The organism is Streptomyces shinuiensis (genome assembly GCF_043660855.1).
Classification (GTDB): Bacteria; Actinomycetota; Actinomycetes; order Streptomycetales; family Streptomycetaceae; genus Streptomyces.
The window spans coordinates 5,016,741-5,131,157 of record NZ_JBIHML010000001.1; the positions used below are offsets into that span (position 1 = coordinate 5,016,741).

General features: G+C 73.4%; 103 protein-coding genes, 7 tRNA genes and 3 pseudogenes (1 of these 113 cut by a window edge). 89 read left to right on the forward strand and 24 right to left on the reverse strand.

Annotation, left to right across the window (positions count from 1 at the left end; genetic code table 11):
* Window positions 1–237 precede the first annotated feature (237 nt).
* On the forward strand, window positions 238–765 hold the full coding sequence (locus ACGRHY_RS22720; protein ID WP_394637160.1) for a GNAT family N-acetyltransferase: 528 nt from the start codon (window positions 238–240) through the stop codon (window positions 763–765).
* A gap of 86 nt (window positions 766–851) precedes the next feature.
* On the opposite strand, the gene ACGRHY_RS22725 is transcribed toward ACGRHY_RS22720, so the two are convergent.
* Both ACGRHY_RS22725 and ACGRHY_RS22730 read right to left on the reverse strand, forming a co-directional pair.
* Window positions 852–1,280, reverse strand: a complete 429-nt coding sequence (locus tag ACGRHY_RS22725) for a hypothetical protein (protein WP_394637161.1) — start codon at window positions 1,278–1,280, stop codon at window positions 852–854.
* Entirely contained in the window at window positions 1,273–1,641 is a 369-nt protein-coding gene (locus tag ACGRHY_RS22730; RefSeq protein ID WP_394637162.1) for a hypothetical protein, read from the reverse strand. The genes ACGRHY_RS22725 and ACGRHY_RS22730 overlap by 8 nt, the downstream gene beginning before the upstream one ends.
* Window positions 1,642–2,180: 539 nt before the next feature.
* Between ACGRHY_RS22730 and ACGRHY_RS22735 the strand changes: the two genes are divergently transcribed.
* The 7 genes from ACGRHY_RS22735 (at window position 2,181) to ACGRHY_RS22765 (ending at window position 11,345) form a co-directional block, all read left to right on the forward strand.
* Window positions 2,181–2,903, forward strand: coding sequence for a MetQ/NlpA family ABC transporter substrate-binding protein (locus ACGRHY_RS22735; RefSeq protein WP_394637163.1), 723 nt, complete (start codon window positions 2,181–2,183; stop codon window positions 2,901–2,903).
* Between the two features lie 120 nt (window positions 2,904–3,023).
* Entirely contained in the window at window positions 3,024–3,689 is a 666-nt protein-coding gene (locus tag ACGRHY_RS22740) for a GNAT family N-acetyltransferase (RefSeq protein WP_394637164.1), read from the forward strand.
* Window positions 3,690–3,862: 173 nt separating this feature from the next.
* Window positions 3,863–5,101: a precorrin-6y C5,15-methyltransferase (decarboxylating) subunit CbiE gene (gene cbiE / locus ACGRHY_RS22745; protein WP_394637165.1), complete on the forward strand. Its 1,239-nt coding sequence runs from the start codon at window positions 3,863–3,865 to the stop codon at window positions 5,099–5,101.
* A 203-nt stretch (window positions 5,102–5,304) separates the two neighbouring features.
* Window positions 5,305–8,592 carry a nicotinate-nucleotide--dimethylbenzimidazole phosphoribosyltransferase gene (gene cobT / locus ACGRHY_RS22750; RefSeq protein WP_394637166.1) on the forward strand — a complete coding sequence of 1,096 codons (3,288 nt, stop codon included), beginning with the start codon at window positions 5,305–5,307 and terminating at the stop codon, window positions 8,590–8,592.
* A gap of 177 nt (window positions 8,593–8,769) precedes the next feature.
* A complete protein-coding gene (gene cobA / locus ACGRHY_RS22755) occupies window positions 8,770–10,002 on the forward strand; it encodes a uroporphyrinogen-III C-methyltransferase (protein WP_394637167.1) in 1,233 nt (410 codons plus the stop codon).
* Window positions 10,003–10,085: 83 nt separating this feature from the next.
* The gene (locus ACGRHY_RS22760; RefSeq protein ID WP_394638168.1) at window positions 10,086–10,886 is read left to right on the forward strand and encodes a TrmH family RNA methyltransferase; all 801 of its coding nucleotides are present in this window, start codon (window positions 10,086–10,088) and stop codon (window positions 10,884–10,886) included.
* A gap of 246 nt (window positions 10,887–11,132) precedes the next feature.
* Window positions 11,133–11,345 carry a hypothetical protein gene (locus tag ACGRHY_RS22765; protein WP_394637168.1) on the forward strand — a complete coding sequence of 71 codons (213 nt, stop codon included), beginning with the start codon at window positions 11,133–11,135 and terminating at the stop codon, window positions 11,343–11,345.
* 20 nt (window positions 11,346–11,365) lie between these two features.
* Here the strand turns inward: ACGRHY_RS22765 and ACGRHY_RS22770 are convergent, their stop codons facing one another.
* Window positions 11,366–12,685, reverse strand: a complete 1,320-nt coding sequence (locus ACGRHY_RS22770; protein ID WP_394637169.1) for a serine/threonine-protein kinase — start codon at window positions 12,683–12,685, stop codon at window positions 11,366–11,368.
* A 246-nt stretch (window positions 12,686–12,931) separates the two neighbouring features.
* Between ACGRHY_RS22770 and ACGRHY_RS22775 the strand changes: the two genes are divergently transcribed.
* The 4 genes from ACGRHY_RS22775 (at window position 12,932) to ACGRHY_RS22790 (ending at window position 15,233) form a co-directional block, all read left to right on the forward strand.
* Window positions 12,932–13,174, forward strand: a complete 243-nt coding sequence (locus ACGRHY_RS22775; protein ID WP_093850830.1) for a DUF8836 family protein — start codon at window positions 12,932–12,934, stop codon at window positions 13,172–13,174.
* 233 nt (window positions 13,175–13,407) lie between these two features.
* Entirely contained in the window at window positions 13,408–13,617 is a 210-nt protein-coding gene (locus ACGRHY_RS22780; protein ID WP_394637170.1) for a hypothetical protein, read from the forward strand.
* Window positions 13,618–13,808: 191 nt separating this feature from the next.
* Window positions 13,809–14,819 (forward strand): phosphotransferase family protein, encoded by a 1,011-nt coding sequence (locus ACGRHY_RS22785; protein ID WP_394637171.1) that lies wholly within the window; start codon window positions 13,809–13,811, stop codon window positions 14,817–14,819.
* A gap of 138 nt (window positions 14,820–14,957) precedes the next feature.
* Entirely contained in the window at window positions 14,958–15,233 is a 276-nt protein-coding gene (locus ACGRHY_RS22790; protein ID WP_394637172.1) for a TFIIB-type zinc ribbon-containing protein, read from the forward strand.
* 64 nt (window positions 15,234–15,297) lie between these two features.
* On the opposite strand, the gene ACGRHY_RS22795 is transcribed toward ACGRHY_RS22790, so the two are convergent.
* The 5 genes from ACGRHY_RS22795 to ACGRHY_RS22815 all read right to left on the reverse strand — a co-directional run bounded on the left by ACGRHY_RS22795 (window position 15,298) and on the right by ACGRHY_RS22815 (window position 15,729).
* Window positions 15,298–15,369 (reverse strand) — tRNA-Val (locus tag ACGRHY_RS22795).
* A gap of 18 nt (window positions 15,370–15,387) precedes the next feature.
* Window positions 15,388–15,459: transfer RNA gene (locus ACGRHY_RS22800), tRNA-Val, on the reverse strand.
* A 26-nt stretch (window positions 15,460–15,485) separates the two neighbouring features.
* Window positions 15,486–15,557: transfer RNA gene (locus ACGRHY_RS22805), tRNA-Val, on the reverse strand.
* A gap of 1 nt (window position 15,558) precedes the next feature.
* Window positions 15,559–15,629 (reverse strand) — tRNA-Cys (locus ACGRHY_RS22810).
* Window positions 15,630–15,656: 27 nt separating this feature from the next.
* A tRNA-Gly gene (locus ACGRHY_RS22815) sits at window positions 15,657–15,729 on the reverse strand.
* Window positions 15,730–15,864: 135 nt separating this feature from the next.
* On the opposite strand from ACGRHY_RS22815, the gene ACGRHY_RS22820 reads away from it, so the two are divergent.
* From ACGRHY_RS22820 to ACGRHY_RS22830, 3 genes are all read left to right on the forward strand, one after another.
* A complete protein-coding gene (locus ACGRHY_RS22820; protein ID WP_394637173.1) occupies window positions 15,865–16,980 on the forward strand; it encodes a chorismate-binding protein in 1,116 nt (371 codons plus the stop codon).
* Complete coding sequence (locus ACGRHY_RS22825; protein ID WP_394637174.1) at window positions 16,977–17,801, forward strand: aminotransferase class IV; 825 nt, start codon at window positions 16,977–16,979, stop codon at window positions 17,799–17,801. Before ACGRHY_RS22820 ends, ACGRHY_RS22825 begins: the two co-directional genes overlap by 4 nt.
* An 82-nt stretch (window positions 17,802–17,883) precedes the next feature.
* A complete protein-coding gene (locus tag ACGRHY_RS22830) occupies window positions 17,884–18,714 on the forward strand; it encodes a GNAT family N-acetyltransferase (protein ID WP_394637175.1) in 831 nt (276 codons plus the stop codon).
* Window positions 18,715–18,727: 13 nt separating this feature from the next.
* On the opposite strand, the gene ACGRHY_RS22835 is transcribed toward ACGRHY_RS22830, so the two are convergent.
* The gene (locus ACGRHY_RS22835; RefSeq protein ID WP_394637176.1) at window positions 18,728–19,261 is read right to left on the reverse strand and encodes a DsbA family protein; all 534 of its coding nucleotides are present in this window, start codon (window positions 19,259–19,261) and stop codon (window positions 18,728–18,730) included.
* 141 nt (window positions 19,262–19,402) lie between these two features.
* Between ACGRHY_RS22835 and ACGRHY_RS22840 the strand changes: the two genes are divergently transcribed.
* Both ACGRHY_RS22840 and ACGRHY_RS22845 read left to right on the forward strand, forming a co-directional pair.
* Window positions 19,403–19,882, forward strand: a complete 480-nt coding sequence (locus tag ACGRHY_RS22840; RefSeq protein ID WP_394637177.1) for a hypothetical protein — start codon at window positions 19,403–19,405, stop codon at window positions 19,880–19,882.
* Between the two features lie 74 nt (window positions 19,883–19,956).
* Entirely contained in the window at window positions 19,957–20,178 is a 222-nt protein-coding gene (locus tag ACGRHY_RS22845; protein WP_394638220.1) for a hypothetical protein, read from the forward strand.
* 83 nt (window positions 20,179–20,261) lie between these two features.
* On the opposite strand, the gene ACGRHY_RS22850 is transcribed toward ACGRHY_RS22845, so the two are convergent.
* Together ACGRHY_RS22850 and ACGRHY_RS22855 are read right to left on the reverse strand one after the other, a co-directional pair.
* Window positions 20,262–20,822, reverse strand: coding sequence for a CGNR zinc finger domain-containing protein (locus tag ACGRHY_RS22850; RefSeq protein WP_394637178.1), 561 nt, complete (start codon window positions 20,820–20,822; stop codon window positions 20,262–20,264).
* A gap of 192 nt (window positions 20,823–21,014) precedes the next feature.
* Window positions 21,015–21,428 (reverse strand): SsgA family sporulation/cell division regulator, encoded by a 414-nt coding sequence (locus tag ACGRHY_RS22855; protein ID WP_003959770.1) that lies wholly within the window; start codon window positions 21,426–21,428, stop codon window positions 21,015–21,017.
* Between the two features lie 121 nt (window positions 21,429–21,549).
* Here ACGRHY_RS22855 and ACGRHY_RS22860 point away from each other — a divergent pair, with 121 nt between their 5' ends.
* The 5 genes and pseudogenes from ACGRHY_RS22860 to ACGRHY_RS22880 all read left to right on the forward strand — a co-directional run.
* The gene (locus ACGRHY_RS22860) at window positions 21,550–22,014 is read left to right on the forward strand and encodes a TIGR02611 family protein (protein ID WP_394637179.1); all 465 of its coding nucleotides are present in this window, start codon (window positions 21,550–21,552) and stop codon (window positions 22,012–22,014) included.
* Between the two features lie 74 nt (window positions 22,015–22,088).
* Window positions 22,089–22,160, forward strand: a tRNA-Val gene (locus tag ACGRHY_RS22865).
* 210 nt (window positions 22,161–22,370) lie between these two features.
* Window positions 22,371–22,906: pseudogene (locus ACGRHY_RS22870) on the forward strand (ABC transporter substrate-binding protein); the annotation flags it as partial.
* Window positions 22,907–23,656, forward strand: a complete 750-nt coding sequence (locus tag ACGRHY_RS22875; protein ID WP_394638169.1) for a carbohydrate ABC transporter permease — start codon at window positions 22,907–22,909, stop codon at window positions 23,654–23,656. It abuts the pseudogene before it with no gap.
* A 252-nt stretch (window positions 23,657–23,908) separates the two neighbouring features.
* Window positions 23,909–23,995 (forward strand): annotated as a pseudogene (locus ACGRHY_RS22880) (hypothetical protein); the annotation flags it as partial.
* 186 nt (window positions 23,996–24,181) lie between these two features.
* On the opposite strand, the gene ACGRHY_RS22885 reads toward ACGRHY_RS22880, so the two are convergent.
* Entirely contained in the window at window positions 24,182–26,746 is a 2,565-nt protein-coding gene (locus tag ACGRHY_RS22885) for an SCO7613 C-terminal domain-containing membrane protein (protein ID WP_394637180.1), read from the reverse strand.
* A 77-nt stretch (window positions 26,747–26,823) separates the two neighbouring features.
* Here ACGRHY_RS22885 and ACGRHY_RS22890 point away from each other — a divergent pair, with 77 nt between their 5' ends.
* Together ACGRHY_RS22890 and ACGRHY_RS22895 are read left to right on the forward strand one after the other, a co-directional pair.
* Entirely contained in the window at window positions 26,824–27,396 is a 573-nt protein-coding gene (locus tag ACGRHY_RS22890; RefSeq protein WP_394637181.1) for an SRPBCC family protein, read from the forward strand.
* 48 nt (window positions 27,397–27,444) lie between these two features.
* Window positions 27,445–27,516 (forward strand) — tRNA-Val (locus tag ACGRHY_RS22895).
* Window positions 27,517–27,617: 101 nt separating this feature from the next.
* On the opposite strand, the gene ACGRHY_RS22900 is transcribed toward ACGRHY_RS22895, so the two are convergent.
* Window positions 27,618–28,343, reverse strand: a complete 726-nt coding sequence (locus tag ACGRHY_RS22900; protein WP_394637182.1) for an exonuclease domain-containing protein — start codon at window positions 28,341–28,343, stop codon at window positions 27,618–27,620.
* Window positions 28,344–28,594: 251 nt separating this feature from the next.
* On the opposite strand from ACGRHY_RS22900, the gene thrS reads away from it, so the two are divergent.
* On the forward strand, window positions 28,595–30,574 hold the full coding sequence (gene thrS / locus ACGRHY_RS22905; RefSeq protein ID WP_394637183.1) for a threonine--tRNA ligase: 1,980 nt from the start codon (window positions 28,595–28,597) through the stop codon (window positions 30,572–30,574).
* Between the two features lie 100 nt (window positions 30,575–30,674).
* Complete coding sequence (locus ACGRHY_RS22910) at window positions 30,675–31,238, forward strand: HIT family protein (RefSeq protein WP_394637184.1); 564 nt, start codon at window positions 30,675–30,677, stop codon at window positions 31,236–31,238.
* Window positions 31,239–31,272: 34 nt separating this feature from the next.
* Here ACGRHY_RS22910 and ACGRHY_RS22915 read toward each other — a convergent pair whose 3' ends face one another.
* Together ACGRHY_RS22915 and ACGRHY_RS22920 are read right to left on the reverse strand one after the other, a co-directional pair.
* Window positions 31,273–32,943, reverse strand: coding sequence for an AbeC-like domain-containing protein (locus ACGRHY_RS22915; protein ID WP_394637185.1), 1,671 nt, complete (start codon window positions 32,941–32,943; stop codon window positions 31,273–31,275).
* A 137-nt stretch (window positions 32,944–33,080) separates the two neighbouring features.
* Window positions 33,081–35,303, reverse strand: coding sequence for an elongation factor G-like protein EF-G2 (locus tag ACGRHY_RS22920; protein ID WP_394637186.1), 2,223 nt, complete (start codon window positions 35,301–35,303; stop codon window positions 33,081–33,083).
* A 325-nt stretch (window positions 35,304–35,628) separates the two neighbouring features.
* Between ACGRHY_RS22920 and pgsA the strand changes: the two genes are divergently transcribed.
* From pgsA to ACGRHY_RS22995, 15 genes and pseudogenes are all read left to right on the forward strand, one after another.
* Window positions 35,629–36,339 carry a phosphatidylinositol phosphate synthase gene (gene pgsA, locus ACGRHY_RS22925; RefSeq protein ID WP_394637187.1) on the forward strand — a complete coding sequence of 237 codons (711 nt, stop codon included), beginning with the start codon at window positions 35,629–35,631 and terminating at the stop codon, window positions 36,337–36,339.
* Window positions 36,336–37,283 carry a phosphatidylinositol mannoside acyltransferase gene (locus tag ACGRHY_RS22930; protein WP_394637188.1) on the forward strand — a complete coding sequence of 316 codons (948 nt, stop codon included), beginning with the start codon at window positions 36,336–36,338 and terminating at the stop codon, window positions 37,281–37,283. Before pgsA ends, ACGRHY_RS22930 begins: the two co-directional genes overlap by 4 nt.
* Entirely contained in the window at window positions 37,280–38,452 is a 1,173-nt protein-coding gene (locus tag ACGRHY_RS22935; RefSeq protein ID WP_394637189.1) for a glycosyltransferase family 4 protein, read from the forward strand. The genes ACGRHY_RS22930 and ACGRHY_RS22935 overlap by 4 nt, the downstream gene beginning before the upstream one ends.
* 21 nt (window positions 38,453–38,473) lie before the next feature.
* Window positions 38,474–39,034 carry a LemA family protein gene (locus ACGRHY_RS22940; protein WP_394637190.1) on the forward strand — a complete coding sequence of 187 codons (561 nt, stop codon included), beginning with the start codon at window positions 38,474–38,476 and terminating at the stop codon, window positions 39,032–39,034.
* Window positions 39,035–39,291: 257 nt separating this feature from the next.
* Window positions 39,292–40,221, forward strand: a complete 930-nt coding sequence (pdxS, locus tag ACGRHY_RS22945) for a pyridoxal 5'-phosphate synthase lyase subunit PdxS (RefSeq protein WP_394637191.1) — start codon at window positions 39,292–39,294, stop codon at window positions 40,219–40,221.
* 131 nt (window positions 40,222–40,352) lie between these two features.
* Window positions 40,353–40,946 (forward strand): pyridoxal 5'-phosphate synthase glutaminase subunit PdxT, encoded by a 594-nt coding sequence (pdxT, locus tag ACGRHY_RS22950; protein ID WP_394637192.1) that lies wholly within the window; start codon window positions 40,353–40,355, stop codon window positions 40,944–40,946.
* 69 nt (window positions 40,947–41,015) lie between these two features.
* Window positions 41,016–41,768, forward strand: coding sequence for a YebC/PmpR family DNA-binding transcriptional regulator (locus tag ACGRHY_RS22955; protein ID WP_394637193.1), 753 nt, complete (start codon window positions 41,016–41,018; stop codon window positions 41,766–41,768).
* A 163-nt stretch (window positions 41,769–41,931) separates the two neighbouring features.
* Entirely contained in the window at window positions 41,932–42,588 is a 657-nt protein-coding gene (ruvC, locus tag ACGRHY_RS22960) for a crossover junction endodeoxyribonuclease RuvC (protein ID WP_394637194.1), read from the forward strand.
* Window positions 42,585–43,220: a Holliday junction branch migration protein RuvA gene (gene ruvA, locus ACGRHY_RS22965; protein ID WP_394637195.1), complete on the forward strand. Its 636-nt coding sequence runs from the start codon at window positions 42,585–42,587 to the stop codon at window positions 43,218–43,220. The genes ruvC and ruvA overlap by 4 nt, the downstream gene beginning before the upstream one ends.
* A gap of 188 nt (window positions 43,221–43,408) precedes the next feature.
* Window positions 43,409–44,497, forward strand: coding sequence for a Holliday junction branch migration DNA helicase RuvB (ruvB, locus tag ACGRHY_RS22970; RefSeq protein WP_394637196.1), 1,089 nt, complete (start codon window positions 43,409–43,411; stop codon window positions 44,495–44,497).
* Window positions 44,498–44,660: 163 nt separating this feature from the next.
* The gene (yajC, locus tag ACGRHY_RS22975) at window positions 44,661–45,101 is read left to right on the forward strand and encodes a preprotein translocase subunit YajC (protein ID WP_394637197.1); all 441 of its coding nucleotides are present in this window, start codon (window positions 44,661–44,663) and stop codon (window positions 45,099–45,101) included.
* Between the two features lie 115 nt (window positions 45,102–45,216).
* On the forward strand, window positions 45,217–47,028 hold the full coding sequence (secD, locus tag ACGRHY_RS22980) for a protein translocase subunit SecD (RefSeq protein WP_394637198.1): 1,812 nt from the start codon (window positions 45,217–45,219) through the stop codon (window positions 47,026–47,028).
* A 1-nt stretch (window position 47,029) separates the two neighbouring features.
* A complete protein-coding gene (secF, locus tag ACGRHY_RS22985) occupies window positions 47,030–48,151 on the forward strand; it encodes a protein translocase subunit SecF (protein WP_394637199.1) in 1,122 nt (373 codons plus the stop codon).
* A gap of 4 nt (window positions 48,152–48,155) precedes the next feature.
* Window positions 48,156–48,716, forward strand: coding sequence for an adenine phosphoribosyltransferase (locus tag ACGRHY_RS22990; RefSeq protein ID WP_394637200.1), 561 nt, complete (start codon window positions 48,156–48,158; stop codon window positions 48,714–48,716).
* 459 nt (window positions 48,717–49,175) lie between these two features.
* Window positions 49,176–51,473 (forward strand): annotated as a pseudogene (locus ACGRHY_RS22995) (RelA/SpoT family protein); the annotation flags it as partial.
* A 79-nt stretch (window positions 51,474–51,552) separates the two neighbouring features.
* On the opposite strand, the gene ACGRHY_RS23000 reads toward ACGRHY_RS22995, so the two are convergent.
* On the reverse strand, window positions 51,553–52,782 hold the full coding sequence (locus ACGRHY_RS23000; RefSeq protein ID WP_394637201.1) for a DUF349 domain-containing protein: 1,230 nt from the start codon (window positions 52,780–52,782) through the stop codon (window positions 51,553–51,555).
* A 249-nt stretch (window positions 52,783–53,031) separates the two neighbouring features.
* Window positions 53,032–53,895: a peptidylprolyl isomerase gene (locus ACGRHY_RS23005; protein ID WP_394637202.1), complete on the reverse strand. Its 864-nt coding sequence runs from the start codon at window positions 53,893–53,895 to the stop codon at window positions 53,032–53,034.
* A 193-nt stretch (window positions 53,896–54,088) separates the two neighbouring features.
* Here ACGRHY_RS23005 and ACGRHY_RS23010 point away from each other — a divergent pair, with 193 nt between their 5' ends.
* The 4 genes from ACGRHY_RS23010 (at window position 54,089) to ACGRHY_RS23025 (ending at window position 58,371) form a co-directional block, all read left to right on the forward strand.
* On the forward strand, window positions 54,089–54,811 hold the full coding sequence (locus tag ACGRHY_RS23010; RefSeq protein WP_394637203.1) for an MBL fold metallo-hydrolase: 723 nt from the start codon (window positions 54,089–54,091) through the stop codon (window positions 54,809–54,811).
* Between the two features lie 13 nt (window positions 54,812–54,824).
* Complete coding sequence (gene hisS, locus ACGRHY_RS23015; RefSeq protein WP_394637204.1) at window positions 54,825–56,084, forward strand: histidine--tRNA ligase; 1,260 nt, start codon at window positions 54,825–54,827, stop codon at window positions 56,082–56,084.
* 57 nt (window positions 56,085–56,141) lie between these two features.
* Window positions 56,142–56,804, forward strand: coding sequence for a vitamin K epoxide reductase family protein (locus ACGRHY_RS23020; RefSeq protein ID WP_394637205.1), 663 nt, complete (start codon window positions 56,142–56,144; stop codon window positions 56,802–56,804).
* 196 nt (window positions 56,805–57,000) lie between these two features.
* Window positions 57,001–58,371 (forward strand): replication-associated recombination protein A, encoded by a 1,371-nt coding sequence (locus ACGRHY_RS23025; protein WP_394637206.1) that lies wholly within the window; start codon window positions 57,001–57,003, stop codon window positions 58,369–58,371.
* 31 nt (window positions 58,372–58,402) lie between these two features.
* Here the strand turns inward: ACGRHY_RS23025 and ACGRHY_RS23030 are convergent, their stop codons facing one another.
* The gene (locus ACGRHY_RS23030; RefSeq protein WP_394637207.1) at window positions 58,403–59,140 is read right to left on the reverse strand and encodes a DUF2470 domain-containing protein; all 738 of its coding nucleotides are present in this window, start codon (window positions 59,138–59,140) and stop codon (window positions 58,403–58,405) included.
* A gap of 202 nt (window positions 59,141–59,342) precedes the next feature.
* On the opposite strand from ACGRHY_RS23030, the gene rpsD reads away from it, so the two are divergent.
* The 15 genes from rpsD (at window position 59,343) to nusB (ending at window position 73,617) form a co-directional block, all read left to right on the forward strand.
* Window positions 59,343–59,954, forward strand: coding sequence for a 30S ribosomal protein S4 (gene rpsD / locus ACGRHY_RS23035; RefSeq protein WP_394637208.1), 612 nt, complete (start codon window positions 59,343–59,345; stop codon window positions 59,952–59,954).
* A gap of 297 nt (window positions 59,955–60,251) precedes the next feature.
* The gene (locus ACGRHY_RS23040) at window positions 60,252–60,689 is read left to right on the forward strand and encodes a DUF948 domain-containing protein (RefSeq protein WP_394637209.1); all 438 of its coding nucleotides are present in this window, start codon (window positions 60,252–60,254) and stop codon (window positions 60,687–60,689) included.
* Between the two features lie 7 nt (window positions 60,690–60,696).
* Window positions 60,697–61,038: a DUF6167 family protein gene (locus ACGRHY_RS23045; protein ID WP_394637210.1), complete on the forward strand. Its 342-nt coding sequence runs from the start codon at window positions 60,697–60,699 to the stop codon at window positions 61,036–61,038.
* Window positions 61,038–63,704 (forward strand): alanine--tRNA ligase, encoded by a 2,667-nt coding sequence (alaS, locus tag ACGRHY_RS23050; RefSeq protein ID WP_394637211.1) that lies wholly within the window; start codon window positions 61,038–61,040, stop codon window positions 63,702–63,704. Before ACGRHY_RS23045 ends, alaS begins: the two co-directional genes overlap by 1 nt.
* Entirely contained in the window at window positions 63,704–64,171 is a 468-nt protein-coding gene (ruvX, locus tag ACGRHY_RS23055; protein WP_394637212.1) for a Holliday junction resolvase RuvX, read from the forward strand. Before alaS ends, ruvX begins: the two co-directional genes overlap by 1 nt.
* 127 nt (window positions 64,172–64,298) lie before the next feature.
* Window positions 64,299–66,110 carry an endolytic transglycosylase MltG gene (gene mltG, locus ACGRHY_RS23060; protein WP_394637213.1) on the forward strand — a complete coding sequence of 604 codons (1,812 nt, stop codon included), beginning with the start codon at window positions 64,299–64,301 and terminating at the stop codon, window positions 66,108–66,110.
* Window positions 66,107–66,961 (forward strand): shikimate dehydrogenase, encoded by an 855-nt coding sequence (locus ACGRHY_RS23065; RefSeq protein WP_394637214.1) that lies wholly within the window; start codon window positions 66,107–66,109, stop codon window positions 66,959–66,961. The genes mltG and ACGRHY_RS23065 overlap by 4 nt, the downstream gene beginning before the upstream one ends.
* Window positions 66,962–67,077: 116 nt before the next feature.
* Window positions 67,078–68,262 carry a chorismate synthase gene (gene aroC, locus ACGRHY_RS23070; RefSeq protein WP_394637215.1) on the forward strand — a complete coding sequence of 395 codons (1,185 nt, stop codon included), beginning with the start codon at window positions 67,078–67,080 and terminating at the stop codon, window positions 68,260–68,262.
* Entirely contained in the window at window positions 68,259–68,801 is a 543-nt protein-coding gene (locus tag ACGRHY_RS23075; RefSeq protein ID WP_394637216.1) for a shikimate kinase, read from the forward strand. Before aroC ends, ACGRHY_RS23075 begins: the two co-directional genes overlap by 4 nt.
* Entirely contained in the window at window positions 68,798–69,892 is a 1,095-nt protein-coding gene (gene aroB, locus ACGRHY_RS23080) for a 3-dehydroquinate synthase (RefSeq protein ID WP_394637217.1), read from the forward strand. Before ACGRHY_RS23075 ends, aroB begins: the two co-directional genes overlap by 4 nt.
* Entirely contained in the window at window positions 69,889–70,344 is a 456-nt protein-coding gene (aroQ, locus tag ACGRHY_RS23085) for a type II 3-dehydroquinate dehydratase (RefSeq protein ID WP_394637218.1), read from the forward strand. Before aroB ends, aroQ begins: the two co-directional genes overlap by 4 nt.
* A gap of 158 nt (window positions 70,345–70,502) precedes the next feature.
* Entirely contained in the window at window positions 70,503–71,360 is an 858-nt protein-coding gene (locus ACGRHY_RS23090) for an AAA family ATPase (protein WP_394637219.1), read from the forward strand.
* An 83-nt stretch (window positions 71,361–71,443) separates the two neighbouring features.
* The gene (locus tag ACGRHY_RS23095) at window positions 71,444–72,562 is read left to right on the forward strand and encodes a M24 family metallopeptidase (RefSeq protein WP_394637220.1); all 1,119 of its coding nucleotides are present in this window, start codon (window positions 71,444–71,446) and stop codon (window positions 72,560–72,562) included.
* 57 nt (window positions 72,563–72,619) lie between these two features.
* Complete coding sequence (efp, locus tag ACGRHY_RS23100) at window positions 72,620–73,186, forward strand: elongation factor P (RefSeq protein ID WP_237883187.1); 567 nt, start codon at window positions 72,620–72,622, stop codon at window positions 73,184–73,186.
* A 2-nt stretch (window positions 73,187–73,188) separates the two neighbouring features.
* Entirely contained in the window at window positions 73,189–73,617 is a 429-nt protein-coding gene (gene nusB, locus ACGRHY_RS23105) for a transcription antitermination factor NusB (protein WP_394637221.1), read from the forward strand.
* Window positions 73,618–73,798: 181 nt separating this feature from the next.
* On the opposite strand, the gene bldD is transcribed toward nusB, so the two are convergent.
* Complete coding sequence (gene bldD / locus ACGRHY_RS23110) at window positions 73,799–74,299, reverse strand: transcriptional regulator BldD (RefSeq protein WP_093850776.1); 501 nt, start codon at window positions 74,297–74,299, stop codon at window positions 73,799–73,801.
* Between the two features lie 266 nt (window positions 74,300–74,565).
* Between bldD and pyrR the strand changes: the two genes are divergently transcribed.
* The 14 genes from pyrR to ACGRHY_RS23180 all read left to right on the forward strand — a co-directional run bounded on the left by pyrR (window position 74,566) and on the right by ACGRHY_RS23180 (window position 91,550).
* Window positions 74,566–75,189, forward strand: coding sequence for a bifunctional pyr operon transcriptional regulator/uracil phosphoribosyltransferase PyrR (gene pyrR / locus ACGRHY_RS23115; protein ID WP_394638170.1), 624 nt, complete (start codon window positions 74,566–74,568; stop codon window positions 75,187–75,189).
* A 118-nt stretch (window positions 75,190–75,307) separates the two neighbouring features.
* Window positions 75,308–76,327 (forward strand): aspartate carbamoyltransferase catalytic subunit, encoded by a 1,020-nt coding sequence (locus ACGRHY_RS23120; RefSeq protein WP_394637222.1) that lies wholly within the window; start codon window positions 75,308–75,310, stop codon window positions 76,325–76,327.
* 5 nt (window positions 76,328–76,332) lie between these two features.
* Window positions 76,333–77,619, forward strand: coding sequence for a dihydroorotase (locus tag ACGRHY_RS23125; protein WP_394637223.1), 1,287 nt, complete (start codon window positions 76,333–76,335; stop codon window positions 77,617–77,619).
* The gene (locus tag ACGRHY_RS23130; protein WP_394637224.1) at window positions 77,616–78,269 is read left to right on the forward strand and encodes a PH-like domain-containing protein; all 654 of its coding nucleotides are present in this window, start codon (window positions 77,616–77,618) and stop codon (window positions 78,267–78,269) included. Before ACGRHY_RS23125 ends, ACGRHY_RS23130 begins: the two co-directional genes overlap by 4 nt.
* A complete protein-coding gene (gene carA / locus ACGRHY_RS23135) occupies window positions 78,266–79,408 on the forward strand; it encodes a glutamine-hydrolyzing carbamoyl-phosphate synthase small subunit (RefSeq protein WP_394637225.1) in 1,143 nt (380 codons plus the stop codon). The genes ACGRHY_RS23130 and carA overlap by 4 nt, the downstream gene beginning before the upstream one ends.
* Window positions 79,401–82,721 (forward strand): carbamoyl-phosphate synthase large subunit, encoded by a 3,321-nt coding sequence (gene carB / locus ACGRHY_RS23140; protein ID WP_394637226.1) that lies wholly within the window; start codon window positions 79,401–79,403, stop codon window positions 82,719–82,721. Before carA ends, carB begins: the two co-directional genes overlap by 8 nt.
* Before the next feature lie 93 nt (window positions 82,722–82,814).
* On the forward strand, window positions 82,815–83,942 hold the full coding sequence (locus ACGRHY_RS23145; RefSeq protein ID WP_394637227.1) for a quinone-dependent dihydroorotate dehydrogenase: 1,128 nt from the start codon (window positions 82,815–82,817) through the stop codon (window positions 83,940–83,942).
* Entirely contained in the window at window positions 83,939–84,802 is an 864-nt protein-coding gene (gene pyrF / locus ACGRHY_RS23150; protein WP_394637228.1) for an orotidine-5'-phosphate decarboxylase, read from the forward strand. The genes ACGRHY_RS23145 and pyrF overlap by 4 nt, the downstream gene beginning before the upstream one ends.
* Before the next feature lie 302 nt (window positions 84,803–85,104).
* Window positions 85,105–85,428, forward strand: coding sequence for an integration host factor (locus ACGRHY_RS23155; RefSeq protein WP_093656674.1), 324 nt, complete (start codon window positions 85,105–85,107; stop codon window positions 85,426–85,428).
* A 38-nt stretch (window positions 85,429–85,466) separates the two neighbouring features.
* On the forward strand, window positions 85,467–86,024 hold the full coding sequence (gene gmk, locus ACGRHY_RS23160) for a guanylate kinase (RefSeq protein ID WP_394637229.1): 558 nt from the start codon (window positions 85,467–85,469) through the stop codon (window positions 86,022–86,024).
* A 120-nt stretch (window positions 86,025–86,144) separates the two neighbouring features.
* Window positions 86,145–86,417 carry a DNA-directed RNA polymerase subunit omega gene (rpoZ, locus tag ACGRHY_RS23165; RefSeq protein ID WP_394637230.1) on the forward strand — a complete coding sequence of 91 codons (273 nt, stop codon included), beginning with the start codon at window positions 86,145–86,147 and terminating at the stop codon, window positions 86,415–86,417.
* A 187-nt stretch (window positions 86,418–86,604) separates the two neighbouring features.
* Complete coding sequence (gene coaBC, locus ACGRHY_RS23170; protein WP_394637231.1) at window positions 86,605–87,825, forward strand: bifunctional phosphopantothenoylcysteine decarboxylase/phosphopantothenate--cysteine ligase CoaBC; 1,221 nt, start codon at window positions 86,605–86,607, stop codon at window positions 87,823–87,825.
* Window positions 87,826–88,062: 237 nt separating this feature from the next.
* Window positions 88,063–89,271 (forward strand): methionine adenosyltransferase, encoded by a 1,209-nt coding sequence (gene metK / locus ACGRHY_RS23175; protein WP_394637232.1) that lies wholly within the window; start codon window positions 88,063–88,065, stop codon window positions 89,269–89,271.
* Window positions 89,272–89,387: 116 nt separating this feature from the next.
* On the forward strand, window positions 89,388–91,550 hold the full coding sequence (locus ACGRHY_RS23180; RefSeq protein ID WP_394637233.1) for a primosomal protein N': 2,163 nt from the start codon (window positions 89,388–89,390) through the stop codon (window positions 91,548–91,550).
* 52 nt (window positions 91,551–91,602) lie between these two features.
* On the opposite strand, the gene ACGRHY_RS23185 is transcribed toward ACGRHY_RS23180, so the two are convergent.
* The gene (locus ACGRHY_RS23185; RefSeq protein WP_394637234.1) at window positions 91,603–92,199 is read right to left on the reverse strand and encodes a hypothetical protein; all 597 of its coding nucleotides are present in this window, start codon (window positions 92,197–92,199) and stop codon (window positions 91,603–91,605) included.
* A gap of 327 nt (window positions 92,200–92,526) precedes the next feature.
* Here ACGRHY_RS23185 and fmt point away from each other — a divergent pair, with 327 nt between their 5' ends.
* The 7 genes from fmt (at window position 92,527) to ACGRHY_RS23220 (ending at window position 100,907) form a co-directional block, all read left to right on the forward strand.
* A complete protein-coding gene (gene fmt / locus ACGRHY_RS23190) occupies window positions 92,527–93,459 on the forward strand; it encodes a methionyl-tRNA formyltransferase (protein ID WP_394637235.1) in 933 nt (310 codons plus the stop codon).
* 140 nt (window positions 93,460–93,599) lie between these two features.
* Window positions 93,600–95,000 carry an RsmB/NOP family class I SAM-dependent RNA methyltransferase gene (locus ACGRHY_RS23195; RefSeq protein WP_394637236.1) on the forward strand — a complete coding sequence of 467 codons (1,401 nt, stop codon included), beginning with the start codon at window positions 93,600–93,602 and terminating at the stop codon, window positions 94,998–95,000.
* A 74-nt stretch (window positions 95,001–95,074) separates the two neighbouring features.
* Window positions 95,075–95,767: a ribulose-phosphate 3-epimerase gene (gene rpe, locus ACGRHY_RS23200; RefSeq protein WP_394637237.1), complete on the forward strand. Its 693-nt coding sequence runs from the start codon at window positions 95,075–95,077 to the stop codon at window positions 95,765–95,767.
* A 185-nt stretch (window positions 95,768–95,952) separates the two neighbouring features.
* Window positions 95,953–96,948, forward strand: coding sequence for a sugar-binding transcriptional regulator (locus ACGRHY_RS23205; protein ID WP_394637238.1), 996 nt, complete (start codon window positions 95,953–95,955; stop codon window positions 96,946–96,948).
* A 112-nt stretch (window positions 96,949–97,060) separates the two neighbouring features.
* Window positions 97,061–98,509: a GuaB1 family IMP dehydrogenase-related protein gene (locus tag ACGRHY_RS23210; RefSeq protein ID WP_394637239.1), complete on the forward strand. Its 1,449-nt coding sequence runs from the start codon at window positions 97,061–97,063 to the stop codon at window positions 98,507–98,509.
* Between the two features lie 73 nt (window positions 98,510–98,582).
* Complete coding sequence (locus ACGRHY_RS23215; protein ID WP_394637240.1) at window positions 98,583–99,287, forward strand: class I SAM-dependent methyltransferase; 705 nt, start codon at window positions 98,583–98,585, stop codon at window positions 99,285–99,287.
* A 132-nt stretch (window positions 99,288–99,419) separates the two neighbouring features.
* Window positions 99,420–100,907: an amino acid permease gene (locus tag ACGRHY_RS23220; RefSeq protein WP_394637241.1), complete on the forward strand. Its 1,488-nt coding sequence runs from the start codon at window positions 99,420–99,422 to the stop codon at window positions 100,905–100,907.
* A gap of 18 nt (window positions 100,908–100,925) precedes the next feature.
* Here the strand turns inward: ACGRHY_RS23220 and ACGRHY_RS23225 are convergent, their stop codons facing one another.
* From ACGRHY_RS23225 to ACGRHY_RS23235, 3 genes are all read right to left on the reverse strand, one after another.
* Complete coding sequence (locus tag ACGRHY_RS23225; protein WP_394637242.1) at window positions 100,926–101,360, reverse strand: hypothetical protein; 435 nt, start codon at window positions 101,358–101,360, stop codon at window positions 100,926–100,928.
* Between the two features lie 198 nt (window positions 101,361–101,558).
* Window positions 101,559–103,859, reverse strand: coding sequence for a DUF6571 family protein (locus ACGRHY_RS23230; protein WP_394637243.1), 2,301 nt, complete (start codon window positions 103,857–103,859; stop codon window positions 101,559–101,561).
* Entirely contained in the window at window positions 103,856–104,311 is a 456-nt protein-coding gene (locus ACGRHY_RS23235) for a hypothetical protein (RefSeq protein ID WP_394637244.1), read from the reverse strand. The genes ACGRHY_RS23230 and ACGRHY_RS23235 overlap by 4 nt, the downstream gene beginning before the upstream one ends.
* Window positions 104,312–104,735: 424 nt before the next feature.
* Here ACGRHY_RS23235 and ACGRHY_RS23240 point away from each other — a divergent pair, with 424 nt between their 5' ends.
* The 4 genes from ACGRHY_RS23240 (at window position 104,736) to ACGRHY_RS23255 (ending at window position 108,402) form a co-directional block, all read left to right on the forward strand.
* The gene (locus ACGRHY_RS23240; protein ID WP_394637245.1) at window positions 104,736–105,191 is read left to right on the forward strand and encodes an Lrp/AsnC family transcriptional regulator; all 456 of its coding nucleotides are present in this window, start codon (window positions 104,736–104,738) and stop codon (window positions 105,189–105,191) included.
* A 211-nt stretch (window positions 105,192–105,402) separates the two neighbouring features.
* Window positions 105,403–106,227 carry a carbon-nitrogen hydrolase family protein gene (locus ACGRHY_RS23245; RefSeq protein WP_394637246.1) on the forward strand — a complete coding sequence of 275 codons (825 nt, stop codon included), beginning with the start codon at window positions 105,403–105,405 and terminating at the stop codon, window positions 106,225–106,227.
* A 97-nt stretch (window positions 106,228–106,324) separates the two neighbouring features.
* A complete protein-coding gene (locus ACGRHY_RS23250; protein ID WP_394637247.1) occupies window positions 106,325–108,031 on the forward strand; it encodes a flavin monoamine oxidase family protein in 1,707 nt (568 codons plus the stop codon).
* Between the two features lie 194 nt (window positions 108,032–108,225).
* Window positions 108,226–108,402, forward strand: a complete 177-nt coding sequence (locus tag ACGRHY_RS23255; RefSeq protein ID WP_394637248.1) for a hypothetical protein — start codon at window positions 108,226–108,228, stop codon at window positions 108,400–108,402.
* A 90-nt stretch (window positions 108,403–108,492) separates the two neighbouring features.
* Here the strand turns inward: ACGRHY_RS23255 and ACGRHY_RS23260 are convergent, their stop codons facing one another.
* The gene (locus ACGRHY_RS23260; protein ID WP_394637249.1) at window positions 108,493–109,524 is read right to left on the reverse strand and encodes a LacI family DNA-binding transcriptional regulator; all 1,032 of its coding nucleotides are present in this window, start codon (window positions 109,522–109,524) and stop codon (window positions 108,493–108,495) included.
* 371 nt (window positions 109,525–109,895) lie between these two features.
* Between ACGRHY_RS23260 and arfA the strand changes: the two genes are divergently transcribed.
* From arfA to ACGRHY_RS23280, 4 genes are all read left to right on the forward strand, one after another.
* Complete coding sequence (arfA, locus tag ACGRHY_RS23265) at window positions 109,896–111,401, forward strand: arabinosylfuranosidase ArfA (protein WP_394637250.1); 1,506 nt, start codon at window positions 109,896–109,898, stop codon at window positions 111,399–111,401.
* Between the two features lie 64 nt (window positions 111,402–111,465).
* Complete coding sequence (locus ACGRHY_RS23270) at window positions 111,466–112,821, forward strand: ABC transporter substrate-binding protein (protein ID WP_394637251.1); 1,356 nt, start codon at window positions 111,466–111,468, stop codon at window positions 112,819–112,821.
* A gap of 10 nt (window positions 112,822–112,831) precedes the next feature.
* A complete protein-coding gene (locus ACGRHY_RS23275) occupies window positions 112,832–113,800 on the forward strand; it encodes a carbohydrate ABC transporter permease (RefSeq protein ID WP_394637252.1) in 969 nt (322 codons plus the stop codon).
* Window positions 113,797–114,417, forward strand: the 5' portion of a protein-coding gene (locus ACGRHY_RS23280) for a carbohydrate ABC transporter permease (RefSeq protein WP_394637253.1). 348 nt of this gene lie beyond the right edge of the window; 621 of the gene's 969 nt are visible here — the first part of the coding sequence; it begins with the start codon at window positions 113,797–113,799; its stop codon lies off the right edge, out of view. Before ACGRHY_RS23275 ends, ACGRHY_RS23280 begins: the two co-directional genes overlap by 4 nt.

The following is a 114,417-nucleotide window of genomic DNA, read 5'->3' on the forward strand; positions in this document are numbered from 1 at the left end:
GGTACCCCGTCTGCCGGCAAGCGGCCGGCGAGTTGGGAATCTCACAGGGCGGTCTCGGGCCGATTCGTTCCCGTTGCATCGATTGCCTGCGCAGAATGCTCACGGCGGAGGTTGCACCCCCCGAACCAGGGGGAAGGTGCGGTGAACCACCGGCGTCATCAGGGCAGACAGTTCGGGCGTGCGACCCTCGTTCAACATGTGCGCCCGGACGCGACGAGACATGGGAGACGTGCGCACATGGGAACGAGCGTGACCATCTCGGCGGCGACGGACGAAGACGTCGAGCAGATCCTCAAACTGCAGTACCTGTGCTACCAGTCCGAGGCCGCGCTCTACGGCGACTACGGCATCGAGCCGCTCACCCAGACCCTCGACGACCTCCGCGCCGAACTGGCCCGCGGCTGCGTGCTCGTGGCCCGGCTCGGCGAGGAGGTCGTCGGCTCGGTACGCGGCCGTGTCGAGGACGGCGGCACGGCCGTGATCGGCAAGCTGATCGTCCACCCCCGCATGCAGCGACACGGGCTCGGCAGGAGGCTGCTGTCCGCGGTCGAGGAGCGGCTGTCGCGGGAGCGGTCCGCCAGGCGCTACCGGCTGTCCACCGGACACCGCAGCGAGGGCAACATCCGCCTCTACCGCAGGCTCGGCTACACCCCGGTGGCCACCGACCGGGTCTCCCCCCGGCTGAGCATGGTGACACTGGAGAAGGCGCCGGAGCCCTCGCCGGCGGGCGGGGACGTCTCCCGGACGTACGCCGCCAGCGCCTGACCGCGCCCCGTACGCATCCCGCACGCGCACGGGGCGCCCCGCCGGGGATCCCCGCCGGGGCGCCCCGTGCGCGTGGCCGGGGCCGGTCAGGCCGCTTCGGCCCCGGCGGGCGAGCGGCGCAGCCACAGCAGGCCGATCACCGGCAGGACCAGCGGAAGCAGCAGATATCCCAGGCCGTAGTCCGACCAGACGGTCGCGTCGGGGAAGGCCGACGGATCCAGCACCGTCCAGGTGCCGACCGTCAGCACCCCGGCCAGCTCGGCGGAGCAGCACACCAGCGCCACCCGGCGGGCGCCCCTGCCGCCGCGGACCAGGGCGACGGTGATCACCACGTACACCACCGCGGCCACCGCCGAGAGGACGTACGCCAGCGGCGCCTCGTCGAAGCGGGTGGAGAGCTGGTAGACCGAGCGGGAGGTCGCGCCGATCGCGAAGACCGCGTACAGCGTGACCAGCGGCCGGCCCGGTCCGCGGTTCAGCCCCGACGAGGCCGGGGGCCCCGAGGGCTCAGCCATGCCCGCCTCCCCACACGTCGTACAGCCGCACCTGGAGCACGGCCATCACCACCGCGCCCGCGGCGACCGTCGCCGAGCCCCAGCGGGTGCGCTCGGCCAGCGACACGAAGCCGACCGCCGGCACGCAGGCCGCCACGCCCAGCAGGTAGGAGACGAAGACCACCGTGCCGCCGTCGGGCTTCTCGCCGCGCGCGAGCTGCACGACGCCGACGACCAGCTGCACCAGGGCGAGTACGGTCACCACGGCCATGCCTGCGAAGTGCCAGTCCTTGGTCGGCTGGTCCCGGTAGGCCGCGAAGCCGCACCAGGCGGCCAGGGCGAGCGCGGCCACGGCGACCGCGACCGTCAGCGGGGTGAGCATGTCGGCACTGTATTCGAGTCCGTCATCGCGGACGAAACGACCCCTCCCGAAGCCGCTCCCGAAGCCGCTCCGAAGCTTTTCCGGATCCCTGCCGACCGTGGCCTCGACCACAGGCCGGGCCGCTGCCCTGGTGGCCCGAGAACAGCTTCCGTGCAGGTGGCAACGGGTGCGACGGCTCTTTCCGCAGCCGGACGGACCGGTCGTCGCGCACCTCGGCTGTCCAGCATCCGGACAAAGGCATCCGTTTTTGCGCGTAGCGGCCAGAGGTCTGCTTTGCATGCTCCGCATGACCGCGACGAGCTGCCTCATCCGTGCGACCGGGGCGACCACGACGCACGGTGCTCGCCGCATGTGTCGAATGTGGGACCGCTGAGGGCCCCGCCTGAGCCGCCTCGCGCCCCGAAGCGAGACCTGAGCCTCCCGGCAGTCCGCCGGGAGGGTGCCGGATGTGCTCGGCCCCGCGCTCGCCCGCCGTCCGTCCGCCCCGGGCGTGATACCGGACCGCGGGTTCCCACCCCTTCCTTCGTCAGGGGCCTCCCGTGCCCGGCGCCGCCTCCCCGACGCCGCACGCCGACGTCCTCGGCTTCGTCAGGGACAATCTGGCCGAGAAGGCCGGACTGAAGCTGGAGATCAGGGAGTTCACCGACTACGTCCTCCCCAGCACCGCCACCGGGAACGGCGAGGCCGACGCCAACCACTTCCGGCACAAGCCCCACCTGGACGACGTCGACGCCGAGCAGGGCACTCGCCTGGTGCCCGTGACGGGCGTCCACCTGGAGCCGCTGGACCTGTACTCCTCCACTCCGGAGAAGGCCTCCGAACTCGGCACCGGCGACACCGTCGCGGTGCCCAACGACACCACCGGCGAGGGCCGCGCCCTCAAGCTCCTGGACGACCACGGCCTGATCGAACCGAAGGAAGGCGCCGGGCAGGACGCCACCCTGGCCGACATCACCGACGACAGGGGCCTGGAGTTCAAGGAGCTGGAGGCGGCCGCGCTGCCCCGCTCCCTCGACGACGTGGACGCCGCCGTCATCGACGGCAACTACGCCATCGAGGCCGGCCCGGAGCCCGCCGGGGACGCTCTGGCCCTGGAGGAGGCCGAGGGCAACCCCTACGTCAACCTCCGCGTCGTCAAGGAGGGCGCCGAGGACGACCCGCGGGTGGGGAAGCCGGCCGACCTGCCGGCCTCCGAGGAGGTCGCCGACTTCATCGGGGAGGAGTACCGGGGCTCGGTGGTGGCCGCCTCCGGCGCCTCCTGACACCGGTACGGCGGTGAGCCGGGCCCCGGCGGTGCCCGGCTCACCGCCGGGGCCCGCGCTGCACGCCGCCGGGGTGATGCTGCATGCTGTGCACTCGACCCCGTCAGGCTGGAGCGGCGCATGACATCCATCTTCCCGGAGATCTCGATCAGCACGGAACGGCTCGTGCTGCGTCCCCTCGAGACCGAGGACGCCCCGGCGTTCACCGAGATGATGAACGACGAACTGGTCACCGCCTGGACCTCCGTGCCCGTCCCCTACACCGAGGAGCACGCCCGGGAGTGGATCGCCCGGGGGGCGCCCGGGGAGCGGACCGAGGGACGCGGCATCGTCTTCGCCGTCAACGAGTTCCTCACCCAGCGCCTGGTCGGCACCGTCCATCTGCGCAAGACCGACTGGCGGGTGCTGTCGGCCGAGGCCGCGTACGTGATCGCACCCTGGGCACGCGGCGAGGGGTATGCCGCGGAGTCGCTGCTCGCCGCCGTCCAGTGGCTCTTCCAGGACCGGAAGTTCGAGCGGCTGGAGATCCGCACCCCGGCCGACAACACCGCCTCCCAGCAGGTCGCGCAGAAGGTCGGCTGCGTCAGCGAGGGCGTGCTGCGCAACGCCTGGATAGCCCGCACCCGCACCGAGGACGGGAGCTGGACCGACATCCGCACCGACCTGATCGTGTGGAGCCTCCTGCCGGAGGACCTGGAGGACGGGCCGGGAGAGGCGGACGGCGTCGGCGGCTACTCCGCCTACCCCGAGGCCGGGAGCTACTCCGCCTACCCCGACTGGCGCTGACGGCCCGGAGGCCCGAGCCGTGAAGCTCGGGCCGCGAAGCCCCGGCCGGCTCCCCGCGCCGGGCGCGGTAGCCTCACTGCGGCGACCCCGCCGCCCCACCGGTACCGCACCCCGCGCACATCCCCGCCCCGCCTTCCGCCCCCGCCCCGCGACGCGCCAGGAGAGAGCCGACGATGGCCGACCGTGTCACCGTGATCGGTTGGGACGGCTCACCGCTGACCGAGGCCGCCCGCGCCGCCCTCGGAGCCGCCACCCTCGTCGCCGGCGCCGCCCACCATCTGGCCCTTCCCGAGGTCCCGCCCGGGGCCGAGCGCATCCGGCTGGGCAGCGTGGCGCTGGCCGCCCGCCGTATCGCCGGGCACCGCGGCACCGCGGTGGTCCTCGCCGACGGCGACCCGGGCTTCTTCGGAGTCGTCCGCACCCTGCGCGCACCCGAGTACGGCCTGGAGGTCGAGGTCGTACCCGCCGTCTCCTCCGTCGCCGCGGCCTTCGCCCGCGCGGGGATGCCCTGGGACGACGCCCAGATCGTCGTCGCCCACGGCCGTACCCTGCGCCGCGCCGTCAACGTCTGCCGTGCCCACACCAAGGTCGCCGTCCTGACCTCGCCCGGCGCCGGGCCCGCCGAACTGGCCCTGCTGCTGGAGGGGGTGCACCGCACCTTCTTCATCTGCGAGGCCCTGGGCACCGACCGCGAGCGGGTCACCGTACTGACCTCCGACAAGGCCGCCGACCACGTCTGGCGCGACCCCAACGTCGTGATCGTGGTGGGAGGTTCGGCGGCCGCGGCCGGGCCCGGCGCGGCGGGCCAGGGCGGATGGCTGGCCGGACGCGATCCGAACCACCCGCCCGCCGTGCGGGGCTGGGCCCTGCCGGCCGCCGAGTACACCGGGCAGGACGCCCGGGCGGCCGCGCCGGGGACCGCGGACTCCGCGCAGTTGCGCGCCGCCCAGCTCGCCCGGCTCGGCCCCAGGCCGGGCGACCTGGTGTGGGACATCGGCGCGGGCAGCGGAGCCGTCGCCGTGGAGGCCGCCCGCTTCGGCGCCGCGGTCCTCGCGGTCGAGCGCGACGCGGCCGCCTGTGCGCGGATGTCCGCCGCCGCACGGCACTTCGGCGTCCAGCTCCAGGTCGTGCACGGCATCGCGCCCCTGGCGCTGGAGGCGCTGCCCGAACCCGACGTGGTGCGCGTCGGCGGGGGAGGAGTGCGTACGGTCGCCGCCTGCGCCGACCGCAGGCCCGAGAGGATCGTCACACACGCCTCCACCCGCGACGAGGCCGAGGCGGTCGGGCGGGTGCTGGCGGACGGCGGGTACACCGTGGAGTGCGCCCTGCTCCAGTCCCTGGAACTGGACACCCGGGAGTGGACGGAACGCGAACGCGCTGTCGTCTTCCTGCTGTCCGGCAGCCGGATGTGATCTCGTCCGAGACGAACCGGACCAACCGGGGTCAGTCGCCCACCCCCGCCCTCTGAGGGGTCCGGTGGCGGGTAGGCTGATGGACCGTTGTGCCGCCAGCCGGTATCGACACTTTGTCTGTCGATGTCCGGATGGTTCAGGCGGGGGCACGGCGGGCGCCCGCTGGGGCTGGAAGGAGCACTACCGATGGGCGAGGGGTACGCATGACTGACACCGGCCGGGTCCCGGGCGAGGGGCAGCCGGAGAACGCAGGCGGACAGCCGGAGCAGCCGGGCGCACCGGCACCCGGCACGTACACCTTCGCGGGCCCGGTCGAAGGTGTGGCGTCGGGCTACGAGGACGATCTGCTGCTGCCCGGCTCCCATGGATGGGGCGAGGCGGCGGCGTCCGCGCAGCCTCAGGCACCCGCGCCCGCCTCCGTGCCCGGCCCGCGCGAGCCGGACGGATACGCGCAGTACCCCGCGCAGACGGCCCACGGGCATGCGCCCCGCACCGCCGCGGCGCCTCCCCGGCCACCGCACCTGGGGCCGCCCGTGCCCGAGCAGTCCGGCGTGGTGCGCACGCTCGCCGACCGCAGCAGCGCCCCGGCGGCTCCGGCGCCCACGCCCCCCCAGGGCGTTCCCGTGCGGCGGCCGGGACCACCGACCACGGGACCCGAGTACTTCGACGTCGCCCACGAGGAGCCCGCGGCGCAGGCCGCCTCCTCCCCGGAGGCGCCCGAGGCCGGCGCGCCCGCTCCTGCCGCGCAGCCCGGGCCGCAGCAGCCCGGCACGCTTCCGTCCGACCCGGTGCAGCCCGGCGCCTGGGCGCCGGGGCCCCCGGCCCCGGTGGCGGAACCCGGGCCCGCTCCCGTGCGGCCTGCGGCCGGATGGCCGGCCGAGCCGCTGCCCGGCCCGGACCTCGCCGCGATGCCTACCACCCCGGAGGCCGCCGAGGCGCCGACTGCGGAGGCCCAGGCTCCCGCCCCGGAGCCCGTGCCCGATGCGGAGGCGGCCGAGCCGCACTCCCGGGAGCCCGTGCCGGCCCCGGTGGACGAGGCTCCCGCCCCTGCTCCCGCGCCGGAGCCGGAGCCCGTGCCCGGGGCGGAAGCCGAGGCGGCCGAGCCCTCCGTACCCGAGCCCGCCGTGGCCGGTCCCGGCCCGCAGACCACCGACGAGCCGCAGGACGCGGAACCGCAGCAGCCCCGGCCCGCCGCCGAGCAGGCATCCGGGCCCGAAACGCCGAAGGCCCCGGAGAACCCGGAGAACCCGGAAGGCGCCGGGGAACCCGTCGCGGCGGAGGCCCCGGTGAAGGCGTCGGCCGAAGCCCGGGCCGAGGCGGCCCCCGCCGAACCCGCCCCCGCCGAACCCGCCCCTGCGGAAACCACTTCCGAGGAGGTGGCCGAGGCCCCCGTCCCCGAGCCCGCGGTGGTCGAACCCGCGCCGGTCCGGGCGCCGTCCGAGCCCGTCCCCGCCGAGCCCGCGGCCCCCGCGCCGGAGCCCGTGCCGACACCCGCGGCCGAGGCCCCCGCGCCGGCCCCCGAGCAGCAGCTCGCCGTGGCGGCGGTGCCCGGTGCCGGGCCGCAGGTGATGGAGGCCGTGGCGGTCACCGCCGAGGCCCCCCGGCAGGACGACGCACAGCCGCCCGCCGACGGCGAGCCGGCCGTACCCGCCGCCGAGCGGGCGCCCGGGCCCGAGACGCCGGAGGCGGCCGGCACCGCCGCGGCCGAAGGCACCCCGAGCGACGCCGGCACCGCCCCCGCCCCCGCCCCCGCCCCCGCCGCCCCGGGGTACGACGAGGCCGAACGCGAGGCGCTGCACCGCCTCATGCGCGAGCGGCGCGACATCCGCAACGGCTTCCGCTCCGACCCCATCCCCGACGACGTGCTGCTGCGCGTCCTGGAGGCGGCCCACACCGCCCCCAGCGTCGGCCACTCCCAGCCGTGGGACTTCGTCCTCATCCGCTCCGAGGAGACCCGCGGGACGATGCACGAGCTGGCCATGCGCCAGCGCGACGCGTACGCCCGGTCGCTGCCCCGGGCCCGTGCCAAGCAGTTCAAGGAGCTGAAGGTCGAGGCGATCCTCGACACCCCGGTCAACATCGTCGTCACCGCCGACCCCACCCGTGGTGGCCGCCACACCCTCGGCCGCCACACCCAGCCGAAGATGGCGCCCTACTCCTCGGCCCTGGCGGTGGAGAACCTCTGGCTCGCGGCCCGCGCGGAGGGCCTGGGCGTGGGCTGGGTCAGTTTCTTCGACGAGCGCGAGATGGTCCGGGTCCTCGGTCTGCCCGAGCACCTGGAGGTCGTCGCCTACCTGTGCATCGGATACGTGGACGCCTTCCCGGACGAGCCCGAGCTGGTGCAGGCGGGCTGGTCCAAGCGCCGCCCGCTGTCCTGGGTCGTCCACGAGGAGTCCTACGGCCGCCGGGTCCTGCCCGGTGCGGAGGAGCCGCACGACCTGCTCACCGAGACCCTGGCGGGCATCCGCCCGCTGGACGCCAAGGCGCTCGGCGAGGCCTGGGAGCGCCAGAAGCGGATGACCAAGCCGTCCGGCGCGCTCGGCATGCTGGAGATCATCTCCGCCCAGCTCAGCGGTCTGGCCCGGCAGTGCCCCCCGCCGATCCCCGAACCCGCGGCCGTCGCCGTCTTCGCCGGGGACCACGGGGTGCACGCCCAGGGCGTCACCGCCTGGCCGCAGGAGGTCACGGCGCAGATGGTCGCCAACTTCCTGGCCGGCGGCGCGGTCTGCAACGCCTTCGCGAACCAGGTGGGCGCCGAGGTCTGCGTGGTGGACGTGGGCGTGGCGGCCGACCTGCCGTCCGCGCCCGGTCTGCTGCCGCGCAAGGTGCGGCCCGGTACGGCGGACTTCACCGCCGGACCCGCGCTCACCCGCGAGGAGGTGCTGCGCGCGGTCGAGGTGGGTGTCGAGACCGCCCGCGATCTGGTGGCGGCGGGCAACAAGGCGCTGCTGACCGGTGAGATGGGCATCGCCAACACCACCGTCTCCGCCGCGCTGATCTCGGTCTTCACCGGAGCCGACCCTGCCGAGGTCACCGGTCGTGGCACCGGTGTCAGCGACGAGATGCACGCCCGCAAGGTGGAGGTGGTGCGCCGTGCCCTGGAACTGCACCGGCCCGATCCTTCCGACCCCCTCGGAGTCCTGGCGGCGATCGGCGGACTGGAGCACGCCGCGCTGACCGGGCTGATCCTCGGCGGCGCCTCGCTGCGCACCCCCGTCGTCCTCGACGGAGTGAGCGCGGGGGCGGCGGCCCTGGTCGCGCGGGCCGTCGCGCCCGAGGCGCTGGCGGCCTGCATCGCCGGTCACCGCAGCGCGGAGCCCGGCCATGTCGCCGCACTGACCAAGCTGGGCCTTCGCCCCCTGATCGACCTCGACCTGAGGCTCGGCGAGGGGACGGGCGCCCTGCTGGCCCTGCCGGTGGTGCAGAGCGCGGCCCGGGCCATGCACGAGGTCGCCACCTTCGACTCGGCGGGCGTCACCGAGAAGAACTGACGCGCCCCGCCGTACCGCCCACAGGTCGCCGGGAGGCCCCGGGCCCTTCCGGTGACCTGCGGCACAGCGGGCCCGGGCCGCCGCGTCGTACGCTGCCCGCATCCGCTGCGTCCGCAGCCCGTTCCCCGCCGCTCCACCGCCGCAGCGGCCCGCGATCCGCCAAGGAGCCGCACCGTCATGTCCGACCACTTCGCGCACCCCGCCTATCCCGTGGGCCTGCGTCTGACCGGGCGCCGTGTGGTCGTCCTCGGCGGCGGGACCGTCGCCCAGCGGCGGCTGCCCACGTTGCTGGCCGCGGGCGCCGACGTCCTGGTGATCGCGCCCTCGGCCACCCCCTCGGTGGAGGCCATGGCCGAGGCGGGTGAGCTGCGCTGGGAGCGCCGCGCCTACCGCCCGGGTGATCTGGACGGTGCCTGGTACGCGGTCGTCGCCACCGACGACGCCGAGGCCAACGCGGCCGCCTCCGCCGAGGCCGAGGAGCGCAGGGTGTGGTGCGTCCGCAGCGACGACGCCGACGCAGCCACCGCCTGGACCCCGGCCACCGGGCGCAGCGAGGGCGTCACCGTCGCCGTCCTCACCGGACGCGATCCGCGCCGCTCGGCCGCCGTGCGCGACGCCGTGGTCGAGGGCCTGCGCGACGGCACACTGACCGCCCCCCGGCACCGCGCCCGCAGGAGAGGCGTCGCCCTGGTCGGCGGAGGCCCGGGCGATCCGGACCTGATCACGGTGCGCGGCCGCCGGCTGCTGGCCGAGGCCGACGTGGTGATCGCCGACCGGCTCGGCCCGCGCGACCTGCTGGACGAGCTGCCGCCGCACGTCGAGGTGATAGACGCGGCCAAGATCCCCTACGGCCGGGCGATGGCCCAGGAGGCCATCAACGCCGCGCTCGTGGAGCACGCCAGGGCCGGGAGGTTCGTCGTACGCCTCAAGGGCGGCGACCCCTATGTCTTCGGCCGCGGCATGGAGGAGGCGCAGGCGCTCGCCGAGGCCGGGATCCCGGTCACCGTGGTGCCGGGCATCTCCAGCTCCGTCAGTGTGCCCGGCGCCGCGGGCATCCCGGTCACGCACCGCGGGGTGGCTCACGAGTTCACCGTCGTCAGCGGCCATGTCGCCCCCGGCGACCCGCGTTCGCTGGTGGACTGGGCGGCCCTGGCGAAGCTGCGCGGCACCCTGGTGATGCTGATGGCGGTGGAGCGCATCGAGGCCATCGCAGAGGCTCTCATCGAGCACGGGCGGGCCCCGGACACGCCCGTCGCCGTGGTCCAGGAGGGCACCATGGCCGGTCAGCGCCGGGTGGACGCCACCCTGGCGACCGCGGCGCGCACGGTCGAGAAGGAGGGTGTACGCCCGCCCGCGGTGGTCGTCGTCGGCGAGGTGGTCGGCGTGAACCGGGCCGGGACCGGCCGGTGACGGCGCCGGAGGCCGGGAGGGCCGGGGCGGAGGATACGGACACCGCCGCGCCGGAAGGCGGGACCGGGGCGGTCCGGGGCCCGATCGCCGTCGAGGACCCCGGCGACCCGCGCCTGGGCGACTACACCGGCCTGACCGACGTCCGGCTGCGGCGTGTGCGCGAACCGGCGGAGGGCCTGTTCATCGCCGAGGGCGACAAGGTCATCCGGCGTGCCCTCGCGGCCGGTTACGAGATGCGGTCGATGCTGCTGACGCCCAGGTGGGCCGAGGCGATGCGCGACGTGGTCGCCGCGGCCCGGGCGCCTGTCTACAGCGTCGGCCCGGAGGTGGCCGAGCGGGTGACGGGCTACCACGTGCACCGCGGGGCCCTGGCCTCGATGCGCCGCAAGCCCCTCCCGAGCCCGGCGGACCTGCTGGCGGAAGCACGCCGGGTGGCGGTGCTGGAGGCCGTGAACGACCACACCAACGTCGGCGCACTGTTCCGCAGCGCCGCGGCGCTGGGCATGGACGCGGTGCTGCTCTCCCCGGACTGCGCCGACCCCCTCTACCGGCGTTCGGTCAAGGTCTCCATGGGCGCGGTCCTCCAGGTGCCGTGGACCAGGCTGGAGTCCTGGCCCGGGGGTGTCGGGGTGCTGCGGGAGGCGGGATACGTCACGGCGGCGCTCGCCCTGGAAGAGAACGCGGTCGGTCTCGGCGAGTTGGCGGCCCGCCGGTACCCCCGGCTCGCCCTGATCCTCGGCTCCGAGGGGGACGGGCTGCGCCCGTCCACGGTCGCGGCAGCCGACGTGGCCGTGCGGATCCCCATGAGCGCGGGCGTCGACTCCCTCAACGTCGCCGCGGCCGCGGCCGTGGCCTTCTACGCGACCGGCCCTGCCGCGGGGTGAGTCCGTCCGTGTGTCCGCTGTCCGCCAAAGCGGGCATCTGGTGACACTGGGTGATAAAGTGAACGCGCCAGTACTCGGTCGGCGCGGCCGGCGGCGGGTCAACCGCCGACCCGGCCCGCTCACGTCGATGAAACGCAGGTCTGTACTGGGGGTGCAGATCTCGACTTTGCCCCATCCAGAGGGCGGTCGGGCTGGGGCTGTTCGAGCTCACTCCGGCCGTCCTCCCGAAGGGAAGGAAGACGACCGATGAGCACCCAGCCCGTCTCACACCCCCCGGTGGTCAGAGCCCTGTGGGTCCTGGTCGCCGTCCTGTTCTCCGCTCTCGTCGCCCTGATCGCGGGCATCCTCTCCGGCGCCGCGGGCAGCCCCTTCCCCGAAGCCGTGCTGCACGCGGGCGGCGCCTTCGCCGCGACCCTCCCGCTGTGCCTGACCGTCCTGTCCGCGCTCCGCGCGCTGTAGGCGCCGTGGGTGACGGGGCGTCAACGAGCCGGGCGATTCACCGGGCCGGCGGAGTCCGGCGTCCCGGTCCCGGCTCCGGTCCCGACGGCCGGATCCGCGGGACGTCCCAGCCCCCGCGCCGGCCCCTGGCAGCCCTGTGCCGCCGCGATGCCGAGTGCGACCAGCAGCGTCACCGTCACGAACACCACCAGGCGCTGGCGCAGCAGACGGGGGTTCGCCGGCCGCCGCGGCCCAGGCCGTGTGCCGCCCGCGGTGCGCACCGGACGCCGGGCCGGGAACCCTCCCGCGGTGCCGCCCGCCCGCCCTCCTGCCGACGGCCGGGCGGTGTTCCGGACCGGTGTGCCCGCCCCGTTCCGGCCCGCGAGGCCCGTGCGGCCGGGAGCCCCCTGCGAGCCGCGGCCGCCCGAGAGACGGTCGCCGTCGCGCGAGGTGTGCTGCCGCAGATACTGCTCGGCCCGTTTCCCGGCCGGCCGGGACGGACGTACGGCCGCTCCCGTGGCCGCTCCCTCCGGCAGTCCGCGCGCCTCCCGGGCGGCGATCTCCCGCAGCCGCAGCGACAGTTGCAGCGTGCTCGGCCGGTCCTCCGGATCCTTCGCCAGGCACGCCCGCACCAGCGGCGCCAACGCCGCGTGCACACCGTGCAGCTGGGGCTCCTCGTGCACCACCCGGTACAGCATCACCTCCGAACTGCCCTGTCCGAAAGGCGAGTCCGCGGTCGCCGTGTACGCCAGCGTCGCGCCCAGCGAGAACACGTCCGTCGCCGGGGTCACCGCCGCGCCACGCACCTGCTCGGGTGCCAGGAAGCCCGGGGAGCCCACCGCCGTGCCGACGTGCGTGAGAGTGCTGGCGCCGGTCGCCCAGGCGATGCCGAAGTCGATGATGCGCGGGCCCTTGGGCGACAGCAGGATGTTCGACGGCTTCAGGTCCCGGTGCACCACGCCGGCCTCGTGCACCGCCACCAGCCCCTCGGCCAGCGCCGCGCCGATCGAGGCGACCTGCGCGGCGGGCAGCGGGCCCTCCTCGTTCACCTTGTCGTGCAACGACGGACCCGGCACGTACTGGGTGGCGAACCACGGGCGGTCCGCCTCCAGGTCCGCCGCCACCAGCCGGGCCGTGCACCCGCCGCGGATCCGGCGGGCGGCCGACACCTCGCGAGCGAAGCGCGAGCGGAACTCGGGGTCCTCCGCGAGATCCGGCCGGATCACCTTCAGCGCCACCCGCTGCCCGCGCCGGTCGGAGCCGAGGTACACCACGCCCATGCCGCCCGCGCCCAGCCGCCGGTGGAGCCTGAACGAGCCGACGACTCGCGGGTCCTCGCGCCGGAGCCGCATCATCGCCATGTCCTTCCCCTACCTCCGGCCGGGAGCCCGTCCCGCCCCGGTGGGGCGACCCCGCACTGCCCGGTCCCTCTGACGTGCCACAGCTTACGGACTGCGGCCCCCCCACGCCGACAGGCCGCGCATGCGGACCATGCCGGTTGTCAGTGCCCGGTGGGAGACTCAAGGAGTGGGCGCGCGGCAGTCAGGGGCGGGAGAAGCCCTGCTCAGAGAGCGTCCTACAGGCCTTCCCGGAAGGGGGATCGCACGATGAAGGGCGACTGGGTGGAGATCGTGGTGGACGCCGGAGACACCACCCGTACCTATGAGATGGCGGCCACGCGTGCGGGTCGGCGCGTGGAGACGCAGGTGCGCAGGGGAGTGGTGGAGGTGAGCGAGATCACCCGCAGCGGCACGGTGGTGCGCACCGCGCGCTTCATGGCCAACCGGGTGCTGGCCCTGGTCGAGCACCCGGTGCCGCGGGAGGACGCCGCGCAGGAGCCGGCGCGCTGACCGGCGGCCCGGGCCCTCCCCCTCCGGGAAGTCCCTGGCCCGGGAGGGCACCTCTCCACCCTGGGGAGTACCCGGGGCGGACCGGAGTCATCCTGCGGGAGGCCTCCGCTCGGTACGCGGGCATGACGCCATGGGGCGCCCTCCGCTCCTAGTGTTGTTCTCAAGCGGCGGGTGCAGCACTCGTCCCCCGAGGTCGGACGCCCGCCGCCCCGTACCACGACAGGAGCGGAACCATGGCGCACACAGCACAGCGCCCGGCGTCCCGGACGCAGGGCCGCCCGGCGGACCTCGCCGCCCTCGGCACCCGGCCGGGCGGACACCGCCACCCGCTGGTGGCCGCCGTCATGGTCCTTCCGCTGGCCGTCCTGCTGGCCGTCGTCTTCGGCGGTGCGGAAGCGGTGATCACACAGGCGTCGTCCGTGGCCGGACTACTGGGGCTCTGACACAGACCCCGGGCTCGGGAGAGCGGCCCGAGCCGGGACATCCGGTCACCCAACCCCGTGGGGACGGGGGTACGGCGGACGGCGTGAGGCCCGGGCAGTTGGGGAACTGCCCGGGCATCGCGCCGTTCCGGGCCGTACGATCCGCCGCACGGCCCGCGCCCGCGGGCCCGGGAGGGGGGGGCAAGGACATCGTGGCGCACGCACCGCTCACCGCACATCTCGCGCACCGGGCCGCCTCCGCCGGTGCCACGGCCTTTGCCCGCACCGCGACCGCCGACGGCGCCGGCCGGCCCGTGGTGCTGGCCGAGCGGCCCGACGCCACCGTCGTACGCAGCGGGAGCGTCGTGGCCAAGGCGCACGCCCCCGGCGGTGACCTCGGACGGCTCGCGCTCCGGCTGGGCGTCGCCGCCCACCCGCTGCTGAGCCGCGTCCTGCTCGCGCCGCTGCCCGCCGCCGGAGGTCCGCGGACCGGGCCCCCGGAAACGGGGGCGGGGCCTGAGAGGCGGCTTCTGGACGTCCTGCCCGACGGCCGCCCGGTGAGCCTGTGGCCCTACGGCACCCCCGTGGACCCCGGCGCGCCCGGGGCCGCTCCCTGGGAGGAGGTCGGTGCGCTGCTCGCCCGCCTGCACGCCCTACCGCCCGCCGTGCTGCCCGGCCCGCTCCCGCCGATGCGCGGCCCCGTCAAGGCCGCCCGCGCCGTGGAGTCGCTGCGCCGCACAGTCCGCCGCACCGCCGCGGTGCGGGCCGTCGAGGCGGCCTGGGCCGGCCTGCCCGCGTGGACGCGAGACGAGGCCCCGCCGCCGCGTGCGGACGCCCTCTGCCACGGCGACCTTCACCTGGGGCAACTCGTCCGGCACCCGGCGCCCGACGGCCCCTGGCGCCTCATCGACGTGGACGACCTGGGCCTGGGCGACCCGGCCTGGGACCTGGCCCGGCCCGCCGCCTGGTTCGCCACCGGGCTGCTGGCTCCCGCGGACTTCGGCCGCCTCCTGGACGCCTACCGGGCCGCGGGCGGCACCGCGCTCCCCGGCGGCGCGAACGGCCGTCCCTCCGACCCCTGGCCGCGGCTGGACGCGCCCGCGCGGGCGCTGACCGTCCAACTGGCGGCCCGCGCACTGACCAGGGCCGAGGCCGAGGGACGCGCGCCGGACGAGACCGACCGGGCCCTGGTCGACGCCTGTTCCCGCATCTCGGGGTCCTGAAGGAGTCCGTGAGCCCTACGCTGGGTGCGCCCGGACGGCCCGCCCCACCGATCCGACCGGTGCGCGGACGCATCCGGAACACCCCCGCAGCGCGTCTGCACAACCACACAGTCCCTACCGCCACGGAGGCGAGACGCGATGCAGTGTCCCAAGTGCCGAGCGCACATGCAGACGTACAACCGCAGCGGAGTCCAGATCGAGCAGTGCGGCGGCTGCCGGGGGGTCTTCCTCGACTACGGGGAACTGGAGGCGCTCACCCGCCTCGAGTCGCAGTGGTCGCAGCCCGCCCCGCCCCCGCCGGGCCCGGCCGCTCAGCCCTACCCGGCCCCTCCCGCCTGGGGAGCCCCGAATCACGGCCACCACGGTCACCACAGCCGCCACAAGAGCTTCAGCCGGATGCTGTTCTCCTCCTGACCGGAAGGAGGGCCCGGAGCACGACGAAGGGCCGGAGCATCCGGCTCCGGCCCTTCGGGGGGTGTGGACGATACTGGGATTGAACCAGTGACCTCTTCCGTGTCAGGGAAGCGCTCTCCCGCTGAGCTAATCGTCCGTGGTGCGGTGTGCCGCGTGCGCGATACTGGGATTGAACCAGTGACCTCTTCCGTGTCAGGGAAGCGCTCTCCCGCTGAGCTAATCGCGCGGAACAAGGACCCCGAGGGGCCCCGGTGGACGATACTGGGATTGAACCAGTGACCTCTTCCGTGTCAGGGAAGCGCTCTCCCGCTGAGCTAATCGTCCGAGGTGGAGACGGGATTTGAACCCGTGTAGACGGCTTTGCAGGCCGTTGCCTCGCCTCTCGGCCACTCCACCAGCACGAGGGCCGCGAGGCCCCCATCGAGCGGACGACGAGACTCGAACTCGCGACATCCACCTTGGCAAGGTGGTGCTCTACCAACTGAGCTACGTCCGCAGTGCCTCTCCCGGGGCGGTGCTCGGGAGCTGCAGCCACCGCCCGCTGCCGCGCTCGGTGACGACATGAACTCTAGCGGATTCCCGGGCCAGCTCAAATTCCGTTTCCCCAGCGTGCCCGCCATAGACTCGCCGCGTGCACGATCCGGCCCCCCTCGCCCGCTTCGGCGGCCTTGTCGCCACCGACCTGCGTGACGTCACCAGCGACCCCGCCGCCCTGGACTCCACGGGCTGGTGGGCGGTGGTCGCCGACTTCGAGGGGCGCCTGGTCTGCGCCCGCTTCGGCGATGTGCGGCCCGCCCCCGTACCCCGCCCCCGGCCGGGGCGCTGGCACGGACCGGACACCGGTGCCTGGACGTCGTCCCTGGACCGTGCCGCCTACACCGCGGGCGTGCGGCGCATACGCGAGCACATAGCGGCCGGCGAGGTCTACCAGGCCAACCTCTGCCGCGTGCTCACCGCGCCGCTGCCCGACCCGGCCGCCGCCGATCCCGACGAACTGACCGCGCTCCTGGCGCGCGGCAACCCCGCCCCCCACGCCGGCACCGTCCGCCTCCCCGCCCACGGGGTTGAGGTCGCCACGGCCTCGCCCGAGCTGTACCTCGCCCGCCGCGGGCGCACCGTGGAGTCCCGCCCCATCAAGGGCACCGGACGCACGGCCGCCGACCTGCTGGACAAGGACCACGCCGAGAACGTGATGATCGTGGACCTGGTCCGCAACGACCTCGGCCGTGTCAGCGCCACCGGCTCGGTCACCGTCCCCGCCCTGTGCGCGGTCGAGCCGCACCCCGGGCTCGTCCACCTCGTCTCCACCGTCCGCGGCGAACTGGCGCCCGCGGCCGGCTGGGCCGGACTGCTGGAGCACACCTTCCCGCCCGGGTCGGTCACCGGCGCCCCCAAGTCCAGTGCCCTGCGCGTCATCCGCTCGCTTGAGACGGCCCCGCGCGGCCCGTACTGCGGTGGCATCGGCTGGGTGGACGCCGACCGCGGCACCGGGGAACTGGCGGTGGGCATCCGCACCTTCTGGATCGACCGCGCCGCGCCCGGCGGCCCGGCGCTGCGCTTCGGCACCGGCGCCGGGATCACCTGGGGCTCGGACCCGGAGCGGGAGTGGGAGGAGACCGAACTCAAGGCGGAGCGGCTGCTCACGGTAGCGTCGGGGGAGTACGCGAAGACGCCTCCTGCGAGCGGCGCGATCCGGACCACCGGCGCGGCGGGTACGACAGGCGGGACCGGAGGAGCTGGGGCATGACGCTGATCTGGGTGGACGGAGAACTGCGGGACGCCGACGCCGCACGGGTGTCCGTGCTCGACCACGGGCTGACCGTCGGCGACGGGGTCTTCGAGACGGTCAAGGCCGCCGGTGGGCGGACCTTCGCCCTCACCCGCCACGTTGAGCGCCTCGCCGCCTCCGCCCGCGGCCTGGGCCTGCCCGAGCCGGACCGGGACGAGGTGCGCCGCGCCTGCGCCGCCGTGGTGGAGGCCGACCCCGTGCCGCTGGGCCGGCTGCGGATCACCTACACCGGCGGGCCCTCCCCCCTCGGCTCCGACCGCGGCGACGCCGGGCCCACCCTGGTCGTCGCCCTCGGCGAGGCGGAGCCCCGCCCCGACACCACCGCCGTCGTCACCGTCCCCTGGGTCCGCAACGAGCGCGGCGCGCTGGCCGGCCTGAAGACCACCTCGTACGCCGAGAACGTCGTCGCGCTGGCCCACGCCCGCCGGCAGGGCGCCTCCGAGGCCCTCTTCGGCAACACCGTCGGGCGGCTGTGCGAGGGCACCGGTTCCAACGTCTTCGTCGTCGTCGACGGTGAGCTGCACACCCCGCCGCTCGCCTCCGGCTGCCTCGCCGGGATCACCCGAGCACTGGTGGCCGAGTGGACGGGGGCGCAGGAGACCGACCTGCCGGTGGACGTCCTGGAGCGGGCCGAGGAGGTCTTCCTCACCTCCACCCTGCGCGACGTCCAGGCCGTCCACCGGGTCGACGGACGCGAACTGCCCTCCGCGCCGGGGCCGGTCACGGCCAAGGCGATGCGGATCTTCGCCGAGCGCTCGGCGGCCGACATCGACCCGTGAGGCGGCGGCCGCGCCTCCTGTGCCCCCGGCCTTCCCAGTGCCCCGGTGACAGCGGGGCGCCGCGGTGGGTAGAACCCGGGCGATGACCACCACCCTGCGCCCCACCGGACCCGAGCGGCTCGACGCGGACGGCTCGCGCTCCCACTCGTACGACATCTGCGTCAACGGCCGACCCGTCGGCGGTGTGCGCCTGGCCACCGACGCGCGCTTCGGCCCGTCGGCCGGCCGCATCGAGGCGCTCGCCGTCCACGAGCCCGACCGCCGCCGGGGCCGGGCCACCGTCGCCGCGCTCGCGGCCGAGGAGGTGCTGCGCGGCTGGGGCTGCCGCCGGATCGAGGCGAGTATCCCGGCGGACGCCGGCCCCGCCCTGCGACTGGCCGCCGCCCTGGGCTACACCGAGCGCAGCCGGAGCATGTCCAAGGAGCTGTCCGGGGCACCCGTGCTGCCCGGCGGCAGCGCGGTGCGCCCCCTGGAGGCGGGGGAGTACCCGGCGTGGCTGGAGGGACGCCGGGCGGTCCACGCCCGCGCCTGGACCGGCCGGGGCGTGGAGCCCGAGCGCGCCCGGCTCAGTTCCGAGGCGGACCACGTCCGGCTGCTTCCCGACGGGCCGGACACCGCGGGCGCCGTCCTGCGCGTCCTCGTCCACGAGGGGAAGGACATCGGCACGCTCTGGCTCGCGACGGCCCATGAGCACGGCCCGGGCGCCTGGGTCTTCGATGTCGAGGTGCACCCGGCGCACCGCGGCCGGGGCCACGGCCGGACGCTGATGCTCGCAGCCGAGCGCGAGTGCCTGGCGGCCGGGGTGCGCACGCTCGGGCTGAACGTCTTCACGGACAACACCGCGGCCCTGCGGCTGTACGAGTCGCTCGGCCACCGGCCGACCGTCCACCACCTGCACAAGCCGCTGCTCTAGCCGGGCAGTGCGTCTAGCCGTTCCGCCCGGCCTCTTCCCCGGCCCCGGCCAGCAGCCGGTCGGAGATCTCCTCGATCCGCTCGCGCAGGCCCTCCTGGCTCTTCCCGCCGTCCAGCCGCTCACCGCCGACCACATAGGTCGGGGTGCCGGTGACCCCGATCGCCCGGCCCTCGGCCTGGTCGGCGTCGACGACGAGCAGATGCCGCCCGTCGATCAGGGCGGTGTCCATCTCCTCGTCGTCCAGGCCCAGCTCCCGGGCCACCTCCAGCAGCAGTTCCTCGCCACGCTCTCCCAGCTCCCCGGCGCGGGCCAGGACCGCCTCGGCGTACTCGTCGCCGCGGCCCTGCGCGTACGCCTCCTCGGCGGCCTGGGCGGCGGCGTAGGAGTGGCGGTGCTTGTCCAGGGGGAAGTGGCGCAGTCGGATCTCCAGGGCGTCGCCGTACCGCTCGCGCAGCGCGCGCAGGTCGGTCATGGCCCGGTCGCAGTCGGGGCACTGCAGCTCGCACCAGACGTCCAGGACGGGGCGGGTGGGGCGGGTGTCGTTCATGCCGACAGTCTCCCAGCCGGGCCCCGGGAGGAGCGCGGGAGGTCCGCGAGGGGGGCCGGAGGAGGAGAGGGCCCGGAAATCCCCCCGAGATCGCGGGGCTGAACGTGGCACATTCGGGGTGAGGAGCGGCACGATGGATACATGCTGACCACGACCGTCTGCGCGGCGCTCTCCGCGGCGGGACTGGCCGTCGCCTTCCTGACGGCCTACCGCCGCCGCTTCGCCGCGGCCACTCGCATAGCGGCCCTGTCCCTGGTGCCTATCGGGCTGGCGATGTCCGGCCTGCTGGGAATGTTCGGCGAGATCGCAGGGGCGGTGGCGGCCTGGGCCTCGGACCTGGTGCTCAAGCCCACGGTCTGGGCCGGCTTCGGGGTGCTCGCCGCGGCCCTCGTCCTCTACGTGGTGGGCCGCGCCGCCGGTAGGCGTACGCGTGCCCGCGAGGGCGGTACCGGGTCCGGGCGCGGTGTGCGCCGCGCGGCGGAGTCCGGAGCCCCCCGGCGGGCCCTCGGAGGTGAGGGCGCCAGGGGAGGCGGGGGCCGTGAGGAGCGGCCGGCGGCGGGGGCGACCGACGCGGACGACTTCTCGGACATCGAAGCGATTCTGAAGAAACACGGCATCTGAATCCGGTGAACAGTGACCGCGCGATGGTGTGTTGAACCGCGCGGCGCTCCGGCCCGCGCCATCATCGCGGCGAGATGCGCGACACCACCGACACACCCCAGGACCGTGCCCCCGGCTCCCTGCGCGAGGCGGGTTCCGGCGTCCGGCCCGGCGGACCGACCGCCGGATCCCCCGCCGGGCCGGCCGAGCCCCGCGGCTGCCTGTTCGCCCTCTCCCAGCCGCCGCTGATGCTCTTCCTGGCCGTCATCGGCGCGCTGGTCTTCCTGGCCGCGGCGCACGACCTGTTTCTGCTCTGACCGCCGCTTTGCTCTCCGCTCCCCGGTCTCAGCGGCGCTTGCGGCCGGGGCCGCAGGGCCGGGGCAGGCGCCGGCCGGGCCGGTCAGCTCCCGGACGCCTCGCGCTGCCGCGCCCGGTAGGCGGCCACGTGCAGACGGTTGCCGCAGGTGCGGCTGTCGCAGTAGCGGCGCGAGCGGTTGCGGGACAGGTCGACGAAGGCGCGGTGGCAGTCGGGGGCGGCGCAGCGGCGCAGCCGCTCGCGCTCCCCGGCGACGACCAGGAAGGCCAGGGCCATGCCGCCGTCCGCGGCGAGGTGGTCGGCGAGTGAGGCGCCGGGAGCGAAGTAGTGGATGTGCCAGTCGTAGCCGTCGTGGTCGGTGAGCCTGGGCGTGGTGCCGGCGGCGGCGACCAGTGTGTTCACCAGTTCGGCCGCGCGGTGCGCGTCGGAGACGGCGAAGACCCGCCCGAACTGCTCGCGCACGTCCCGTACGGCGGCCAGGTCCGCCTCCTCCAGGGCGCCCACGTCGCTGACGGCGTTGCGCTCGACGAAGGCGTGCAGCGCGCCGGTGTCGGTGAGCGTGTCGGGGGTGTGCTCGTCGGGCGCGGTGTTCAGGAGGTCGACAACGGCGTCGAGAGCGCACCGGGTGTCGTGGTTGATCAGCACGGTCGTCGCTCCCTGGCCGGTTTCTCGTCGGCAGCCCTGCGGGCCTTGCTGCGGTGAGACTCTAGCCTCTCCCGAACACGGCGACGCCGCCGCCACTGTGGTACGTGGCGGCGGCGTCGCCGTCGCTGGGCAGGGAGAGCCGGGCCCCGAGCCGTCGCCCCGAGTCGGACGGCAGCGGGGTGCCGGCGTTCGTCAGCTCTCCGCGAGGATGTGGGAGAGCTCGGTGTCGAGGTCGAAGTGCCGGTGCTCGGTGCCTGGGGGGACGGCGGCGTCCGTTCGCTTGAGGAAGGATTCCAGGGCCCGCGCGGGGGCCTCCAGCAGCGCCTCGCCCTCCGGCGAGCTGAGAGCGATGCAGACGACGCCCTGACCGTGGCTGCGGGACGGCCAGACACGGACGTCGCCGGTGCCTGTGGGACGGTGCAGGCCTTCGGCGAGGAGATCGCGGGCGAAGACCCACTCGACGGTCTCCTCGGCGCCGGTGTGGAAGGTGGCGTGCACGGCGTAGGGATCGGCCGTGTCATACCGCAGGCCCGCGGGTACAGGCAGGGAGGACTCGCTCGATACAACGAGGCGCAGGTGCAGCTCGCAGCTGACCGTGGTGTTCATAAGCGCCAGGGCCTTTCGCTCAGTGTGCGCTCGGGGATTCGCACGTCGGCGAAATCGACATGCCACCTAGGGGAGGGGTGTAAACCCCTCTGCCCCTTTTGTTTCCCTTCACATCATTCAGATGGAGGAATGGGGATTTGGCCGGTGGTCTGTTCGGGCGAACGGCGCGGAGGCCTCGGGTAATCTGGGGCGGGTGGAAACCGAGAGTAAGGAACGGGCCCTCGGTTCACGGGCGCCGCACTTCATCAAGGCATCCCGGACGCTCCATCTGAGCTGGCAGGTGGGGGTCTTCCTGGTCGGGCTCGCCATCGTGTTCGCCGGAGTGCTGATGCTGGCGCTGCCGGGGCCGGGCTGGCTGGTGATCTTCACGGGGCTGGCGGTCTGGGCGACCGAGTTCGTCTGGGCCCAGATCGTCCTGCGGTGGACGCGGCGCAAGGTCTCCGAGGCGGCCAGGCGCGCGCTCGACCCGAAGGTGCGGCGCCGCAACATGACGCTCACGGCGCTCGGGGCGGCCGTCGCCGCGGTCCTGGTGGGCCTGTACCTGGCGCGGTACGGGATGGCGATGCCGTGGGACGTCGCGGGCTGAGCCGGCGAGGGCCGCCTGGGGCGCGAGGGGGTCACGGGCAGTCGCTGACATGCGGTAATGTTGTCGCCGCACCCGGGCGATTAGCTCAGCGGGAGAGCGCTTCGTTCACACCGAAGAGGTCACTGGTTCGATCCCAGTATCGCCCACCGAAGGCCGGGGTCCCGGCAGGCGCTGAGTCTGCCGGGACCCCGGCCTCTTCGTGTCCGTCCGCACACGCTCCGGATGCCCGGCGGTGAATCCCGTCCGAACCGTTGACGCCTCTGCCGCACGTCCCCGAGTTAACCCGGCAAGCGCTTGCCTGAAACGTTTCAAACGACTGGGGTGGCGGGACGAACCCGCCCGGGAGGGGCGTTTCGATGAGTTCTCGACGGAGCAGGGGCGCAGGTCTGCGGGCCATGGGGGCCGGTCTGGCCGCGCTGGGACTGCTCGCCTCCGGGTGCGGCGGCGGTGACGGAGGCGCGGACGGCAAGGTGGCCATCCGCTACTCCTGGTGGGGTGCGCAGGACCGGGCCGACCTGATCAACAGGGCCATAGACCTGTTCGAGAAGGAGAGTCCCGGCATCGAGGTCAAGACCGGCTTCCAGGAGTACGGCGACTTCTGGACGAAGTTCAACACCCAGACCGCGGGAGGCAACCCGCCCGACGTCTTCCGGAACTCCTATGCCTTCCTGCGCGAGTACGGCCAGAAGAACCTGCTGCTGGACCTCAACGCCCAGGTGAAGGCGGGCAATCTGAACCTGGACGACTTCCGCCAGGGGCTCGGCAGGGCAAGGCGTTCTTCACCGAGGAAGGACTCGGCTTCACCGAGGCCGACCTGAGGAAGTGGTGGGGCGACCACCGCGCCAAGCTCGACGACGGCCTGCTCGTCCCGGCCAAGCAGGCCGCGCAGGTCCTGTGGCACCTGGGGGCGCCGGCCCTCCTGGCCGTGGTGCTCTACCCGGTCGTCCGGGTGCTGGGCGGCTCCCTCAAACCGGGCGACGAGATCGTGGGCAGCCTCGAACCGCTGCCCACCGACCCGATCACCGGCAACTACGAGCGGCTCGCCGACGGGATCGCGGGCATCGGCATCGAGACGTTCTTCGTCAACTCGCTGCTGGTCGCGCTGGGATCGGTGGCCGGCGTGCTGATCTCCTGCTCACTGGCCGCGTACGCCTTCGCCCGGATCCGCTTCGCGGGCCGCAACGTGCTGTTCGCGCTGATGATCGGCACCCTGCTGCTGCCCGTCCACGTGCTGCTGGGCAAGTTCCTCGCGGTGGACGCCTTCTTCGTCTTCCTGATGGTGCAGTTCATGCGGAACCTCCCCAGGGAACTGGACGAGGCGGCCCGCATCGACGGCTGCGGCCACTGGCGGATCTACTGGACGATCGTGCTGCCGCTGTGCCGCCCGGCGCTGATCACCAGCGCCATCTTCAGCTTCATCTGCTCCTGGAACGACTTCCCCGGTCCGCTGATCTACCTCAACGAGCCCGACAAGTACACCGTCCCGCTCGGCCTGAAGATGTTCATGGACCAGGACAGCCTCGCCGACTACGGCGGCATGATCGCGACGTCGGTGGCGGCCCTGCTGCCGGTGCTGCTGTTCTTCCTCGCCTTCCGGCGCCACCTCGTCGAGGGCGCGGCCGCCTCGGGGCTCAAGGGATGAGCGGGACGAGCGCCGCGGCGGACGCAACCGCGGGCACCGCCACGGGCGCCGCGGCCGGCACGGACCGGCGGCCCCTCGCCACCCGGTTCGCGCTCTTCGCCGAGTGCCTGCTGGCCGGGGTGTGGCTGCTGCTCGCCGCACTCGCACTGGTGACGGCGCTGCCCGCGTTCGCCGCCGAGTGGGCGGCCGCAGTACGCACCGGCTGGCGGTTCTCGCTGCTGTGGTGGGCCGCCCTGGCGCTGCTCGCCTTCGATCTGCGGGTGGTCTCCTCCGGGCTGCTGCCCGGAGGACCGGCGGTGCCCCGCCCGGGCCTGGCCCACCGCGTACCGGCCCGACGGCACCCCGAAGTGGACCGCGCCCGCCGCACCCGCCGAGGCCCCACCGCCACCACGGCCCTGTACGGCCCGGCCGCCATCCGGAACCCCGCCCTGGCCGGGGACCTCCTCGCCGGGTGAGGCCGACCGGACCGGGGCGGACGGTCCAGGCTCCCGTCCGCCCCTCCCGGGGCCCGGTACGGCGCGCCCGTCAGCGCATCCGGCCCACCGCGCGGCGCAGCCGCCGGGCGTCCCGCAGCCGCCGCTCGTAGGTCGCGCCGACGAGCAGGAGCAGCACGCCCGCGGCGGCCGGCGTCGCCCAGCGGGGAAGGAGCCCGGCCACCTGGACGACATGGGGGGCCAGCTCGTGCACGGCGACCAGCGCGGCGGTGCCCCCGCCCAGCAGCAGCGGGGCCTTCAGCCGTGACCTCGCGCCCAGCACGGTCAGGGCCAGCGCGGCGGTGCCCAGCAGCAGCGGACGAGGCCAGTGCGCGTCCATCCAGACCGCCGCCAGGCTCGGCACCAGCGTCGTCGCCAGCCCGGGGCCGTACGCCGCCCAGGAGGAGACCTCCGGCCGGATCCGGTGCAGATGGCCGATGGCCAGCGCGGGGACGGTGACCGGCAGGGTGTACGCCTCCGGCGAGGCCACTTCCCAGCTCCCCAGCCGCACCCACCAGGCCAGCACCAGCAGCGCGCCCCCCGCGTACGCCGCGACCGGCCGGCGCTCCGCGCGCAGTGCCACACCCCCCGCGGCCACCCCGCACAGGGCCAGGGCCAGGGAGAGCGCGACGGGCTCCGCAACCGTCAGCGCGACGGCCGCGGCGGCGACGGCGTACCCGGCCCACTCCACCGCCGCCCCGGCCGGATGCGCCCGCAGCCGGGCCGCCAGGGGCACCGTGGCGACCGCGACGCCCAGCACCGCGAACGCCGTCCGGTGGAGCGGTACGCCCAGGGCCAGGGGGAGGGCGGCCGCGAACGCGCCCGACCACAGCACCGCCGACACGGCCGCCACCGGACCCACCGCCGCGTCGGCGCGCGCGACCACCGCAGCACCGGCGAAGGCGGCGGCCAGCGCGCCCAGGACGGCCACCGTCATCGCCGGTTCGGCCAGGGACCAGCCGCTCACCGCCACGGCCGCCACCAGCGCGGTCACAGGAGCCGTCCCGGCCGTGCCCGGCCGGACCGGGCCCACCGGGACGGCCGGCAGCAGCACCACCAGCACCACCAGTGCCACCAGCAGCACCACGGCCACCCGGTACGGCAGATCCAGCACCACCGGCAGTGCGGCCGCCGCCGCACCCGCCGCCGCCGGCACGCACCCTCGGGCCCATGTGCGCCATTCCCGCGGCACCCACGCCCCCGCACCCGGGCCCCGGCCCACCGCGGCCGCCGCCAGCGCCAGCGTGCCCAGTACCGCCGGCAGCGCCATTCCGTACGGCCAGCCCAGCCCCGGAGCGACCGCGGCCCGGGCGCCCTGCGGCGCACCGTCCCACACCCTGAACACCCAGCCCAGCGGCCCCAGCGCCAGCCGCGCCACGGCGGGCAGCGCCCACAGCGCGGCACCGGCGCACACCGCGGCGGACGCCAGCCGCAGTCCCGCCGCCACGGACCGCTCCCCCACCGGGACCGCCCCCAGTGCCAGCGCGCACAGCAGGAACCCCAGCACCGGCCATCCCGGCTCCGGCAGCGCCCCCACCCTCCACAGCCCGCTTCCGCCCGCCACCAGCACGGCCAGTCCCGCCACAGCGGCAGGCGCCACAGCGACCGGTACCACCGCCGCGGGCGCCGCCGCATCCGTGCGGGCGGCGGTACGGGCGAGCCGGCGGGCCGCGTACAGCAGCACCGCGGCGGCCGCCGCGAGCAGCGCCGCCGCGTGTGCCGACTCGGCCCACCTCGCAGCCGTCAGGGCCAGTACGGCGGAGGTCAGCAGTCCCCAAGCCCCCAGCGCACAGCCCGCGGCGAGAGCCGTCACCGTCACCGCCCGCCGTCCGCGTCCGGCACACCGACCGGCACACCACAGCGCCACCGCCGCGTCGCCGGACGCCGTGGCCAGCAGCGCCCAGGAGAAGGCGTACGGGCCGCCGTCCGCGCCCAGCACCCACAGCGGCAGCGGGAGCTGGGCGAGGCACAGGGCGACCGGCAGCGGACCGCGCAGCCGCGGCAGCGCCGCCCCGTACCCCGCCCAGAGCGCGGCGGTCACCGCCGCCGACACCGCCGCGTAGCCGGCGCCGCCGGCCCCCGGCAGCGCCACCCGGTGCAGCGCGTAGGCGTCGAGCAGCAGCAGGACCAGCCCCAGCGACGCCACCGCCTCGGCCGTCGCGGTCAGCCCGCGGCGGAGCAGCGCCACGGGCACGCCGAGGGCCAGCAGCGTCAGCGCGCCCAACACCGCCGAGCGCCCCCCGATGCCCAGCCTGCCCCAGCTCACCAGCGTGAATGCGGTGACCGCGACCGCCAGCAGCGCCCCGCCGAGGGCCAGCAGCACGTTCCGCGCGGCCGGCGGGGCGGCAGGGGCGGACGGATCGGCCGGAGCGGCATCCGCCCGCCCACCGCTCCCGGGTCCGGAAGCGCGCAGCCCGGCCAGCAACTCCTGGCGCGTGGCGAGCAGTTCGGTGCGCCGGGCCTCCAGCCGCCACAGCTCCGCGTCGATCTCCCGCACCCGCTGCGGCACCGGACCGGTGAGCGGCAGTGCGCACCGGGGGCATGCGGCCCCCGGCGCACCGGGAGCGAGTGGCAGGGAACAGCCGGGGCAGTAGGCAGGCGGCGGGAGGTTCGGCATGCGCGGAGTGTGGCGCATACGAGGGCGAGCGGGCATGCGCGGTGGTACTCAGGGCCGTCTGAGTACCACCGCGCCCGGTGAGGAGGGAGGGGGACGCGGTGGGCCGGAACCACTACCGCTTCCGCGGTGTCTGGGACCTGGAGGCATCACCCGGGGACGTCTACGCCGTCCTCGAGAGGGCCGGGGAGTACCCCCGGTGGTGGCCGCAGGTGCGCGAGGTCGTCTGGCGGGAGGGCGGCGACGGGGGAGGGGGCCGGGCGGCCGGCTCCGCCCGCATCCGCGCCCTGCTCCCCTACGACCTGCGGATCGGCGTCCGGCTCACTCTCCGCGACCCCGCCGCCCGGACCCTGGCGATCGAGATGACCGGTGACCTGGAGGGCTGGGCCCGCTGGCGGCTCGCCCCGCGCGACGGCCGGCACCGAGGGCCGCACGGCCCCGCCGACGCGGGCCGCCCGGGCGCGGCCACCGGCACCCGGGCCGTCTTCGAGCAGGAGGTGGAGGCCCGCAGACCCCTCCTGCGGCTGCTGGCGCTGCCCGGCCGCCCGCTGTTCGCGGCCAACCACGCGCTGATGATGCGCGCCGGGCACCGCGGGCTGCGCCGCCGGCTGGGGGAGGGGCCACCGGGAGGGCGCGGGAAGGAGTTTGGATGAACACACGCGGTCCCTGTATGGTTCTCGTCGTGCCGCAGGGCACCGCAGGGGCGATTAGCTCAGCGGGAGAGCGCTTCGTTCACACCGAAGAGGTCACTGGTTCGATCCCAGTATCGCCCACCGCCCGGGAGGCCGGTTCCGTCCGACGGAACCGGCCTCCCGTGTTTCGCGCCCACGCTCCCGGCCCGCTTTCCCGGGGCGGCGCCGGGCTCGGAACGCTCTCAGACCGCGGCCGGGACCTCCGTCCGCAGCGGCCACGCCGGATCGACCTTCTCGTCGGACCCGTTGCGGGCGAACCACGCCTGCAGCCCGCGCGCCTGGGCCGCGTGCCAGACCGACTGCAGGGTGTGCAGCTCGGTCGGCGACAGCGAGGACAGCCGCCGCGCGTGACGGCGCCCCACCTCCCGCACGACCTCGAGCGCCGCCGCGGCGTCGGCGGCCGCGTCATGGGCCTCGGCCAGCTCCACGCCGTAGTGCTCGCACAGCGCGGCCAGGGTGCGGCGGCCCTTGCGGTAGCGGTCCAGATGCTTGTCCAGCACCCGCGGGTCCAGCACGTGCAGCGGAGGGGACGCGACGGCATCGGTCAGCGAGGCGCCGTGATGCCGCCGCGACTCCCGGTCCAGCAGCGTCAGATCGAACGGCGCGTTCATCACCACCAGCGGCAGCCCCTCGGAAGCACGCTCCACCAGGGCCCGCACGATCTCCCCGACCGCCTCCGCCGGGCGGCGGCCGTGCTCGCGCAGGTGATCCCCGGTCAGACCGTGCACCGCCGCCGCCGGCTCGGGCACCGGCACCCCCGGGTCCACCAGCCAGCGCACGGCGCGCACCTCAGCCCCCGGCGCGTCCTGCACCACCAGCGCGGCCGAGACGATCCGGTCCCGCTCCGGGTCCACCCCCGTGGTCTCGGTGTCGAATGCGGCGAGCGGTCCCTCGTACCACACCGTCATGCTCTCGTTCCCCTCCGTGTCGAGACCGGGACCGTCCCGGCGGGCGGGCGCACACGGCGGCGCGTACGCCCGTCGCCCGTCTTGATACCTCACCCGGCTCGCGGCCAACCCCGGCGTCCCCGGACCGGGCCGTAACCGTTTCGCGGCGGGGGCGTCCGGCTCGGTACGATTCACGGTGCGCGGCGATCGTCCGCGCCTCGGGCGGATCCCGAGACGGGGAGACCCGAGACGACAGCAGTCAGGAGAGACCGGTGGCGGACGTCCGTGTGATCATCCAACGCGATTCCGAGCGGGAAGAGCGCGTGGTGACCACGGGCACCACGGCCGCCGATCTCTTCGCCGGCGACCGCTCGATCGTCGCCGCGCGCGTCGGCGGGCAGCTGAAGGACCTGGCGTACGCCGTCGCCGACGGCGACGAGGTCGAGCCCGTGGAGATCTCCTCCGAGGACGGGCTGGACATCCTGCGGCACTCCACCGCGCACGTCATGGCCCAGGCCGTGCAGGACCTCTTCCCCGAGGCCAAACTCGGCATCGGCCCGCCCGTCAAGGACGGCTTCTACTACGACTTCGACGTCCCCGAGCCGTTCACCCCGGACGACCTCAAGCGCATCGAGAAGCGGATGCAGGAGATCGTCAAGCGCGGACAGCGCTTCTCCCGCCGTGCGACCGGCGACGAGGAGGCCCGCGAGGAGCTGGCCGACGAGCCGTACAAGCTGGAGCTGATCGGCCTCAAGGGCAACGCGGCCGAGGCCGCCGAGGGGGCGGCGGCCGAGGTCGGCGCGGGCGAGCTGACCATCTACGACAACCTCGACGCCAAGACCGGCGAGCTGTGCTGGAAGGACCTGTGCCGCGGTCCGCACCTGCCCACCACCCGCACCATCCCGGCGTTCAGGCTGATGCGGTCGGCCGCCGCGTACTGGCGGGGCAGCGAGAAGAACCCGCAGCTCCAGCGGATCTACGGCACCGCCTGGCCGTCGAAGGACGAGCTGAAGGCGTACCTGGAGTTCCTGGCCGAGGCCGAGAAGCGCGACCACCGCAGGCTCGGCGCGGAGCTGGACCTGTTCTCCGTCCCGGAGGAGCTGGGCTCGGGCCTGGCCGTCTTCCACCCCAAGGGCGGGACCGTCCGCCGGGTGATGGAGGACTACTCCCGCAAGCGGCACGAGCAGGCGGACTACGAGTTCGTCAACACCCCGCACATCACCAAAGAAGGGCTCTTCGAGACCTCCGGGCACCTGCCGAACTACGCCGAGGGGATGTTCCCCCCTCTGGAGTTCGAGGGGCAGAATTACCGTCTCAAGGCGATGAACTGCCCTATGCACAACCTGATCTTCAAGGCACGCGGGCGGTCCTACCGTGAACTTCCGCTGCGGCTCTTCGAGTTCGGCACGGTCTACCGCTACGAGAAGTCCGGTGTGGTGCACGGCCTGACCCGGGCCCGCGGCTTCACCCAGGACGACTCGCACATCTACTGCACCAAGGAGCAGATGCCGGACGAGCTGGACAGCCTGCTCACCTTCGTGCTGGACCTGCTCCGCGACTACGGTCTGAGCGACTTCTACCTCGAGCTGTCCACACGCGACGACTCCGAGAAATTCATCGGTGAGCCCGAGGAGTGGGAGGAGGCCACCGAGATCCTGCGGCAGGCGGCCGGCAAGCAGGGGCTGGAGCTGGTGATGGACCCGGGTGGCGCCGCCTACTACGGGCCCAAGATCTCGGTCCAGGCTCGCGACGCCATCGGCAGGACCTGGCAGATGTCCACGATCCAGGTGGACTTCCAGCAGCCCAAGCGGTTCGAGCTGGAGTACACCGCCCCCGACGGTTCCAGGCAGCGGCCGGTGATGATCCACCGCGCGCTGTTCGGTTCCATCGAGCGGTTCTTCGCCGTGCTGCTGGAGCACTACGCGGGCGCCTTCCCGGCCTGGCTGGCCCCGGTCCAGGCGGTCGGCATCCCGATCGGCGACACCCATGTGCCCTACCTGGAGGAGTTCGCGGTCCGGGCGAGGGCGAAGGGGCTGCGGGTGGAGGTGGACTCCTCCTCGGACCGGATGCAGAAGAAGATCAGGAACGCGCAGAAGAGCAAGGTGCCGTTCATGGTCATCGCCGGTGACGAGGACATGGCCAACGGCGCGGTCAGCTTCCGTTACCGCGACGGTTCGCAGAAGAACGGCGTGCCGGTCGACGAGGCGGTCGCGGAGATCGCCAGGGCCGTCGAGGACCGCGTCCAGGTCTGACCACCGCACGCGGGGCGTGCTTCCGGGGTGCCGGCGCCCCGGAAGCACGCCCCGCGTCGTCGTCCCGCCCCACCGGCCCGCCGCGGGCCGGTGAAGTCCTATGCTGGCCCGCATGAGCAGCGAGCCGGAGCAGCAGATCGGAGTGGGGTCGCCGGACGCCTTCCAGCGCCTGTGGACGCCCCACCGGATGGCCTACATCCAGGGGGAGAACAAGCCGAGCGGCCCGGGCGCCGGTGACGGCTGCCCGTTCTGCACGATCCCGGCCAAGTCCGACGAGGACGGGCTGGTGATCGCCCGCGGCGAGCTGGTGTACGCGGTGCTCAACCTCTACCCCTACAACGGCGGCCATCTGATGGTGGTGCCCTTCCGGCACGTCGCCGACTACACCGATCTCACCGAGAAGGAGACGGTGGAACTGGGTGACTACACCAAGCGGGCCATGAAGGCGCTGCGGGCGGCCTCCGGGGCGCAGGGGTTCAACATCGGCATGAACCAGGGCGAGGTCGCGGGCGCCGGGATCGCCGCCCACCTCCACCAGCACATCGTGCCGCGCTGGGGAGGCGACACCAACTTCATGCCGGTGGTGGGCCACACCAAGGTGCTGCCGCAACTGCTGGCCGACACCCGGCGCATGCTGGCCGAGAAGTGGCCCGCCGGGGCCTGAGCCCGGCCCGCCGCACACGACCGCGCGGGGCAGTTCAGGAGGCGTTGTAGACGTCGGCGTTGCCTGGCTCGGCCGACTGCACCTGGCCGCTGAGGTTCAGGGAGCGGGCGCCGAACTTCTCGATGTCCACGTTGTTCTCCTTCAGCACCTTCAGGGCCGCCGCGTGCACCACCCGAAGCACCGGGGTGGCCGCCCGCAGGGCGTCGTCGGCCATGAAGCGGTGGCGCCAGGGCTTGTCGGCCCACACGTGCCGCAGCCCGAAGGGCTCGGGGAGGGACAGCTTGCCGCCCATGAAGTCCAGCACCGGCGGGAACCACGTCAGCGGGGCGCGCGCCGCCAGCCGCACCACCTCGGGGGCCTCGATCAGCGGCAGCTCGATGTCCTTGGTCTCCCAGAACCGGACGGTCTTGGAGACCGTCTTCTTCCTCGGTGACGGCTTGGAGAAGAACACCGGGTTGACCGGGCCGAGCGCGTGGCCGGTGACCTCGATGCGCAGGGTGTGGTGCAGCACGGTGACGTTGACCAGCAGGGTGAGCACGAGCTGGCCGTCCCACAGCACGAACTGGACGCCGAGGTAGTGGCGGTTGCCGCTGCCGAACTGCTGCTCGTTGCAGATCCGCTGGACCTCGAACTCCTTGACGCTGTACGCGTCCACGTTCTGGCCGTCGGGGCGCGAGACCGACGAGGCGCCCTCCCCGACCGGGACGACGACCCAGTGCCGGACGGAGGGCCTGGGAAAACCGCCGGTGTGCAGCGGGGTGCGCTCCAGCATCCGCAGCTGGTCGTGGATCGCGCGCGCCACGTCCCAGCTCCGGAAGGGGTTGATCTCGGTGCCGGGGGAGGCCGGGACCAGTTCCTCGGCGAGCTGCCAGCTGCCCCAGCGGGGGCCCATGCCGAGTATCCCCTTGGGGCCGGCGTAGAAGACCACGTTGCTGCGCTGTTCGGCCGTCAGCTTGGCCAGATTCAGCCTGATGCCCTCCGCGCCCGCGTCGCCGGGGGCGTGCGGCACCGCCTCGGGGATCTTGGCGCCGATGCCGCCGCCCGACAGCAGGCCCTCCCAGCGGGAGCGCAGGTCCTTGGCGTAGCGCTCGCAGATCTGCTTGGCCAGCAGCCAGCCCACGACCGGGGCGACCAGCATCACGCGCAGGTAGACCGCCCAGAAACCGGTGAACGGCAGCCTCAGCACGAAGACCCCCGCCAGCACACCGAGCGCGACGAGCACGCCCATGCCCAGCGCCCCGGCCCGGCGGTCCTGCGCGCCCGCCAGCGTCCGGCGCAGCTGGAAGCCCCCGAGCCACAGCAGGACGCCGGGCAGGAAGAGGACCCCGAAGAGCACCATCACCGCCGTCAGCCGGGCGTCCCGCTCCCGGCGGATGCGGTTGGCCGCCAGGCAGTGCTCGACCACGGCCTGCGGCTCGCAGCCGAAGGACTGGATCAGCGCCTTGCGGGCGCCGCCGAGCATCCGCGACTGAACGGCGCGGGAGAACGCCTCGCCCAGGTTCGGCTCGAACAGCGAGAAGCGGGGCGCGGAGACCTTGGCGCCCTCGTTCGCCGCGAGCAGGTCCGTCACCGGACCGTCGCGGTAGGCGGCCGAGGCCAGCGCCTGGGTCGGGGCGGTCTGCCCGCCGCCCGCGCCGGTCAACGGGACCTGCGCGCCGGGACTGAAGTCGTACGCGCCGCCCTCGACGTCATCGAAGCCCGCCAATGGTGCCCCCACTCCGCTCGCGCCGTCCGACGTCAGGCTCGTACCGACCGTTCCCAACCACGGCCCGCCGCACACCTGTTGGTGCCCGCCCGTGCCGCGCCCGACGCCACGGCGTTCAGCGTACCGTCACCGGGGGGTCACGCCACGCGGCTTTCGACCCGCCCGCGGACCCGCTCCGCGACCTGCCGCGGCACCGGTTCATGGCGCAGGTAGGAGCGGGAGAAGCGGCCCGTGCCGTGCGAGAGGGAGCGCAGGTCCACCGCGTAGCGGCCGATCTCCGACTGGGGGACCTCCGCGCGCACCAGGGTGCCGCCGCCGGAGATCTGCTCGGTGCCCACCACCCGGCCGCGCCGCCCCGACAGATCGCTCATCACCGTGCCCACGTACTCGTCGGCGACCGTCACCCGTACCTCGTCGACCGGCTCCAGCAGGTGGATCCGCGCGCCGGCGGCGGCCTCGCGCAGAGCCAGGGCGCCCGCCGTCTGGAAGGCGGCGTCGGAGGAGTCCACCGAGTGCGCCTTGCCGTCGACGAGGGTGACGCGCACGTCCACCAGCGGATGACCGGTGCCCACCCCGCGTGCGGCCTGGGCCCGCACCCCCTTCTCCACCGAAGGGATGAACTGGCGAGGCACCGCGCCTCCCACGACCTCGTCGGCGAACTCGACGCCCGAGCCGGCCGGCAGCGGCTCCACGGTGATCTCGCAGACGGCGTACTGGCCGTGGCCGCCGGACTGCTTGACGTGCCGCCCGCGCGCGGCGGCCCGCTCGGCGAAGGTCTCGCGCAGGGCCACCTCGTGGGGCACGGCGTCGACCCGGACGCCGTAGCGGGTGCGCAGCCGCTCCAGCGCCACGTCCCGGTGGGCCTCGCCCATGCACCACAGCACCAGTTGCCGGGTGTCGGGGTTCTGCTCCAGGCGCAGGGTGGGGTCCTCGGCGGTCAGCCTGGCCAGCCCCTGGGAGAGCCTGTCCTCGTCGCTCCTGGCGTGCGCCTCGACGGCCACCGGCAGCAGCGGGTCGGGCATCACCCACGGCTCCATCACCAGCGGGTCGCCCCTGTCCGACAGGGTGTCGCCGGTCTCGGCGCGGGAGAGTTTGGCGACACAGGCCAGATCGCCGGCCACGGCCTTCGGCAGGTGCCGCTGCTGCCCGCCGAAGGGGCTGGTCAGGGCGCCGACGCGTTCGTCCGCGTCATGGGGCTGCCCGGCGGGGGCGCCCTCGTGGTCCGTCAGACCGTGGCCGCACACGTGCACGGGGACGTCCGGGCGCAGGGTGCCGGAGAAGACCCGCACCAGCGACATCCGCCCGACGTAGGGGTCGGAGGACGTCCTGATCACCTCGGCGGCCAGCGGGCCGTCGGGATCGCACTCCAGCGGGGGGCGCGGCCGGCCGCCGGGGGAGGTGACCGGGGGGACCTCGCGTTCCTCGGGGGTGGGGAAGCCGCGGGTGACCAGTTCCAGCAGCTCCACCGTGCCCAGCCCCTGCCGGGCCCCCTCCGCGGCGGGGGCCGCGGCCAGGACGGGGTGGAACACACCGCGGGCGACGGCCTTCTCCAGATCCCGCACCAGCGTCTCCGTCTCGACGTCCGCGCCGCCGAGGTAGCGGTCCATCAGGGTCTCGTCCTCGCTCTCGGCGATGATGCCCTCGATCAGCCGGGCGCGGGCGTCGGCGATCAGGGGGAGGTGCTCGGGGTCCGGGGCGCGCTCGGCGCGCTCGCCGGCGGAGTAGTCACAGATCCGCTGTGACAGCAGCCCGATCAGCCCGGCGACCGGCGCGTGCCCGTCGGGCCGCCCTTCCGGCTGATCCCCGTGCATGGGCAGGTACAGCGGGAGCACGGCGTCGGGGTCGTCGCCACCGAAGACCCGCCGGCAGATGTCGGTCATCTCCTCGAAGTCGGCGCGCGACGCCTCCAGATGGGTGACGACGATGGCGCGCGGCATCCCGACCGCGGCGCACTCCTCCCACACCAGCCGGGTCGACCCGTCCACGCCGTCGGCGGCCGATACGACGAAGAGGGCCGCGTCCGCCGCCCGCAGACCGGCCCGCAGCTCCCCGGTGAAGTCGGCGTAGCCGGGGGTGTCCAGGAGGTTGACCTTGACACCGTCCCACTCCACGGGGACCAGGGAGAGCTGCACCGAGCGCTGCTGCCGGTGCTCGATCACGTCGTGGTCGGAGACGGTGGTGCCGTCCTCGACCCGGCCCGCGCGGCCCAGCGCGCCCGAGGCCCGGGCGAGCGCCTCGACCAGTGTCGTCTTCCCGGCGCCGCTGTGGCCGACCAGCACCACGTTCCGTATGGAGCCGGGCCGGTCGGCCACCGGCGCCCTTCCCGCGGCCCCGGTGTGCGTACTCGTCCTGTCGCCCATGTCCTCCGCCTTCCGGTCCGCGCGGCTGGTTCGGATGGTCGTGTGCCGGATCGCACCAAACGCACCAGGGGTGCTCCTTCGAGCTTTCCACCGCCACCGGAGTCCGTCCATACGTGGCATTCACCGCTACCGGTAGTAATGATGCGAAAAGGGGTGCTCATCGGCGAAACCGCTCAAAAAGGGCGCGAGCGGTGTCTTCGCCCGCCCCCGCGCGCCCGCGATCGAGGGCGCCGTGACGCACCGGCGGCGCTCCGGGCGCGGCTGGCTACGATGGGCGCGCCGACGGCCCCCCGGCCGCCGGCTCACCTCGACCTCCGGGAAGGCCATGCTGAACAAGTACGCGCGTGCGTTCTTCACGCGTGTTCTCACACCGTTCGCCGCTCTGCTCCTCCGGCTGGGGGTCAGCCCCGACACGGTCACGCTCATCGGTACCGGTGGAGTCATGGCGGGGGCGCTGGCCTTCTTCCCCCGCGGCGAGTTCTTCTGGGGCACCGTCGTCATCACCCTGTTCGTCTTCTCCGACCTGGTGGACGGCACCATGGCGCGGCAGTCGGGCCGCTCCAGCCGCTGGGGAGCCTTCCTCGACTCCACCCTCGACCGCGTCGCCGACGCGGCCGTCTTCGGCGGTATCGCGCTGTGGTACGCGGGCGGGGGCGGCGACCAGGTGCTGTGCGCGGTGGCGATCTTCTGCCTGGCCAGCGGCCAGGTGGTGTCGTACACCAAGGCGCGCGGCGAGAGCATCGGCCTGCCGGTGAACGTCAACGGTCTGGTCGAGCGCGCCGAGCGGCTGGTGATCACCCTGGTGTGCGCCGGGCTAGCCGGGTTCGAGACCGCCTTCGGCGTCCCGTACATCGGGGTCCTGCTGCCCGTCGCCCTGTGGGTGGTGGCCGTGGGCAGCCTGGTGACGGTCCTGCAGCGGATGGTGACGGTCCGGCGGGAGGCGGCCGAGGCCGAGGCCGGCCGGGCCGGGGGCGAGGCCACAGGACCGGGACGCGACGGGGCCGCCGCGACCGAGCAGGGGGGCGGCAGCTCATGAGGGAGCGGACGACCGACGTCCTGTACGGGCTGGGCTGGGGCGCGGTCAAGCGCCTCCCCGAGCCCGCGGCCGCGGCCCTGGGCCGCGCCATCGCCGACGCCGCCTGGCGGCGCCGGGGCCAGGGGGTGCTGCGTCTGGAGGCCAACTACGCCCGGGTCGTCCCCGGCGCGGGGCCCGAGCGGCTGGCCGAGCTGTCCCGCGCGGGCATGCGCTCGTACCTGCGCTACTGGATGGAGTCCTTCCGGCTGCCGGTGTGGGAAGCGGCGCGCATCCGCGACGGCGTCGAGGTCACCGACCTGCACCGGCTCACCGACACGCTCGGCTCCGGCCGCGGCGTGATCCTGGCGCTGCCGCACATGGCCAACTGGGACCTGGCCGGCGCCTACCTCACCACCGGCCTGGGCATCCCGTTCACCACCGTCGCCGAGCGACTCAGGCCCGAGACCCTGTACGACCGCTTCGTCGCCTACCGCGAGGGTCTGGGCATGGAGGTGCTGCCGCACACCGGCGGCGCGGCCTTCGGCACCCTGGCCCGGCGGCTGCGCGCGGGCGGGCTGGTGGCACTGGTCGCCGACCGGGACCTGTCCTCCTCCGGAGTCGAGGTCGACTTCTTCGGGGAGCCGGCCCGGATGCCCGCCGGCCCCGCCATGCTGGCGCTGCAGACCGGGGCCGCGCTGCTCCCGGCGCACCTGTGGTTCGACGACTCGCCCGTGATGAAGGGGCGCGTCCTGCCGCCGGTTCAGGCGCCCGCCGAGGGCACCCGCAAGGAGAAGGCCGCCGCCATGACCCAGACGGTGGCGGACGGCTTCGCGGCGGGCATCGCCGAGCACCCCGAGGACTGGCACATGCTGCAGAGACTGTGGTCGGCGGACCTCGCACCGCGGACCGGGACGGAGACCGGAACCGGCCCGGGACCGGCCGGCCGGGAGGCGGGGGAGCGGTGAGGATCGGCATCGTCTGTCCCTACTCCTGGGACGTCCCCGGCGGCGTCCAGTTCCACATCCGGGACCTGGCCCAGCACCTGACCGGTCTCGGGCACGAGGTGTCCGTCCTCGCCCCGGCCGAGGAGGAGACCCCCCTGCCGCCGTACGTCGTGCCGGCCGGGCGCGCCGTCCCCGTTCCGTACAACGGTTCGGTCGCCCGGCTGAACTTCGGCTTCCTCTCGGCGGCGAGGGTGCGCCGCTGGGTGCACGAGGGCGCCTTCGACGTCCTGCACATCCACGAGCCCGCCACGCCCTCGCTCTCCCTGCTCGCCTGCTGGGCGGCGCAGGGGCCGATCGTGGCCACCTTCCACACCTCCAACCCGCGCTCGCGGGCGATGATCGCCGCCTATCCGATCCTGCAGCCCGCGCTGGAGAAGATCAGCGCGCGGATCGCGGTCAGCGAGTACGCCCGCCGCACCCTGGTCGAGCATCTGGGCGGGGACGCGGTCGTCATCCCCAACGGCGTGGACGTGGACTTCTTCGCGGGCGCCGAGCCCAAGGCCGGGTGGCAGGGCCGCGACGGCGGGAACACCATCGGCTTCATCGGTCGCATCGACGAGCCCCGCAAGGGCCTGCCCGTACTGATGAGGGCGCTGCCGCGCATCCTCGCCGAGCGTCCCGGCACCCGTCTGCTGGTGGCCGGGCGCGGCGACGAGGAGGAGGCCGTCGCCGGCCTGCCGCGCGAACTGCGCGACCGCGTGGAGTTCCTGGGCATGGTCAGCGACGAGGACAAGGCGCGGCTGCTGCGCAGCGTGGACCTGTACATCGCCCCCAACACCGGCGGTGAGTCCTTCGGCATCATCCTTGTGGAGGCGATGTCGGCCGGGGCCCCGGTGCTCGCCAGTGACCTGGACGCCTTCGCCCAGGTGCTGGACGGGGGAGAGGCCGGCGAGCTGTACGCCAACGAGGACGCCGGGGAGCTGGCCGCCGCCGCGGTGCGCCTGCTGGGCGACCCGGAGCGCCGCGCGGCGCTGCGCGAGCGCGGCGGCCGCCATGTACGCCGCTTCGACTGGTCCACCGTCGGCGCGGACGTCCTGTCCGTCTACGAGACCGTCACCGACGGCGCCGTCTCGGTCGCGCCGGACGAGCGGGTGGGACTGCGGGCCCGGCTGGGCCTGGCCCGCGACTGAGCCGAGGGAGACCTTCCGACCGTGACCACCACGATCGTCTGGATCGCGGCGGCGCTGCTGTTCGTCGCCGTCTACCTGAGCTGGACCGCCGGTCGCCTGGACCGGCTGCACGCCCGGATCGACGCGGCCCGCGCCGCCCTGGACGCGCAGCTGCTGCGGCGTGCCTCCGTCGCACAGGAGCTGGCCACCGCGGGGGTGCTGGACCCGGCCGCCTCCATCGTCCTGTACCAGGCCGCCCACGATGCCCGGCAGGCCGAGGAGGAGCAGCGGGAGGTCGCCGAGAGCGCGCTCAGCCAGGCCCTGCGCGCGGTGTTCGCCGAGGGCGCGCAGCTGGAGGCGGTACGGGCGGCGCCCGGGGGCGAGGCGACCGCCGAGGAGCTGGCCGCCGCGGTGCGCCGGGTGCCGATGGCGCGGCGCTTCCACAACGACGCGGTGCGGGCCGCCCGCGCGCTGCGCCGCCACCGCAAGGTGCGCTGGTTCCGGCTGGCCGGGCACGCCCCCTTCCCGCTGGCCTTCGAGATGGACGACGAGCCGCCGGCGGTCCTGGCGGACCGTACGGGCCCGCTGGGGGAAGGCCACTGACTTCCGATTGGCCCTTTCGCAGGGGCCGGTCGTTCCGTTTCATCGGTTCTGTAGCAGGGATCACCGTGAACTGGACCGGGCGGTGGGCCCGACAGGGAATCGAACTGGCCTACGATGGGTTCACCGTACGGCTGCCGCGCCCACCCGCGCCGGCAGCCCGGATCGTCCGTCGGCCGGTGCCGTCCGCCACCGTTCGCCGTCCCGGCCGGTCCCGGCCCGCCCCAACCGCTGTCACCGTCGCCGAGTGAGGTCGCACCTTGTCCACCACGCCTTCCAGCACGCCCGAAACCGCCTCCGCACCGACCCCCGAGACCGGCACCGCGCGCGTCAAGCGCGGCATGGCCGAGCAGCTCAAGGGCGGTGTGATCATGGACGTGGTCACGCCGGAGCAGGCGAAGATCGCCGAGGACGCCGGCGCCGTCGCGGTCATGGCCCTGGAGCGGGTGCCCGCCGACATCCGCAAGGACGGCGGTGTGGCCCGCATGTCCGACCCGGACATGATCGAGGGGATCATCGACGCCGTCTCCATCCCGGTGATGGCCAAGTCCCGCATCGGCCACTTCGTCGAGGCCCAGGTGCTCCAGGCGCTCGGCGTGGACTACATCGACGAGTCCGAGGTCCTCACCCCGGCCGACGAGGTCAACCACAGCGACAAGTGGGCCTTCACCACCCCCTTCGTCTGCGGCGCCACCAACCTGGGTGAGGCCCTGCGCCGGATCGCCGAGGGCGCGGCCATGATCCGCTCCAAGGGCGAGGCCGGTACCGGCAACGTCGTCGAGGCCGTCCGCCACCTGCGACAGATCAAGAACGAGATCGCCCGCCTGCGCGGCTACGACAACAACGAGCTGTACGCCGCCGCCAAGGAGCTGCGCGCCCCCTATGAGCTGGTCCGCGAGGTCGCCGAGCTGGGCAGGCTGCCGGTCGTGCTGTTCTCCGCCGGCGGTGTGGCCACCCCGGCCGACGCCGCGCTGATGCGCCAGCTCGGCGCCGAGGGCGTCTTCGTCGGCTCGGGCATCTTCAAGTCCGGCGACCCGGTCAAGCGCGCCGCCGCCATCGTGAAGGCCACCACCTTCTACGACGACCCCAAGGTCGTCGCGGACGCCTCCCGCGGCCTGGGAGAGGCCATGGTCGGCATCAACTGCGACACCCTGCCCGAGGCCGAGAGGTTCGCCGGCCGCGGCTGGTGACCCGCGGCGCGCACCGCGCCCCCTTCTCACGCCGGGCGGCCCGCGCACCGCGGGCCGCCCCCGGCCGTCCCCGGCCGTCCCGCCCGCCCGTTCCCCACGCCATCCCGTACGTCCCCGAAGAGGTGCGCCCCGTGACCACCCCCGCCATCGGAGTCCTCGCCCTCCAGGGCGATGTCCGCGAACACCTCGCCGCGCTGGAGGCGGCCGGCGCCGCGGCCCGCACCGTCCGCCGTCCCGAGGAGCTGGCCGGGGTCGACGGCCTGGTGATCCCCGGCGGCGAGTCCACCACCATCTCCAAGCTGGCCAACGCCTTCGGGCTGATGGAGCCGCTGCGCGAGCGGGTCCGCTCGGGCATGCCGGTCTACGGATCCTGCGCGGGCATGATCATGCTCGCCGACAAGATCCTCGACCCCCGGTCCGGCCAGGAGACGGTAGGCGGGATCGACATGATCGTGCGCCGCAACGCCTTCGGACGGCAGAACGAGTCGTTCGAGGCGTCCGTCGACGTCGCCGGGGTCGGGGGCGGGCCGGTCGAGGGCGTCTTCATCCGCGCGCCCTGGGTGGAGTCCACCGGCGCGGACGTGGAGGTGCTGGCGGTCTTCGACGGCCACCCCGTCGCCGTGCGGCAGGGCCGCCTGCTGGCCACCGCCTTCCACCCCGAACTCACCGGCGACCACCGCGTGCACCGGCTCTTCACGGCGATGGTGCGCTCGGCCGTACGGTGATCCGCCGGTGTCACCGGCTGTAGTATCGGCCCGTTGATTCCCCTGTTGGCGACATGAAGGAGCGAGGCTGTGTCCGGCCACTCCAAGTGGGCAACCACCAAGCACAAGAAGGCCGTGATCGATGCCAAGCGCGGCAAGCTCTTCGCCAAGCTGATCAAGAACATCGAGGTCGCGGCCCGGATGGGCGGGGCCGACCCCGACGGCAACCCCACCCTCTACGACGCCATCCAGAAGGCGAAGAAGAGCTCCGTCCCCAACAACAACATCGACCGTGCGGTCAAGCGGGGCGCAGGCCTGGAGGCGGGCGGCGCCGACTATCAGACGATCATGTACGAGGGCTACGGCCCCAACGGTGTGGCGGTCCTGGTCGAGTGCCTCACCGACAACCGCAACCGCGCGGCCTCCGACGTGCGCGTCGCCATGACCCGCAACGGCGGCTCCATGGCCGACCCGGGATCGGTGTCGTACCTGTTCAACCGCAAGGGCGTCGTGATCGTCCCCAAGGGCGGCCTGACCGAGGACGACGTGCTGGCCGCCGTCCTGGAGGCGGGCGCGGAGGAGGTCAACGACCTCGGCGAGTCCTTCGAGGTCATCAGCGAGGCGGGCGATCTGGTCGAGGTGCGCACCGCGCTGCAGAAGGCGGGCATCGACTACGACTCGGCGGACGCGAACTTCGTCCCCACCATGCAGGTGGAGCTGGACGAGGAGGGCGCCCGCAAGATCTTCAAGCTGATCGACGCGCTGGAGGACAGCGACGACGTGCAGAACGTCTTCGCCAACTTCGACGTGTCCGACGACGTCATGGCCAAGGTCGAGGCCTGACCTTCCGGGCGTCCGAACCGGAGCCCGGTCCGGAGCCCGCTCCAGCGCCTGGTGCGGGGCCCGGCGCCGGCCCTCTTCCGTGTCGCCCTCCGGCGTTGTCGGTGGCAGCCGATAGCCTGCGGGAACAGGTGATCGAACGATCAGTGGACGGAAGGGGGCCGCGGTGCGCGTGCTCGGCGTGGACCCGGGGCTGACCCGCTGCGGTATCGGCGTGGTGGAGGGGACGGCCGGCCGCCCGCTGCGAATGGGCGGGGTCGGCGTCGTGCGGACCCCGGCCGACGCAGAGGTGCCCGACCGGCTGGTGCTCGTCGAGCGCGGCATAGAGGAGTGGCTGGAGGAGCACCGGCCCGACGTCGTAGCCGTGGAGCGCGTGTTCAGCCAGCACAACGTCCGCACCGTGATGGGCACCGCGCAGGCCAGTGCGGTCGCCATGCTCTGCGCGGCCCGGCGCGGCCTCCCGGTCGCCCTGCACACCCCCAGCGAGGTCAAGGCCGCCGTCACCGGCACCGGCCGGGCGGACAAGGCCCAGGTCGGTGCGATGGTCACCAGACTGCTGCGGCTGGAGGCCCCGCCCAAGCCCGCAGACGCCGCCGACGCCCTGGCACTGGCCATCTGCCACATCTGGCGCGCCCCCGCCCAGGACCGGCTCCAGCAGGCCAGGCTTCAGCAGGCCGGCCGCCAGCAGCTCCACCGCCGGCAGGCCCGCGCCGCCCGGGCCGCGTCCGCGGCGGCGGGAGCGGAACCGGCCCCGGCACCCGGGTCCGTGCCGCCTGCCGCACCCGCCCGGCGAACCCAGCTCACCCCGAAGGACAGCCGATGATCGCCTTCGTATCCGGACCGGTCGCCGCCCTCTCCCCGGACACCGCCGTGATCGAGGTCGGCGGAGTGGGCATGGCCCTTCACTGCACCCCCGCCACCCTCGCCGACCTGCGAGTCGGCGAGCACACCAGGCTGGCCACCTCGCTGGTGGTCCGCGAGGACTCCCTGACGCTCTACGGCTTCGCCGACGACGACGAGCGGCAGGTCTTCGAACTGCTCCAGACCGCCAGTGGCGTCGGCCCGCGGCTGGCCCAGGCCATGCTCGCGGTCCACCGCCCCGACGCGCTGCGGCTGGCGGTCTCCACCGGGGACGAGAAGGCGCTCACCGCCGTGCCGGGCATCGGGAAGAAGGGCGCGCAGAAGCTGCTGCTGGAGCTGAAGGACAGGCTCGGCGAGCCACTGGGCACCGGGGCCGCCGCGGCCGGGCGGGGCCCCGGCCCGGCCGCGGGCGAGCCCGGCTGGCGTGAGCAGCTCCATGCCGCCCTGGTGGGCCTGGGCTACGCCCCCCGCGAGGCCGAGGACGCGGTCACCGCCGTCACCCCGCAGGCCGAGGCGGTGCTGGCCGAGGGCGGCCGGCCGCCGGTGCCGCAGCTCCTCCGCGCCGCCCTGCAGACCCTCAACCGCGCACGCTGAGAAGCCGGTCCGTGCCGCCGCGGCGGCACGGACCGGCCACGGACCGACGAGAGACCGACCATGACGCCGCACTCCCCGCCCCGCTCCCGTACCACGGACCAGACCCCCGCCCTGACCGTCGACCCGAACACCCTCCCGGCCACCGCGCGGGCAGCCGGTCCGGTGGCCGGCGGCCCGAGGAGGCCGACATGACCTGGGATGACCACTCGGGCCACGCCGACGGAAGCGCGGAGCGCCTGGTCGGAGCCACCGCCGACGGCGAGGACACCGCCGTCGAGGCCGCGCTGCGCCCCAAGGACCTGGCGGAGTTCGTCGGGCAGGCCAAGGTGCGCGAGCAGCTCGACCTGGTGCTGCGCGCCGCACGCGCCCGCGGCGCCACCGCCGACCACGTGCTGCTCTCCGGCGCCCCCGGTCTGGGCAAGACCACCCTGTCCATGATCATCGCGGCGGAGATGGGCGCCCCCATCCGCATCACCTCCGGACCGGCCATCCAGCACGCCGGGGACCTGGCAGCGATCCTCTCCTCCCTCACCGAGGGAGAGGTCCTCTTCCTCGACGAGATCCACCGCATGTCGCGGCCCGCCGAGGAGATGCTCTACATGGCGATGGAGGACTTCCGCGTCGACGTCATCGTCGGCAAGGGCCCCGGCGCCACCGCCATCCCCCTGGAGCTGCCCCCCTTCACCCTGGTCGGCGCCACCACCAGGGCGGGCCTGCTGCCGCCGCCGCTGCGCGACCGCTTCGGCTTCACCGCCCACATGGAGTTCTACGAGCCGGCCGAGCTGGAGCAGGTCATCCACCGCTCCGCCCGGCTGCTGGACGTGGAGATAGACGCCGAGGGCGCCGCCGAGATCGCCGGCCGCTCCCGCGGCACCCCCCGTATCGCCAACCGGCTGCTGCGCCGGGTGCGCGACTACGCCCAGGTCAGGGCCGACGGAGTGATCACCCGGGAGATCGCCGGACAGGCCCTGGCGGTCTACGAGGTGGACGACCGCGGCCTGGACCGACTGGACCGGGCGGTGCTGGACTCCCTGCTCAGGCTGTTCGGCGGCGGCCCGGTCGGCCTGTCCACGCTGGCGGTCGCGGTGGGGGAGGAGCGCGAGACGGTGGAGGAGGTCGCCGAGCCGTTCCTCGTCCGGGAGGGGCTGCTGGCCCGCACCCCCCGGGGCCGGATCGCCACTCCCGCCGCATGGGAGCACATGGGACTCACCCCGCCCCGGCAGCCGTCGGCGTCCGCTCGGGGAGGGCCGGGCCAACCCGGTCTCTTCGGGTCGTGACGGCGTGCGAACTCGCCCCTGGCGGAACCTCAGTGCGATGCTTGACGTTGTTCCCCAGGCGCGGGCTCGCTTAGACTCCGCCGACGCCTTCCGTCCCGGAGGGCATGACCACCCCCGAATACCAGGCCGCCTGCCAGCGGTCGTGTGAAGGAAACCTTCCGCCGTGGATATTGGACTTCTCCTCCCCTTCATCATCCTCATCGGGGCCATGCTCCTGATGACGCGCTCGGCCAAGAAGAAGCAGCAGCAGGCCATGCATATGCGCGACCGGATGGAGCCAGGCACCGGCATCCGTACGATCGGTGGCATGTACGCGTTGGTGAAGGAGGTCCACTCCGACACGGTTCTCCTGGAGGTCGCGCCGGGCGTACACGCGGTCTACGCCAAGAACGCCATCGGCGCGGTGCTGGAGGCCGACGAGTACGAGCGCATCGTCAACGGCGAACCGGACCACGACACGGACACCCCCGTCGTCCCGGACGACGCCTCCTCGCTGGTCTCGGACGGCGGCGCGGGCAAGACCGACCTGAGCAAGACGGACTCCTCCGCCGACGATGCGGAGACCGGGGACGCCAAGGGGAAGGGCGACACCGACTCCAGGTGAGTCGCCCCGCCGCCGGCCCCGACGGGCCCGGCGGTGCCGCACGTCCTTACGACCACTTCGCGCGCCGCGCGGCGACCATTCGAGCGCGGGCGGTTGGACAGGGAGATACGAGAAGGTGGCAGCACCGAAGAAAGGTCGCAGATCACCGGGCACCCAGGGACGGTCGTGGCGCTCCCTGGCGCTCATCCTGGTGGCCATGGTGGCGCTCACCGGAGGCATGTTCCTCTCCGGGCACACCACGCCCCGCCTGGGCATCGACCTCGCCGGCGGCACGAGTATCACGCTCACGGCCAAGGCCCAGCCGGGCAAGGAGGAGGCGATCAACGAGACCAACATGAACACCGCCGTCTCCATCATCGAGCGGCGGGTCAACGGTCTGGGCGTCGCCGAGGCCGAGGTGCGGACGCAGGGTGCCGAGAACATCGTCGTCAACATCCCGCGGGGCACCGACGAGAAGCAGGCCCGCGAGCAGGTCGGCACCACCGCCCAGCTCGCGTTCCGCCCGGTCCTCACCGTCGCGTCCGGAGCCCCGGCCCAGCCGGAGCCCTCGGCAAGCCCGTCCGGCGCCGCCGGTGAGAAGGACGAGAAGCCACAGGACGCCGAGGAGGCGACGGACGGCGAGAAGTCGGGCGACTCCTCCGCGACCCCCTCGCCCGGGGCATCCACCCAGGGCCGCGCCGTCACCGAGGACCTGCTGGCCGACGGCTCCGAGTCGCCCACCCCCTCGGCCTCCGCGTCCGGGGACGAGAAGGCCGAGGAGCCCGCCGACCCCGAGCCCTCGCAGCCGGCCCCGGTACCGGACGCCGGCGTACCGGCCGACCTGCAGAAGAAGCTCGACGCGCTGAAGTGCGCCACCGACGAGGGCCGGTCCAAGGCGAGCCGGGCCGCCGCCCAGGCGGAGAGCTCCGACTCCGTCGTCTCATGTGACGAGAGCGGGTTCTACAAGTACGCGCTCGGCCCCGTCGCCGTCCCCGGCACCGACGTCACCGACGCCGCCGCCCTCTTCGACGACCAGCGCGCCCAGGGCTGGATCGTCACCATGGAGTTCGACTCCGACGGCGCCGAGAAGTTCGCCGACATCACCGAGGAGCTCTCCACCCAGGCCGAGCCGCGCAACCAGTTCGCGATCGTGCTGGACGGCGAGGTCGTCTCCGCCCCCCGCGTCTCCGAGCGGCTCGGCGGCGGCAGCGCCGAGATCTCCGGCAGCTTCAACCAGCAGTCCGCCGAGGAACTGGCCAACATCCTCTCCTACGGCGCCCTGCCGCTCTCCTTCGAGGAGAGCAACGTGACCACCATCTCGCCCACGCTCGGCTCCGAGCAGCTCAAGGCGGGTCTGATCGCCGGGGCCATCGGCCTGGTGCTGGTCGTCGCGTACCTGCTCTTCTACTACCGGGTGCTGGCGCTGGTGGCGATCTCCAGCCTGGTGGCCGCGGCCGCCCTCACCTACGTGATCATGACTCTGCTCGGCCCGGCCATCGGCTTCGCGCTGAGCCTGCCGGCCATCTGCGGCGCCATCGTGGCCATCGGCATCACCACGGACTCCTTCATCGTCTACTTCGAGAGGATCCGCGACGAGATCCGCGAGGGCCGCTCCATCCGGGCCGCCTTCGAGCGGGCCTGGCCGAGCGCCCGGCGGACCATCCTGGTCTCCGACGTGGTCTCGATCATCGCCGCGATCGTGCTGTTCATCGTCTCGATCGGATCGGTCCAGGGCTTCGCCTTCGTGCTCGGCCTGACGACCGCGCTGGACCTGGCCATCGTCTTCCTGCTCACCAAGCCGATGATGACGATCATGGCCGGCCGCAGGTTCTTCACCAGCGGCCATCCGTGGTCCGGACTCGACCCGAAGCGGCTCGGGGTCACCCCGCCGCTGTACCGGGGCCGCCGCGCCGCGGTCGCCGCCCCCGCCGAACCGAAGGAGGCCTGAGATGTCAAGATTCGGTGATCTCGGCGGCAAGCTGTACCGCGGAGAGGCCAGCTACGACTTCGTCGGCAGGCGGAAGCTCTGGTACGGCGTCACGCTGATGCTGATGCTGATCTCTCTGGTGGGCCTGGGGGCCCGCGGCCTGTACATGGGCATCGAGTTCCAGGGCGGTGCCGTCTTCACCACCCCGCCCACCCAGATGTCGATCGAGGACGCGCGCGAGACCACCCAGGAGGTCTCCGGGACCGAGCCCCGCATCCAGGAGCTGGGCAGTGGCGCGCTGCGCATCCAGGTCACCGGGCTGGACAACGAGCAGTCGGAGAAGACCCGCGCGGCCCTCGCCGACGAGCTCGGCCTCAAGCCACAGGAACTGGACGCCGAACTGGTGGGCCCGAGCTGGGGCGACCAGATGAGCAGCAAGGCGATCCAGGGCCTGGTCGTCTTCCTGATCCTGGTCAGCGTCTACCTGGCCATCGCCTTCGAGTGGCGGATGGCGGTGGGCGCCATGGGCGCCCTGGTCCACGACCTGGTCGTCACCATCGGCGTCTACGCCATCGTCGGCTTCGAGGTGACCCCGGGCACGGTGGTCGGCGTCCTGACGATTCTCAGCTACTCGCTGTACGACACGGTGGTGGTCTTCGACAAGGTCAAGGAGAAGACCCGCGGCCTGCTCAAGCAGAACCGCCACACCTACGGCGAGCTGGCCAACCTCGGCGTCAACGCCACCGTGATCCGCTCCGTCAACACCTCGGTGGTCGCCCTGCTGCCGGTGGCCGGACTGCTGTTCATCGGCACCGGCCTGCTCGGCGGCGGCATGCTCAAGGACATCTCGCTGTCGCTGTTCATCGGCCTTGCCGCCGGTACGTTCTCCTCCATCTTCATCGCCACCCCGATCGTGGTGGACCTCAAGCTCCGCTCGCCGGAGATCAAGGCCCACGACCGGCGGACGCTGGCCAAGCGGGCCAAGGGCGGCGACGGAACCGAGGACGCCGAGGAGGCGGGCGAGAACGCGACCTCCGGTACGCGGCGGGCCGCGGAGCCGACCGCCGCGGCGGCCGGGTCCGTCGGCGGGCCCCGCTCGCCGGAGTCCGGCAGCCGCGGGCGCCCCTCCGGACGGCGGCGATGACCCGATGATCTCCGTCACGGCCGACTTCGAGAGACTGCGCGGCCTGCTGCTCAGCAGGATCCGCGACGTGCCCGACTACCCCAAGCCGGGAGTGCTGTTCAAGGACATCACCCCGCTCCTGGCCGATCCCGAGGCATTCAACGCCCTCACCGACGCGCTGGCCGGCCTCGCCCGGGAGCGCGGCGCCACCAAGGTGGTCGGCCTTGAGGCGCGCGGCTTCATCCTGGCCGCCCCGGCGGCGGTGCGGGCGGGTGTCGGCTTCATCCCCGTGCGCAAGGCGGGCAAGTTGCCCGGCGCCACCCTGTCGCAGGCGTACGAGCTGGAGTACGGCAGCGCCGAGATCGAGATCCACGCCGAGGACCTCACCGCCGAGGACCGGGTGCTGGTGATCGACGACGTGCTGGCCACCGGCGGCACCGCCGAGGCGTCGCTGCGCCTGATCCGCCGCTCCGGGGCGCAGGTCGCCGGGGTCGCGGTCCTGATGGAGCTGGGCTTCCTGCCCGGCCGGACCAGACTGGAGGCCGCTCTGGAAGGCGCTCCGCTGGACGTCGTGATCACCGTCTGAGAGCAGCCGGTGCCACCGCGGCACCGGCCTCGCGCGGGGGATGGCCCGGAGCACTCCGGGCCATCCCCCGCGTCGCGTCCGGCCCTCCGTCTGTGACACCCTCGAAGACGCCTGACACCCGACACCGCCCCGCACCGGCGCCCGGCTCGTTCCGGGGCCGGGGTGGATACCATGGCAGTCCGGCCTGTTCCCGGCCGGAACCGCCCTCCGCACGCCGGGACCGGCGAGGAGGGGCCCACCGAGGAGTTGCCCTTGCCAGACGAGGCCAAGCCGCTCACCACAGCGCAGCAGCAGGACACCGGCAGGCCGGCGAAGCCCTCCACGGCAGGCGCCACCGCGGCCGGGAAGCGCGGCGGCACCCCCAAACCGTCGCCGTCCACCGCCCCGCCCGCGGGCGGGAAGCGCGACGACGCGGCCTCCCGGGACAAGGTCTCGGCCACCCGCGCGGTCTCGGGCGTCTCCGGGCGCTCGGGCTCCTCCAACCGCGTCCGCGCCCGCCTGGCCCGCCTGGGCGTCCAGCGCTCCAGCCCCTACAACCCCGTGCTGGAACCGCTGCTGCGGATCGTCCGGAGCAACGACCCCAAGGCCGACACCGCCACGCTGCGGCAGATCGAGCGCGCCTACCAGGTCGCCGAGCGGTGGCACCGAGGGCAGAAGCGCAAGAGCGGCGACCCGTACATCACCCACCCGCTGGCCGTCACCACCATCCTCGCCGAGCTGGGCATGGACCCGGCCACCCTGATGGCGGGCCTGCTGCACGACACGGTGGAGGACACCGAGTACGGCCTGGACACCCTGCGCCGCGACTTCGGCGACCAGGTGGCCCTGCTGGTGGACGGCGTCACCAAGCTGGACAAGGTCAAGTTCGGCGAGGCGGCCCAGGCCGAGACGGTCCGCAAGATGGTCGTCGCCATGGCCAAGGACCCGCGGGTGCTGGTCATCAAGCTCGCCGACCGCCTGCACAACATGCGCACCATGCGTTACCTCAAGCGGGAGAAGCAGGAGCAGAAGGCCCGCGAGACGCTGGAGATCTACGCTCCGCTCGCCCACCGCCTGGGCATGAACACCATCAAGTGGGAGCTGGAGGACCTCGCCTTCGCGATCCTCTACCCCAAGATGTACGACGAGATCGTCCGCCTGGTCGCCGAGCGCGCCCCCAAGCGCGACGAGTACCTGGCGACCGTCATCGACGAGGTCCAGACCGACCTGCGCGGCGCCCGCATCAAGGCGACCGTCACCGGCCGCCCCAAGCACTACTACAGCGTCTACCAGAAGATGATCGTGCGGGGCCGTGACTTCGCCGAGATCTACGACCTGGTGGGCATCCGTGTCCTGGTCGACACCGTCCGCGACTGCTACGCGGCGCTGGGGACCGTCCACGCCCGGTGGAACCCGGTGCCGGGGCGGTTCAAGGACTACATCGCGATGCCCAAGTTCAACATGTACCAGTCGCTGCACACGACGGTCATCGGGCCCGGCGGCAAGCCGGTCGAGCTGCAGATCCGCACCTACGACATGCACCGCCGCGCCGAGTACGGCATCGCCGCGCACTGGAAGTACAAGCAGGAGGCCGTCGCCGGCGCCTCCAAGGTCCGCACCGACGCGCCCGCGAAGAAGGGCGACGCCGTCAACGACATGGCGTGGCTTCGGCAGCTGCTGGACTGGCAGAAGGAGACCGAGGACCCGGGCGAGTTCCTGGAGTCGCTGCGCTTCGACCTCTCGCGCAACGAGGTCTTCGTCTTCACGCCCAAGGGCGACGTCATAGCGCTGCCGGCGGGCGCCACCCCCGTGGACTTCGCCTACGCCGTCCACACCGAGGTCGGCCACCGCACCATCGGCGCCCGCGTCAACGGGCGCCTGGTGCCGCTGGAGTCCACCCTGGACAACGGCGACCTGGTGGAGGTCTTCACCTCCAAGTCGCCCGGCGCCGCCCCCTCCCGCGACTGGCTGAGCTTCGTCAAGTCCCCGCGCGCCCGCAACAAGATCCGCGCCTGGTTCTCCAAGGAGCGCCGCGAGGAGGCCATCGAGCAGGGCAAGGACGCCATCGTGCGGGCCATGCGCAAGCAGAACCTGCCGATCCAGCGAATCCTCACCGGCGACTCCCTGGTCACGCAGGCGCACGAGATGCGCTACCCCGACATCTCGGCGCTCTACGCCGCCATCGGTGAGGGCCACGTCTCCGCGCAGAACGTCGTCCAGAAGCTGATCCAGGCCATCGGCGGCGAGGAGGCCGCCAACGAGGACATCGCCGAGACCGCCCCGCCCCTGCGCCGCCGCACCAAGCGGCGCTCCAGCGCGGACCCGGGCGTGATCGTCAAGGGCGTGGAGGACGTCTGGGTCAAGCTGGCCCGCTGCTGCACCCCCGTGCCCGGCGACCCGATCCTCGGGTTCGTCACCCGCGGCAACGGCGTCTCCGTCCACCGTGCCGACTGCGTCAACGTCGACTCGCTCTCGCGCGAGCCGGAGCGGATGCTGGAGGTCGAGTGGGCACCGACCCAGTCCTCGGTCTTCCTGGTCGCCATCCAGGTCGAGGCGCTGGACCGCTCCCGGCTGCTGTCGGACGTCACCCGCGTGCTGTCCGACCAGCACGTCAACATCCTCTCCGCGGCCGTCCAGACATCCCGGGACCGGGTGGCCATCTCCCGCTTCACCTTCGAGATGGGCGACCCCAAGCACCTGGGGCACGTGCTGAAGGCGGTACGCGGGGTGGAGGGCGTCTACGACGTCTACCGCGTCACATCGGCCCGCCGGTCGTAGCCCGGCGCGCACACGGGGGCGGCCCCGGCGCCTTCACTTTCGAAGGCGCCGGGGCCGCCCCCGTGCGTGTTCCGCTTCCTCAGCCGCTGAACTCCCGCAGTCCCTTGAGGGCCTGGTCCAGCAGGGCCTGCCGGCCCTCGAGCTCCCGCTCCAGCTTCTGGGCCTTGGCGGTGTTCCCGGCCGCGCGGGCCTTGTCGATCTGCGCGCGGAGCTTGTCCACGGCGTCCTGGAGCTGGCCGGTCAGCCCCTCCGCCCGCGCCCTGGCCTCGGGGTTGGTACGGCGCCACTCGGCCTCCTCGGCCTCCTGGATCGCCCGCTCCACCGCGTGTATCCGGCCCTCGATCCCGGCCCGGGCGTCCCGGGGCACGTGGCCGACGGCGTCCCAGCGCTCGTTGATCGCGCGGAAGGCCGCGCGGGCCGCCTTCAGGTCGGTGACCGGGAGCAGCTTCTCCGCCTCGGAGGCCAGCTCCTCCTTGCGGGCCAGGTTCTCCCGCTGCTCGGCGTCCCGCTCGGCGAAGACCTCGCCGCGGGCGGCGAAGAAGACGTCCTGGGCGCCGCGGAAGCGCTGCCACAGCTTGTCCTCGTGCTCGCGCTGGGCCCGGCCCGCGGCCTTCCAGTCCTGCATCAGCTCGCGGTAGCGGGCGGCCGTCGGTCCCCAGTCCGTCGAGCCGGACAGGGCCTCGGCCTCGGCGACCAGCTTCTCCTTGCGCCGCCGGGCCTCCTCGCGCTGCGCGTCCAGCGACGCGAAGTGGGCCTTGCGGCGCTTGGAGAAGGCCGAGCGGGCGTGCGAGAAGCGGTGCCACAGCTCGTCGTCGGACTTGCGGTCCAGCCGGGGCAGGCCCTTCCAGGTGTCCACCAGGGCGCGCAGCCGCTCCCCGGCGGCCCGCCACTGGTCGCTGGCGGCGAGCTCCTCGGCCTCGGCGACCAGCGCCTCCTTGGCCTTGCGCGCCTCCTCGGCCTGCCGGGCCCGGGCCGCCCTGCGCTCCTCCCGGCGGGTCTCGATCAGCTCGGTGAGCTGGTCCAGCCGCCTGCCCAGAGCCTCCAGATCGCCCACCGCGTGCGCCTCTTCGACCTGCTGACGCAGGTGCCCGACGGCGGTCAGGGCGTCCTTGGCCGACAGGTCGGTGGTCTTCACCCGGCGCTCAAGGAGGTCGATCTCCACGACCAGGCCGTCGTACTTGCGCTCGAAGTAGGCCAGGGCCTCCTCGGGGGCTCCGGCCTGCCACGAACCGACGGCCTTCTCGCCGTCGGCGGTACGCACGTAAACGGTCCCCGTCTCATCGACGCGGCCCCACGGGTCGCTGCTCACAGCGCCTCCTCCACATGATGCCGACGGGAGGCGTGCGCTCCCCGGCATCGTCCACAGTTGTCATACGGCCGGCGGCCGGATGCGACCGGCCCGGCCGGAGGGTTTGCCCGACCATCGGCGCAGGCACCCTGTACAACGCCCAACATAGGCGACCGGTGCCCGCCCTGTCCGCATCCCGGGCGACCGAAATCCGGGTGCGCGGCCGCCCGGAGCGGCCGCCGGGCACGGGCGCGGCACCGGCCGCCGGGATCACTTCTTCCGCACCGTCGCGCTGTCGATCACCACGGTCGCGTTCGGCTTGGTGTTGCCCGTCTGCGGGTCCGGCGTCATACCGGCGTCGGCGATCTTCTTCAGCACGTCCATGCCCTCGGTGACGGTGCCGAAGGGGGTGTAGTCCGGTGGGAGCGGGCTGTCCTCGTAGACCAGGAAGAACTGGCTGCCGCCGCTGTCCCGCCCCTCCTTGGTCTGGGCGTTGTACCGGTTGGCCATGGCGACCGTGCCCGCCGGATAGGTGCCCTTCTCCACCTTCGGGTCGTCGAGGTTCTCGTCCGGGATCGAGTAGCCGGGCTGCTGGACCTTGCCGTCCTTCGACATGCCGGTGCCGGTGCCGGTCGGGTCGCCGCACTGCAGCACGTGGATGCCCTGGTCGACCAGGCGGTGGCACGGGGAGTGGTCGAGATAGCCCTCGCCGGTCAGGAACTCGAAGGAGTTCACCGTGCGCGGCGTCTTGGCGGCGTCCATCTCGATCTCGATGTCGCCGCAGGTGGTCTCCAGCTTCATCGTGTAGGTGGCCGAGGTGTCGATCGACATCTTCGGCTCCTTCTTCCAGTGCTTCTCGCTCGGCTCGCCCTTCGCCGGCTTCTCGCACGGGTCCGGGGCCTTGCTGGTGGGCGGGGCGGAGGGCTCGGCGGAGGCGTTGTCGGTCTTCTCGTCGTCCGCCGCCAGGCCGCCCGCGGCCGCGTAGGCGCCGCCGGCCGCCAGGACCAGGGCCAGGCCGCCCGCGATGGAGGCGTTGCGGATCCGCCCCTTGCGCCGTGCCTCGGCCCGCCTCTGCTGCTGACGCAGGTACTTCTCGCGGGCGAGCTGCTTGCGCCGCTGCTCACTGCTGACCACGGATCGTCTCCTTCGAATCCTTGGGGGCGTCTGTACGAGGCGTGCGTACGCACACGTGTGCCACAGCTTGGGCCGTACGGTATACGGGATACGGGTTCGCGGGCTCCGTCCCGTCGCCGGTAGGCTCTGTAACCGCTGCCGGTGGCCGGTGCGACGGCCGCGGCATCCCCTGCCGGACGACCGAAGGACGATCGTGCTCATTGCCGGGTTTCCCGCCGGGGCCTGGGGGACCAACTGCTATCTGGTCGCCCCCGCCGCAGGCGAGGAGTGCGTGATCATCGACCCGGGCCACCAGGCCGCCGAAGGCGTCGGGGAGGCCATGGCCAGGCACCGCCTCAAGCCGGTCGCGGTCGTCCTCACCCACGGCCACATCGACCACGTGGCCTCCGTGGTCCCGGTGTGCGGCGCGCACGACGTGCCCGCCTGGATCCACCCGGAGGACCGGGAGATGATGAGCGATCCCGAGAAGTGGCTGGGCCGCTCCATCGGGCAGCCGCTGATGGGTGAGCTCTCCGTTGGGGAGCCGGACGACGTGCAGGAGCTGGCCGACGGGGCCGTGCTGTCCCTGGCCGGACTGGATCTGACCGTCTCGCACGCGCCGGGCCATACCAGGGGGTCGGTGACCTTCCGGACGCCCGGGCAGGCCGACGTCCCGCCGGTGCTGTTCTCGGGCGACCTGCTGTTCGCCGGCTCCATCGGACGCACCGACCTGCCCGGCGGCGACCACGCCGAGATCCTGCGGTCGCTGGCACGCGTGTGCCTGCCCCTGGACGACTCGACCGTGGTGCTGTCCGGCCACGGCCCCCAGACCACCATCGGCCGCGAACGCGCCACCAACCCGTTCCTGCGGGAGGTGGCCGCAGGCGGCCCGTTCGGAACGGAAGGCGGCACCGCCGCCCCGCGACGAGGAATGTGACGACGAAGAAGACGTGAGCACCTTCTCCGCCCCCAGGGGCACCTACGACCTGATCCCCCCGGAGTCGGCCGACTACCTGGCGGTGCGCGAGGCGATCGCCGCGCCGCTGCGGCGAGCCGGCTACGGCTACATCGAGACGCCCGGCTTCGAGAACGTCGAGCTGTTCGCCCGCGGTGTCGGCGAGTCCACCGACATCGTGACCAAGGAGATGTACACCCTCACCACCAAGGGCGGCAGCCGTCTGGCGCTGCGCCCCGAGGGCACCGCGCCGGTCGTCCGCGCCGTACTGGAGCACAACCTGCACCGCGGCGCGCTGCCGGTGAAGGTCTGGTACTCCGGCTCGCAGTACCGCTACGAGCGCCCCCAGGCCGGCCGCTACCGGCACTTCTCCCAGGTCGGCGCCGAGGCCCTGGGCGCCGAGGACCCGGCCCTGGACGCCGAGCTGATCATCCTGGCCGTGGACGCGTACCGTTCGCTGGGGCTGCGGAACTTCCGGCTGCTGCTGAACTCCCTGGGCGACCGCGAGTGCCGCCCGGTCTACCGCGCGGCCCTCCAGGACTTCCTGCGCGGACTCGACCTGGACGAGGACACCCGCGCCCGCGTCGAGATCAACCCGCTGCGCGTGCTGGACGACAAGCGCGAGGCCGTCCAGAAGCAGCTCGCCGGCGCGCCGATGATGCCCGACCACCTGTGTGAGGCGTGCAAGGAGTACCACGAGCAGGTGCGCGGGCTGCTGACGGCGGCCGGGGTGGAGTTCGAGGACGACCAGAAGCTGGTGCGCGGCCTGGACTACTACACCCGCACCACCTTCGAGTTCGTCCACGACGGGCTCGGCTCGCAGTCCGCCGTCGGCGGCGGCGGCCGCTACGACGGTCTGTCGGAGATGCTCGGCGGCCCGCCGCTGCCCTCGGTGGGCTGGGCGCTGGGCGTGGACCGCACGGTCCTGGCCCTGCGGGCCGAGGGCGTGGAGCCCCCGGCGCCCTCGCGTACCCAGGTCTTCGCCGTACCGCTGGGGGAGGAGGCGCGGCGCGCGCTGTTCGGCGTGGTCACCGAACTGCGCAGGCAGGGGATCGCGACGGACTTCGCGTACGGCGGCCGCGGTCTGAAGAACGGCATGAAGTCGGCCAACCGCTCGGGGGCGGCGTACGCCGTCGTGGCCGGGGAGCGGGATCTGGCCGAGGGGGCCGTCCAGGTCAAGGACCTCGACAGCGGCGAGCAGGTCCCGGTGCCGCTGGACGGTGTGGTGGCGGAACTGCGACGGAAGCTCGCCTGACTCGTTGTGCGTTGTGCACAATGAAGAACCCACCTGAGACGACAGGATGACTCGACCATGACGACGACCACGGCACCCCGGGACGAAGCGGCCCGCACCGGCGACGACGGCGACGGGCCGCCCGCGCGGGGCGCCGTGGGCGCGGGCCGCGCCTACGCCCTGCTGCTGGTGATCACCGGCCTGGCCGGGGTGCTCGCCGCCTGGGTGATCACGGTCGACAAGTTCAGGCTGCTGGAGGCCAGGCTCGCCGGGGACACGCTGGACATGGCGTGCGACCTGAACCCGGTCGTCTCCTGCGGCAGCGTTATGGAGAGCGCGCAGGCCGAGGTCTTCGGCTTCCCCAACCCGGTGCTCGGCCTGGTCACCTACGGCATGATCGTCGCCGTCGGCATGGGCCTGCTGGCCGGGGCGCGCTTCCCCCGCTGGTACTGGCTGACCATGAACGCCGGCATGCTCTTCGGCGTCGGCTTCTGCACCTGGCTGATGTACCAGTCGCTGTACAACATCGGCGCGCTGTGCCTGTGGTGCAACCTGGCCTGGGTCGCCACGCTGCTGATGTTCTGGTACACGACCTTCCGCAACATCCACAACGGCTTCCTGCCCGCCCCGGCCTGGCTGCGCGAGGGAGTGCGGGAGTTCCACTGGGTGATCCCGGCGGTCCACATCGGCATCATCGGCATGCTGATCCTGACCCGCTGGTGGAATTTCTGGACGAGCTGAACCGCGAACGGCCGAGGGGCCGCTCCGCGCCGGCACCGGCGCGGAGCGGCCCCTCGGCCCCTCGGCCCCTCGGCCCCTCGGCCCCTCGGCCCCTCGGCCCCTCGGCCCCTCGGCCCCTCGGCCCCTCGGCCGTTCGGTCCGGGTGCGCGGGCGCTGCCGGTACGGCTGTCGGCGGCGTGACCTAGGGTTGCGTTCCGTGGAACCGGATCTGTTCACCGCCGCCGCCGAGGAGCGCCAGGAGAAGGACCCGTCCGCCTCTCCCCTGGCGGTCCGGATGCGCCCGCGCACCCTCGACGAGGTCGTCGGCCAGCAGCACCTGCTGCGCCCGGGCTCCCCGCTGCGCCGCCTGGTCGGTGAGGGCGGGAAGGGGCCCGCGGGGCCGTCGTCGGTGATCCTGTGGGGGCCGCCGGGCACCGGCAAGACGACTCTGGCCTACGTGGTCAGCAAGGCCACCGACAAGCGCTTCACGGAGCTGTCGGCCATCACCGCCGGGGTCAAGGAGGTCCGGGCCGTCATCGACGGCGCGCGGCGCTCGTCGGGCGCCTACGGCAAGGACACCGTGCTGTTCCTGGACGAGATCCACCGCTTCAGCAAGGCGCAGCAGGACTCGCTGCTGCCGGCCGTGGAGAACCGCTGGGTCACCCTCATCGCGGCGACGACGGAGAACCCGTACTTCTCGGTGATCTCCCCGCTGCTGTCCCGCTCGCTGCTGCTCACCCTGGAGCCGCTGACAGACGGGGACCTGCGCGGGCTGCTGCGCCGCGCGGTCGCCGACGAGCGCGGGCTGGGCGGGGCGGTGGCGCTGGTGGAGGACGCCGAGGCGCATCTGCTGCGGATGGCCGGCGGCGACGCGCGCCGGGCACTCACCGCGCTGGAGGCGGGTGCGGGCGCGGCCCTGGACAAGGGCGAGCGGGAGATCACCCTGGCGACGCTGGAGGAGGCCGTCGACCGGGCGGCGGTGAAGTACGACCGCGACGGCGACCAGCACTACGACGTGGCCAGCGCGCTCATCAAGTCCATCCGCGGCTCGGACGTGGACGCGGCCCTGCACTACCTGGCCCGGATGATCGAGGCGGGGGAGGACCCGCGGTTCATCGCCCGGCGGCTGATGATCTCCGCCAGTGAGGACATCGGCCTGGCCGACCCCACGGCCCTGCAGACCGCCGTGGCCGCGGCCCAGGCGGTGGCGATGATCGGCTTCCCCGAGGCGCGGATCACGCTCGCCCAGGCGACCGTCGCCCTGGCCCTCGCCCCGAAGTCCAACGCCGCCTACCTGGCGGTCGACGCGGCCCTGGCGGACGTACGGGCGGGCCTGGCCGGTCCCGTGCCGCGGCATCTGCGCGACGGTCACTACCAGGGCGCACGGAAGACGGGCCACGGCGAGGGGTACCGGTACCCGCACGACATGCCCGGCGGCATCGCCGCGCAGCAGTACGCCCCGGACGGCGTCCACGGCAGGCGCTACTACGAGCCGACGCGGTACGGGGCGGAGGCCCGGTACGCCGAGGTGGCGGAGCGGGTGCGGGCCCGGCTGCGGGAGGAGGGGGCGCCGCCGGACCAGCCCTGAGAGTCCGCCGGCGCCGTGGTGCCCGGCCCGGTCAGGGAGCGGAGCCCGCCTCGAGCAGCGCCCGGATCGCGTGGCGCAGCCCGGGGACGTCCCGCACCGGCCGGGGGAAGTCGAAGAGGGCGTCGAGGCTCCGCCCGTCCGCGCGGAACCGTACCCGCAGCCCGAAGCGGTCCACAGCCACGGGCACCACCGCCTCCAGGGCGCCGCGGGTCCGCCCCCGCTCGCCCAGCAGCGAGCACAGCCCGCGCAGCAGGTCGTCGTGGGCGGCGGCGAGGTGCTGCAGGAGTTCGGCCTCGTGGCGTGCCAGGGGGTCGGGTGACGCGGCGGCGAACTCGTCCGGCTCGACGTGCCCCTCGCCCCGCAGGTCGCCGATCCACCCCTCGCCGACCTCCAGCCGCAGCGGTGTCCACACGGGGCCCGGGAAGGGCCCCGAGGGGTGCCGCTCGGCCATCAGCCGGGCGCAGGCCGCCCGCTCGCAGCCGGACACGGGGGTGAGCCAGCCCGCCACCCTGGCCCGGCCGCGGACGCGGTGGGGCACCGCGACGGGGGCCACATCGGTGATCTCCATCACGGCGGCCGGATCGCCGTCCCGGGCGTGGGCCGCGGCCCGGGCGGCCGGGGAGCCGGCCGGGACCAGCAGGAGCACGTCCCCCTCGGGGGTGACGGCGCGGGCCTCGCAGCCGCCCTGGCCCGGCCATTCCGGATCGCCCAGGTCCGCACCGGGAATGACCAGGGCGGCCGAGGCGTTCGACTCGACGAGGGTACGCATCCGCTCGGCGGCTCCCGGCCGCCGTATGCCAGGCTCAGCCTCGGGACGCGGCTGACCCCTCCCCGCGCTCTCCGCCCCGGCGGCGCCGCCGGGGCGGCCGCCGTGTGCGGAACCGGTGCCGGGCAGGGGGCTCCCAGGTCGAAACACGCGTTCTCCTTCGCTAAGGTTAGGCTCGCCTAAATTACATGGAGGTCCGTTCAACGTGAACCAGTCGCGTCCCAAGGTCAAGAAGTCGCGTGCGCTCGGCATCGCGCTGACCCCGAAGGCCGTGAAGTACTTCGAGCAGCGCCCGTACCCGCCGGGCGAGCACGGCCGGGGCCGCAAGCAGAACAGCGACTACAAGGTCCGCCTGCTGGAGAAGCAGCGGCTGCGCGCCCAGTACGACATCAGCGAGCGTCAGATGGCCCGCGCCTACGACCGCGCCCGCAAGACAGAGGGCAAGACGGGCGAGGCCCTGGTCGTCGAGCTGGAGCGCCGCCTGGACGCGCTCGTCCTGCGCTCGGGGATCGCCCGCACCGTCTACCAGGCCCGCCAGATGGTCGTGCACGGCCACATCGAGGTCAACGGCCGCAAGGTCGACAAGCCCTCCTTCCGCGTCCGCCCGGACGACGTGGTGTCCGTCCGCGAGCGCAGCCGCGCCAAGCACCCCTTCCTGGTGGCGCGCGAGGGCGGCTACGCGCCCGACGGTGAGACCCCGCGCTACCTCCAGGTCAACCTCCAGGCGCTGGCCTTCCGCCTGGACCGCGACCCGAACCGCAAGGAGATCCCGGTCGTCTGCGACGAGCAGCTCGTCGTCGAGTACTACGCCCGCTGACCCGGCGCCGCGCCCGTACCGCCCGCCCCGGGCGGCGCGGACGCCCCGGACCTCCCGGTCCCCGGCCCTCCTGACGCACCGCGCGGCAGGAGGGCCGCGGTGTACCCCGCGCCGGCGCGGGGACGCGGGCGGGGGCGTCCCCGCCCGCCGGGCCGCAAGGAATGCGGTACGGGCGACGGCCCGCGGCGCGATAAGGTCGGTATCCGCCGTCGCACCCGTGAGACCGGTGGGCAGGTACCCCCACGAACCGCAGGACGCGGCGGCCGACCCCATACGACCCGAGGGAAGCGGTGCAGCGTGTCCGGTGGAGAGGTGGCCGGCCTCCTGGTGGCCGTCTTCTGGGCGATCCTGGTGTCGTTCCTCGCCGTGGTGCTGGTGAGGCTCGCGCAGACGCTCAAGGCGGCGACCAGGCTGGTGACGGGCGTGACGGAGCAGGCGGTCCCCCTCCTCACCGAGGCGTCCGAGACCGTCCGCTCGGCGCAGAGCCAGCTCAGCCGGGTGGACGCCATCGCCTCGGACGTCCAGGAGGTCACCGCCAACGCCTCGGCGCTCTCCTCCACCGTCTCCACGGCCTTCGGCGGCCCGCTGGTGAAGGTCGCCGCTTTCGGCTACGGAGTGCGCCGCGCCCTCGGCCGCAGGAGCGACCCGCCGCGGTCGAAGCGTTCCGTCGTCGTGGGCCGGTCCGTGCCGGCCGCGCGCCGGGGGACCGGCCGGCGCCGCGACGGAAAGGACTGATCCCACCGTGTTCCGCCGTGCCTTCTGGTTCGGTGCCGGCGCCGCCACCGGCGTCTGGGCCACCACCAAGGTCAACCGCAAGCTGCGCAGCCTCGCGCCCGACAGCCTCGCCGTACGAGCGGCGGACCAGGCCGTGGCGGCCGGGCACCGGCTGAAGGACTTCGCGCTCGACGTCCGCGCCGGAATGGCACAGCGGGAGATCGAGTTGAACGACGCACTGGGACTGACGGCCCCCGCCGACCCCGGGGCCGCCGGCCAGGCAGAAGAACGCCGGGGGGTCGCCGGGCGGGCCCCGCACCGCCCCGCCCTCGGAGCCATCCGACCGTACGACCGGAATGAGGACCACTGATGGAGTCGGCTGAAATCCGCCGCCGCTGGCTGCGCTTCTTCGAGGAGCGGGGGCACACCGTCGTGCCGTCGGCGTCGCTGATCGCGGACGACCCGACGCTGCTGCTGGTCCCCGCGGGCATGGTGCCCTTCAAGCCGTACTTCCTGGGCGAGGCCACCCCGCCGTACAAGCGCGCCGTCAGTGTGCAGAAGTGCGTGCGCACCCCGGACATCGAGGAGGTCGGCAGGACCACCCGGCACGGCACCTTCTTCCAGATGTGCGGCAACTTCTCCTTCGGCGACTACTTCAAGGAGGGCGCCGCCAAGCTCGCCTGGGAGCTGCTCACCACGCCTCAGGACAGGGGCGGCTACGGTCTGGACCCGGAGAAGCTGTGGATCACCGTCTACGAGGAGGACGACGAGGCCGAGCGCATCTGGCGCGAGACCGTCGGCGTCCCCGCGGAGCGGATCCAGCGCCTGGGCAAGAAGGACAACTTCTGGTCCATGGGGGTCCCCGGCCCCTGCGGCCCCTGCTCGGAGATCAACTACGACCGCGGTCCGGAGTTCGGAGCCGAGGGCGGCCCGGCCGTCAACGACGAGCGCTACGTGGAGATCTGGAACCTGGTCTTCATGCAGTACGAGCGCGGTGAGGGCGAGGGCAAGGAGGACTTCCCCATCCTCGGCGAGCTGCCCAGCAAGAACATCGACACCGGCCTCGGTCTGGAGCGCCTGGCGATGATCCTGCAGGGCGTGCGCAACATGTACGAGACCGACACCCTGCGGGCGGTCATCGACAAGGCCGGCGAGCTGACCGGCGTGCGCTACGGCGCCGCCGAGGACTCCGACGTCTCCCTGCGCGTGGTCGCCGACCACCTGCGCACCTCCGTCATGCTCATCGGCGACGGCGTCACCCCCGGCAACGAGGGCCGCGGCTACGTGCTGCGCCGCATCATGCGCCGCGCCATCCGCAACATGCGCATCCTGGGAGCCGACGAGCCGGTCGTCGGCGAGCTGGCCGACGTCGTGATCGGCACGATGGGGCAGCAGTACCCCGAGCTGATCACCGACCGGCAGCGCATCGAGACCGTCGCGCTCGCCGAGGAGGCCGCCTTCCTCAAGACCCTCAGGGCCGGCACCAACATCCTGGACACCGCCGTCACCGAGACCAAGGCCGCCGGCGGGGCCGTCCTGCCCGGCGAGAGGGCCTTCCTGCTCCACGACACCTGGGGCTTCCCCATCGACCTCACCCTGGAGATGGCCGCCGAGCAGGGCCTGTCCGTGGACGAGGACGGCTTCCGCCGCCTGATGAAGGAGCAGCGGGAGCGCGCCAAGGCCGACGCCAGGGCCAAGAAGACCGGCCACGCCGACCTCAGCTCCTACCGCGAGGTCGCCGACACCGCCGGAACCACCGTCTTCACCGGCTACACCGACACCGAGGGCGAGACTTCCGTCGTCGGTCTGCTGGTCAACGGCCTGCCCTCGCCGGCCGCCTCCGAGGGCGACGACGTGGAGGTCGTGCTCGACCGCACCCCGTTCTACGCCGAGGGCGGCGGGCAGCAGCCCGACACCGGCCGCATCCGCCTGGACTCCGGCGCGGTCATCGAGGTCCGCGACGTCCAGCAGCCGGTGCCCGGCGTCACCGTGCACAAGGGCACCGTCCAGGTCGGCGAGGTCACCGTCGGGGCCTCGGCGTACGCCGCCATCGACATCACACGCCGCCGGGCCATCGCCCGCGCCCACAGCGCCACCCACCTCACCCACCAGGCGCTGCGCGACGCGCTCGGCCCGACGGCCGCTCAGGCCGGCTCCGAGAACGCCCCGGGCCGCTTCCGCTTCGACTTCGGCTCGCCGACCGCCGTTCCCGGCACCGTCCTCACCGACGTCGAGCAGAGGATCAACGAGGTCCTCGCCCGTGAACTCGACGTCATGGCCGAGGTGATGAGCATGGAGGAGGCGAAGAAGCAGGGTGCCATCGCCGAGTTCGGCGAGAAGTACGGCGACCGGGTGCGGGTGGTGACCATCGGCGACTTCTCCAAGGAGCTGTGCGGCGGCACCCACGTGCACAACACCGCCCAGCTCGGCCTGGTGAAGCTGCTGGGCGAGTCCTCCATCGGTTCCGGAGTGCGCCGCGTGGAGGCCCTGGTCGGCGTGGACGCCTACAACTTCCTCGCCCGCGAGCACACGGTCGTCTCCCGGCTCACCGACCTGCTCAAGGGCCGTCCCGAGGAGCTGCCGGAGAAGATCTCCGGGATGCTCGCCAAGCTCAAGGACGCCGAGAAGGAGATCGAGCGCTTCCGCGCCGAGAAGGTCCTGGCCGCCGCCGCGGGCCTGGCCTCCTCCGCCCGCGACGTCGACGGGACCGCGTTCGTCGGCGCCCGGGTCCCCGACGGCACGACCGCCGACGACCTGCGCAAGCTCGTCCTCGACGTGCGCGGCCGCCTCCAGGGCGGACGCCCGGCCGTGGTGGCCCTGTTCTCGGTGGCGAACGGCCGTCCGCTGACCGTCATCGCCACCAACGACGCCGCCCGCGACCGCGGTCTGAAGGCCGGCGACCTCGTCCGCGCCGCCGCCAGGGCCCTCGGCGGCGGAGGCGGCGGCAAGCCGGACGTCGCACAGGGCGGCGGCCAGAACCCTCAGGCGGTCGACGAGGCCGTCGCCGCCGTCGAGCGCCTGGTGGCGGCCGCCTGATGCGGCGCGGCAGGCGGCTGGCCGTCGACGTCGGGGACGCCCGGATCGGGGTCGCCTCCTGCGACCCCGACGGGCTCCTGGCCACACCGGTGGAGACCGTGCCGGGGCGCGACGTCCCGGCCGCCCGTCGCCGGCTGGCCGAACTCGTCGCGGAGTACGAACCGCTGGAGGTCGTGGTCGGGCTCCCCCGCTCCCTCAACGGGGGCGAGGGCCCGGCCGCGGCCCGGGTGCGGGCCTTCGCCCGGGGGCTGGCCGAGGCCGTCGCCCCGGTGGCGGTACGCCTGGTGGACGAGCGGATGAGCACGGTCACCGCGGCCCAGGGCATGCGCGCCTCGGGCGTCTCGTCGAAGAAGGGGCGCAGCCGGATCGACCAGGCCGCGGCCGTGGTCATCCTGCAGAGCGCCCTGGAGACCGAGCGGGTGTCCGGCCAGGCCCCGGGGGAGTGCGTCGAGGCAGCCGCCCGATAGCGGTACGGTAACGTTCCGCTTCGGACGGCGCCGTTCGAACACCGAGCCGTACGCCGGAGACGGCAGTTCGGACAGCGGCGTCCGCGAGTACCGCAACCGGCTGCCGTCCGACGGCTCTAGGGGATCGATGACTGAGTATGGCCGGGGCACCGGCTCCGAACCGTGGCACCCCGACGACCCGCTCTACGGGGGCCAGGGGTGGAACGGCGGAGCCCACCACGGACCCCAGCAGGGGACCCAGCACGGCGACTGGGACACCTACGGCGGACAGCAGCAGTACCAGCAGCATCAGGGCCACCAGCAGCCCGGCTACGGGCAGCAGGACTGGGACACCCAGGGCGGCGGACAGCAGTACGGGCACCAGCAGCAGTACGGCGATCCGTACGGCCAGCAGCACCAGCAGCACCAGCAGCACCAGCAGCACGGTGATCCCCACGGGCAGGACCAGGGCGACCCTTACGGGCACCAGCAGCAGTACGGCGATCCGTACGGCCAGCAGCACCAGCAGCACCAGCAGCACGGTGATCCCTACGGGCAGCACCAGGGGCAGCCGCAGGGCGATCCGTACGGCGGCGGGCAGTACGCGGACCACGCCGGTCACCCCGGGGCCCAGGACGCCCACTCGCGGTATTCCGGACAGCACGGACACCCCGAAGACCCAGAACAGCACGGGCAGCACGAGGAGTACGGACAGCCGCCCCCGCGGTCCCGGCAGGGGCGGCGCCGCGACGAGCCGGACCCCGGCCCCGGGCCCGACGAGGAGACCGGCTGGGACCCGGGCCCGGACCAGGGCGAGCACGCCTTCTTCTCGGACGACGGCGGCGACGAGTACGAGGACGAGGGCGGCGACCGGTCCGGACGCAGGGGCAGGGGCAAGGGCAAAAGGAAGGGCCGCAACGGCGTCGCCTGTCTGACCGTCGTCCTCGTCCTGGTCGGCGGCGTCGGCACGGCCGGCTACTTCGCCTACGACTTCTACCAGAGCCACTTCGCCGCCGCGCCCGACTTCTCCGGCAAGGGCGAGGGCGACACCCAGGTGGAGATCCCCGAGGGCAGCAGCCTGGCGCAGATGGGCGCCATCCTGGAGAAGGCCGGCGTGGTCAAGAGCCAGCAGGGATTCATCGAGGCGTCGAACGCCAACGCCAAGGCCAAGAGCATCCAGCCGGGCGTCTACATGCTCCGCGAGGAGATGTCCTCGGCGGCGGCCATCGAGATGATGCTCGACCCCTCCAGCCAGAACGCCCTGATCATCGCCGAGGGCAAGCGGGCCTCGGAGATCTACGTCCTGATCGACGAGAAGCTCGGCCTGGCCGAGGGCACCACCGAGAAGGCCGCCGAGAAGGCCGATCTGGGCCTGCCCGAATGGGCGGATGGCGAACCCGAGGGCCTCCTCTTCCCGGCCAAGTACACCGTGGGCGACAAGACCAAGCCCGAGGACCTGCTCAGGAAGATGGTGGAGCGGGCCGACCGGGAGTTCGAGAAGGCGGGTCTGGAAGGCCATGTGGAGCGGCTCGGCCTGGAGACGCCGCTCCAGGTGCTCACCGTCGCCAGCCTGGTGCAGGCGGAGGGCAAGTACAAACACGACTTCGTGAAGGTCTCCCGCGTGGTCTACAACCGGCTGAAGCCGGACAACACGGAGACCAACGGCTACCTGCAGTTCGACTCCACCTACAACTTCGCCAAGAACCAGTACACGCTGGACGTCCCCTCGCCCAGCACCATGGCCAAGTTCGACCACCCCTACAACACCTACGCCAAGAAGGGCCTGCCGCCCGGCCCGATCAACAGCCCGGGCGCCGAGGCACTGCACGCGGCGGTGGAGCCGGCCGAGGGAGACTGGTACTACTTCGTGTCGATCACGGAGGACAACACGGTGTTCTCCGACACCTACGAGGAACACCGGAAGAACGTGGCGGAGTACGAGAAGGCGGCCCAGCAGTGAGCGCGGGCACCGGAACCGGAAGACGGGCGGCGGTCCTGGGATCGCCCATCGCCCACTCCCTCTCCCCGGTGCTCCACCGGGCCGCCTACCGGGAGATGGGCCTGACCGGCTGGTCGTACGACCGCTTCGAGGTGGACGAGGAAGGCATCGCGCCGTTTTTGGAGAAGCTCGCCACGAGCGGCGAGGAGTGGGCCGGGCTGTCGCTGACCATGCCGCTCAAGCGGGCCGTCATCCCCCTGCTGGACGGGATCGGCGACACCGCGGCCTCGGTCGGGGCCGTCAACACCGTGGTCTTCACCGCGGACGGCCGCCGCCTCGGTGAGAACACCGACATCCCCGGCATGGTCGCCGCGCTGCGCGAACGCGGCGTGGAGAGCGTCGCGCACGCCGCGGTACTGGGCGCCGGGGCCACGGCCTCCTCCGCGCTCGCGGCGCTCGCCCGGATCTGCACCGGGGAGGTCACCGCGTACGTCCGCAGCCGGGAGCGGGCCGAGGAGATGCGCGGCTGGGGCGAGCGGCTGGGCGTGGCGGTGGCGACCGCCGACTGGGCGGACGCGCCGCGGGCGCTGTCCGCGCCCCTGGTGATCGCAACCACGCCCGCGGGCACCACCGATGCCCTGGCGGCGGCCGTGCCCGAGCGGCCCGGCGCCCTCTTCGACGTCCTCTACGAGCCCTGGCCGACCCCGCTGGCCGCGGCCTGGGCCGGGCGCGGCGGCCGGGTCCTGGGCGGCCTGGACCTCCTGGTGCACCAGGCGGTCCTCCAGGTCGAGATGATGACCGGCCGGTCCCCGGCCCCGCTGACCGCGATGCGCGCGGCGGGCGAGGCCGCCCTGGCGGCGCGTACGGCCTGAGACAGCGGCCCGGCGGCCGAGATACCCGTCCCGTTTACTGGACGAGCGGCCGATCCCGCGGTGTGCCGTGAAAGGATCGGGACCGACCACGTACAGGCCCGGACTGAGGAGCACTGTTGAGCAGGTTGCGCTGGCTGACCGCGGGGGAGTCGCACGGCCCCGCACTGGTGGCGACGCTGGAGGGGCTGCCCTACGGTGTGCCGGTCACCACGGAGACGGTGGCGGACGAGCTGGCGCGGCGGCGGCTGGGCTACGGTCGCGGTGCGCGGATGAAGTTCGAGCGGGACGAGGTCACCTTCCTCGGCGGGGTGCGGCACGGGCTGACCCTGGGCTCCCCGGTCGCGGTCATGATCGGCAACACCGAGTGGCCCAAGTGGGAGAAGGTCATGGCGGCCGACCCGGTGGACGAGGCCGAGCTGGCCGAGCTGGCCCGCAACGCGCCGCTGACCCGGCCGCGGCCGGGCCACGCCGACCTGGCCGGGATGCAGAAGTACGGCGTGGGCGACGCCCGGCCGATCCTGGAGCGGGCCTCGGCGCGGGAGACGGCCGCCCGGGTGGCACTGGGCACGGTCGCCCGGTCGTACCTGAGGGAGACGGCCGGCATCGAGATCGTCTCCCATGTCGTCGCGCTGGGCGGTGCCGAGGCCCCGGCCGGCACGCTGCCGCAGCCCGGGGACGTGGAGCGGCTGGACGCCGACCCGGTGCGCTGCCTGGACGCCGAGGCGAGCCGGGCGATGGTCGAGGTGATCGACGCCGCCCACAAGGACGGCGACACCCTCGGCGGTGTCGTCGAGGTCGTCGCCCACGGAGTGCCGGTCGGGCTGGGCAGCCATGTGCACTGGGACCGCCGGCTGGACGCCCGGCTGGCTTCGGCGCTGATGGGCATCCAGGCCATCAAGGGCGTGGAGGTCGGCGACGGTTTCGAGCTGGCCCGGGTGCCCGGCTCCAGGGCGCACGACGAGATCGTGCCCACCGAGGAAGGCATCCGGCGGGCCTCGGGGCGGTCGGGCGGCACCGAGGGCGGGCTGTCCACCGGCGAGGTGCTGCGGGTGCGGGCGGCGATGAAGCCGATCGCCACCGTGCCTCGGGCGCTGTCCACCGTGGACGTGACCACCGGCGAGGCCACCCCCGCCCACCACCAGCGCTCGGACGTGTGCGCGGTCCCGGCCGCCGGGATCGTCGCCGAGGCGATGGTCGCGCTGGTGCTGGCCGACGCGGTCGCCGAGAAGTTCGGCGGCGACTCGGTCGCCGAGACCCGCCGCAACGTGGCGGGCTTCCTCGACAACCTGGAGATCCGGTGAGCGCCGGAGAGCCGCGGGGAGCCGGCACCGGTCCGGCCGTGGTCCTGGTGGGCCCGCCCGGCGCGGGCAAGACCACCGTGGGCACCGTACTGGCCCGCAGGCTGGGGGCGGCGCTGCGCGACACCGACGCGGACATCGAGGCCGCCGCGGGCAAGGCCATCCCCGAGATCTTCGTCGACGACGGGGAGGCGCACTTCCGCGCACTGGAGCGGGAGGCGGTACGCGCGGCCCTGGCCGAGCACGAGGGGGTGGTCTCGCTCGGCGGCGGCGCCGTCATGGACGCCGGCACCCGCGAGCTGCTCGCCGGACTCCCCGTGGTCTTCCTGGACGTGGCACTGGCCGACGCCGTCAAACGCGTCGGACTGGACGCCCCGCGCCCCCTGCTGGCGGTCAACCCCCGCAAGCAGTGGCGCACGCTGATGGAACAGCGCCGCCCGCTGTACACCGAGGTGGCCCGCGCGGTCGTCGACACCGCCGGCCGCGACCCGGAGGAGACCGCCCGGGCGGTCCTGGACGCACTCGACTTGAAGGACGCATGACCACCACACCTCCCACCCGCATCACCGTCGGCGGCACCGCGGGCACCGCGCCCTACGACGTCCTCGTCGGACAGCGGCTTCTGGACGAACTGCCGGGGCTGGTCGGCCCCGACGCCCGCCGGGTGGCCGTGATCCACCCCGAGGCGCTGACCGAGACCGGCGAGGTGCTGCGCGAGGACCTGGCGGGCCAGGGGTACGAGGCCGTCGCCATCCAGGTGCCCAACGCCGAGGAGGCCAAGACCGCCGAGGTCGCCGCGTACTGCTGGAAGGCGCTGGGGCAGTCCGGCTTCACCCGCACCGACGTCGTCGTCGGCGTCGGCGGGGGAGCGACCACCGACCTGGCGGGCTTCGTCGCGGCGACCTGGCTGCGCGGGGTGCGCTGGATCGCGGTGCCCACCACGGTGCTCGGCATGGTGGACGCGGCCGTCGGCGGCAAGACCGGCGTCAACACCGCCGAGGGCAAGAACCTGGTGGGCGCCTTCCACCCCCCGGCCGGGGTGCTGTGCGACCTGGCGGCGCTGGAGTCGCTGCCGGTGCACGACTACGTCAGCGGTCTGGCCGAGATCGTCAAGGCGGGCTTCATCGCCGACCCGGTCATCCTGGACCTGATCGAGTCCGACCCCGAGGCCGCCCGCACCCCCGCGGGCCCGCACACCTCCGAGCTGATCGAGCGCTCCATCCGGGTCAAGGCCGAGGTGGTCTCCTCCGATCTGAAGGAGTCGGGCCTGCGGGAGATCCTCAACTACGGGCACACCCTGGCCCACGCCATCGAGAAGAACGAGCGCTACAACTGGCGGCACGGCGCGGCCGTCGCCGTCGGCATGGTCTTCGCCGCCGAGCTGGGCCGCATCGCGGGCCGGCTGGACGACGCCACCGCCGACCGGCACCGGGCGATCCTCACCGCCGTCGGGCTGCCCGTCACCTACCGGGGCGACCAGTGGCCCAAGCTGCTGGAGACGATGAAGGTCGACAAGAAGACCCGCGGCGACCGGCTGCGCTTCATCGTCCTGGACGGCCTGGCCCGGCCCACCGTCCTGGAGGGACCGGACCCGGCGATGCTGCTCGCCGCCCATGCGGAGATCGCCGCATGAGCGCCACCGCGCTCCGCAGAGTCCTCGTCCTCAACGGCCCCAACCTCGGCCGCCTGGGCTCCCGCGAGCCCGACGTCTACGGCTCCACCTCCTACGCCGGGCTCGTCGAGCGGTGTACGGAGCTGGGCAGGGAACTGGGCCTGGACGTCGAGGTCCGCGAGACCAACGACGAGGGCGAGATGATCCGCTGGCTCCACGAGGCCGCCGACGCGTCCCTCCCGGTCGTCCTCAACCCCGCCGCGTTCACCCACTACTCGTACGGGATGCGCGACGCCGCCGCCCAGCGCACCGCCCCGCTGATCGAGGTGCACATCTCCAACCCCCACGCCCGCGAGGAGTTCCGCCACACCTCGGTCGTGGCGGCCGTGGCCTCCGGCACCATCGCCGGCTTCGGCGTCGGCTCCTACGAGCTGGCCCTGCGTGCCCTGGCGGGCGACCGGCCGCAGAGCTGAGGCGGGCCGGGACGGGCCGCGGGACCCCCGGAACCGCCGACCGTTCACACGGCACCGGCCGGGGGAAGGTACCGTTCGGTGCCGGACGGACGAGGTGACGTCCGGCCGGGCCCACCGCGCCCGGCCGGCGCACCGGACGGAAACGGAGTTGGGACCGGATGCAGCAGTACGGGACGCAGCGGCCCGTCCCGCCCTCGGGCTCACCCCAGGGCCACCCCCAGGGACACCCACCACATCCCCACGCGCACCCGCAGTCCGCCGCCCACCCCGGCTGGAACACCCCCCACCGGGTTCCCCCGCCTCCGCCCCCTCCGCCCCCGGCCTCCGCGCCCACCCCCGCACCCCCGCCCCGGGCCCCGGACGCCACCGGCCACCTCCGGCTGCCGCCCGGCGCGCCGGTGCAGATATCGGGTACGGCCGACCCGGCCGCCGGTCCCGTCACGGTGGAGGCCGCGCACACCGCCGCCGTCGCCGTCCTGCTGATCGGCCCGGCCGGCGCCGGCAAGACCACCGTCGCCCGGTACTGGGCGGACACCCGCCGCGTGCCCACCGCGCACATCAGCCTCGACGACGTCCGCGAATGGGTGCGCTCCGGCTTCGCCGACCCCCGGTCCGGCTGGAACGAGCACTCCGAGGCGCAGTACCGCCTCGCCCGCCGCACCTGCGGCTTCGCCGCCCGGAACTTCCTGGCCAACGGTATCTCCTGCATCCTGGACGACGCCGTCTTCCCCGACCGGCCCGTCGTCGGCCTCGGCGGCTGGAAGCGGCACGTCGGCCCCGGCCTGATCCCGGTGGTGCTGCTGCCCGGTCTGGAGGTCGTCCTGGAGCGCAACGCCGAACGCACCGGCAACCGCCGGCTGTCGGACGAGGAGGTCGCCCGCATCCACGGGCGGATGGCCGGCTGGTACGGCTCCGGGCTGCCGATCATCGACAACTCCCGGCAGGGCGTGGCCACCACCGCACGCCTGCTGGACGAGGCCGTGGCCCGCGCGCTCACCAGCCCGCCGAGCTGGTAGCGCCCACGTCCGGGCGCCCGGACGGCGGGGCGCCCGGACGTGTCGGGACGCCACCGCGCGTCACCCTGCGTACGCTCGGGGACATGTCCGAGGTGTACGTGGCCCGCCGCAGCCGACTGCGCGACCGCTGGACGGCGGCGGGCGGCGAGGCCGCCCTGGTCTCCCGGCCCGCCAACGTCCGCTATCTGACCGGCTGGTCCGCCCCCGGAGCAGTCCTGCTGCTCGGGGCGGACGGCCGCGACACCCTGCTGATCCCGGCCGCCCCCGTCACCGACGGCCGCACCGGGCCGCCGCGTACCACGGGCGGCCTGCGCTGCACCCTCCTGCCCAAAGACGCACCCGACCCGGCCGTCGCCGCCGGGCTGGCGGCGGCGACCGGGCCCGGCACCGCGCTGCTGGCGGTGGAGGAGCACGACCTCACGGTGGCCCGGCACCGGGCCCTGGCCGCGGCCGCGCCCCGGCTGCGCCTGACCGACCTGGGCCGCGCCGTGGAGCAGCAGCGCCTGGTCAAGGACGGGGAGGAGCTGGCGGCCCTGCGCGTCGCCGCGGAGATCACCGACCACGCGCTCGGCGAACTGCTGGAGTCCATCCTGGTGGGCCGCACCGAGCGCCATCTGGCGCTGGAACTGGAACGGCGCCTGATGGACCACGGCGCCGACGGGCCCGCCTTCCCCACCTGTGTCGGCACCGGCCGCAACTCCGGCCTGCCCGGCCACCGGCCCGGGGACCGGCGGGTGGAGGAGGGGGACTTCCTGAGCGTGCGGCTGGGAGCCCGCTACCACGGCTACCGCTGCCAGATCGGCCGCACCTTCGTGATCGGCCCGGCCCCCGCCGACTGGCAGATCGAGCTGTACGAGCTGGTCTTCGCGGCCCAGCGCGCCGGGCGGGAGGCGCTGCTGCCGGGGACGGAGTACCGTGAGGTCGACCGGGCCGCCCGCCACCCGCTGGAAGCGGCCGGGTACGGTGACGTCCTGGAACCGGGCACCGGTCACGGTGTGGGGCTGGAAATCGGAGAGGACCCTCGGTTGTCGCCCACGGCCATGGGTAAACTGGACGCTTGTGTGCCGGTCACCGTCGAACCGGGGGTCCACCTCCCGGGACGGGGCGGCGTCCGGATCGACGACACGCTCGTCGTCCGCCCGCAGGCAGACGGCGGACCGGAGCTACTCACCATCACGACCAAGGAACTGCTCGCCCTGTGACACGGGGGCGTGGTCCTTCGGTCTTCCGCAGCAGCAGTCTCAGGAGATTCCGCGACCGTGGCCACCACGAACGACCTCAAGAACGGCATGGTGCTCAAGCTCGAAGGGGGCCAGCTCTGGTCCGTTGTCGAGTTCCAGCACGTCAAGCCCGGCAAGGGCGGCGCCTTCGTCCGCACCAAGCTCAAGAACGTGCTCTCCGGCAAGGTGGTCGACAAGACCTTCAACGCCGGCACCAAGGTCGAGACGGCCACCGTGGACAGGCGCGGCATGCAGTTCTCCTACAAGGACGGCGCCGACTTCGTCTTCATGGACACCCAGACCTACGACCAGATGCCCATCACCCCCGAGGTCGTCGGCGACGCCGCCAACTACCTGCTGGAGGGCCAGGAGTGCACGGTCGCCGTGTACGAGGGCAACCCGCTGTTCATCGAACTGCCCGCCGCCGTCGAGCTGGTGATCGAGTACACCGAGCCGGGCGTCCAGGGCGACCGCTCCACCGGAGGCACCAAGCCCGCCCGGCTGGAGACCGGCTACGAGATCGGCGTGCCGCTCTTCATCACCACCGGTGAGAAGATCAAGGTCGACACACGCTCCGGCGAGTACCTCGGCCGGGTGAACAGCTAACCGTGGCAGCCCGCACCAAGGCACGTAAACGGGCCTTCCAGATCCTGTTCGAGGCCGACCAGCGCGACAGCGCCGTGACGGCCGTGCTGGCGGACTGGATCCGGCACGCGCGGACCGACGAGCGGCAGCCGCCGGTCGGCGAGTACACGATTCAGCTCGTCGAGGGGTACGCGGAGCACGCGGACCGGATCGACGAGCTGATCGCCACCTACGCCGTCGGCTGGACGCTGGACCGGATGCCGTCGGTGGACCGCAACCTCCTGCGGCTCGGCGCGTACGAACTGATCTGGGAGGACGCCGTACCCGACGCGGTGGTGATCGACGAGGCGGTGCAGCTCGCCAAGGAGTTCTCCACCGACGACTCCCCGACCTTCGTCAACGGCCTGCTGGGCCGGCTGAAGGAGCTCAAGCCGACGCTGAGGCGCGTCTGAGCGGTCGGTCCGGGCCGGAGCCGTACCCAGGAAGCAGCGAGGGGCCCGGGACACCCGACAGGTGTCCCGGGCCCCTCGCCGTCGCAGATCCCGGGGAACGGCGCGCAATGCGGCCGCCACCGGGAGCGGAACCCTCGCACGAGGGCCCCGCCCGGTGGCGGTGGTGCCGCGGGGGAGTGCCTCAGGCCTCCTCGTGCTGGACCGCGCGACGGGCGTCGGCGTCCAGCACACCCCAGCCGATGAGCTGCTCGGTCAGCACCGAGGGCGACTGGTCGTAGATGACGGCGAGGGTGCGCAGGTCGTCCTGGCGGATCGACAGCACCTTGCCGTTGTAGTCGCCGCGCTGGCTCTGGATCGTCGCGGCGTACCGCTGCAGCGGGCCCGCCTTCTCGGAGGGCACGTGGGCCAGCCGCTCCAGGTCCAGAACGAGCTTCGGCGGCGGCTCGGCGGCTCCGCCCGGCGTGCTGCCCGGCAGCAGCTCCTGCACCGGGACGCCGTAGAAGTCCGCCAGCTCGGCCAGCCGCTGCACGGTCACGGCACGGTCGCCGCGCTCGTACGAGCCGACCACGACCGCCTTCCAGCGGCCCTGGGACTTCTCCTCGACACCGTGGAGGGAGAGCCCCTGCTGGGTGCGGATGGCGCGGAGCTTGGCCCCGAGCTGTTTGGCGTATTCGCTGGACATATGGCTCCCCGGAGGACGTCTTCGTAACTCACTGTGATGTTACGCAGCGTAATGTACGGCGTCAAGCCGGGCCGGTCCATACCGGGGGGGGTGCGCGTGAGGCGCGGCCTGCGCACCCGGGTGCGGAACGGCCCCGGGGCGCCCGGAGCGGATGCCGCCGACAGCCCGCCCGGACAGGCTGGTACCGTTGACGGCGCACCATCCGACGTCCTTTAAGGCCCGTCCCGTGAGGCGGGGAAGGAGGTCCGTTTACCGTGGACACATCCATGGGAGAACTGGACGGCAACGGTCCCGGCCCGGTCCGCCCCGTGCTGGAGGCACCGGACATCGCGCGGGTCCTCACCCGCATCGCCCACGAGATCGTCGAGCGCGCCAAGGGCGCCGACGACGTGGTGCTCCTCGGCATCCCCACCCGCGGCGCGCACCTGGCCAGGCGGCTGGGAGCCAAGCTGGAGGAGATCACCGGCCGCCCGCTGCCGGTCGGCTCGCTCGACATCACCATGTACCGCGACGACCTGCGGATGCGCCCGGCCCGTGCCCTGGCCCGCACCGAGATCCCGGCCGAGGGCGTCGACGGGCGCCTGGTCGTCCTGGTCGACGACGTGCTCTTCTCCGGCCGCACCATCCGGGCCGCACTCGACGCGCTCGGCGACATCGGCCGGCCCCGCGCCGTGCAGCTCGCGGTCCTGGTCGACCGCGGCCACCGCGAACTGCCGATCCGCGCCGACTACGTCGGCAAGAACCTCCCCACGTCGCTGCGGGAGACGGTCAAGGTCCGGCTCTCCGAGGAGGACGGCCGCGACGGCGTGCTCCTGGGCGAGCGTCGCGAGGTGGACCCTCCCCCGGCCGGAGGCCGGGGGAGGGAGGCTGCCCCGTCCGGCGAGCGGTAGCTCTTCCCCCGCCCCGCCCCGCGCTCCTGCGCCGCCCCGCCCTCCCGGCCCGGCAGCCCCGCGGCCGCGTCCGCGCGTCCGCACGCCTTGAAACCTCCACACACCGGAGCACATCCAGATGCCGCTCTTCCCCGGGGGCAACCCCCGGACTTCCGGTCACCTGATCTCGGCCGCCGACCTCACCCGCGACGACGCGGTGCGCATCCTCGACACCGCCGAGGAGATGGCGCGCCTGGCCGACCGCCCGATCAAGAAGCTGCCCGCGCTGCGCGGCCGCACGATCGTCAACCTCTTCTTCGAGGACTCCACCCGCACCCGCATCTCGTTCGAGGCCGCCGAGAAGCGGCTCTCCGCCGACGTCATCAACTTCGCGGCCAAGGGATCCTCGGTCTCCAAGGGCGAGTCCCTCAAGGACACGGCCCAGACCCTGGAGGCGATGGGGGTGGACGCCGTCGTCATCCGGCACGGCGCCTCCGGAGCCCCCTACCGGCTGGCCACCTCCGGCTGGATCGACGCCGCCGTCGTCAACGCCGGCGACGGCACCCACCAGCACCCCACCCAGGCGCTGCTCGACGCGTTCACCATGCGCCGCCGCCTGATCGGCCCGGACGCCGGACTCGGCCGGGACCTCGCCGGCCGGCGGATCACCGTCGTCGGCGACATCCTGCACAGCCGGGTCGCGCGTTCCAACGTGGACCTGCTGAACACCCTGGGCGCCCAGGTCACCCTGGTGGCCCCGCCCACCCTGCTGCCGGTCGGCGTCGAGGGCTGGCCCTGCGAGGTCTCCTACGACCTGGACGCCGTGCTGCCGAAGTCCGACGCCGTGATGATGCTGCGCGTCCAGCGCGAGCGGATGAACGCCGCCTTCTTCCCCACCGAGCGCGAGTACTCCCGCCGCTACGGCCTCGACGTACAGCGCATGGAGCGGATGCCCGAGCACGCCGTCGTGATGCACCCGGGGCCCATGGTCCGGGGCATGGAGATCACCGCCGAGGTCGCCGACTCCGGCCGCTGCACCGTCACCGAACAGGTCGCCAACGGCGTCTCGATCCGCATGGCCGTCCTGTACCTGCTGCTCGGCGGCTCCGAGCACACCGGCACCGCCGCCAACACCACCGCCCGTACCGAGGAGAAGTGACACCCATGAGCAAGACCCTGATCCGCGGCGCGAAGGTGCTGGGCGGCGAGGCGCAGGACGTCCTGATCGACGGCGGGACCGTCGCGGCCGTCGGCACCGGCCTGGACGCCGACGGCGCCCGCGTGGTCGAGGCCGACGGGCGGATCCTGCTGCCGGGCCTGGTGGACCTGCACACGCATCTGCGCGAGCCGGGCCGCGAGGACTCCGAGACCGTGCTGACCGGCACCCGGGCCGCGGCCTCCGGCGGCTACACCGCCGTGCACGCCATGGCCAACACCTTCCCCGTGGCCGACACCGCCGGCGTCGTCGAGCAGGTCTGGCGGCTGGGGCGGGAGTCCGGCCACTGCGACGTGCAGCCGGTCGGCGCCGTCACCGTCGGCCTGGAGGGCAAGCAGCTCGCGGAGCTGGGCGCGATGCACGAGTCGGCCGCCTCGGTGCGGGTCTTCTCCGACGACGGCAAGTGCGTGGACGACGCGGTGATCATGCGCCGGGCGCTGGAGTACGTCAAAGCCTTCGACGGCGTCATCGCCCAGCACGCCCAGGAGCCCCGCCTGACCGAGGGCGCCCAGATGAACGAGGGCACGGTCTCCGCCGAGCTGGGCCTGGGCGGCTGGCCGGCCGTCGCCGAGGAGTCGGTCATCGCCCGCGACGTGCTGCTGGCCGCGCACGTCGGCTCCCGGGTGCACATCTGCCACCTGTCCACCGCCGGATCGGTGGAGATCGTGCGCTGGGCCAAGTCCAAGGGCTGGAACGTCACCGCCGAGGTCACCCCGCACCACCTGCTGCTCACCGACGAGCTGGTGCGCTCCTACGACCCGGTCTACAAGGTCAACCCGCCGCTGCGCACCGAGGCCGACGTGAGGGCCCTGCGCGAGGCGCTGGCCGATGGCACCATCGACTGCGTCGCCACCGACCACGCCCCCCACCCCCACGAGGACAAGGACTGCGAGTGGGGCGCGGCCGCCATGGGCATGGTCGGTCTGGAGACCGCGCTGTCCGTCGTCCAGCACACGATGGTGGAGACCGGACTGCTGGACTGGGCGGGCGTCGCCGACCGCATGTCCTTCCGCCCCGCGGCCATCGGGCGCCTGGCCGGCCAGGGACGGCCCGTCTCGGCTGGTGAGCCCGCCAACCTCACCCTGGTCGATCCGGCCTACCGTGGAGCGGTGGATTCCGCACGTTTCGCCTCCCGCAGCCGCAACACCCCCTACCAGGGGCGTGAGCTGCCGGGCCGTGTCACACACACGTTCCTGCGGGGCAGGGCGACAGTCATGGACGGAAAGCTCGTATGAACCTCTCACCGGTACCGACCGCCATCCGCTACGCCGCGGCGCCCGAGTCGCAGCAGGTCACGGACTGGGCGCCCCGGATCGCCTGGGTGATCGGCCTCCTGCTGGTCGTCGCCCTGGTGTACTGGCTGATGCGGGAGGGCTGGAAGTGGCGCTCGGTGCTCCAGTCCGACCTCCCCGAACTGCCCCAGGCGCCCGCCGGCCCCGGTGAGCCGAGGCTGACCATGACCGGCCGCTACCACGGCTCGACCACGGCCGGGCAGTGGCTGGAGCGGATCGTCGCCCACGGTCTGGGCGCCCGCAGCCGTGTCGAGCTCACCCTCACCGAGCACGGTGTGGACGTGGTGCGGCCCGGAGCGAACGACTTCTTCATCCCGGCCGGCCGGCTGCGCGGCGCCCGCCTCGACAAGGGCATCGCCGGCAAGGTCCTCACCGAGGACGGCCTGCTGGTGATCACCTGGGAGCACGGCGACCGCCTGCTGGACTCCGGCTTCCGCTCCGACCGCGCCGCCGAGCACGCCGCCTGGCTGGACGCGCTCCGGGCCATGTCCGGCGACACCTCCGGCGCACCCGGCGCCCCCGGCACCGCAGACGAACCACACGGCACCACCGACGCTGCCGCCACCACGCACCACGAGGAAGGCGCACGATGACGATCTCCGCCCGCAAAGCCTCCAGGGTGCCCGCCGTACTCGTCCTGGAGGACGGCCGCACCTTCCGCGGCCGCGCCTACGGGGCCGTGGGCGAGACCCTCGGCGAGGCCGTGTTCTCCACCGGCATGACCGGCTACCAGGAGACCCTGACCGACCCCTCCTACCACCGGCAGGTGGTCGTCATGACCGCCCCGCACATCGGCAACACCGGCGTCAACGACGAGGACCCGGAGTCCAGGCGGATCTGGGTGGCCGGCTACGTGGTGCGCGACCCCGCCCGCGTGCCCTCCAACTGGCGCTCGGTTCGCACTCTGGACGAGGAGCTGACCGCCCAGGGCGTCGTCGGCATCAGCGGCGTCGACACCCGGGCGCTCACCCGCCATCTGCGCGAGCGCGGCGCGATGCGGGTCGGCATCTTCTCCGGCGACGCGGTCGCCGGCGAGGCCGCGATGCTGGCCAGGGTGAAGGCCGTCCCCGAGATGGCCGGAGCCGACCTGGCCGCCGAGGTCGCCACCACCGAGGCGTACACCGTCCCGGCGATCGGTACCAAGCGGTTCACCGTCGCGGCCGTCGACCTGGGCATCAAGGGCATGACCCCGCACCGGATGGCCGAGCGCGGCATCGAGGTCCACGTGCTGCCCGCCACAGCCACGATCGAGGACGTCTACGCGGTGGAGCCGGACGGGGTGTTCTTCTCCAACGGCCCCGGCGACCCCGCCACCGCCGACCACCCGGTGGCCCTCATGCGAGGGGTGCTGGAGCGGTCCACCCCGCTGTTCGGCATCTGCTTCGGCAACCAGATCCTCGGCCGCGCCCTCGGCTTCGGCACCTACAAGCTCAAGTACGGCCACCGCGGCATCAACCAGCCCGTGCAGGACCGCCGCACCGGCAAGGTCGAGGTCACCGCGCACAACCACGGCTTCGCCGTGGACGCCCCCCTCGACGCACCCGGCGACACCCCCTACGGGCGCGCCGAAGTCTCCCACGTCTGCCTCAACGACGGTGTGGTCGAGGGCCTGCGCCTGCTGGACCGCCCCGCGTTCAGCGTCCAGTACCACCCCGAGGCGGCGGCCGGGCCGCACGACGCCGCGTACCTGTTCGACCGCTTCGTCTCCCTGATGGAGGGCCAGCGTGCCTAAGCGCACCGATATCCGTTGCGTCCTGGTCATCGGCTCGGGTCCGATCGTCATCGGGCAGGCAGCCGAGTTCGACTACTCCGGCACCCAGGCGTGCCGGGTCCTGAAGGCCGAGGGCCTGCGGGTGGTCCTGGTCAACTCCAACCCGGCCACGATCATGACCGACCCGGAGATCGCCGACGCCACCTACGTCGAGCCGATCACCCCGGAGTTCGTCGAGAAGATCATCGCCAAGGAGCGCCCCGACGCCCTGCTACCAACCCTGGGCGGCCAGACCGCACTCAACACCGCCATCTCCCTGCACGAGGCTGGCATCCTGGAGAAGTACGGGGTGGAGCTGATCGGCGCCAACGTCGAGGCGATCCGCAAGGGCGAGGACCGCGACCAGTTCAAGGAGGTCGTGGAGGCGGTCCGGGGGAAGATCGGGCACGGCGAGTCCGCCCGCTCGGTCATCTGCCACTCCATGGAGGAGGTCCTGGCCGGCGTCGGGGAGCTCGGCGGCTACCCGGTCGTGGTGCGGCCCTCCTTCACCATGGGCGGCGCCGGCTCCGGCTTCGCCCACGACGAGGACGAGCTGCGCCGCATCGCCGGCCAGGGGCTGGCGCTCTCCCCGACCACCGAGGTGCTCCTGGAGGAGTCCATCCTCGGCTGGAAGGAGTACGAGCTGGAGCTGATGCGCGACGCAGGCGACAACGTCGTGGTCGTCTGCTCCATCGAGAACTTCGACCCGATGGGCGTGCACACCGGCGACTCCATCACCGTCGCCCCGGCGATGACGCTCACCGACCGCGAGTACCAGACCCTGCGCGACATCGGCATCGCCGTCATCCGCGAGGTCGGCGTCGACACCGGCGGCTGCAACATCCAGTTCGCCGTCAACCCCGCCGACGGCCGGGTCATCGTCATCGAGATGAACCCGCGCGTCTCGCGCTCCTCGGCGCTGGCCTCCAAGGCCACCGGCTTCCCGATCGCCAAGATCGCCGCCAAGCTGGCCGTGGGCTACACCCTCGACGAGATCCCCAACGACATCACCGAGCAGACTCCGGCCTCCTTCGAGCCCACGCTCGACTACGTGGTGGTCAAGGTCCCGCGCTTCGCCTTCGAGAAGTTCCCGGCCGCCGACTCCACCCTCACCACCACCATGAAGTCGGTGGGCGAGGCGATGGCCATCGGCCGCAACTTCCCCGAGGCGCTGAACAAGGCGCTGCGCTCGCTGGAGAAGAAGGGCAGCCAGTTCGACTTCGCCACCCCGGCGGAGGACCTCGGGGACAAGGACGCGCTGCTGGCCGCCGCCCGGCGCCCCACCGACGGCCGGATCAACACCGTCATGGACGCCATCCGGGCCGGTGCGAGCCCTGAGGAGGTCTTCGAGGCCACGAGGATCGACCCCTGGTTCGTCGACCAGCTCTTCCTGGTCAAGGAGATCGCCGACGAACTGGCCGAGGCCGGCCGCCTCGACCCCGGGCTGCTGGCCGAGGCCAAGCGGTACGGCTTCTCCGACGCCCAGATCGCCGCGATCCGGGGCCTGCGCGAGGACGTCGTCCGCGAGGTCCGCCACACCCTGGGGGTGCGACCGGTCTACAAGACGGTCGACACCTGCGCCGCCGAGTTCGCCGCGAGGACCCCGTACTTCTACTCCTCCTACGACGAGGAGAGCGAGGTCGCCCCGCGCGAGAGGCCCGCGGTGATCATCCTCGGCTCGGGCCCCAACCGCATCGGCCAGGGCATCGAGTTCGACTACTCCTGCGTCCACGCCTCCTTCGCGCTGCGCGACGCGGGCTACGAGACCGTGATGGTCAACTGCAACCCCGAGACCGTCTCCACCGACTACGACACCTCCGACCGGCTGTACTTCGAGCCGCTCACCCTGGAGGACGTCCTGGAGATCGTCCACGCCGAGCGGCAGGCCGGCCCCGTGGCGGGCGTCATCGTCCAGCTCGGCGGCCAGACCCCGCTGGGACTGGCCCAGGCGCTCAAGGACAACGGCGTCCCCGTCGTGGGCACCTCCCCGGAGGCCATCCACCTCGCCGAGGACCGCGGATCCTTCGGCCGGGTGCTGGTCGAGGCCGGGCTGCCCGCGCCCAAGTACGGAACCGCCTTCTCCTTCGCCGAGGCCAAGGAGATCGCAGCCGGGATCGGTTACCCGGTCATGGTCCGCCCCTCCTACGTGCTGGGCGGACGCGGCATGGAGATCGTCTACGACGAGGCCTCGCTGGGGGACTACCTCACCCGCCACGCCGGCCTGATCTCCGAGCACCCGGTGCTGATCGACCGCTTCCTCGACGACGCCATCGAGATCGACGTCGACGCGCTCTACGACGGCACCGAGCTCTACCTCGGCGGCGTGATGGAGCACATCGAGGAGGCCGGCATCCACTCCGGCGACTCCGCCTGCGCCCTGCCGCCGATCACCCTGGGCGGTCACGACGTCAAGCGGCTGCGGGCCTCCACCGAGGCCATCGCGCGCGGTGTCGGGGTGCGCGGACTGATCAACATCCAGTTCGCGCTGGCCGGGGACATCCTCTACGTGCTGGAGGCCAACCCACGCGCCTCGCGCACCGTCCCCTTCACCTCCAAGGCCACCGCCGTGCCCCTGGCCAAGGCCGCCGCCCGGATCTCGCTGGGCGCGACCATCGCCGGGCTGCGGGCCGAGGGACTGCTGCCGGCGAGCGGCGACGGCGGCACCCTGCCGCTGGACGCGCCGATCTCGGTGAAGGAAGCCGTGCTGCCCTGGAGCCGCTTCCGCGACGTCCAGGGCCGCGGCGTGGACACCGTGCTCGGCCCGGAGATGCGCTCCACCGGCGAGGTCATGGGCATCGACTCGGTCTTCGGCACCGCCTACGCCAAGTCGCAGGCGGGCGCGTACGGCGCGCTGCCCACCAAGGGCCGGGCCTTCGTCTCGGTGGCCAACCGCGACAAGCGTTCGATGATCTTCCCGGCCCGGGAGCTGGTCGCCATGGGCTTCGAACTGCTGGCCACCTCCGGCACCGCCGAGGTGCTGCGCCGCAACGGCATCGACGCCACCGTGGTGCGCAAGCAGAGCGAGGGCGAGGGGCCGGACGGGGAGCGGACCATCGTCCAGCTCATACACGACGGCGAGGTCGACCTCATCGTCAACACCCCCTACGGCACCGGGAGCCGCCTGGACGGCTACGACATCCGCACCGCCGCGGTCGCCCGCTCCGTGCCCTGCCTGACCACGGTCCAGGCGCTGGCCGCCGCCGTACAGGGCATCGAGGCCACCTCGCGCGGGGAGGTCGGGGTCCGTTCCCTGCAGGAGCACGCGGAACACCTGACCGCCGCCCGCGGGAAGTGACCGGGGTGAGGGGGACGCCGCTGCCGGCGTCCCCCTCACCGCGAGAGCACCCCGCCACCGGACCCCGTACCGCCCGCCGCACGGAAGACCCGCATGTATCCCCTGCTGTTCCACCTGATCCTCAGGCGCCTGGACCCCGAGCGGGCGCACCACCTGGCGTTCGCCCTGATCCGGCTGGCCGCCCGCGTCCCCGGCCTGCGCACCCTCGTCGCGGCCGCCGCGGCCCCGGGCCGGGCACAGGTGCGCGCCCTGACCACCGAGGCCTTCGGTCTGCGGATGCGCGGCCCCTTCGGGCTGGCCGCCGGGTTCGACAAGAACGCGGTCGGCGTCGACGGGCTCACCATGCTCGGCTTCGACCACGTCGAGACCGGCACCGTCACCGCCCACCCCCAGCCCGGCAACCCCGGGCCCCGGCTGTTCCGCCTGGTCGCCGACCGGGCCCTGGTCAACCGCATGGGCTTCAACAACGACGGCTCCGCCGCCGTGGCCGCCCGCCTGGCGGGGCGCCGGGCCGTATTCCCCGCCACCGTCGGCGTCAACATCGGCAAGACCAAGGCCACTCCCGAGGGCGAGGCCGCCGACGACTACGCGCTCTCCGCCTCCCGGCTGGCCCCGTACGCCGACTACCTGGTCGTCAACGTCTCCTCGCCCAACACCCCCGGCCTGCGGAACCTCCAGGCGACCGGGCATCTGCGCCCGCTGCTGGCGGCCGTGCGCTCCGCCGCCGACGCCGCGGTGCCCGGCCGCCGCGTCCCCCTGCTGGTCAAGATCGCCCCCGACCTGGCGGACGAGGACGTCGACGCGGTCGCCGACCTCGCCGTGGAGCTGGGCCTGGACGGCATCATCGCCACCAACACCACCATCGCCCGCGACGGCCTGGGGCCGGCCACCGACCGCGCGCAGATCGAGGCCATCGGTGCGGGAGGGCTGTCCGGCGCGCCGCTGAAGGGCCGTTCCCTTGCCGTGCTGCGCCGCCTGTACGCCCGCGTAGGCGACCGCGTCACGCTCGTCGGCGTCGGCGGGGTGCGGACCGCCGACGACGTCTGGGAGCGCATCCTGGCCGGGGCCACCCTCGTCCAGGGCTACAGCGCCTTCGTCTACGAGGGGCCGCTGTGGTGCCGCCGCGTCCACCGTGGCCTGGCCGCGCGCCTGGCCGCGAGTCCGTACGCCACCCTCGCCGAGGCCGTCGGCGCCGACACCCGGAAGGTGACCTCCCGATGACCGTTCCCGAAGCCCCGCGGGCTTCCGGCTCCCCCGAGCCGTTCGGCGCCCGGCTGCGCCGCGCCCTGGACGACCGCGGCCCGCTGTGCGTCGGCATCGATCCGCACGCCTCGCTGCTGGCGGCCTGGGGCCTGGACGACGACGTGGCGGGCCTGGAGCGGTTCACCCGCACGGTGGTGGACGCCCTCGCCGACCGGGTCGCCGTCCTCAAGCCGCAGTCCGCCTTCTTCGAGCGCTTCGGCTCGCGCGGGATCGCCGTGCTGGAGAGGGCGATCGCCGATGCCCGCTCGGCCGGCGCCCTGGTGCTCACCGACGCCAAGCGCGGTGACATCGGCTCCACGATGGCCGCCTACGCCGCCGCCTACCTGGATCCGGGCAGCCCGCTGTTCTCCGACGCCGTCACCGTCAGCCCCTACCTGGGCTTCGGCTCGCTGCGCCCCGCCCTGGACGCGGCGCGGGCGGCGGGTTCGGGAGTCTTCGTCCTCGCCCTGACCTCCAACCCGGAGGGTGCCGAGGTGCAGCGCGCCACCGCCGGGGGCGGTGCGTCGGTCGCCCAGACGGTGCTGGACCACATCGCGCGGGAGAACGCCGGGGCCGACCCGCTCGGCCCGGTCGGCGCGGTGGTCGGGGCGACGCTGGGGGAGGCCGGCGTGGACCTGGCGGTCAACGGCCCGCTGCTGGCGCCGGGGCTCGGGGCCCAGGGCGCCACCGCGGCCGACCTGCCGAGGGTCTTCGGCGGTGCGGTGCGCAACGTTGTGCCGAGCATCAGCCGGGGAGTCCTGGGCCGCGGACCCTCGCCGCGGGCCCTGCGGGAGGCCGCGGCCGGGGAGGCCGACGCCCTGCGGGAGGTCCTGGGCTGAGGAGCCGGGGCAGAACCGGAGGGTCCGGAAAAACCGGGGAACCCCGCGGAATCGACCCTTCGATCACGCCTCTTTGTTCGGAAATGTCCAGGTCGGCTCAAGTCTGACCTGGACTTTTCCCCTGTTCTCGCTGACTCAGGCGCGATGGGCCGCTAGTCTCCGACGAGAGCACCGCGAATTCCGGGGTCCTCGCAGGTCCGGGGGCGCCGGGGGACGTGTTGCTCGTTGCTCCGCAGGTGCGGGGCCACTAGGTTCCTCACCGACCAATATCCGACCAGTTCGACATCCGAGGTGACGTAGGCGTGGCTCTTCCGCCCCTTACCCCTGAACAGCGCGCAGCCGCGCTCGAGAAGGCCGCCGCGGCTCGCCGGGAGCGCGCCGAGGTCAAGAACCGACTGAAGCACTCCGGCGCCTCGCTCCACGAGGTCATCAAGCAGGGCCAGGAGAACGACGTCATCGGCAAGATGAAGGTCTCCGCCCTCCTGGAGTCCCTGCCCGGCGTCGGCAAGGTCCGGGCCCGCCAGATCATGGAACGGCTCGGCATCTCCGAGAGCCGCCGGGTGCGCGGCCTGGGATCCAACCAGATCGCCTCCCTGGAGCGCGAGTTCGGCGGCGGTTCCGCCTGACGTTTCCAGGTCCCCCTGGGAACCGGGATAATCGCTGTATGAGTGAACGTCCGCGACTGACCGTGCTCTCCGGCCCCTCCGGGGTCGGCAAGAGCACGGTCGTCGCTCATCTGCGCAAGGTTCATCCGGAGATCTGGCTCTCGGTGTCCGCCACCACCCGCAGGCCGCGCCCCGGCGAGCAGCACGGTGTCCAGTACTTCTTCGTGGACGACGAGGAGTTCGACAAGCTGGTCGCCAACGGCGAGCTGCTGGAGTGGGCCGAGTTCGCGGGCAACCGCTACGGCACTCCGCGGCGGGCCGTGCTGGAGCGGCTGGAGGCGGGCGAGCCGGTGCTCCTGGAGATCGACCTCCAGGGCGCGCGGCTGGTCCGCGAGTCGATGCCCGAGGCGCAGCTCGTCTTCCTGGCCCCGCCCAGCTGGGACGAGCTGGTCCGCCGCCTCACCGGCCGCGGCACCGAGTCCCCCGAGGTCATCGAGCGGCGGCTGGCCGCGGCCAGGGTCGAACTGGCCGCCGAGTCGGAGTTCGACGTGACCCTGGTCAACACCTCCGTCGAGGACGTCAGCCGCGAGCTGCTAGCCTTGATGAAGGTTTCGTGATCGTCGCCGGAGGGCCGGGCAGGGACAGCCACCGGAATCCGGGACACCGGCAGGAGGCCTCCCGTACCGGGGTCCGGCCGGATCACCGCCCGTCTTATCCACCGCAGCGGAAGGTAGAGCGTGTCCTCTCCCATCAACACGCCCGAGGGCATCATCAACCCGCCGATCGATGAGCTGCTCGAAGCCACCGACTCGAAGTACAGCCTGGTGATCTACGCCGCCAAGCGCGCGCGCCAGATCAACGCCTACTACTCGCAGCTCGGCGAGGGCCTGCTGGAGTACGTCGGCCCGCTGGTGGACACCCACGTCCACGAGAAGCCGCTGTCGATCGCGCTCCGCGAGATCAACGCGGGCCTGCTGACCTCCGAGGCCGTCGACAACCCGGCGCAGTGAGGCCCCGGCCGCCCAGGGCGGCCGGCCGGCCGCACGACGGCACCACCACCACCGCCACGGGCCCGGCAGCGCGGCTGCCGGGCCCGTGGTGTGTCATGGGTACCGGCGGAAGCGTCCCCGACGCGCCCGCCGCCGACGCGCGACAGTGAGCGGCCGCCGGGGCCGCCGAGCCGGGGAGAGGCGAGGGATGGACAGGTCCGACAAGCCCAGGGTGGTCCTGGGGGTCAGCGGCGGCATCGCCGCCTACAAGGCGTGCGAGCTGCTGCGGAGGCTGACGGAGTCCGGCCACGACGTACGGGTGGTGCCGACCGGGTCGGCGCTGAGGTTCGTCGGCGAGCCCACCTGGGCGGCGCTGTCGGGCAACCCCGTGACCACGGGGGTGTGGGAGGACGTCCACGAGGTCCCGCACGTGCGCATCGGGCAGGAGGCCGATCTGGTCGTCGTCGCGCCCGCCACCGCCGACACCCTCGCCCGGGCCGCCCACGGCCTCGCCGACGACCTGCTGACCAACACCCTGCTCACCGCCCGCTGCCCGGTGGTCTTCGCGCCCGCCATGCACACCGAGATGTGGGAGCACCCCGCGACCGCCGAGAACGTGGCCACCCTGCGCCGCCGCGGCGCCGTCGTCATCGAGCCCGCGGTCGGACGGCTGACCGGCGAGGACACCGGCAAGGGGCGCCTGCCCGACCCCGGCGAGATCTTCGAGGTCTGCCGCCGGCTCCTCGCCCGCCGCGCCGCGTCCGGGCGCGACCTGGCCGGACGGCACGTCGTGGTCAGCGCGGGCGGTACCCGCGAACCGCTGGACCCGGTCCGTTTCCTGGGCAACCGCTCCTCGGGCCGGCAGGGGTACGCCCTGGCCCGCACCGCGGTGGCACGCGGCGCGCGGGTGACCCTGGTGGCCGCCAACACCTCCCTGCCCGACCCCGCGGGCGCGGACGTGGTGCCGGTGGGCACCGCCGTGCAGCTGCGGGAGGCCGTGCTGAAGGCCGCGAAGGACGCGGACGCGGTGGTCATGGCCGCGGCGGTGGCCGATTTCCGGCCGGCCCGCTACGCCCATGGGAAGATCAAGAAGCGGGAGGGGCGGGAACCGGAACCGGTCGCCCTGGTCCGCAACCCCGACGTCCTCGCCGAGCTCTCCGCGGCCCGCCCCCGCCCCGGGCAGGTGGTCGTCGGCTTCGCGGCCGAGACCGACGACGTCCTGGCCAACGGCCGGGCCAAGCTCGCCCGCAAGGGATGCGACCTGCTGGTCGTCAACGAGGTGGGGGAGGACAGGACCTTCGGCGCGGAGGAGAACGAGGCCGTCATCCTGGGCGCGGGCGGCGGCGAGACACCTGTGCCGCACGGCCCCAAGGAGGCCCTCGCCGACACGGTGTGGGACAGAGTCGTCCACATGCTGAACGCCGGGTGACCCCGGAGGCGGAAGGTCCGCATGGCCGTGCCACCAGGGCCGCGGGCCCCTTCCGGGCACGGCCTCTCCCCTTCGCGGGAGCCTTGTGGCACGTTGGTCGTGTGTCGGAGTGCGAGACGTCCTGGCGGATCCGCGACGAGCTGCGGATAAACTGACGGCGGACCGCGCTCGGGCCAGCCCGACGACCGGATCCGCACACCAAGTCAGCCAGCAGCCGCTGCAAACCCAGGGAGCGATGTGTCCCGCCGCCTGTTCACTTCGGAGTCCGTGACCGAGGGTCACCCCGACAAGATCGCCGACCAGATCAGCGACACCATCCTCGACGCCCTGCTGGAGCAGGACCCGGCCTCCCGGGTGGCGGTGGAGACGCTGATCACCACCGGTCTGGTGCACGTGGCCGGCGAGGTCACCACCGCCGCGTACGCCGACATCCCCACCCTGGTGCGCAACAAGATCCTCGAGATCGGCTACGACTCCTCCAAGAAGGGCTTCGACGGGGCCTCGTGCGGGGTGTCGGTGTCCATCGGGGCACAGTCCCCCGACATCGCCCAGGGGGTGGACACCGCCTACGAGACCCGGGTCGAGGGTGACGAGGACGAGCTGGACCGGCAGGGCGCCGGCGACCAGGGCCTGATGTTCGGCTACGCCTGCGACGAGACGCCCGAGCTGATGCCGCTGCCGATCCACCTGGCCCACCGCCTGTCGCGGCGGCTCAGCGAGGTCCGCAAGAACGGGACCATCCCCTACCTGCGCCCCGACGGCAAGACGCAGGTCACCATCGAGTACGACGGCGACAAGGCCGTGCGCCTGGACACCGTGGTGGTCTCCTCCCAGCACGCCTCCGACATCGATCTGGACTCGCTGCTGGCCCCGGACATCCGCGAGTTCGTCGTCGAGCACGTGCTGGCCTCCCTGGTGGCCGAAGGCATCAAGCTGGACACCGGCGGGTACCGGCTGCTGGTCAACCCGACGGGGCGGTTCGAGATCGGCGGACCGATGGGGGACGCGGGTCTGACCGGCCGCAAGATCATCATCGACACCTACGGCGGCATGGCCCGCCACGGCGGCGGGGCGTTCTCCGGCAAGGACCCCTCCAAGGTGGACCGCTCGGCCGCCTACGCCATGCGCTGGGTGGCCAAGAACGTGGTGGCCGCCGGGCTGGCCGCCCGCTGCGAGGTGCAGGTGGCGTACGCCATCGGCAAGGCCGAGCCGGTGGGTCTGTTCGTGGAGACCTTCGGCACCCACACGGTGGAGGTGGAGAAGATCGAGCAGGCCATCTCAGAGGTCTTCGACCTGCGCCCGGCCGCGATCATCCGCGACCTGGACCTGCTGCGCCCGATCTACGCGCAGACCGCCGCCTACGGCCACTTCGGCCGCGAGCTGGACGATTTCACCTGGGAGCGCACCGGCCGCACCGACGCCCTGCGCAAGGCCGCCGGACTGTAACACCCCGGGCGCGACGGCACCCGCCCGCGCCCGCCGGCGCGGGCCCGGCCCCGCGACTCCCCGCCGGGAGCCGCGGGGCCGGGCCGTGTCAGTGGGTTCTGGTAGGACTGAGGGCTGTGAGCAGCGAGAACGGGCGACCGGACGGGCCTCCGGCACAGGACCCGCCGGGAGGCGAGCAGCTGGCGCTGATCCGCGAGACCGTCCGCCGGGCCAAACCGCCCCGCGCCCGGCCGCGCACCTGGCGCGGCGCCGAGCTCGCCGAGCGCGACCCCGTCGCCCGCGTCCTGGTCGACAAGGGGCTGCTCCACCTCGACCGGCTCTTCGACTACGCCGTCCCCGCCGCCATGGACGCCGAGGCCCGGCCCGGGGCGCGGGTGCGGGTACGTTTCGGCGCGGGGGAGCGGGGCGGACGCCGCGAGGGCGGCGGGCTGGTCAACGGCTTCATCGTCGAGCGCCGAGCGGACTCCGACTTCCCCGGCGTCCTCGCCCCCATCGCCCAGGTCCTCTCCCCGGAACCCGTCCTCGGCCCCGGCCTGCTGCGGCTGTGCCGGGCCGTCGCCGACCGCTACGCCGGGGCGCTGGCCGACGTCGTCCAGCTCGCCGTGCCCCCGCGCATGGCCCGCGCGGAGAAGGCGCCCGCCGCTGGGGTCCCGGCCGCACCCCCGCCACCGCCCCCGCCGCCCGAGGCGTCCTCCTGGGCGCGCTACCCGGCCGGGCCCGGCTATCTGCGGGCGCTGGCCGGTGGGGAGTCCCCGCGCGCGGTGTGGACGGCGCTGCCCGGGCCGCACTGGCCCGACGAGCTGGCCCGGGCCCTGGCCGCCGCCCTGGCCTCCGGCCGCGGCGCGCTCGCCGTACTGCCCGACGGGCGGGCCGCGGCCCGGGTGGACAAAGCCCTCACCGCCCTGGTCGGCGAGGGCCGGCACGTCCTGCTTACCGCCGACGCCGGAGCCGAGGCCCGCTACCGCCGCTGGCTGGCCGTCAACCGCGGTCGGGTGCGCTGCGTCGTGGGTACCCGCGCCGCGATGTTCGCGCCCGTGCACGACCTGGGGCTGGTCGCGATCTGGGACGACGGGGACTCCAGCCACCGCGACCCACGTGAACCGATGCCGCACGCCCGCGAGGTGCTGCTGCTGCGCTCCGCCCGGGAGGGCTGCGGCTTCCTGCTGGGCGCGCACGGCAGCACCGTGGAGGCCGCCCAGCTCGTCGAGACCGGCTGGGCCCGTCCGCTGGCCGCCGACCGCGACGCGGTGCGGGCGAGCGCCCCCCTGGTCCGTACCGTCGGCGACGGTGACGAGGCACGCGACCCGGCCGCGCGCGCAGCCCGGCTGCCCACCCTCGCCTGGAGCACCGTGCGCGAGGCCCTGCAACGCGGCCCGGTGCTGGTGCAGGTGCCGCGGCGCGGCTACGTACCCCGGCTGGCGTGCGACCGCTGCCGCGAGCCCGCCCGCTGCGCCCACTGCTCCGGTCCCCTCGAGGCAGCCGGCGGCGACGCCCCGCCCCGCTGCGGCTGGTGCGGACGCGACACGCCCGGCTGGGCGTGCGCGGAGTGCGGCGGCACCCGCCTGCGGGGGCGGGTCTTCGGAGCCCGGCGCACCGCCGAGGAACTGGGCCGGGCCTTCCCGGCCGTGCCCGTCCGCACCTCCGGCCGTGACCATGTCCTGGACACCGTGCCCGACCGGCCCGCCCTGGTGGTCAGCACCCCCGGCGCGGAGCCGGTCGCCGAGGGGCCCGGCTACGCGGCGGCCCTGCTGCTGGACGGCTGGGCGCTGCTGTCCCGCCCCGATCTGCGCGCGGGGGAGGAGGCGCTGCGCCGCTGGCTGGACGCCGCCGCACTGGTACGCCCCCACGGCGAGGGCGGCACAGTGGTGGTGATGGCCGAACCGGCGCTGCGGCCCGTCCAGGCGCTGGTGCGCTGGGATCCGGCCGGACACGCCCGGCGCGAGCTGGCCGAGCGGGCCGAGCTGGGCTTCCCGCCGGTGTCCCGGATGGCCGCCGTGACCGGACCGCCCGAAGCCGTCGCCGAACTGCTGGCCCCGGCCGGGCTGCCCCCCGACGCCGAGGTCCTGGGTCCGGTGCCGCTGCCCGTGCCCGATGCGGGGCGGCCCCGGCGCCCGGGCGGCCCGCCGCCGGGCGAGCGGTGGGAGAGGGCTCTGGTGAGGGTGCCGCCGGGCAGCGGCGCGGCGCTCGCCGCCGCGCTCAGGACCGCCCGTGCGGCCCGGCTCGCCCGCCGCGGGAGCGAGCCCGTACGCGTCCGCGTCGATCCGGAGGACATCGGCTGAGCGTCCGGACGCGGTACCCCCGGCACCGGGCGGAGGAGGAGAAGGCCCTGGGTCAGCCGTCGCGGGGGGAGGGGAGGGCACCCGGGCGGGGCTCCGGCGGCTGCGCCCGCTGCCCGGGCGCCGGGGGAGCGACCGGTCCCGCGGCCACGGTGCGTGCGGCGGCCCCGGTCTCCCGGCCGCCCTCCCCGTCCCGGTCGGGCCGCCGCGCCGCCTCCGTCCCGTCGGCGACCGGAGCAGCGGCCTGTGCGGTGGTCTGTGCGGTGGCCGCGGGCGCCGTCGCGGCGCCGCCCGTCTGCGCCGCCGGCCGGCGTGAGCCGTAGCGGCGGTGGACGGCCTGCTTGGTCACACCGAGGGCCGAACCCACCGCGTCCCAGGAGAAACCCAGCGAGCGGTCGAACTCCACGGCCGCCGTCACCAGCGTCTCCACACTGTCGCGCAGCTCCTGGGCGAGCCGTACGGTCGGCGCGGGCGCCCTGCCGTAGACGACGAAGCCCGCGGACGGACCCGTGCGCCGCGGCCGGTAGACGTTGCCGAGCTGCGCGGTGAGCGTGCGCAGTGCGTCCACCTGCCGGCGGACCCGCTCGATGTCCCGCACCAGCAGGTGCAGGCTGGCCCGTGCCCGGGCGTCGGGGGTGGCGTGGTCGGCCATGGTCAAGCCTCTCGAACCGGCGTGGGATCGGCCGGCCGCGTCCGCGGCCGTTTCGGTCAAGCTGCATTGACCAACGCCGCACCGGGCGCCGGAGTCACGCTGAGGGGGCGTGAGAAAGCCCGTGAGGGCGGTGTGTCCGGTCCCGTACGCCCCGATCGGTGCCCGGAGCGCCCGCCGGGCCCGCCGCCGCGGCGGACCGTAGACTGGTGCGCCGTTCCGCGCCGCGCGCATCCCCGCGCCCGGCGCGGCCTCGTGCCCGCCCCCGACGCATCCGCCCGCCCCCGCTCGTCCCTGACACACCCGTCTCCGAGAGGTAGTCCCGCACCGATGAGGCTCGTCTTCGCCGGCACCCCCGAGGTCGCCGTACCCGCCCTCGACGCACTGATCGCATCGGAGCGGCACGAGGTCGCGGCCGTCGTCACCCGGCCCGACGCGCCGGCCGGGCGCGGACGCCGCCTGGTGGCCAGCCCGGTCGCCCAGCGGGCCGAGGAGGCCGGTATCGAGGTCCTCAGGCCCGCCCGCCCGCGCGACGAGGACTTCCTCGCCCGGCTGCGCGAGATCGCCCCGGACTGCTGCCCGGTCGTCGCCTACGGCGCGCTGCTGCCCCGGGTCGCGCTCGACGTCCCGGCCAGGGGCTGGGTCAACCTGCACTTCTCGTTGCTGCCCGCCTGGCGCGGCGCCGCGCCCGTCCAGCACGCGATCATGGCCGGGGACGAGGTCACCGGAGCCTCCACCTTCCTCATCGAGGAGGGGCTGGACTCCGGGCCGGTCTACGGCGTGGTCACCGAGGAGATCCGGCCCACCGACACCAGCGGCGACCTGCTGACCCGGCTCGCCTTCGCGGGTGCCGGACTGCTGGCCGCCACCATGGACGGCATCGAGGACGGCACGCTGCGGGCCGTCCCCCAGCCCGCCGAGGGCGTCAGCCTCGCCCCCAAGATCACGGTCGAGGACGCCCGTGTGGACTGGGCCGCCCCGGCCCTGCGCGTGGACCGCGTGGTGCGCGGCTGCTCGCCCGCGCCCGGTGCCTGGACGCTCTTCCGCGGCGAGCGGCTCAAGCTGCGGCAGACCGCCCTCGCCCCCGACCGCACCGGCCTGGCTCCCGGCGAGCTGGCCGTCGGCAAGAACACCGTGCACGCCGGCACCGGTTCGCACGCCGCCGAACTGCTGTGGGTCCAGCCGCAGGGCAGGAAGCCGATGGCCGCCGCCGACTGGGCGCGCGGCGTGCGCATCGACCAGGGGGAGCGGCTGGGGGAATGAGGCGGTCCGTCCCGCCCCGGCGGGGAGGCGGCGTCACCCGGAGCGGCGTCACCCGCACAAGAGGCCCGGACGCGGGGGATTAGGCTGGAACGCCGCGCCCACCGCGCGCCGCCCCCGACACCACCCGGAGCACCTTTCACGTGAGCAGCCGGCCACGCCGTCCCGCCAGGCCCTACCGCCGCCCCAAGAAGGATCCCGTACGCCTGATCGCCTACGAGGCGCTGCGGGCCGTGGACGAGCGCGACGCGTACGCCAACCTCGCCCTGCCCCCGCTGCTGCGCGAGGCCCGCGGGCGCGGCGACATCGACGGGCGGGACGCGGCCCTGGCCACCGAGCTGGTCTACGGCACGCTGCGCCGGCAGGGCACCTACGACGAGATCATCGCCGCCTGTGTGGACCGCCCGCTGCGCGAGGTGGACCCGCCGGTACTGGACGTCCTCTCGCTCGGCGCCCACCAGCTGCTGGGCACCCGCATCCCCGCCCACGCCGCGGTCAGCACCACCGTGGAGCTGGCCCGGGTGGTGCTCGGCGACGGACGGGCGAGGTTCGTCAACGCCGTACTGCGCAGGATCGCCGCCGACGACCTGGACGGCTGGCTGGAGAAGGTCGCCCCGCCCTACGAGGACGACCCCGAGGAGCACCTGGGAGTCGTCCACGCCCACCCCCGCTGGATCGTCTCCGCCCTGTGGGACGCGCTCGGCGGCGGGCGTGAGGACATCGAGGCGCTGCTGGAGGCCGACAACGCCCGGCCCGAGGTCACCCTGGTCGCCCGCCCCGGCCGCGCCACCGCCGAGGAGTTGCTGACCGGTGACGCGGTGCCCGGCAGCTGGTCGCCGTACGCCGTCCGGCTCGCCGAGGGCGGTGAGCCCGGCGCGATCGAGGCGGTGCGCGAGGGGCGTGCCGGGGTGCAGGACGAGGGCAGCCAGCTCGTCGCCCTCGCGCTGGCGAACGCGCCCCTGGACGGGCCCGACCGCCGCTGGCTGGACGGCTGCGCCGGACCGGGCGGCAAGGCCGCGCTGCTGGGTGCGCTGGCCGCCGGACGCGGCGCGGCCCTGCTCGCAGCCGAGAAGCAGCCGCACCGCGCCCGCCTGGTGGCCCGCGCCCTGCGCGACAACCCCGGCCCCTGCCAGGTGGTCACCGCCGACGGCACCCGCCCCGCCTGGCGGCCCGGCTCCTTCGACCGCGTCCTGGTCGACGTGCCCTGCACCGGACTGGGCGCCCTGCGCCGCCGCCCCGAGGCGCGCTGGCGCCGCCGCCCCGAGGACCTGGCCGGCTTCGCCCCGCTCCAGCGCGCACTGCTGACCGAGGCGCTGCGCGCGGCCCGGCCCGGCGGCGTCGTCGGCTACGCCACCTGCTCGCCGCACCCGGCCGAGACCCGCGCGGTCGTCGACGACGTGCTCGGGCACGAGAGCGCCGGGCTGATCGACGCCCGCCCGCTGCTGCCCGGTGTGCCCTCCCTCGGCGACGGCCCCGACATCCAGCTCTGGCCGCATCTGCACGGCACCGACGCGATGTACCTCGCCCTGCTGCGCCGCACCTGAGCCCACGGGCCGGCGCGGTGCGCGCGGGCGCACCTGGCGGCGGGGCCGGACGGGTGACACGACATACTGGGGCCATGGCTCAGATCAACCCCAGCATCCTGTCCGCCGACTTCGCACGCCTGGCCGAGGAGGCGCGGCGCGTCGGAGGACCCGAGGGCGCCGACTGGCTCCATGTGGACGTGATGGACAACCACTTCGTCCCCAACCTCACGCTCGGCGTCCCGGTCGTGGAGTCGCTGCGCAAGGCGACCGACACCCCGCTGGACTGCCATCTGATGATCGAGGACCCCGACCGCTGGGCGCCGCAGTACGTCGAGGCGGGGGCCGGATCGGTCACCTTCCACGCCGAGGCCGCCGCCGCGCCGGTGCGGCTGGCCCGCGAGATCCGCGCCAAGGGCGCCCGCGCCTCCATGGCGCTCAAGCCCGCCACGCCGATCGAGCCGTACGAGGACCTGCTGCCCGAGCTGGACATGCTGCTGGTGATGACCGTCGAGCCCGGTTTCGGGGGCCAGGCGTTCCTCGACGTCATGCTGCCCAAGATCCGCCGCACCCGGCAGCTCATCGACAAGCACGGCCTCGAGCTGTGGCTCCAGGTGGACGGCGGGGTGTCGGCCTCGACCATCGAGCGGTGCGCCGAGGCCGGCGCGGACGTCTTCGTGGCCGGCTCGGCCGTCTACGGCGCGGACGACCCCGCCGCGGCGGTGCAGGCGCTGCGCGCCCAGGCCCGGGAGGCCGCGAACGGGGCCGCCGGCACGTGCGCCCACTGAGGACGGCCCGGGGCGCCTGAGGGACGCCTGCGCGGAGGCGGGCATGGGTGCACCGTGCACGGAGTGGATCAGGACCGCCGCGGATCTGCGAGGATGAACGCGCAGAGTGAGGAACGGCGCGTACACGAGTACGGCGGAACGGTAGCGAGGTGAGTGCGGTGTCGACCGGGCGGTCAGCCACGAGAATGGGTCCCGCCGAGCTGATGCAGGCGGCGGCCATGGCGCGCCGCTTCTATCTGGAGGGCAAGTCCAAGATCCAGATCGCGGACGAGTTCGGGGTCAGCCGCTTCAAGGTGGCCCGGGTGCTGGAGACCGCGCTGGAACGGGATCTGGTGCGCATCGAGATCCGGGTCCCGGCCGAACTGGACGCCGAGCGGTCCGACGCGCTGCGCGCCCGCTACGGGCTGCGCCACGCCGTGGTCGTCGAGTCGCCCTCGGACGCCGCCGAGGACGCCGCCGACCCGGAGAACCTCGGCGAGGTCGCCGCCGACCTGCTGGGCGAGCTGGTCACCGAGGGGGACGTTCTGGGCCTGGCCTGGGGCCGCTCAACCATCCACATGGCCACCGCGCTGCACCGGCTCCCGCCGTGCACCGTCGTCCAGCTCACCGGCGTCTACGACGCGGGCACCGCCGAGCGCGGCTCGGTGGAGGCCGTGCGCCGCGCCGCCACCGTCTCCGGTGGCGAGGCCCACCCGATCTACGCGCCGATGCTGCTGCCGGACGCGGCCACCGCCGCCGCGCTGCGCGGCCAGACGAGCATCGCCGCCGCGTTCGAGTACTTCGACAAGGTGACCGTGGCCGCGGTCTCCATCGGCTCCTGGGAGCCGGGCGTCTCCACCGTCCACGACATGCTCGGCGAAGAGGAGCGCGCCCACTACGCCTCCCTCGGGGTCGCCGCCGAGATGTCCGCGCACCTCTTCGACGCCGAGGGCCGCCGCATCGGCCGCGACCTCGGCGAGCGCTGCATCACCGTCGAGGCCGACCGGCTGCGCCGCATCCCCGAGGTCATCGCGATCGCCGGCGGCCGCCGCAAGGCCGAGGCGATCGGTGCGGTGCTCCGCTCCGGGCTGGTGACCAGCCTGGTCACCGACACCGCCGCCGCCGATCACCTGCTGCACGAGACAGCGCCCGGCCCCCGGGCCGCGCTGGAGAGGGCCGACCCGGACGAGAGCGCGCCCTGAGGGCCCGGACCGGCGGAGCCCGGCCCGGGCCCGGCGTTGGTGGGAACGTACGACGACGGCCCCGCTCACCTGGTCTTTTCTCCATGGCCGGGGGCGGGGCGGTCGTGCAACAATGAAGTACGTGCGATTTCTCAACGACCAGCGGCCCGCGTACGACCTGACGTACGACGACGTCTTCATGGTGCCCAACCGCTCCGCGGTCGGCTCCCGGCAGGGCGTGGACCTCTCCGCGCCCGACGGGACGGGCACCACCATCCCGATCGTCGTGGCCAACATGACCGCGATCGCCGGGCGCCGGATGGCCGAGACGGTCGCCCGCCGCGGCGGTCTCACCGTCATCCCCCAGGACATCCCCCTGGACGTGGTCACCGACGTCATCTCCTGGGTCAAGCAGCGCCACCTGGTCCTGGACACCCCCATCGTCCTGGAGCCGTCCGCGACCGTCGCCGACGCGCTGTCCCTGCTGCCCAAGCGGGCGCACGGGGCGGGCGTCGTCGTCGACGCCGACCGGCGGCCGGTCGGCGTCGTCACCGACTCCGACCTGAGCGGCGTGGACCGCTTCACCCAGCTCGCCCAGGTCATGTCCCGGGACCTGTTGCTCCTGGACGCCGGCATAGACCCGCGCGAGGCGTTCACCCGCCTGGACGGCGCCCACCGCAAGCTCGCCCCCGCCGTCGACGCCGAGGGCCGCCTGGTCGGCATCCTCACCCGCAAGGGCGCCCTGCGCGCCACCCTCTACACCCCCGCGACCGACGACGCCGGGCGGCTGCGGGTGGCCGCCGCCGTCGGCATCAACGGCGATGTCGCCGGCCGCGCCGGGGGACTGCTCGACGCCGGAGTGGACACCCTCGTCGTGGACACCGCCCACGGTCACCAGGAGTCCGTGCTCTCCACCCTGGAGACGATCCGCGCGATGGACCCGCCGGTCCCCGTGGCCGCGGGCAACGTCGTCTCCGCCGGGGGAACCCGGGACCTGATCGAGGCCGGCGCCGACATCGTCAAGGTCGGCGTCGGGCCGGGCGCCATGTGCACCACGCGCATGATGACCGGTGTGGGCCGGCCCCAGTTCTCCGCCGTCCTGGAGTGCGCCGCCGAGGCGCACAGGCACGGAAAGCATGTCTGGGCCGACGGCGGCGTGCGGCACCCGCGCGACGTGGCCATGGCGCTGGCCGCCGGTGCCTCCAACGTCATGATCGGCTCCTGGTTCGCCGGCACCCACGAGTCCCCCGGCGACCTCCAGCAGAGCGCCGACGGGCGCCTGTACAAGGAGAGCTTCGGCATGGCCTCCGCACGCGCGGTGCGCAACCGCACCGCCGAGGAGTCCGCCTACGACAGGGCCCGCAAGGCCCTGTTCGAGGAAGGCATCTCCACCTCCCGGATGTTCCTCGACCCGGCCCGGCCGGGGGTGGAAGACCTGATCGACTCGATCATCGCCGGGGTGCGCTCCTCGTGCACCTACGCCGGGGCCGCCACCCTGGAGGAGTTCGCCGAGAAGGCCGTCATAGGCGTCCAGAGCGCCGCCGGCTACGCCGAGGGCAAGCCGCTGCACGCCAGTTGGTGACCCGCGCCCCCGCGGTGCCCGCGGCCCCTCCGGTCCTCTTTCCGGGGCGGGCCGCGGCTGCTTCGATGGGTCCATGAGCGGACCGGCGCACGAGGAGACCCGCCGGGGCCACAGCGGCACCGGCCCCGGGGCGATCACCCCCGACGGCTGCGCGGTGGAGGTCTACACCCGCCTCCCCGCCGGCGACGAACCCGACGTCATCGCCTCGGCCGTGCCCGCCGGGGCGAGCCTGCTGGAACTGGGTTGCGGAGCGGGCAGGGTGACCCGCCCCCTGCTGGAGCGCGGCTTCGCGGTGACGGCCGTCGACGAGTCGCCGCGGATGCTGGAGCACGTGCGCGGCGCCCGCACCGTGTGCTCGCCCATCGAGACGCTGGAGCTGGACGAGCGCTTCGACGCCGTCCTGCTGTCCTCCTTCCTGGTCCACACGGGCGACGTCCGGGTGCGCGACGCGCTGCTGCGCGCCTGCCGCCGGCACGTCGCGGACGACGGATGCGTGCTGGTCCAGCGGGAGGGCGAGGACTGGCACGAGCGGGTGCCCCGCGAGCGGAGGGCCGGCGGCGGACTGATCCGGATCGCCGCCGCCGACCCCACCGACGACCCGCGGGTGTCCGCCATCCGCTGCGAGTACGTCTTCCCGGACGCGGCATGGGCCCAGACGTTCCTCTCCCGGCGGCTGGACCGGGATGAGTTCGAGGAGGCGCTGGCCGGCGCGGAACTGACCGTCGACTCCTACCTCACCGACGACCGGACCTGGGTGAGGGCCCTGCCCGCGGGGTGACGCGCGGGACGGGAACGGACCGTCGCGTACACGCGTGCGCGTGTACGGCGGCCACCGCGAGGCGGTGTGCGAGGCTCGGAGGGATCCGCGTGTGACCGGTGTGCGAAAGATCTCCCGAGGAGTCGTCCCGCGATGGACCAGGGCGCCGCTTCCCCCCTTTCCCCTCCCTCCCCGGGGCCCGGCGGGGCCGGCTCGCGGCTGACGCGACGCAAACCCGTCGAGCGGCTCGTCGCCGAGAGCGGTCACGGCGAGGGCGGCCTGCTGAGGCGCTCGCTGGGGGTGTGGCAGCTCACCTCGATCAGCATCGGCGCCACCCTGGGCACCGGCATCTTCGTCGTCCTGGGCGAGGCCGTCCCCGAGGCCGGTCCGGCCGTCACCGTCTCCTTCGCCCTCGCCGGACTGACCGCGCTGTTCTCCGCCCTGTCCTACGCGGAAATGGCCGGCGCCATCCCGGTCTCCGGCTCCTCCTACACCTACACCTACGCCACCATGGGCGAACTGCTCGGCTGGGTGATCGGCTGGTGCCTGATCCTGGAGTACGGGGTGTCGGTGGCCGCCGTCGCCGTCGGCTGGGGCGAGTACCTCAACGAACTGCTCGACGGCACCGTCGGCGCCACCATCCCGGCCGCCTTCTCCGCGCCCCCGGGCGACGGAGGGCTCGTCAATCTGCCGGCCGTGCTGGTCGTCCTGCTGGCCATGGCCCTCCTGCTCGGCGGCGCCCGCGAGAGCGCCCGCGTCAACGCGGCCATGGTCGCGGTGAAGATCGGCGCGCTGCTGCTGTTCTGCGCCGTCGCCGCCACCGGCGTGCGCGCCGGGAACTACACCCCGTTCGCGCCCCTGGGGGTGGCCGGCATCAACGCCGCGGCCGCGACGCTGTTCTTCTCCTACATCGGCTTCGACGCCGCCTCCACCGCCGGGGAGGAGGCCAGGGACCCCCGGCGCGACCTGCCGCGCGCCATCGTCCTGTCGCTGGTGATCGTCACCGTGCTGTACTGCCTGGTCGCGGCCGTCGCGGTCGGCGCCCTGCCCTGGCAGGACTTCACCGGCACCGAGGCGGCCCTCGCCGCGATCGCGGAGGATGTCACCGGCCGCGCCTTCTGGTCCGTCCTGCTGGCCCTCGGCGCCGTCGTCGCCATCGCCAGTGTCGTCCTGGCCGTCCTGTACGGGCAGACCCGGATCCTGTTCTCCATGTCCCGCGACGGGCTGATCCCGAAGGTGTTCTCCCGGGTGCACCCGCGCACCGGCACCCCGCGCGCGGGCACCCTGATCGTGGCCGCCTTCTGCGGCACCCTGGCCGCCGTGGTCCCGCTGGGCCGGCTCGCCGACGCCACCAGCATCGGTACGCTGTTCGCCTTCGCGCTGGTCAACGTCTCCGTCGTCGTCCTGCGCCGCACGCACCCGCAGACGCCCCGCGGCTTCCGTGTCCCGTTCTCACCGCTGCCGCCCGCGCTGGGCTTCGGGTTCTGCGTGTGGACGATGGCCGGCCTGGACGCGGTCACCTGGACCGTCTTCGGCCTCTGGCTGGCCGGCGGCCTGGCGGTCTACTTCACCTACGGCATCCGCCACTCGCGCCTCAACGAGCCCGCCGGGCCGGGCGCCACCGGCCGGGCCGGCCGGTAGTGCCCGGCCCGGCGGGCGTCAGGCGCACTCGTCGGACTTCCCGACGGTCTCGGCGTAGGCGGCGATGAGCTTCTTCATCGCCGCCTCGTCGGGCTTGCCGACAGCGGAGACCCGTGCCGATGCGAACAACTCCTGGTCGGCCTTGCGCGGTTTCGCGCAGGAGACTACGGCGAGCGCCCCCGTCTTCGAGTACATGTACGGCAGCTCCTCCCGCACCTTCTCGTCGCCGCCCAGGCCGATCGAGTCGTGGCCACTGAGGCCGGCCGCCGAGGTGGCGGCTTCGCGTAGCCCGGTTCCTTCCTCCCACCACTCCGTGGTGAACGACAGCACCTCCTTGCCGTCCACATGGAGGCGGCAACGCTCGATGCCGTCGATCTCGGCGACGCCGGGGCGCACGGAGATCTCCTCGCCGCCAGGAAGGAACGGCTCCAGCCGATCGGTCGGCACGGTCACGCCGCACAGCGACTCGGGAATCTCGTACTCCCTGTCCGGCGAAGACGAGCAAGCGGACATGCACAGACCGAGCACCACCGCTCCGACGAGCGTATGGGCCGACCGGGGCCGGGAACCTCCACGTACCGTGTGATGCTGCACCTTGACCTCTGTGTCGACTGATGGGATATGTCTGCCGGGCGGGGTGCTCCGCGAACGCTAGTTCGGAATCTCGGTCTCCAGGTCGTCCGCCATCTGAGCGGCGTTCGTGGAGGCGTCGTTGAAGCCGTCCGCCGTGCCGATGCGCGCCCATTCCGCCACCTGATCGGAGTGCGGGGAATCGTGGGCCTTGGCTGCCTCCATGGCAGCCAGCTGACTCAGCTCCACGTTCGTGTCCTTGGTGTCTTCCCACCTCGTGGCGGCGTCCTGGCCGGCGTTCTTGAGGTTCTCCGGCTGCATGGAGCCGAAGAGTTGCTCCAGAACGACGCTGCTGACCGTGCTGGCGGCTCCGCCGGCCGCGGCACCGGCGACGGGCGTCGCGACGAAACTCGTCCCCACTCCGATCCCGAGGCCGATGACGCCGGAAGTCACGTTCTTCGCCTGGTTGACTGCCTTCTGGTAGTCCTCGTCCTTCTGGTGTGCCTCGCCCAGGACCGCCTCCTGACGGCCGATGGCCAGCGTGCCGCCGATCTCGGCGGACCTCCGGGAGATCTCCTTGACCGTCTCCTCCGGGGAGTGCGGGTAGCGCTTGTCCTCAGGGAGATCGGGGTTCAGGTGGTAGTCCAGCAGATTGGCCATGTACGCTTTCTGGCCAGCCTCGACCTTCGCGTACCCTTCCGGGTTCTGCCCCACGCTGACGAGGAAGCGTGTGACGTCGCTGTGGTCCATCTCGGCGACGGCACCGGTGATCGGGAAGAGCTTGTCGGAGTTGCCGTACTTGTCGTCGGCGGTTGCCCGGTTGATGTCGGGCAGGTACTCAGCCGCGATCTGGCCCATGCTGTCCGACAGGTAGCCGCGCTCGGTGAGGCGTTCGGTGTCCGCCGAGACGGAGTCGAAGATCTGCTCCACCAGCCGGGCCTGCTCCGGGGTGTGCGGGGGGAGGTCCGGCGTGGGCTGCTCGCCGGCCGGGTGGCCGGTCGCCGCGGCCTCCAGGGCCCAGCCCATGGCGTTCTGCCCGGCGATGCTCTCCTTGAACTCGGAGTCGTACTGCTTGGGCCAGTCGCGCTCCTCGAAGAGGTACTGGAAGTTGGTCAGGCCGATCTTGCCCTTTTTGCCGTTGCCGTCGGTGTCCCGGGTGAAGTCGTGGTCCTCGTCCTTGGTGACGAAGGTGCCGTTGAAGAAGTCGGTGGCGGCCTCCGGGCTCCTGCCCAGGGCCATCATGTAGCCCGTCATCGGGTCCGAACCCTCGTCGGTGCCCGTCCGGTTGAGCATCGGGCCCATGGGGAAGTGCCAGGCCAGCTCCGCGTTGCGGCCGTTGCCGCTGCGCTCCTTCTCGACCCGGATGAGCTCGTCGCCGTAGTTCTTCAGGAACTTGTCGTCGAAGTCGCCCCAGCGCATCAGGTTGCTCATCACCTGGGCGCCCACGGCCCGGGGGTTGTCCCTGCTCGGTACGAACTCGCCGGTCAGCCCGACCATGTCCCGCTCCCAGCGCTGCATGGCGGGGCTGTCGGACTGGGTGGCGGTGGCCAGGGTCAGGCCTAGGTTCTCCTGCAGGCCGCCGTACTTGTCCACCCTGGCCTGGCCGAGCTGCATGTTGGTGTGCGGGTCGTTGATGCCCGCCCAGAAGTCCAGCACGCCCTGGGGGCCCAGTCCGGTCGCGAACCGCTCGGCGAAGAGGGGGTCGTCCTTGTACCGCGCCATGGTGGAGTTGAAGTCGTCGAACTCCTGCGGGGACATGTCCGAGGGGTCCTTGGCGAGTTCGACGGCCCGGTCGGCGGCCTCCATCGCCTCGGCGGCCGCGTCGCGGTCGGCGTAGGAGGCGTCGGAGAAGCCGTAGGGCGTCTGGTCGGCCAGGGCCCTGAGCGCCCCGGCGGCGCTGGAGTCGCTCTCGGCGGCCTTGGTGAGGATGCCCTGCACCTCGTCGCGCAGGGCGGTGACGTCCTCGGGGGTGTGGTCGGGGACGTCGGTGCCCCCGGCGGCGCGGTCGGGGTGGATGTTCATGGTGACGGTGAAGCTGCCGTCGGTGTTGGCGATGACGGTCAGGTTCTTCTTCAGCCCGCGCTCGATGGCGTCGTTGAGCTGCCTGCGGTACTCGACCAGCTCGTCGTGGGTGTCCTTGAGGATGTTGTGGATGGAGGAGGCCTGGGTGTGGGCGTCGGCGAACTCCCCGGCGGTCTTGGCCACGAACTCCCGGGTGACGGCGGCGTTCAGACCGGTCCAGTCGGCCTTGTCGGCCTTGCCCTTGAGCTGGGAGCGGGCGTCGTCCTTCAGGATGCTCAGCTTCCCGACCATCTCCGACCAGTCGGTGACGGCCGCGCTCAGCCTGGAGAAGTCGGCGTGGCGGAGGGCGTCGAGCTTCACTGGCGCCGGGTCCTCTCGTCGAAGCCCTGGTCGAGCGCGGAGACGCTGTTGAACAGCGAGCTGATGTGCTGCTCGTCGTTGGCGTGGGCCTTGTTGCTGTACTCCATGTGGTTGGAGATGTGGGCACAGGCGTCGGTGAGGGTGCGCAGCTGCTCCTGCCACCGGGTCGCGACGTGGTCCAGGGCGCCGCCGATCTCGAAGTCGCCCCTCAGGCTCGCGGCGGCACCGGTGCTGCTCTCCCGGGCGTGGTCGCCGTCCTTGCGCAGCCGGTCGTAGAGGTCGAACGCCGCGTTCCCGACGGCGGCCAGATCCTTCTGCGACACCTCGAGTTCGCCGGAGGACGTCGAGACGCCCCCTCCTCCGCCGCCGTCGAGCCGGTTCAGGCGCGTCTGCACGGCCTTCCGCTCGGCAGCTGCCTCCACCAGCTGTTTCCATTCCTCGTCGAACGACACGTTCTCTCCCCCGCGTCCGGCTCCGCCTGTCGGGCCACACCGTATAGAAACGCGTCTCCCGGTCGCCAGTGAGAGCTGTGCGGAAGGAACCGGGACGGGACCGCCGTGCCGCCGCCGGCGGACACCGGGACGCCCGGTTCGCGGGGTTGCGGCCGGAAAGGGGCGCCCGGAAACCCGGACATGCGCCCTACCGGGCCGCGGCGTCGCCCCGTGTGATCTGGTCCTGAAGGCCGCAGGCCCCGTTCTTCAGGACGGGGGGCGGGCCGGTGACGCTTCGGTGAGGATTCCCCGGCCGTCCGCGCCGCGGCCCGGGGCCGTCGAGGGAACGCCCCGCCGGTTTGGTGTGTTGTACTTCGCTGCCGGGGCGGCGCGATCACCGCGGCGCCCCGAGTACCGCCCGCACGACAGAAGTGGCCCACCCGCAGTGCGACTGAACGAGCTCGACGAACGCATCGTCCGCGCCCTCGCCGAGGACGCCCGGCGCTCCTACGCCGACATCGGCGCCGAGGTGGGGCTGTCGGCCCCCGCCGTCAAACGCCGGGTGGACCGGCTGCGCGAGCAGGGCGCCATCACCGGCTTCACCGTACGGGTGGACCCGGCGGTGCTCGGCTGGGAGACCGAGGGGTTCGTCGAGATGTACTGCCGCCACAAGACCTCCCCCGAGGACATCCGCCGGGGGCTGGCGCGCTATCCGGAGGTGGCCTCCGCCTCCACCGTGACCGGCGACGCGGACGCCATCGTCCAGGTCTTCGCCTCCGACATGCGGCACTTCGAGCGGGTCCTGGAGCGGATCGCGGGGGAGCCGTTCGTGGAACGCACCCGGTCGGTGCTCGTCCTCTCCCCGCTGCTGCGCCGCTACGGTTCGGGGGCGCCGGCCTGAGGCGCCCCGGAGGTACAGCCGGGCGTACGGCCGGAAGCGCAACGAATCGACGTGCCAGGGCTCCAAGACGCAACGGATCGATACAGGGTGCGCAACGGGTGCGGCTTGTGGGGCACATCGGACGGACCGTACCGTCGAGGCGTCCCCAGATCCCGCAGCCGTACCCCGGCACGCCCGGTACGGCTGTCCGACGTGAACGCGAAGAGGTCCCATGACGCCGCTGCGCACCGCGCTGCTCCAGGGTCCCGGCGGTGTCCCCGGCTCCACCGCGGACAGCCTGGCCGCCCTCGACCGCGCCGCCCGCGAAGCCGCCGCGCGGGGGGCCCGGCTGCTGGTCGCCTCCGAGATGTACCTGACCGGGTACGCGATCGGGGAGCGGGTGGCGGAGCTGGCCGAGCCCGCCGACGGCTCCGGCGCCGAGGCGGTCTCCGGTATCGCAGCCGAGCACGGAATCGCCGTCGCCTACGGCTACCCCGAACGTGACGGCGACGCGGTGTACAACTCCGCCGGGCTCGTCGGTCCCGACGGCGCCCGGCTGGCCGACTACCGCAAGACCCATCTGTACGGCGGCTTCGAGACCTCCGTCTTCCGTCCGGGCGACACCCCCGTCGTCCAGGCCGACCTCGACGGTGTCCGCGTCGGGATGCTGGTCTGCTACGACGTGGAGTTCCCCGAGAACGTCCGCGCCCACGCGCTGGCCGGCACCGAGCTGCTGCTGGTGCCGACCGCGCTGATGCGGCCGTACGAGATCGTCGCCGAGACCCTCCTGCCGGCCCGCGCCTTCGAGAACCAGCTCTACATCGCCTACGCCAACCGCTGCGGCACCGAGGGCGCGGACGGGAGCGGGGGCGACGGCGTGATCACCTTCGCCGGACTGAGCTGCCTGGCCGCCCCCGACGGCACGGTCCGCGCCCGCGCGGGCACGGGGGAGGACCTGGTCACCGCCGATGTCGATCCCGGGCGGCTGAGGGCGTCACGCGCGGACAACCCCTATCTGCGCGACCGCCGCCCCGAGCTGTACGCCTCCCTCACCTGATCCGGCCCCGCCCGCCCCCGCCCGGCACCGCAGCCGGCCGCGGGCCCGGGCCGACCGCCCGGACACAGCCCGCCACGTACCACCAGGAGAACCACCCATGACCTCCACGGTGCCCGCCGCCGTCCACGACGAGCAGCACGCACAGGCACGGACCGAGCCGCCCGTCACCATGTTCGGCCCGGACTTCCCCTTCGCCTACGACGACTACCTCGCCCACCCCGCCGGCCTGGGCCAGGTGCCCGCCACCGAGCACGGCACCGAGGTCGCGGTCGTCGGCGGCGGACTGTCGGGGATCGTCACCGCGTACGAGCTGATGAAGATGGGCCTGAAGCCGGTGGTCTACGAGGCCGACCGGATCGGCGGACGGCTGCGTACGGCCCGCTTCGACGGCTGCGACCCCGAACTGACCGCAGAGATGGGCGCGATGCGCTTCCCGCCGTCGTCCACCGCCTTCTGGCGCTACGCGGACCTGGTGGGGCTCGAGACGAAGCCGTTCCCCAACCCGCTGGCGCCCGAAACCCCCTCCACCGTCGTCGACCTCAAGGGCGAGTCCCACTACGCCCGCACCCTGGGCGACCTGCCGGAGGTCTACCACCAGGTCATGGAGGCCTGGAACGCCTGCCTGGAGGAGGGCGCCGACTTCTCCGGCATGCAGCAGGCCATACGGACGCGCGACGTGCCGCGCATCCGCGAGATCTGGTCGCGTCTGGTGGAGAAGCTCGACAACCAGACCTTCTACGGCTTCCTGTGCGACTCCCCGGCGTTCTCCTCCTTCCGCCACCGGGAGATCTTCGGCCAGGTCGGCTTCGGCACCGGCGGCTGGGACACCGACTTCCCCAACTCCATCCTGGAGATCCTGCGGGTCGTCTACACCGGCGCCGACGACGACCACCGCGGCATCGTCGGCGGCAGCCAGCAGCTTCCGCTGCGGCTGTGGGAGCGCGAGCCGGCCAAGCTGGTGCACTGGCCGGAAGGCACCTCGCTGAAGTCCCTGCACGGCGGCGACCCGCGCCCGGCCGTGACCCGGCTGCACCGCACCGCGGGCAACCGCATCACCGTCACCGACGCCACCGGCGACGTGCGCACCTACCGGGCGGCGGTCTTCACCGCCCAGTCGTGGATGCTGCTGTCGAAGATCGACTGTGACGACGACCTGTTCCCCATCGACCACTGGACGGCGATCGAGCGGACCCACTACATGGAGTCCTCCAAGCTGTTCGTGCCGGTGGACCGGCCGTTCTGGCTGGACAAGGACGAACGCACCGGCCGGGACGTGATGAGCATGACGCTCACCGACCGCATGACGCGGGGCACCTACCTGCTGGACGACGGCCCGGACCGGCCGGCCGTGATGTGCCTGTCGTACACCTGGTGCGACGACTCCCTCAAGTGGCTGCCGCTCAGCCCCCAGGAGCGGCTGGAGGTCATGCTCAAGTCCCTGCGGGAGATCTATCCGGACGTCGACGTGCGCAAGCACATCACCGGCAACCCGGTCACCGTCTCCTGGGAGAACGAGCCGTACTTCATGGGGGCCTTCAAGGCCAACCTGCCGGGCCACTACCGCTACCAGCGGCGGCTGTTCACCCACTTCGCGCAGGACCGGCTGCCCGAGGACAAGCGCGGCGTCTTCCTGGCCGGCGACGACATCTCCTGGACGGCCGGCTGGGCCGAGGGCGCGGTGCAGACCGCCCTCAACGCGGTGTGGGGCGTGATGCACCACCTCGGCGGCTCCACCGATCCCGCCAACCCCGGACCGGGCGACGTCTACGACGAGATCGCCCCGGTCGAACTCCCCGAGGACTGAGCGGGCCGGCGGGCCGAACCGGTCTGCGGGGGCGCGTCGTCCGGCCCCTGCCGGTCTCCGGCCCGCCCGGGGCGGTGCCCCGGTCCCGGCGGTCCCGTACCGCCGGGGCGGCCGGCGCGCGCCGGGAGTTCGACCATCAAGTCTCCACGAGGCTGATCCGCGAGCACCAAGCGGTCGCGGTGGAGGACCTGTGCGTGAGGGGGCTCGCGCGCACGCGTCTGGCCGGGTCCGTCCAGGACGCCGGATGGTCGGCCTTCGCCGGACGCTCCCGCTCGGTGCGCGGTCCGTTCACCGACCGCGAACGGCCCTGCCTGGACGAGCCGTACGGCATCAACCGCCGCCCGATGCTCATCGACCGGCTGGACTGGTAGGACGGCTGGCCCGTGGTGCGGGTGCGGCTGCGGGTGCGGGGCGTGGGGCCACGGCCCGCACCCGCCCTCCGTCCCGGAAACCCTGCGGCGTCACGGGCTGACGGTGCTCTCCCGGACGATCAGCCGGTAGTCCGCCTCCACCTCGCGCCGCCCGTCGTCCCCGGCCGGCCGGCCGCCGCGTCCACTCCCGCTGATGCGGGCGTCCAGCAGTTCCACGGCCGTCCGCGCTATCCGGGCCTTGTCGGGGGAGACCGTCGTCAGGGTCGGGGTGCTGTAGCGGCCGTCCTCGATGTCGTCGAAGCCCGCCAGCGCCAGGTCGTCGGGGACCCGCAGACCGGAGGTGAGCGCGGTGCGCAGGGCGCCGAGCGCCAGGAGGTCGTTGAAGCAGAAGACAGCCTGCGGGAGCTCGTCCAGCTCCAGCAGCCGGCGCATCGCCGCGGCGCCGTCGGCGCGGTGGTACGACCCCGTCGGCGGGGTCAGCCGTTCGTCGTGGGGGAGTCCGGCGGCCTCCAGCGCCTGCCGGTAACCGGCCAGCCGCAGGTGGGCGGTGTTGGCGCTGGGGTTCTCCTGGGCGCCGATGGCGCCGATGCGGGTGTGGCCCAGCGAGATCAGGTGCTCGGTCATCTCGCGGGCGGCACGCTGGTTGTCGATGGCCACGTGGTGGGTGGGCCCGTCCATGATGCGCTCGCCGAGCAGCACCAGCGGGGTGCTGTCGGTCCGGGCCGCCAGTTCCTCGCGGCCGACGGTGATGGGGCTGAAGATGAGCCCGTCGATGAGCTGCTCCCGGATGCCCTGGAGCACCTCGCGCTCGCGGTCGGCCAGACCGTCGGTCTGGTCGATCAGCACAGTCCAGCCGCGATCGGCGGCGGCGTCGATGACGAACCGGGACAGCTCGGCGAAGTACGGGGCGTCCAGCTCGGGCAGGGCCAGAGCGATCACGCCGGTGCGGCCCCGGCGCAGGTTGCGCGCGGAAAGGTTCGGGCGGTAGTCCAGTTCCGCCAGGGCCTGCTCGACCTTCTTCCGCGTGTGCGGAGCCACGTAGGTGTAGCCGTTGACCACATTGGAGACGGTCTTGATCGACACCCCGGCCCGTGCGGCCACGTCCTTGAGGCTGGCGCCCACCTCTGTTCACCTCCACCCGGCACCCACCGGTGCCGCTCACGAAGCGGTACGGGTCACCCTGGCACATCGCCGGTGCGCGGCGCGGGCCGACCCGGCGCCGTGTGCCGCACGCGGCCTCCGTGGCCCAGCGGCCGGGTCCCGCCCGGTTCGGAAGAACCGGTGCCGGGGCTATTTACATCGCTGTTTCAACGATGTAATCGTATCAGCGCACGCCATCCGCCCGGCTCGTCCCTCCCAACGACCGGGCGTGAACCGCTGTCGGCGGCCCGTCGCAGCGGTCCCGCACGCGGTGAGCGTGCCCCGCGGACGGGACCGGCCTCCCCCTCGTCCCGTCCGCGGCACGTCCCGCCCCCTGAGCACCAGGAGCTCCCATGCCCACCGCCCGTCTCACCGTCGACCCAGGCTTCCGCATCGGGGCCGTGGACAGGCGCCTGTTCGGCTCCTTCGTCGAGCACATGGGCCGGTCGGTCTACACCGGGATCTTCGAGCCGGACCACCCGGCGGCCGACGAGGACGGCTTCCGCACGGACGTCCTGGACCTCGTCCGCGAACTCGGCGTCACACTCGTGCGCTACCCCGGCGGCAACTTCGTCTCCAACCACCGCTGGGAGGACGGGGTCGGCCCGGCCGACCGGCGCCCCACCCGCCTGGACCTGGCCTGGCGCAGTGTGGAGAGCAACGCCTTCGGCCTCAACGAGTTCATGGCCTGGGCGGCCAAGGCCGGCATCGAGCCGATGATGGCCCTCAACCTCGGCACCCGCGGCACCTCCGAGGCCCTGGACCTGCTGGAGTACACCAATCACCCCGGCGGCACCGCCCTGTCCGACCTGCGCCGCTCCCACGGTGTGGCCGACCCGCACGGTGTCCGCATGTGGTGCCTGGGCAACGAACTGGACGGCCCCTGGCAGATGGGCCACAAGACCGCCGCCGAGTACGGCCGGCTCGCCGCCGAGACAGCCCGCGCCATGAAGCGTTTCGACCCCGGCCTCCAACTGGTCGCCTGCGGCAGTTCCAACGCCCACATCGACACCTTCGCCTCCTGGGAGGCGACCGTCCTGGAACACACCTACCCGTTCGTCGACTACGTCTCGCTGCACGCGTACTACGACCCCACCGACCGCGACACCGACTCCTTCCTGGCCAGCGCCGCCGAGATGGACCGGATGATCGACTCCATCGTGTCCACCGCCGACCACGTCGGCGCCAGGCTGCGCGACCGGAAGAAGATCAAACTCTCCTTCGACGAGTGGAACGTGTGGTACCAGAGCCGCTTCGGCGGCGAGGACTCCCTGGACTGGCGGCCCGCGCCCCGCCTCATCGAGGACGTCTACGACGTCACCGACGCGGTCGTCGTCGGCAGCCTGCTGATCACTCTGCTCCGTCACGCCGACCGGGTCGGCGCCGCCTGCCAGGCCCAGCTCGCCAACGTCATCGCCCCGGTCATGACCGAGCCCGGCGGCCCCGCCTGGCGGCAGACGATCTTCCACCCCTTCGCGCAGACGGCGCGCCACGCCCGGGGCACCGTGCTGCGTGTGGAGCCGGACTCACCGGTGATCGAGACCGAGCGCCACGGCGAGGTCCCGGCCCTGTGGGCCACGGCCACCCATGACGAGGAGGACGGTGAGGTCGTCCTGTTCGCGGTCAACCGCGACCGCACCTCTTCCCTCACCCTCACCGCCGACCTGAGGCCCTTCCCCCGCGCCCGGGTCGTCGAACACCTCGTGCTCGCCGACGACGACCCGGGCGCGGTCAACACCGCCGAGCGCCCCGACCGCGTCCGGCCCCGCCCGGTGGACGGCACCGGAACCGGCGACGGCACACTCACCGCGCACCTGCCGCCGGTCTCCTGGAGCATGATCCGCCTCACCACCCGCTGACCCTCCCACGTCCTCGCCTCCCAGCCCCCTCCGGTAACGGTCGACCGCCTCCCAGGAGCAGACAATGAGCAGTGCACCCCCGTACGGTACGAACATGCGGCGCAGGTCCTTCCTCGGCGCCGCGGGCGCGCTGGCCGGCACCGGCCTGCTCACCGCCTGCGGCGGGGGCACCAAGCTGGGCGCCGACGACAGCGGCCCCGACGAAGCGCCCGAGTTCGACGGCGGCGAGTACGACGGCCCCAAGGTCACCCTCCAGTACTGGAACGGCTTCACCGGCGGCGACGGCCCCCACATGCGCACCATGCTCAAGGCGTTCAACAAGGAGTACGCCGGCAGGATCGAGGTGCGCGACACCACCAGGCAGTGGCAGGACCTCTATCCGGCGATGCCCACCGCCATCACCGCGGGCAAGGGCCCCGACGTGGCCGTCATCCACAACGACTGGGTCGCCACCTTCGCCGCGCGCCGCACCCTCGTCCCGCTGGACGACGTGGTCTCCGCGCTGAAGCTGACCGAGTCCGACTTCATCCCCGCGGTCTGGCAGGCCGGGATCTACCGGGGCAAGCGCTACAGCATCCCCCTGGACGTGCACTGCCTGGCCGACTATGCCAACAGCCGGCACCTGTCCCGCGCCGGGCTGGACGCGCCGCCCACCGACCGTTCCGGCTACGAGGACGCGCTCGCCGAACTGCGCGACGCCGGGATCGGCAACCCCTTCTGGATGCCCAACAAGTGGCCCGCCCACCTGATGTTCATGTCCCTGCTGTGGCAGTTCGGCGGCGAGCTGTACAACGCCGAGGGCACCGCCGCCGAGTGGGGCTCGGAAGCCGGGGTCGAGGCCCTGGCGTGGATGCGCGAGCAGATCGCCAAGGGCCACAGCCCCGCCCAGGTCGCCCAGGACGCCCAGTACAACGCCTTCAAGAACAACAAGGTCAGCTTCACCTGGGACGGCATCTGGCAGATCAACGACCTCAAGGCCAACGCCAGGGACCTGCGCTGGGAGATGGCCCCGATCCCCACCATCGGCGACACCCCCGCCGCCTGGAGCGCCTCACACAACTTCGTGCTCACCTCACAGGCCGCGAAGGATGCGAACAAGGTCAAGGCCGCCAAGTTCTTCATCGACCACATGAGCAAGCGCTCCACCGAGTGGGCCAGGGCAGGGATGATCCCCGCCCGCAACTCCGCCCGCAAGGACCCCGAGGTCGCCGGGCTGCCGCAGATCGCGCTGGCTGAGGACATGGAGGTCTTCCACTTCCTGCCCGCCCTCCCCGGCATCGGCGACGTCCAGTCCAAGGCGCTCGAACTGGCCGTGCAGAAGGCCGTCCTGGGCCGGCTCACGCCCGCCAGGGCCCTTGCCGAGGGCGTGCGGACGGCCGACAAGCTCCTTGCGGAGAACAAGCAGAAGTACGCGAAGTGAGGCATCCGACGTGGCACCACGGCTGACCGCACGGCCGACCACCGCGGGAGCGCGGCCCGGGCGGGGTCCGGCCCCCGCACGGGTCGCCACCCGCCCCTACCGCTGGTGGACACCGTACGTCTTCATGGGCCCCCACCTGGCCCTGTTCGCCGTCTTCGTCCTCGCCCCGATCGGCTACGGCCTGTGGATCAGCCTCCACGCATGGGACATCAACGTCCCGGCCAAGCCCTTCGTCGGCCTGGGCAACTACCGCGAACTGTTCGACTTCGAGAGCGTGGAAGGGCCGCGTTTCTGGGCCGCGATGCGCGCGACGGCGGTCTTCACCGCCCTGTCCCTGCCGTTCCTGCTGGTCATGCCGCTGTTCGTGGCGATGCTGATGAACGGCGGGTTCCGCGGCCGCAACCTGTACCGCGCGGTCTACTTCGCCCCGTACGTGCTCGGCGTCGCCGTGGTCGGCCTGCTGTGGCGCTTCCTGCTCGACGGCAACATCGGCATGGTCAACCACTACCTGGGCGTGCTCGGACTGCCCGACGACATCCAGTGGACGACCGACACGCCCGCCGCCTGGTGGGGCCTGGTGGGCGTCACGGTCTGGTGGACGCTCGGCCTCAACGCCGTCATCTACCTCGCCGGACTCCAGGACATCCCCGCCGAGCTGTACGAGGCGGCCCGCGTCGACGGCGCCGGCGCCTGGCACCGGTTCGTCCACGTCACCCTGCCCGGACTGCGCCCGGTGCTGCTGTTCGTGGTCAACGCCACGCTCCTGGCCTCGGCCAACATGTTCGGCCAGTCCTATCTGATCACCACCGGTGCCCCGGCGGACGAGACCAAGACGGCGATCTTCCTGATCGCCGAGACCGGTCTGCGCCGGTTCGAGATGGGCACCGCGTCGGCGATGAGCTTCATCCTCGCCCTGGCGCTGATGGCCGCCAGCGCGGTGCTCTTCCGCATCTTCCGCGAACGCCAGGAGGACCGATGACCGCCGTCCGCTCCGGCTCCGTCCCGGCGGCCGGGCCCCGGAAGCACGAGGACCGATCCGCTCCCCGGGCGCCGCAACCGGCCCGGAGCGCGGGGGAGCGGACCGGCGCCCGCCGGGCGGGCGCGGCCGGCGGGCCGGCCGTCCGGCGGCTGCGCCGCTCCCTGCTCCACCTGGTCCTGGGCGTCGTCGCCGCGCTGTACCTCAGCCCGCTGCTGTACATGCTGACCACCTCGCTCAAGACCCGTGGCGAGGCCGGGGCCACCGAACCGCGCTGGATACCCGATCCGCTCACCCTCGACGCATACCGCCACGTACTGGGCTCCGCCGACAGCCCGGTCATGCAGTGGTTCCTCAACAGCCTGCTGGCCGCCACCGCCCACGCCGCGCTGGTGCTGGCCACCGCCACCCCGGCCGCGTACGCACTGGCCCGCATGGACTTCCGCGGCCGGGGCGTGATCTTCGCGGGGGTCGTGGCCACCCTCTTCGTGCCCCCGGTGATCCTTCTGGTCCCCAACTTCCTGATCGTCAACGAGCTGGCCTGGGTGGACACCCTCCCCGCGATCGTCGTCCCGGCGGCGGCCGGCGCGTTCGGCGTCTTCTTCCTGCGGCAGTTCTTC

Coding starts and splice junctions, on each gene's coding strand:
- ACGRHY_RS22720 (WP_394637160.1), top strand. CDS start 238: ATGGGAACGAGCGTGACCATCTCGGCGGCGACGGACGAAGACGTCGAG.
- ACGRHY_RS22725 (WP_394637161.1), bottom strand. CDS start 1,280: ATGGCTGAGCCCTCGGGGCCCCCGGCCTCGTCGGGGCTGAACCGCGGA.
- ACGRHY_RS22730 (WP_394637162.1), bottom strand. CDS start 1,641: ATGCTCACCCCGCTGACGGTCGCGGTCGCCGTGGCCGCGCTCGCCCTG.
- ACGRHY_RS22740 (WP_394637164.1), top strand. CDS start 3,024: ATGACATCCATCTTCCCGGAGATCTCGATCAGCACGGAACGGCTCGTG.
- cbiE (WP_394637165.1), top strand. CDS start 3,863: ATGGCCGACCGTGTCACCGTGATCGGTTGGGACGGCTCACCGCTGACC.
- cobT (WP_394637166.1), top strand. CDS start 5,305: ATGACTGACACCGGCCGGGTCCCGGGCGAGGGGCAGCCGGAGAACGCA.
- cobA (WP_394637167.1), top strand. CDS start 8,770: ATGTCCGACCACTTCGCGCACCCCGCCTATCCCGTGGGCCTGCGTCTG.
- ACGRHY_RS22765 (WP_394637168.1), top strand. CDS start 11,133: ATGAGCACCCAGCCCGTCTCACACCCCCCGGTGGTCAGAGCCCTGTGG.
- ACGRHY_RS22770 (WP_394637169.1), bottom strand. CDS start 12,685: ATGGCGATGATGCGGCTCCGGCGCGAGGACCCGCGAGTCGTCGGCTCG.
- ACGRHY_RS22775 (WP_093850830.1), top strand. CDS start 12,932: ATGAAGGGCGACTGGGTGGAGATCGTGGTGGACGCCGGAGACACCACC.
- ACGRHY_RS22780 (WP_394637170.1), top strand. CDS start 13,408: ATGGCGCACACAGCACAGCGCCCGGCGTCCCGGACGCAGGGCCGCCCG.
- ACGRHY_RS22790 (WP_394637172.1), top strand. CDS start 14,958: ATGCAGTGTCCCAAGTGCCGAGCGCACATGCAGACGTACAACCGCAGC.
- ACGRHY_RS22825 (WP_394637174.1), top strand. CDS start 16,977: ATGACGCTGATCTGGGTGGACGGAGAACTGCGGGACGCCGACGCCGCA.
- ACGRHY_RS22830 (WP_394637175.1), top strand. CDS start 17,884: ATGACCACCACCCTGCGCCCCACCGGACCCGAGCGGCTCGACGCGGAC.
- ACGRHY_RS22835 (WP_394637176.1), bottom strand. CDS start 19,261: ATGAACGACACCCGCCCCACCCGCCCCGTCCTGGACGTCTGGTGCGAG.
- ACGRHY_RS22840 (WP_394637177.1), top strand. CDS start 19,403: ATGCTGACCACGACCGTCTGCGCGGCGCTCTCCGCGGCGGGACTGGCC.
- ACGRHY_RS22845 (WP_394638220.1), top strand. CDS start 19,957: ATGCGCGACACCACCGACACACCCCAGGACCGTGCCCCCGGCTCCCTG.
- ACGRHY_RS22855 (WP_003959770.1), bottom strand. CDS start 21,428: ATGAACACCACGGTCAGCTGCGAGCTGCACCTGCGCCTCGTTGTATCG.
- ACGRHY_RS22860 (WP_394637179.1), top strand. CDS start 21,550: ATGGAGGAATGGGGATTTGGCCGGTGGTCTGTTCGGGCGAACGGCGCG.
- ACGRHY_RS22885 (WP_394637180.1), bottom strand. CDS start 26,746: ATGCCGAACCTCCCGCCGCCTGCCTACTGCCCCGGCTGTTCCCTGCCA.
- ACGRHY_RS22900 (WP_394637182.1), bottom strand. CDS start 28,343: ATGACGGTGTGGTACGAGGGACCGCTCGCCGCATTCGACACCGAGACC.
- ACGRHY_RS22910 (WP_394637184.1), top strand. CDS start 30,675: ATGCTGGCCCGCATGAGCAGCGAGCCGGAGCAGCAGATCGGAGTGGGG.
- ACGRHY_RS22920 (WP_394637186.1), bottom strand. CDS start 35,303: ATGGGCGACAGGACGAGTACGCACACCGGGGCCGCGGGAAGGGCGCCG.
- pgsA (WP_394637187.1), top strand. CDS start 35,629: ATGCTGAACAAGTACGCGCGTGCGTTCTTCACGCGTGTTCTCACACCG.
- ACGRHY_RS22930 (WP_394637188.1), top strand. CDS start 36,336: ATGAGGGAGCGGACGACCGACGTCCTGTACGGGCTGGGCTGGGGCGCG.
- ruvA (WP_394637195.1), top strand. CDS start 42,585: ATGATCGCCTTCGTATCCGGACCGGTCGCCGCCCTCTCCCCGGACACC.
- ruvB (WP_394637196.1), top strand. CDS start 43,409: ATGACCTGGGATGACCACTCGGGCCACGCCGACGGAAGCGCGGAGCGC.
- secF (WP_394637199.1), top strand. CDS start 47,030: ATGTCAAGATTCGGTGATCTCGGCGGCAAGCTGTACCGCGGAGAGGCC.
- ACGRHY_RS22990 (WP_394637200.1), top strand. CDS start 48,156: ATGATCTCCGTCACGGCCGACTTCGAGAGACTGCGCGGCCTGCTGCTC.
- ACGRHY_RS23020 (WP_394637205.1), top strand. CDS start 56,142: ATGACGACGACCACGGCACCCCGGGACGAAGCGGCCCGCACCGGCGAC.
- ACGRHY_RS23030 (WP_394637207.1), bottom strand. CDS start 59,140: ATGCGTACCCTCGTCGAGTCGAACGCCTCGGCCGCCCTGGTCATTCCC.
- alaS (WP_394637211.1), top strand. CDS start 61,038: ATGGAGTCGGCTGAAATCCGCCGCCGCTGGCTGCGCTTCTTCGAGGAG.
- ruvX (WP_394637212.1), top strand. CDS start 63,704: ATGCGGCGCGGCAGGCGGCTGGCCGTCGACGTCGGGGACGCCCGGATC.
- mltG (WP_394637213.1), top strand. CDS start 64,299: ATGACTGAGTATGGCCGGGGCACCGGCTCCGAACCGTGGCACCCCGAC.
- aroB (WP_394637217.1), top strand. CDS start 68,798: ATGACCACCACACCTCCCACCCGCATCACCGTCGGCGGCACCGCGGGC.
- aroQ (WP_394637218.1), top strand. CDS start 69,889: ATGAGCGCCACCGCGCTCCGCAGAGTCCTCGTCCTCAACGGCCCCAAC.
- ACGRHY_RS23090 (WP_394637219.1), top strand. CDS start 70,503: ATGCAGCAGTACGGGACGCAGCGGCCCGTCCCGCCCTCGGGCTCACCC.
- ACGRHY_RS23095 (WP_394637220.1), top strand. CDS start 71,444: ATGTCCGAGGTGTACGTGGCCCGCCGCAGCCGACTGCGCGACCGCTGG.
- bldD (WP_093850776.1), bottom strand. CDS start 74,299: ATGTCCAGCGAATACGCCAAACAGCTCGGGGCCAAGCTCCGCGCCATC.
- pyrR (WP_394638170.1), top strand. CDS start 74,566: ATGGGAGAACTGGACGGCAACGGTCCCGGCCCGGTCCGCCCCGTGCTG.
- ACGRHY_RS23120 (WP_394637222.1), top strand. CDS start 75,308: ATGCCGCTCTTCCCCGGGGGCAACCCCCGGACTTCCGGTCACCTGATC.
- ACGRHY_RS23125 (WP_394637223.1), top strand. CDS start 76,333: ATGAGCAAGACCCTGATCCGCGGCGCGAAGGTGCTGGGCGGCGAGGCG.
- ACGRHY_RS23130 (WP_394637224.1), top strand. CDS start 77,616: ATGAACCTCTCACCGGTACCGACCGCCATCCGCTACGCCGCGGCGCCC.
- carA (WP_394637225.1), top strand. CDS start 78,266: ATGACGATCTCCGCCCGCAAAGCCTCCAGGGTGCCCGCCGTACTCGTC.
- ACGRHY_RS23145 (WP_394637227.1), top strand. CDS start 82,815: ATGTATCCCCTGCTGTTCCACCTGATCCTCAGGCGCCTGGACCCCGAG.
- pyrF (WP_394637228.1), top strand. CDS start 83,939: ATGACCGTTCCCGAAGCCCCGCGGGCTTCCGGCTCCCCCGAGCCGTTC.
- gmk (WP_394637229.1), top strand. CDS start 85,467: ATGAGTGAACGTCCGCGACTGACCGTGCTCTCCGGCCCCTCCGGGGTC.
- coaBC (WP_394637231.1), top strand. CDS start 86,605: ATGGACAGGTCCGACAAGCCCAGGGTGGTCCTGGGGGTCAGCGGCGGC.
- ACGRHY_RS23185 (WP_394637234.1), bottom strand. CDS start 92,199: ATGGCCGACCACGCCACCCCCGACGCCCGGGCACGGGCCAGCCTGCAC.
- fmt (WP_394637235.1), top strand. CDS start 92,527: ATGAGGCTCGTCTTCGCCGGCACCCCCGAGGTCGCCGTACCCGCCCTC.
- rpe (WP_394637237.1), top strand. CDS start 95,075: ATGGCTCAGATCAACCCCAGCATCCTGTCCGCCGACTTCGCACGCCTG.
- ACGRHY_RS23205 (WP_394637238.1), top strand. CDS start 95,953: ATGGGTCCCGCCGAGCTGATGCAGGCGGCGGCCATGGCGCGCCGCTTC.
- ACGRHY_RS23210 (WP_394637239.1), top strand. CDS start 97,061: ATGAAGTACGTGCGATTTCTCAACGACCAGCGGCCCGCGTACGACCTG.
- ACGRHY_RS23215 (WP_394637240.1), top strand. CDS start 98,583: ATGAGCGGACCGGCGCACGAGGAGACCCGCCGGGGCCACAGCGGCACC.
- ACGRHY_RS23220 (WP_394637241.1), top strand. CDS start 99,420: ATGGACCAGGGCGCCGCTTCCCCCCTTTCCCCTCCCTCCCCGGGGCCC.
- ACGRHY_RS23245 (WP_394637246.1), top strand. CDS start 105,403: ATGACGCCGCTGCGCACCGCGCTGCTCCAGGGTCCCGGCGGTGTCCCC.
- ACGRHY_RS23250 (WP_394637247.1), top strand. CDS start 106,325: ATGACCTCCACGGTGCCCGCCGCCGTCCACGACGAGCAGCACGCACAG.
- arfA (WP_394637250.1), top strand. CDS start 109,896: ATGCCCACCGCCCGTCTCACCGTCGACCCAGGCTTCCGCATCGGGGCC.
- ACGRHY_RS23270 (WP_394637251.1), top strand. CDS start 111,466: ATGAGCAGTGCACCCCCGTACGGTACGAACATGCGGCGCAGGTCCTTC.